A 115343-nucleotide genomic window follows, 5' to 3' on the forward strand; every position below is an offset into this window, starting at 1 on the left:
TTGGGCTTGTCTGGCCTGACAATGGATACGCCGCTGGGGTGAGGGTTAAGCGCCGCTGTTTAAACACCTCTGCTTCAATGCCACTGTCCAAACGCCATTGCCGAACTTGTGCCGCGCCTGCATCTCTCTGAGTGCTGTTGCGGGCTGAGTGTTGATGAAGCCCCGACTCATCTGCCTGCCGCCCTCTGCGGCGTAACGTACATCCCATGACCATATACAAACGGGCGCTGGGACGCACTGGACTGCAAGTCAGCGAAATCGGCTACGGCGCGTGGGGCATTGGGGCCGACATGTGGAAAGGCGCACAGGACGACGACAGCCTGACCGCGCTACGCCGCTATATCGATTTAGGCGGCAATTTTATAGATACGGCGATGGGTTACGGCGACGGCCACAGCGAACGCTTGGTGGGGCAAGTGGCCCGCGAGCATCCGGGCGTGGCGGTTGCCACCAAAATCAGTCCGAAGAACATGCAGTGGCCCGCCCGCTCCGGCACCCACGCCCCCGAAGCCTTTCCCAGCGACTGGGTGATTCAGTGCACCGAAGCGAGCTTGGAGCGTTTAGGGCTGCCCAGCATTGACGTACAGCAGTTTCATGTGTGGAACGACGATTGGCTCAGCGAAGGCGACTGGCAAGAGGCAGTGGCGCACCTGAAACAAAGCGGCAAGATCAAGCATTTCGGCATTTCTATCAACGATCACCAGCCCACCAACGCCGTGAAAGCCGTGGAAGCAGGCGTGCTAGACACGGTGCAGGTCATCTACAACGTGTTTGATCAATCGCCGCAAGACCGCTTGCTGGACGCCTGCCTTGCCAACGGCGTGGGCGTGATTGTGCGTGTGGCGCTGGATGAGGGCAGTCTGACCGGAAATATTACGGCGGATACAACTTTTCCGGACGGAGATTGGCGCAACAATTATTTCGGCGGCAACCGCAAAGCCGAGCTTCAGCCCCGGCTGCGGGCCATAGAGCAGGAATTGGGTATTTCTACAGCTCAATTGCCCGAAACGGCGCTGAGCTTCGTGCTGGCGAATGAGGCGGTCAGCACCGTTATCGTGGGCATGCGCTCGGTGAGAAATGTGGAACGCAACGCCGCGCTGGGCGACGGGCAAGGCTTATCTGAGGAGCAAGTGCAGAAGTTGTACCCCCACCGCTGGGAACGCAACTGGTATGAACCTGCTTCGGACTGAGCAGGGGCCTCTTGAGGGTTGAGCGTGGGAGAGCGGTGAAGGCCGTGCTCAGTGCTGTCGAAGGATGGAGTTTGTACAACACGAATTCTCCATCCAGCACGCTTTCCTCACGCCCTACACCCGATCCTCAGCTATCGCTCGCCTGACCAAGTTCCAGCGCGTGACTGCTCTCCAGTTCCGGCGCATGGTCAGGGCGGCGCGTGCTGAGGTTGAAGCTGTCTCCGTGCGCCAACACGTGCAGCCGCACATCGGTCAGCGAGAGGGCGCGGTCTTGACCACCATCGGCAATGTTGGAGTAGGTCACGCCCGCGCCGTCCAGCACGTACACTGCGCCCGCACCGATGACCCGGAACGTCCCGCCCTGCACCACGATGGCGGTGTCTTCATCGATGCCGATGCCCAGCATGCGTGGATTGTGCGCCACCGCGCCCAATAAACGGCCAATGCGCCCGCGCTCGCCAAAGTGCTGATCGATCATCACGTTGCGGATCAGGCCGAGTCCGGGGGCCATGTGCAGGTCACCAATTCGGTGAGATTCGCTGCTGCTGCCGCGCACCAACATGGTTTCGCTCATGACGCTGGCCCCGGCAGACGTGCCCGCGATGACGCCGCCTGCCGCAAAAATCTCGTGGACGCGGGCCTCTAGGGGAGTGTCTCCCATCTGGCTGGTAATCCGCAGTTGGTCACCGCCCGAAAAGAACACGCCCGCCGCACCGTCAAAGAGCGCCTGTTTTTCAGGGAGCAGCGTTTCGGCCCGCTCTTGTACGTACAGTTCGGTCAAATCGGTGACACCCAGCGCCCCGAATGCCTGTTGATAGGTTTCAAAATAGCCTTCCGGCTCGTGTGAGGCGACGGTGGCGAGAACGAGTTTGCCGCCGTACAGGTGCTTGGCAACTTCATCCAAGATCACGCGCTTGCCTTCTTTGTCCTCGTGGCCGCCAATGATGATCAGCGTGCCGGAGTTGCTGAGCTGTGCTTCGGTCATAGAGAATCCTCGCGCTTCAGGTAGACTTGTGCGGGCTGCTGCGATGTGGCGTACGCCACCGCGAAATGCGGGCTGCGGTGATCCCAGCCCACGTTGCCGCGTGCATCTAGGGCGACTGCTCCGGCGTCGGCCTTGTCGGTATTCAGGCGGCTGAGGTGGTTCAGGGCTACAGAAACAGCGGTCTGCACGGCGTTCCGCTCTAGCCCGTGCATAATCCGGCTGGCCAGCATCAAGCGCGAAATGGCTTCGCCGTGACCGGAGAGGGCCACCGCGCCAAACGTGTTGTCGGCGTAAAACCCGCAACCGGGCAGGGGAGAGTCTCCTACCCGTCCGGGCAAGGTTCCATTCAGGCCGCCTGTAGAGGTTCCGGTCACGAGGTCGCCAAATTGATCCAGCACAACGCAACCCACCGTATCGTGTCCCGCCCTCTTTGCCGCCTCACTGGCGGCCTGCTGAGGCGACAGCATCTCGGCTGGGTCGCACAATTCCGCACTGCCTTGATCTGAAAAACACTGTTTGGCAAAGCGCCGTGCTCCCGCTCCAATCAGCAGCGTCGGCGTTTCCTCCAGCAAGGCCCGCGCCACCGACACCGGATGCCGCACGCCCTGAATGCCCGCCACCGCGCCTACCGCCAGCGTTTTGCCTTCCATCAATGCAGCGTCCATTTCCACCTGTCCATCGGCATTGGGCACCGAGCCGAAACCCGCGTTGAAGGTCGGATCGTCTTCCAGCACGCGCAATACGGCTTCGGCAGCGTCGAGGGCGCGGCCACCCGTTTCTAGAATCTGTTGGCCCGCTGCCAACGCCGCGAGGCAACCCCGGCGGTTGGCTTCTTCTTGCTCTGGCTGTATTTCTTTGGCCCCGCCGTGCAGAATGAGCGCCCAATTGGGGGGAATCTCAGTCATGGCCCGTCCGGTGGGGCTGGGGCGCACCCGTGCCCTGGTCAGTGCGTGACTGGGTGGATGACGCGGGGGAGCGCTGCTCGGATCGTGGCGAGGCGGAGGGCTGAGTCTCGGAGAAGTGGGCCTGAGCCGCCGCTTCTGGCACGAACGCCTGAACCTGCTGCCACACCGCGTCAATGGCGGTGGGCATCAGGGCCACGAGGTCACCGGGGCGGGCCAGCCGCAACGAGGCGTCTACCGCGTCGGATTCGTGCAGCACGCGGCGCATCCGGTCGGGCGAAAACCCCGCGCCCAGTGCCCCCCGAGAAAGCAGCGTCAGCACTTCGCCGCTGGCCCGGCCCCGGCCATCTGGCGCTTCCCGGAAAATCAGGTGGTCGAAGGTTCGGGCGGCGATGACCCCCATTTCCTCTATATCTTCGTTGCGGCGGTCTCCGGGAATACTGACCATGCCGATGGTGCGGGCGTACTGGGGCCGCAAGTTGCCCACCAGATCGCTGAGGGCCGCTAGCCCTGCCGGATTATGGGCGTAGTCCACGATCACGCGGAAACCGTGCCCATCGTGCACGTTCAGGCGTCCGGGCGACTGCTCGAAGGAGGAGGTAAAGGTAGACAGGGCGCGGCGCAGGTCGCTGATCGGGACGCCGTGAGCAAAGCACATCGCGCAGGCGGCCAATGCGTTTTGCACGTTGAAGCCTGCCAACCCGCCTAGCGTGGCCGGAATCTCGGCAGCAAGCATGATCGGCAAGCGCTCTTGGCCCTGATACACCACGATTTCACCTTCTTCCAGCACCACGGCCAGACCGCCGCCGTCCACATGCCGCCGCACTTTGCTCAGGCCGTGCATCGAAAAGTACACCACTTGGCCGCCTGCTGTGCGGCGCATCCGGGCCGTCAGGGGGTCATCGGCGTTCAGGATGCTGTGCCCACGCCGTCCCACCACATTCACCACCAACGATTTCAGGCGGGCCAAGTCCTGCAAGGTGTCTATTCCCTTCAGGCCCAAATGGTCAGAGGTGACGTTCAGCACTGCGCCCACATCGGCCCGGTCTATGCCCAAGCCCTCGCGCAACATGCCGCCGCGTGCCGCTTCGATCACGGCCACGTCTACGGTGGGGTCACGCAGCACCATGCGGGCACTTTTGGGGCCGGTGGCGTCGCCGGGAGCCACCAACTCGCCGCCGATGTACACGCCCGACGTGCTGGTCATCCCCACCGTGAGGCCCTGCGCGGCCAGCACATGCGCCACCATCCGGGCCGTCGTGCTTTTGCCGTTGGTTCCCGTCACAGCTAGAATCGGAATGCGGGCGCGGGAGCCTCGCGGATACAGCATCTCCAGCACCGGACGGGCCACGTCTCGCGGCTGCCCTTCCGAGGGTTCGAGGTGCATCCGGAAGCCCGGCGCGGCGTTTACTTCCACGATGCCGCCGCCGGTGTCGCGCACCGACTGGGAAATGTCGGGGGCCAAGAAGTCTATGCCTGCAATGTCCAGCCCCACCGCCTGCGCGGCGCGGCGGGCGAACAGAGCGTTGGCCGGATGAATCTCGTCGGTGCGGTCTATGGCGGTGCCGCCTGTAGAGAGGTTAGCCGTAGAGCGCAGCATCACCGTTTGCCCCGCGTTTGGCACGCTGTCGAGCGACAGTCCTGCGGCGGCCAGCAGCTCTTTCACCTGTGCGTCTACCCGGATGCGGGTCATCACGGCTTCATGGCCCGCGCCGCGCCGGGGATCGCGGTTCACTTCGTCAATCAGGGCTTGCACGGTGCTGACGCTGTTGCCGACCACCTGCGCTGGCACGCGTTGGGCCACCGCCACCACTTGCCCATTCACCACCAAAATCCGGTGATCGTGCCCGGTGTAATGCTGCTCCAGAATGACCCGCGCCGAGTGCTGGGCCGCCAGTGTAAAGCCGGAACGCACCTCATCAGGGGTGGTCAGGTGAGTGCTGACGCCGCGCCCATGATTGCCGTTCAGCGGCTTGGTCACGAGGGGAAACCCCAGCCGGGCCGCTTCCCGCACGGCTTCGTCAGCGCTGCGAACCACCACGCCGCGCGGCACGGGCACGCCCGCATCCGACAGGAGTTGCTTGGTTAGATTCTTGTTGCTGGCGGCGTCTACGGCCACATGCGACGTGTGTCCGGTGATGCTGGCCCTGATGCGCTGCTGGTTTTTGCCGTAGCCGAACTGAATCATGCTCAGTTCATCCATGCGCGTGACCGGAATCCCGCGCCGCCGCGCCGCTTGCACCAACGAGGTCGTCGTGGGGCCCAGGCGGGTGCGGCGTACCAATGTCCTCAGCATCTCAAGGGCGGCGGGCAAATCAACGTTTCCATCCGGCAAATTCAGGGCGGCCAAACTGCCCGTTTCGTCGCGGTACACGAGGTCTAGACCACGCACGCCGCGTAGTTCGGGCGGCAACAGGGAATCCACCAGTTGCAAGGCCAAGCGTCCGGCCAGCAGCCCCACTTTTTCTTCACCGTAGGCGTACAGCACGTTGTACACGCCCGCCTTGCCCTTCACCGAACGGGTTTTGCCCCGCGACACGGGCGAGCCTGCCAACGACTGGAGTTCTAGCGCCACATGTTCGGACACATGGCCCAGCCAAGTGCCGCCGTGGAGGCGCTCTACAAAGCCGCCGGGCCGCCCCAGACTGCACTGATGGGCGTGCAGGCTGGGCAACAGCGCCAACAACCGCGCGTTGAAGTCGGGCAGGCGGTGGGAAGGCCAAGCTTCCAGCGTGCCCAAGTCCAGCATCAGCCGGATCATAGGGAAAAAGCTGTACAGGTGCGGCCCCCGGTACACGCCTTTTTCGAGGACTCGCATGGGTACAAGCAGAGATAAGGACGGCACGGCGCGGTCAGAGCCGCTCTCGGGCAGGGTCATGGTCAGGGTTTCCTTTCAGAGTGAGGGCGGAGCAGTGCCAGTCAGACAAGCATCAGGAAGATGCCACCCATTGTAGAGAAATAGATTGGGCCTTTTTACGCCCCAACATGGGCCAAGTCTTAACAACTACACCGAAAGTGTAGGCTTTGTGACGTTGCATGCCACAGGCTCAACCGTTTTTAAAGATTGAACGAAGAGTTATTTAATCAAGAAGAAGATGGAACGTATATCCCGCTTTCTTGAGATTCATGGCACAAAAACTGCTGGAAGCCATGATGGGTCTTCCAGCAGCATAGGAACAGACGAGGTGTTTTTATACCAAAGAGTTGGCCGGATGGACTGGGGCCAAGTGATCCAACTCGGCGTCTTCATACAGGCGCGAGCGAATCAGGAAGCGCACGCCTTCCGGGGCTTCCACGCTGAAGCCGCCGCCTCTGCCGGGCACGATGTCTACGGTCAGTTGGGTGTGCTGCCAGTATTCAAATTGGCTCACCGACATATAAAACGGCGTGTCAGCCACTTCGCCCATATACATGTCCGAGCCGCCAACGCGGAATTCTCCGCGTGGGTAGCACATGGGAGAACTGCCGTCGCAGCAGCCACCCGATTGGTGAAACATCAGCGGGCCGTGCTGGACTTCGAGCCGCCCTAGCAACTCACGGGCAGCGTCGGTGATATTGACGCGGGGGATGGGAATGGACTGGGTCACAGTTTCTCCAGAAAGCGGGAAGAAGCAAATAGAGTTGATGGGCCAGGAGCCACCATCTGCGGCCCCCGCCCATCACTCTTTAGAGGCCAGTCTCAGAAGAAGCCGAGTTTGGACGTGCTGTAGCTCACCAGCATGTTCTTGGTCTGCTGGTAGTGGTCGAGCATCATGCGGTGGTTTTCGCGCCCGATGCCCGACTGCTTGTAGCCGCCGAACGCCGCGTGCGCGGGGTACGCGTGGTAGCAGTTTGTCCAGACGCGGCCAGCCTGAATGCCGCGCCCAAAGCGGTAAGCCTTGTTGATGTCGCGTGTCCAGACGCCGGAGCCGAGGCCGTACAAGCTGTCATTGGCGAGGGCCAAAGCGTCGTCATCGTCCTTAAAGGTGGTCACTGACAGCACGGGGCCGAAGATTTCTTCTTGAAAAATCCGCATCCGGTTGTGGCCTGCGAAGATGGTCGGTTCGACGTAGTAGCCCTCGGCAAAGTCGCCGTCCATCTTGGCCCGCTGGCCGCCCGTCAGCACTTCTGCGCCTTCCTGCCGCCCGATATCGAGGTAAGACAGGATTTTTTCCAGTTGATCGTTGCTGGCCTGAGCACCGAGCATAGTCGTCGGATCAAGCGGATTGCCCTGCTTGATGGCCTGCGTGCGGGCCACAGCGCGTTCCATAAAGCGGTCATAGATGGACTCGTGAATCAGGGCGCGGCTGGGAGAAGTGCAGATTTCCCCCTGATTGAGCGCGAACATCGTGAAGCCTTCCAGCGCCTTGTCGAAGAAATCGTCGTCTTCGTTCATCACGTCGGCAAAGAAGATGTTGGGACTCTTGCCGCCCAGTTCCAGCGTGACCGGAATAATGTTGTCGGAGGCGTACTGCATGATGAGTCGGCCTGTGGTGGTTTCGCCCGTGAAGGCGATTTTGGCAATGCGCGAACTGCTCGCCAGCGGCTTGCCCGCTTCGACGCCGAACCCGTTGACGATGTTGAGGACACCGGGCGGCAGCAAATCCGCGATCAGTTCCATCACCATCAGAATGGTCACGGGGGTCTGCTCGGCAGGCTTGAGAATCACGCAGTTGCCAGCGGCCAGCGCGGGGGCCAGCTTCCATGTCGCCATCAGAATCGGGAAATTCCACGGGATAATCTGTCCCACCACACCCAGCGGCTCGTGGAAGTGGTAGGCCACCGTGTCGGCGTCGATTTGGCTGATGCCGCCTTCTTGGGCACGGATCGCGCCTGCAAAGTAGCGAAAGTGGTCAATCGCCAGCGGCAAATCGGCGGCGATGGTTTCGCGCACTGGCTTGCCGTTTTCCCACGTCTCGGCAATCGCCAGCTTCACCAAGTTTTGCTCGAGGCGGTCGGCAATCTTCAGCAAAATGTTGCTGCGCTCGGTAACGCTGGTGCGGCCCCACGCGGCGCGGGCGGCGTGCGCGGCGTCCAGCGCCAGTTCGATGTCTTCCGCCGTGGAGCGGGCCACCTGCGTAAACACTTTGCCCGTCACCGGGGTAATGTTGCCGAAATACTGCTCCCGCGTGGGCGGAACCCATTGGCCGCCAATAAAATTCTCGTAGCGGGCCTTGAATTCCACTTGGCTTCCGGGCTGGTTGGGCTGCACAAACGCTTGCGGTTTGTCCTGTACCGTCATGCTTCGCCTCCTAAGTTTTTAGTGCTTTTCTATCCTACACCCGCCGCAGTGAGAAGCAACTGCGCTATGGATTACCAAGCTGGAAGGGCGTTGGACTGAGGGGGCGTGGTCTAAAGGTCTAGAGTGTAAGGAAAGGCAACCGCGTTGTTCACTCATCCCCTGCCCCCTCAAGGGAGAGGGAGCTACACAAAGCTTTTCGCCCTCGCCCCTTGCGGGAGAGGGGCGCTGCGTATGCAGCGGGGTGAGGGGAAATGAGCACAGAGGGTTGCCCTTGCCCTTTCTTAGACCCTTAGACCAAGCCCCTCAAACGCCGCTCAAGCCAGCCTCCGCCCGCTCCAGCACTTCTTTAGGATTCAGCACGCCCTTGAACCACACGATCCGGTCTCCAAAATCGCTGATATTCACGCCCGCCTTGTCCAAATTGAGGCGCTCGGACACGCACACGATCACGTCGGTTCGGCCAGACTTCCGCAGCAGCTCAAACTTTTTGCGGAGGTAGTCGGGCCGCCAATACCCCACGATTTCTACCAGAATGCTGCGCCCATCGGGGTGCTTCAGGCGGAAGTCGGGGATGATGACGCCCCCCGGCACCGGAACTAAATCCACTTCACGTTCCAGCGCCCACGGCGTCTCCAGTTTGGCCCAGCGGTCTGCAAATCCGGCTTCTAGGGCGCTGTCGTGGTCTTCGGGCGGCTTGTAGTGGCTCACGTAGCCGTCTTCGCTGGTCAGTTGAAACGACCATTCTTCATCCGTCGCGTCTACCCACGCCAAATCTTTGCGGGGCTTGAGGGTGGCGCTGAGATCCCATTTGGTGACGTGCAGCAGGGCGGGCAGAAACTTTGCCATCGCCAAGCCGTAGCGCGTGGTGCCGCCGAACAAGCTCATCGGGCCGTCTACCGAGAGGGTGAAGCCGTAGTCCGGATCGCCTTCCACCGTCACCATCAGACCAAAAAACTTGGTGTATTTCAGCAGTTGCTTGTAGCGGGCGGGTTCGTTGCGGCGGGCGGTGATGATCAGGCTGGAGGCCCGGTACAGCGTGCCTTGCGCCTGTGCCAAATCGAAGCGTTCCAGCAGTGCGGCGGGTTCGGGAGCCTCGAAGAGCGCCAAGGTTTGCTGATCGGCAAGGTCTGCGTAGAGAGCCGCCGCCACCGCCGCACTTTCGACGCCCAATGCTCCAGCCGCGCTGTCCAGTACCCGCGCCGTCGCCGCTCGGCTGGGGGGTTGGGCCTGCGCCAGCTCGAAGACTTTGGCCCGCACCACGCCGGGTTCCACGTCGCCGCCCGCCTCGAAGGTGCCCGAAGCGGTCAGCAGATGCGCCAGCCCCCGCAACACCCGGAAGTCGGTTCGGCCCGCTTCCAGCACCTTCAGTTCGGCTTCCAGTTCGCCGCGCTGCTTACCGATGTTGGATTGGAACAAGTCGATCAGGGTTTGGGCCAGCGCGAGGTTGCCGGACGTGGCTTTCAGGCGGCGCGGCTCCACGATTCCCGCCTTGACCCGGAACATCAGCAGTTCAGTGGGGAGCATTGATGTTCTCCCAGATGTTGGCTTCGTGGGCAGCTGGCTCTCTGGCCTGCCCGCCCGGTTTCCACTGACCGCGCCGCTGCTGGCTGACGCGCTCCTCGCTGGTGCCCTCGGTAATCACTTCGTACAGCACGGCGTTTTTGCCTTCTGCCCGCCGCAAAATCCGGCCAAGGCGCTGAATATGTTCGCGCTCAGTGGCCGTGCCCGACAGCACGATGGCCACGCTCGCTTCGGGCACGTCTACGCCCTCGTTCAGCACCCGGCTGGTGACCAGCACCCGGTAAGTGCCGTTTCTAAACTTTTCCAGCAAGGCGTGGCGCTCTTTGGTGGGCGTCTGGTGCGTCAGGGCCGGAATCAGGAATTCGCGGCTGACACGGTACACGGTGGCGTTGTCGTCGGTAAAGATCAGGGTGCGGTCGCCCGGATGATTGGCCAGCACTTCTTCCAGCACACGCAATTTGCCTTCTGTGCCGTAGGCAAGGCTGCGGGCCTCGCGGTGGGCCAGCATCGCGCTGCGGCCCTGCGGCGTGCCGCTGCCCATCACAAACTGTTTCCAGCCCTCGATGCTGCCCAGCTGAATACCCGACAGCCGCAAAAAATGGTTGCGGTGGGCGATCAATTCATCGTAACGCCGCTGCTCGGTTTGGCTGAGGCGCACGCGGATAATCACTTCGCGGTAGTCGGCCAACGTGCCGCCCGACAAGTCTTCGGGGCGGCGGTGATAGACCAACGGCCCCACCAGCGTTTCGAGGTCACGCTCGCGCCCATCGCTGCGTTTGGGAGTGGCGGTGAGGCCGAGGCGGTAGGGGGCCAGCCCCATTTCGGCAATGACCCGCGTCCAGTCGGAGGGCAGGTGGTGAACCTCGTCGTACACGTGTAGGGCGTACTTTCCGGCCAGCGTCTCGGCATGGATGGCCGCCGAATCGTAGGTGCTGACCAAGAGCGGGGTTTCGTCGTGACTGCCACCGCCCAGCACGCCTACGTTGGCATCAGGAAAGGCCGCCACGAGGCCCGAATACCACTGCTGCAATAAATCTAGGGTGGGCACGCAAATCAGGGCGCTGCGGGGCGTATCGCGCAGGGCGAGGTGCGCCACCAGCGTTTTGCCCGCGCCCGTCGGCAACACCACCACCCCTTGCCGCCCCGCCCGCTTCCATTCCTGCAAGGCTTCCGTTTGGTGAAGATAAGGCTGAACCTCGCGCCCATACACCAACTCCAGCTTTTCGAAGGCGCTGGCTTCGTCGGTGACCGCGATCTTCTCGCGTTTCAGTGTTTCCATCGCGGCGCGGTAGGCCCGGCCCGGCGCACGCCAAGACTGGCTGCGTTCATCCCACTGAAATAGGGATTTAAGGACAGCCGGGGCATCTTTCATGACCAAGGTACCCCGGTCTAATCGCAGAAGGGGCGGCATCAAGCAAGCCTTTGCGTCGGCGTGCGTTTTGCCCCGATTTCCAATCCAGTATTCTGGCTTTCTTTGCCCAATCTCATGAGAATTAGCCCTCAAGTCAGTTGTCAATACTCCGTTTGAATGACGGCTGACACGCTTCTCTCTGACTTGAATATTTTTTCATACTTGGGTGGTAGGAAATGGGGCAAATTGCTTAAAGAGCCTGAGAATCTCTATGAAGATGACCTTTAGATCAGTAACCAAGTGTGCCCAATAGACACTAAAAAGGCAGGCAACCCATTGTCCGGAGTGCCTGCCTCTTTCCTTACTTTATCGGACGTTGTTTAGCCCTGATGTTGCAACGTGCGTGCCGCCGTGGCCGCAACATGCTCGGCCTTTTTATCGGCGGGCAGGAAGGACAGGTGGCCCTCGTAAGAACCCAAGTTGAATTTCATGGGGCGCTTTTCGACGAGCGTGCCTTGCATCAGGCCGTGCTGCGTCATCACGTACAGGTCACAGCGTCCCGTGTCGGCGCAGGCATTTCGCAGAGCGTCAATGTCGACGGCCAACGGAATGGGCTGATTGGCGGTAGCTTCGGCCAAAATCGTGAGGCGCTTGTTTTGTGCAACGTGGTACTTGCCTTGAAGGGTCAACATGGGAAACTCCAATAGGAAACAGTGTTCAAGAGTGGACAGTGTCCAAGAGCGAACAGGGGGAGTGAGGCAAATGTGGGGAGGACAATGAGGAGCGGAGGCAAGGAATAAAGCCCACGCAGATAAACGGGCTGTTGGAACAGAATCAGCCTGACGAACGCCGCAACTCCTCAAGGTGAACTGGGCGCGAAAAAAGAGGAGCGGATAAACTTCATGCCGCTTCAGACGAACAAAATCAATTCAGAGAAGCAATCTGGAAGAGGCTTCCAAATCCACTGTCAAGTCCTAGTATCGCACGCTCTCATGATATTTAGATGCGGGAGGACTGCGAAGATGCAGCGGCGTTGTTGCTGTGCCGCTGCATCTGGGATTGGATTGGGCGGGTTCGCCGCTGAACTTCCCCCTCACCCCGCTGCGGTGCAGCGCCCCTCTCTGCTGCGCAGCTCTGCGAGTCCCGCAACGGGCAAGGGCAAACGGCACGAGTGAGAAACTTGGTGTTACTCCCTCACCCTTGAGGGGGGAGGACTGGGGAGGGGGTGAGTGAGCAACGCGATTGCACTTCCTTAGACCCTTAGACGCTCTTCACCCTGCCCTTCACGCCCAATACCTCAGTCGATGCCCATACTGATGAACTTGATTTCCAGATATTCTTCGAGGCCCCAGTGTCCACCTTCACGGCCCACACCACTGTTTTTCATGCCGCCAAACGGGACATGCGGCGCGGCGGCGCTGGGAATGCCGTCATTGATGCCCACGATGCCGTATTCCAAGGCTTCGGCCACGCGCCAGGCCCGGCCCAGATCGCTGGTGTAGGCATAAGCGGCGAGGCCATATTCGCTGTCGTTGGCGAGGCGCAGGCCTTCTTCTTCGGTATCGAAAATGACGATGGGGGCCACTGGGCCAAAGGTTTCTTCGCGCAGGATCAGGCTACCTTCGGCCACGTTGGTCAGCACGGTGGGCTGAAAGAACAGGCCGTGATCTACCGCGCCGCCGATGACTGCCGTTGCGCCGCGTTCCAGCGCGTCTTTAACCTGTGCCTGAACTTTATCTAAGCCCGCCTGCTCCACGACGGGGCCGACGCTGGTGCCGTCCAGCAATGGATCGCCCAGCACGAGTTGAGAGGCTTTTTCGGCCAGAATGCGGGTAAATTCCGCGGCCACTTCACGCTGAACGTATACGCGGTTGGTGCTGACGCAGGTTTGGCCCGCGTTTCTAAACTTGCTGCCTACCACTTCCCGCGCCGCTTTTTCTAGGTCGGCGTCGGCAAACACGAGGAAAGGCGCGTGGCCGCCCAGTTCCAGCGACACGCGCTTGATGGTTTTGGCGGCCTGCGTATAGAGCAAGCGGCCTACGGCGGTGCTGCCCGTGAACGTCACTTTCCGCACGCGCTCATCGGCCATAAACGGCGCGGTGAAGGCGGGGGCGTCGTTGGTGGGCAGCACTTGCAGCGTGTTGGCGGGGCCGCCCGCTTCCAGCCACAGTTCGGCCAAATACAGCGCAGTCATGGGGCTTTGTTCGGCAGGCTTGAGAATCATGACGCAGCCCGCAGCCAGCGCCGGAGCCGCTTTGCGCGTAATCATGCCCGCCGGAAAGTTCCACGGAGTCACGGCGTACACGATGCCCACCGGCTCGCTGCTGGTAAAACCGCGCTTGCGGTCAAAGCGCATGCTGATGCGCTCGCCGCTGATGCGCCCGGCTTCTTCGGCGCACCACTCGATAAAACTGGCGGCGTAATGCACTTCGCCCCGCGTTTCGGTGATCGGTTTGCCCATTTCCAGCGTCATCAGGCGGGCCAATTCTTCCTTATGCACGAACATCAGGTCATGCCAGCGCCGCAGCACTTTGCCGCGCTCGTAAGGATTGACCTTGCGCCACGTTTTCAGGGCAATTTCGGCGGCGTCTATGGCGCGGCGGGCGTCGTCGGCGCTGCAATCGGCCACCGCGCCGATGCTTTCCAGCGTGCCGGGATGAATCACGTCAAAGGTTTTGGGGGCGCTGCGCCACTCGCCGTCAAAATAGGCGCGGGTGCGGGTGACGGGATCATTCAGCAGGGTTTGGGTGGTCATGTTGTCTCACTTTGGGCAACAAGTGCGCCGTGAACGGGAAGGTCGGAGAGGAGGTGAAGCTCAGTATGAAACGGATCGCCGCCCATGCGGGTGAGGTCGGCCCGGAAGCCCGGACGCAGGCTGCCGCGCTCGTGTGAGTCGCCGTGCGCCACCGCGCCGCCGTGCGTGTACGCGCCCAAGGCCTGCGCCAGCGTCACGTTCATGCCCGGAACGTAGGCCTCTGACACCGCGGCCTGCACGCCCGCGAGGGGCCGCAATTCGCGCACCACCGGGCCGTCACTGGAAAAAGCCACATCCAGCCCCGCAGCGAACATGGCCCGCAACGGGAAGACTTGCCCGGCCAGTTGGGGGGGAATGTAGCGGTCATAGTTGGCGCGGAGTTCGTGTAGAAAAATCGGCTGCGGCACGGCAATCACGCCGAGCGCGTGGGCCTGCTGCAAGTGCGTGGCAGACGGCAACCCGAAATGCTCGATGCGGTGGCGCGGGCCGCCGGGATGCTCGGCATTCAGGCGGGCATACACCGACAAGAGTTGATCTAAAGCGACATCCCCAATCGCGTGTGCGCCGATGCGGAAGCCGTGTTCACGCGCTTCGCGGGCCAGTTCGTACAACTCGTCAGTCTCAAAACGCAGGACACCAAAATTGGGCGGTGCAAGGTTCAGGTAGGGCACGCTGACCGCCGCCGTCGCCCCGCTGAGACCGCCGTCTAGAAAAAACTTGACGCTGTCGCAGCGCAGCCGATCTGAAAGGCGTTTTTCGGGTAGGGGCAAAGTCTCCGATCCGCCATCGGGCCTGCGGATGTACAGCACATTGACCCGGATGGGTAACTGGCCCGCCGCGTCCAGCGCCTGATAAGCAGCGTACAGGGGCGCGTCTACAGCGGGGTCGGTGACGGCGGTGAGACCAAGCGACTTAAGGTAAGTGAGTCCCGCCAAAATCCACGCTTCAAACTGCGCCTGCGTGGGCGTGGGCATCGCGCCGTACACCAGACCGTAAGCCGTTTCGGTCAAGCGGCCCGACTCGTAATCCAACTCGCCGCCGGGAGGAGCGGGCGTATCAGGGCCGATGCCCGCCGCTTCCAGCGCCCGCGTATTTACGGCGTGAATGTGGGCGCAGGTACGGGTCAGCAACACGGGGCGTCCGGGGGCGAGGGCGTCCAGCAAAGCGCGGTCGGGAATTAGACCTTGCCGCGCCTCGTTCCAGCCGCGTCCCCACAGCCAGTCTCCGGGCGGCAATTCCCGGTGCCGCGCCGACACCAATCCCGCCACTTCCTGAGCAGAGTGGGCTTCGCGCAAATCCAGCAGCGTGGTGCGGAGTTGCCCCACCTTCCACACATGCACGTGCGCGTCAGTGAAGCCGGGGAGCAAGGTATCGCCGCCCAAATCGAGCACGTGGTGATCCGCTCCAGCGGCGGCCCGCACTTCTTCCACCGAACCCACCGCCAGCACCCGGCCACCGCGCACCGCGAGGGCTTTTACAGCGTGCCCGTCGGCCTGCGGGTAAATAGGGCCGCCTGTGTAGAGGGTCGCGGGAGGCTGGCTCATGGGGCGTGATGACCCCGGTTGCGCCACACGATAAACACGCCGTAGCCGCCACACGATTCGTCTTCCAAATAGTCCGGAATGATGCCCCACACGCCGTACCCGCGCTTGAGTTGCACGCTCAGCACCGGGTCGGCCCGCTCATTCCGCACCACCTCCATCACGTACTGCTCTATAGAATGCGTGCTGCACACCGCGCCGTAGCCTTTGGGCATGGCTCCGGCCACATGCCCACGCAGGTTCAGGCGGCGCACGAGGTCGTGACGTGCGCCGTACAGCAGCGTCGCCAACCCTTGCCCGCGCACGTCCGGATGCACGCCGATGTCTGCGCCGTACAACCAATCGCCCTGCGGATCGTGGGTGGTGAACAGGTTGTCGCCCGTTTCCTCGAGGTACGGGTGGGCGTAGTGGGCAAAATCCACCTGCATCCGGAAGTCGCTGCTGGACGCCACCACCTGCCCACTTTGGCTGTCCAACACCGCCAATTGCCCCGCCGGAAACTGTGCCTGATGCGCCAAGAAATGCCGCTCGGTGGCGAGTTCCGATTCGCTGAGGTCGGGAAAACAGGCCCGCTGCACGGCTTCCAACGCGGGAGCGTCGCTGGCCTGCGCCTGCACCACCACGTAACGGCCATCGCTACGGGCGGCCAACACGGAGCGGCCCTGAACTTCAGTGAGGGCAGTGCTGGTCATGCCGGGACGGGCTGTTCTTGGGCGGGAACGGCGGCGTCAAGCGGGGCGGGGCGCACCCCTGCATACGCTTCACGCATGGCGTCCACAACGGCGCTCAGGCCTTCGCGCAGCATATCTTCAGAAATATCCAGCGCAGGCAAAAAGCGCAGGCAGTTGGAGTACAGGCCCGCCCGAATCAGCAGCACGCCGCGCCCCACGGCCAGTGGCACGGCGGCGGCCACGAGATCCATCCACGGCTCTTTAGTGTGCGGGTCTTTGACAAATTCTACAGCCATCATCGCGCCCACGCCACGAATATCGCCGATGGGCAATTCGCCGCGCAGGGGTTCCCACACGTCACGGATGACGCGCTCGATCATTTCGGCCTGCTGCAAAAAGCCGGGTTCGGTCAGAATGTCCAGTACCGCGAGGGCCGCCGCGCAACTGATCGGGCTGCCGCCGTAAGTGCTGCCTACGCCGCCCAAATGCGGGGCATCCATAATTTCGGCGCGGCCCGTGACGGCGCTGATGGGTGTTCCGGCCCCCAAACTCTTGGCGCTGACCAACAAGTCGGGTACGACCCCCGCGTGCTCGATGGCGTAGAGCCGCCCGGTGCGCCCGCTGCCGCTCTGAATTTCGTCGGCGATCATGACAGCCCCAGTGCGGTCACACAGTTCACGGATTTTGTGCAGGAATTTGGCAGGCGTGGGAATAAAACCGCCTTCGCCCATCACGGGTTCGATGACGATGCAGGCCAGCGCCGAGCCGTCGATGTGCGCCACCAACGCGTTCTCGAGGTTCCAGCAACACCAGTCGATCCACTGCTCACTGCTCAGACCTTCGGGGGCGCGGTAAGGGTTGGGGAAGGGGAGGCGGTACACTTCCGGCGCAAACGGCCCGAAGCCTTTTTTGAACAGGCCATATTTGGAGGTCATCGCCATCGTGAGGTTGGTGCGCCCGTGATACGCGCCCTCGAACACGATCACGCCTGCCCGCCCAGTGTACGCCCGCGCAATTTTCACGGCGTTTTCCACGGCTTCCGCGCCGCCGTTGGCGAGCAGAGTTTTCTTGGCAAAGTCGCCGGGAGTGAGGCTGTTCAGGCGTTCGGCCAGTGCCGGATAGCCCTCAAAGTTCGTCACCAGCGCACAGGGATGAATCGCTTCGGCCACCTGCGCCTGCACCGCCGCCACCACTTTGGGATGGTTGTGACCCACCGCCATCATGCCGATGCCGCCTGCCAAATCGATGAAGGTATTGCCGTCGACATCGGTGACGAGTGAGCCACGCGCCGACTGCACGGCGACGGCGTTGGCCTGCCCCAAGCCCTTGCTCACGGCTGCCGCACGCCGCTGCTGGAGCGCCACACTGTTCGGGCCGGGGATTGCGGTTTTCAGGTTGATATAGGTCATGGGGACTCCTTGATATTTGGGTTGGGGTGGAGGGTGAACCCCCCCGTTGCTCTGCAACGCCCCCCTTAGAGGTGGGGACAAAAGCGCTTGTGCTCCCCTCTAAGGGGGGCTGGCTGCGAAGCGGACTGGGGGGGTTACAAGAAATTGTGAATCTAACTAATTACCTGCCCACCGCTTCCAGCACTGCCGCCCGCAAAATAACCAGACCTTCTTCGAGTTCTTCAAAGGTCACGGTCACGGGCACCAGCACCCGAATGACGCTGGCGTACATGCCCGCCTTCAGCAGCAGCAGTCCCCGGCGGCGGGCGGCTTCCACAATTTTGGTGGCAATTTCGGGGGCAGGAGCGCGGGTCTGCGGGTCTTGCACAAATTCCATGGCGATCATCGGGCCGAGGCCGCGCACGTCGCCGATTTGGGGCACTTCGGCTTGCAGGGCGCGGAAGGCGGCAAACAGGCGCTCGCCCACCTGTTCAGCGTGGGCCAACAGTGCCGGGTCATCGAACAAATCCATGACGGCCATGCCTGCCGCGCACGCCAGCGGGTTGCCCGCGTAGGTGCCGCCCAAGCCGCCGGGAGCCGGGGCGTCCATAATTTCGGCCTTGCCCGTCACGCCCGACAGGGGCAGGCCGCCGCCGATACTTTTGGCGAAGGTCAGCAAGTCGGGCTGCACGCCGCTTTGCTCGATGGCCCAAAAACTTCCCGTGCGCCCCACGCCGCTCTGGATTTCATCGGCGATAAACACGATGCCGTACAGGTCACAGATGTCGCGCAGGGCTTGCAAGAACGCGGTGGGCGCGGCCAAAAAGCCGCCTTCGCCCAGCACAGGTTCGAGGATGATGGCCGCCACGCGGGAGGGGTCGACGGTGGTGCGGAACAGTTCCTGCATCCCCTCGATGGCCGCCTCCACGCTGACGCCCCGGTACTCGTAGGGAAACGGCGCGTGGTACACGTCGGGGGCAAAGGGGCCGAAATTCTGCGAGTAGTACGACTTTTTGCCCGTCAGGGTCATGCCCATCAGCGTGCGCCCGTGAAAGGAGTGCGTAAACGAAATCACGGCGGGCCGCCCGGTGAAGGAGCGGGCGATCTTGATGGCGTTTTCGGTGGCCTCGACGCCAGTGGTAAAAAACAAGCTTTTGGTGGGCGTCGGCGTCCCCGTCTCCGCGCCGGGAAAGCGGGCATTCAGGCGCTGGGCCAAGCGCAAATACGGCTCGTACATGGCCACCTGAAAGCAGGTGTGGCTAAAGTGATCGAGTTGGGCACGCACCGCAGCCAACACGTGGGGATGGTTGTGGCCCACGTTCAGCACGCCTATGCCACCAACCCAGTCGTGGTACATCCGGCCTTCTATATCCCACAGTTTTACGCCTTCGGCCCGCGCCGCAACCACCGGGTGCGCGTTGCTCACTCCACGCGGAATTTCTGATGCCCGCAGCGCCAACAGTTCATCCGTTCTGGACGGTGAAATAGTCATATGAAAGCCCTCCCTTTGAAGGGCCAGCGTAAGCTTTGCGGCCCCAGTGATGCATGGGGGCAAGCGTACGAAAATGGACTGTTTTTTTTGTGGACATCCAACAATATTGCTTACAATTGGTTTTCCTCCAGTGCGCCCAGTTGCAGGGCCAACCACCACAGCGACCTCGTGGCCGGGTCTGCCAGTGGGCGGCCTGTCAGCGCCTCTACTCTGTCCATGCGGTAGCGCAGCGTATTGCCGTGAATGCCTAAGCGGGCGGCGGCTTCGGCCTGTGCAAATCCGGTGTCGCACAGTGCCTGCACGGTGGCGATCAGGGCGGCTCCTCCCCGCGCCCCGCGCAAGGGTTCCAGTAGGCCGCGCATCAGGTCGGCCTGTGCGTCGCGGTCACCGCTGAGGGCGCGGGGCACCAACACCTGTGCATAGGAGCGCAGTTGGCCGGGGTGCGCGTAGGCGGCCAGCGCCAGCACTTCGGCCCGGCCCTGCGCCACACCCGCCACGCCCACCCGCGCCCGGCCGTACACCATGCCCGGAATCAAGCCCAGCCCAGAGTTGCCCAGCCCAGTGTTGGCATTCCCCCCATCTTGCCAGCCCAGCCGCGCCCAAACCCGCTCGGCGCTGAGGGTGTGGGGCAGCAAAAACCAGATGTGATTCAGGCTCACGCTGACCAAAGGCGCGGCCCCCAACGACACCAACGCGCCCCGCAACTGGGAGGCGGCCTGTTCGCGCTGGGCAAAGCCTTCGGGGAGCAGAGGCAGTGCGCCGGGCAGCACCAGCAGCGCCACCGTGTAGTGGCCCACCACATCAAAGCCCAGCCGCCGCGCCCGCTCGTGCAGGCTGGAATCGGCGGTAAATCTGCCCTCCAGCAGCGTGTCTACAAAGGCGTAGCCCAGCCGCGCTTCCAACACTTCCATATCCTGCTGGGCCAGCATCAGCAGAGCGGCCACCGTCGCGGCGTGTTCGGCGGCGCGCACCTCCAGATCGTGTCCCGGCCCAGCTTGTTCAGAGGGGGCGGGCCCCGCCACCCACACGCCGCCTTCGCGTTGCCCGCGCAGCACCACCGGAACCAACATGCCGCCTGCCAGCGGGCGCGGAGCCGTGCCGGGACGGGCCAACGCCAGCCGCGCCAACGCTGGATCGGGGGCCGATTGCAGGGCCGGGTGAGGCGTGATCTGGGCCGGCTCTGATTCGCCCGAGTCATCGGAATTGTGTGTCAGAGGGGTGCGTGTCAACAGTGAACTGCGTGTCAGAGGATAGCCGTTGGGGGCCAGCAGCAACGCCGCCCGTCCCAATTGTTCCGACAAGGTTCCGGCCACGTCGCTGAGTTGGCCGCCCAGCGCGGCGCGGGTCAGGGCGCGGTGGATAGATTCGCTGCGGGCCAAGTGATCGGCCTGCGCGTGCAAAATAAATTCGTGGGTTTGCTGCACCACCTCCACGAACGGCACTTCCCACGGCAGTTCTAGGGCCGGAATACCGGATGCGGCCAGCGCCTCTGCTACCTCCGGCGGGAAGGCGGGAAAAAAATGCGGCACGGCCAGCACCACCGCCGCCGGGCCACGCCGCGCCAAATCCTGCCCGAAGAGGGTCAGGGCGGCACGTTCACGCGGCCAAGACAACCCAGTGGTCAGCAGCAGCGTACCGGGACGCACCCAACTGTGGGCGTCGGGCACATCTATGACGTGGGCCAAGCGCACGGTGCGGGTGAGGGCCGTGCGGGTCAGATCTGAGCCAGACCTCCCCACCACCCTCGCCTCGGCACAAGCGGGCAGCGCCAGCACGTCAGCGACTTGCATCGGTTCGCCTCCAACAGTTGCTCCGGCACAGGTGAAGCTTCACACCGCAGAGCATACCGGACGCTAGACATTGTGACCAATCTCCAAGTTGGCCGCCCTAACTTGGTAGGACAGCCACAGGCCACCAGCATGACGACTTGATTAAGCTGAGGCTTCTTCACCACAGTTCAGCCCTCCGGTTTGCACTTCTCCGCCCCATCGTCTTTTTCACTCCTGCCCAAGCGAGGTTTCCATGACGGTCAAGCCCACCTCTTCTGGAAGTTCCCTTGCCGATGTTCCCGGTTTTAGTCCCGGTCAACCCAAATTGGGGCTGTGGGGCGTCATTATGGTCATCTATTTCACGGTGGCTGGCGGCGCGTTCGGGATCGAAGGGCTGGTGGCCGGTTCCGCGCCCGGCATGGCCATCGCCCTGATCCTGATTACGCCGTTTATTTGGAGCATTCCGACCGCCCTGATGGTGACCGAACTCGCCACCGCCATGCCCGTCGAGGGCGGCTATTACGTGTGGGTCAAACGCGCCTTGGGCCGCTTCTGGGGGTTTACGCAGGGCTGGATCAGTTGGCTGTACGGTTTGGTCATCGCGGCCAGTTTCGCGGCCCTGTTTGCCGACTACACCAGCAGCTTTTTGCGCCTCGCCTTCGGCAGCACCATCATTGACGATTCGGCAACGGTGCGCTGGACCGTAGCCGCTGTACTGATTGTCGGCTTTGGCCTGCTCAACATTCGGGGCGCAAAAGCGGTCGGCGACAGCAGCAAGGTCTTCGCCGTCATGGTGTTCGTGCCGTTCATCACGATGTTCGTGCTGGCGGGCATCCGCTGGGCTGCCAACCCAGAACCCTTCTGGTTGCCCGTGACGCCGCCCGATACCGGCATCATCGGGGCGTTCGGGCTGGGCCTGTTCATCGTGATGTACAACTTCCTCGGCTGGGACAGCATCAGCACCATTTTGGGCGAAATCGAGAAGCCCTTGAAAGTGGTGCCTAAAGCCATGCTGATTGCCGTACCACTCATTATTTTCGCTTACCTCTTGCCTGTGCTGGCGGGCCTGACTTCGGGTGTGGACTACACCAAGTGGGGCGACACAGCCTTTTTCCCTGAACTGGCAACGGCCATCGGCGGACGCTGGCTGGGCATCTGGGTAGCCGTAGGCGGCATGTTCTGCGCGGCGGGCCTATTTAATGCGATGGTGCTGTCTAACAGCCGTCTTCCCTTCGTCTTGGCCTCGGACGGTTACTTACCTGCCGCGCTGGTGGCCCGCCATCCCCGCTTCGGCACCCCAGTGACCTCGATTATCGTTTGCTCCCTCATTTACGCATTGCTGGCGTTCGGGCCGTTCCAGACGTTGGCCGTGACCACGGTGCTGCTCTACGGCGTGAGCTTGCTGCTGCAATTTACGTCATTGGTCGTGCTGCGTTTCCGGGTGCCCAACATGGTACGGCCCTTCCGCATTCCGGGCGGGCTGCCGGGCGTCATCGCCATTTCACTGCTGCCCGCGCTGATTATCGTGGTGGCCGTCGTCACCACGGCGCGGGATGAAGGCACGAGTTTTCTGGTGCTGGCCGCTGCATTGCTGGCTTCCGCGCCCATCGCCTTCCTGATCACCAACGCCCTCTTCAAACGCGGCCAACCCGACCGCCTGACCCACGAGATGTCGGCGTCAGACCGGGCCGAATTATAGACCTCTGCCCACACTCCATCTGTACCAGCAGCCCGCCCAGCGCCATTTGGAGCGGGCTGATTGTTGGGAAAATTGGGGGAGGGGGAAGACGTAGACAGCCACGTTCGCTTCTAAGAAACCCGAACCTTCAGGCCATTCTCATTCACTGCGGCACAATCCGGCCCTTCAATCTAAAGACCGACCTTGCGCCCTCACTCTCCTCCGGCCGAGCTGACCAACAGGAGGATTGAATAAAACGATTCAGCGACCCAGACGCGAGATTTCTTAAGGCCAAGCTGAGGAAAAGGTGAAACAATAGACTCAGTGCAGCATTCGGATGTGCGGGATTCGCTGACCGGGTTATGGACTCGGTCAGCCTTCGATGCCGACCTAACGCGGCGCACCCATGAAGGCCGCTGCACCCTGCTGCTGTGTGATCTGGATTATCTGAAACTCATCAACGATTCATTTGGGCATTTGGCAGGGGATCAGGCGCTGCGGGATGTGACGCGGGCGCTGCTGGACGCCAAACCCGAGGGCTGGAACGTGTACCGCTTGGGCGGCGACGAATTTGCAGTGCTGTGCAGCGACCCGGTAGAGCAGGTGGTGGCTTGGGCACAGGCGGTGCAGGCCCGCCTCGACAGCTTGCAGGAGCGCCCGCTGAAGCTGAGCATGGGCGCGGCGGCCCACACGCCGCCTGCGCCGCCGCTGGAGCTGTTTGCACTGGCCGACCGCTACTTGTATTTGGCCAAACGGCAGGGCCGGGGCCGCGTAGTAGCTACCGATGAACCGCAAGGCCACAGCGCGGCGCTGCCCCGACTCCTCGAGCGAGATGAAGCCAGCGCACAGGCCGTTGCCGCGCTGCAACACGCCCTGCACGCGGGGAGCCAAAGCACTCTGACCATTCAGAGTGCGCCGGGGCTGGGACTGAGCGCTTTTTTGGCCCGCGTAACGCTGGTAGCGCAGAGCTTGGGTTACCAAACCCTAGAACTGAGCGGCGATGCTTACCGGGCCTGCCGCCAGTACGGGGCGTGGCAAGGCGCCAAGTTAAACGGTGTTCCTGCGTCGGCCCCGGCCCCTGCCGATCTGGTGGCCTCCCTGAATGCCAGCAGACCGCTTGCCATCATTGCCGACCTGCCGGAGCGCTTTGACCCACACACCGCCGCCGAACTTGGGCCACTGCTGGAGCGGGCCACCATCCTCATTTCCGGGCGCGGAAACAGCGGCCCGGATACTGGCCCGCGCCCCGGCCAAACCGTCATGACGCTGCCGCCGCTGAGTGCCAGGGCCATCCGCCGCCTGATCGACCACCATCCGGACGGGCGGCTGGGCGCACAGGCAAGTGCGTGGTTGGTGCAGCGGGCCGCCGGATCGCCCGCACAGTTGGCCCGCTGGTGGGCGGCCCTGCACCTCGAAGCGTCGCTGCGCCACCAAACGGTGGATGAGATGATAGGCGGCGAGTTGGTGGGCGGGGCACAGGCGCAGCGGGGAGGGGAAGGGCCTGCTGACTTGGGCGCAAGCGCAAGTGATCCGGACACCGCTGGCCCTGCGCCCGCGCCGCACTGGGAAGCCTCCCTTGCTCAGCATCTTCCGGTGTGGCCCAAGCTGCATTTACCGTATCTGCACGCCCGCATGGGCCAAATCCAGCGGGGGTTAGAGCTGTGGCGCACTCACGCCTTGCTGACCGTGACGGGGCCGGAAGGCCGGGGCACCCACCGTTTGGCCCTGCAACTGGCCGCCGAGCAGTTGGCGAGCGGCTGGCCTCACGCGGCGGCGCGGCTGCATCTGGTGTCGTTGGCAGGCATCCGCAGCCCAGAGGCAACTTTGGCTCACATCATGGCAGCGCTGCTGGGGTACCCGGTGGCTTACGCCGATGTGCCGCTGCTGAGCCGCCTGCTGAACCGCCAACCCACTCTGCTGATGCTCGACCGCCCCGAACCCTACGCCCTGCCCGCCCGCCTGCTGAGCGAACTGCGGCAGCACAGCCCAGACACCCGCATGATCGTGACGGCAGACGCGCCGCTGGGAGCCGCCGAGGAAGCGGTGTTGCCCCTGCTGCCTGTGACCGACGCAGAAGTGCAGACCGCGCTGCTGTGGGAATTACGGCGGGACACCAGCCATCGCCAGAGCAATCAGGACGGCCCCAATTCAGGTGGAACCAACTCAAGTGGCACCAATTCAAACAGCACTCCTTCGGATGATTCCGGCCCAAGCCCAGCTGACCTCGCGGCCCTGACCGAGCATGTGAACGGGGAATGCCCCCGGCTTGACGGCCTGCTGACCACCATTCGGAGCTTTGGCCTCCCCGCCGCCTTAGAGCAGATGCAGCGGGCCTCAGGGCGCGGCAAGGCGCAATACGATTTTCCCGAACTGGGGCCGCCAGAACGCCGGGTTATTGCAGCTCTGAGTGTGCTGGACGGTCATTTTGATCTGCCTTGGGCCGGACATGTGGCCGAAGCGTCGCCTTTTTTGCTGAGCGCCATGCTGGATCGCCGGATGGTGCAGCCTGTCTCGGCGGGCCTGATGGCCTTGTCAGACGGGGCGAGGCGCTATGGCCGGGTGGTGGGACTGCGCCGCTGGCCAGCCGTGCGCGTGCGGGCCGAACAGCGTGCCTTGGCCCACGCACACGAGCTGTTGACGCTTCACCCGCCCGAAAGTGGGCCCTGGCTGCGGCAGGTGGGGCAGCATTACCCCATGATCCGCGCCGCCCTGACCGGCCAACTGCACGGCCCCGCACTCCGGCATCCGCAGGCGCTGGAAATCCTGACCCGCCTGACCCCCTCGGCGGTGGCGCAGGGCCGCTTCTACGATGCCCGCGACGACCTGCAAGCAGCGCTCCGACTTCCGCTGGACGGCATTGCCCCGGCGCAGGTGTTGCGGCTCCAGTTGTGGCAGGCGCAAATTTGGCAGCAGTTGGGCGAACACAGCCGGGCGCAGCAGTTGGCCGAGCGCACCCAGCACAACGCCGGAGCCGGCCACCCCAAAGCGGCGGCCTGGGCCAGTCTGATCATGGCCCGCACCTTACACCGCCGCAGCGACTACCGCCGCAGCCGCCGCTTGTACGCGCAGTGCCAGCAAGCCGCACAGACCCTCAGCGACCCCGTGATGCAGGTCACGGCTTCGGGTGGCTGGGCACGGTCAAGCATTTATTTGGGCGATTTGGCGGCCGCGTGGCAGGCTATACAGAGCACGTTGGCGCAGGCCGAAGCCTTAGGCCGTCCGCTGCTGCTGGCCCGTACCCTCAACACGGCGGCCCTCGTTGCCACCGAACAGCGCCGATTGCCTGAAGCCAGCGCCTTTTTTGAGCGGGCACTGGCCTTGCAGCAGCAGTACGGCAGTCCCAGCGAGCAAATTTTGAACCTGACCGGGCTGGGCTGGGTGGCCCTGCTGGGCGGCGACCTCGACCGCAGCGTGAGCCTCAGCCGCCGCGTCTTGAGAAGCGCACAGGACGTGGGTCAGTCTTGGGAAGTGGGCAACGCGCTGGTCAATTTGGGCCACGCCGCCGCACGGCAGGGTCAGTGGGATTCGGCCCTGCATTCCCATATGGAAGCCGCCCGTCTCGCCGCCCACTGCGACGCCCCCTCGGTAGTGGCCGAAGCGTTGGGCGGCCTGGCCGACGTGCTGCACCGCCAAAACAAGTCCGGCGAGGCCCGCACGCTGCTGAACGTCGCCCTGCATCATCCGGGCGCCAATACCGAGATGACCAACTTTTTTGCGCCGCTGCACCACCGACTCGGTCATTACCCACCGACGCCGCTGCCTGACGATTTGGGCAAGCTGCTGGGGGAATTGGGGCTACACTGAGAGGAGAGTGGGTGGTGGAGTGGGACAGTCTAAGGGTCTAAAAGTCGAGGGTCTAAGGTGCGGATGGACGGCGGTGCTGGGGGAGTGAGCGCCAGCGATTGCCTTTTCTTAGACCCTCTACCCTTAGACTGTCCCGTGCCCGCCCACCACATCAGTTGGTGCGAATTGGGCGCACATACGCCCGCCCGCGCACGGCGTCCAGTAAGGCGCGGGCGGCCAAACCTGCCGAGCGACGGTTCAGTTCACGGTGTTGGGCCAGCCGAATAAACGCGCCGCCCGTTTTCACCAACAGGCGCACCAGAAACCACGGCGCAGAGGTTCCGTATTGGCGGTACACCAGCAGCTGATTGCGCGTGTTGTAGTAGTGCTTGAGGGGATTGTAGGCCGTGCGGACAGGCGGATAAGTCAGGCTGCCGTAGTGCCACACGCGGCTGGAGGGAACGAGGCGCGTGGTCACGCCCATGTCACGCAGGCGCAGGGCATATTCGCTGTCGTCGTACATAAAAAAGAAGTTGTTGACGGGCAATCCCGCCCGGCGCACCGCGTCTGTGCTGATCAGCACGCTCACGAAGGTAAACAGGTCGACGGGCGTGCCGGGCTTTGCATACGCCTCTTTGGGCAAGTCGATTTCGCTGAGGCGCACCTCATCGAAGCTGCGGCGTTGATGCAAGTCGTAGCGCCCGTCGCGGGCCAACACCGCGCTGCACAGGGCCTCACTTTCTGCGGTGTGGGTCAGCAGTTCGGCCAAAGCCTCGGCTTCGGGCAGGCAGTCGTCGTCCATCAGCCACAGGTGCTGATAATTGCCCCTCAGCGCCTGCTCTACGCCATAAGAAAAGCCGTATGCGCCGCCCAAATTGCGCTGGAGCCGCACATGGGTAATCCGGGGATCGTTGGGAATGATCTCGGCTGTGCCGTCTGTCGAAGCGTTGTCGATGACGTAGATGTGGTTCACGGCCGCCGTCTGACCCAGCAGTAACGTGAGGCAACGGTTCAGCAGCGCTTTGCGGTTGTAGGTCACGACGATGGCCGCCGTACCGCTGGCGCTGGGAGCCGACTGCGGCGCGGTCTGCACACCGATGTCCGGTAACGGAGTGGGGGGGATCAGATTGGTCATGGCATGAGTCCTTCCTGTCCAAATTGAGGGGGAGAGGGCGTGGGGAAACTAAGGAGGTCGAAGTTCATCTAGAGATGAACAGAGCGAAGCGAGTATCGAAGAAAGTACGTTGCACTGGGAATGCAAGGGTTGCGGTGCTGTTCCGGAAACGCGAAGTGTGAAGGGCAATGGACTTAGGTGCGTTCGGCAGGATGGATCGCCCGCCACCACCGTTCAGTGCGCGACAAGGCCTTTTTAGAGAGGATGCGGGCTTGCCGCTGGAGTTCGTTGGGTGGGCCGATCAGCAGCACCGTGACTACGAGGCTGGCTCCGACCAAACCTTCTAAGCCGAACAGCACGAAGGAAGAGAGGCCGATGTGACGCAGGGGATAGACCAAGGCGGACATGGCGGCGGCCACGGCCAACCCGCACGCCAGTCCTACCGCGTAGGCCCGCACGATTTCTTTGCTGCCCCCGCCGATGATCTGCCGGGCTACGAAGGCGTAAGTGAAACTGCGAAGAGCGCCCGCCACCACCAACACACCCGCGAAGCCGATGATGCCCCAGCCGAGACGGTAGACCGCCGAATACGAGACCAGCAACACCACCAGATACACCGACTGCACCGCGATTTTGGTGTTCAGGCGAGCTGCGGCTTCGGCCAGCACTGCCGACAGATTGCTGAGGACGGGAAACGGAATAAACAGCGCGAGGATCTGCACCAGAGGAACCACGCCGAGAAACGACTCTCCGAGCAGCACCAGCACAAGTTCGCGGGCCGAGACGAAGGCGCAGGCGGCGAGGCTGAACAGCAGCACCGACAACGCCATCAGGCCCGACAAGTAGGCCGAGCGCAACTTGGATTGATCGTGCTGCACCACACTGAACGACGGCGCAAGCACGCGGGTCAGGCTGCGGGCCATGCCCATCAGCGGCGCGTAAATGGTGTTGTAGCCCCGGTTGTACAGGCCGAGGGTGGCCGTGCCGTAAAACCGGCCAATCATCAGGGTATCGAGGTTGGCGCTGAGAAATTCCAGAAAGCTGATGAGCGAGGCGCGGCCCCCGAAGGCGTACAGGGCGCGGTAAGACTCGCGCCGAAACGTGAACCGGAACGGGTGACGACCATAGAAATACGACACCGAAAGTTGAATGACGCCCTGCACAGCGGCGCTGATGATCAGGCTGTACGCTCCGAAACCTAAATACGCGGCCCCCAGACCAAAGACGCCTTGCCCGATGATGTAGGAACCGACTTCGGCCACCATGAGGGGCTTGAACCACAGGGCGCGGCGCAGCAGACTGGTAGAGACCGTTGCCAACGACGCAATGACGTACACGCAGGCATAGGTTCGCATGAACGGCGTGACATCCGGGTTGTTGAAAAAATGACCCGCAACAGGAGCAAGCAGCCAAGCCAGCGCCGTTGCCGAGAGACCCAGCAGGACCGACGACGTAAATCCGGCCCGGATATCTTCTTCGGTCAGGTCTTTCTTTTGCACCAACGCTTGCCCGATGCCGAAATCGGCGATGTACTGGCCCACAGCGTACAAACTCAGGCCGATGGCGAACAGACCGAATTCTTCTTTGGTGAGTAAGCGGGCCAGCACCGCCGCAAACAAGGGCGTCAGCAGGATGGTCGTCAAAAAAGAGAGTGAACTCCATTTGATGGCCCGCATCGTTTTGTCTTTATGACCGCTCATACGGAACCTGCATCGCCCGAAAAGTGGGGTTGCGGCGCGTGGGCTGAACTGGCAGAGACGACCCGCTCGTAGTGACTCTCTAGGCCGCGCACCAGCGCACGCGAATCGAAGCGGCTCCGCACATCGTCTAGCGCGGCGGCCCGGAAGCGTTGACTCAAGTCCGGGTCTTCCAGCAGCGTCAGAATGAAGTGGGCCAGTCCCGCCTCGTCGCGTTCGGGCACCACCCAGCCGGTGGTGCCGTGTCTCACGGCTTCGGGGTTGCCCGCGCTGTCGGTGGTCACAGTGGGCAGCCCCATCGCCATCGCTTCCAAAATTACGGTGGGCAGGCCCTCGGTATCGCCGTTTTGGGCCGTGATGCTCGGAACACACATCACCCGCGCCGCTCGCATCCAGTCGCGCACTTGCTCCGGCGTTTGGCGGCCCGTAAACAGGACACTGAGGCCCAGTTGCGCGGCCTGTTGTTCTAACGGCTCCAGCAGCGGCCCTTCTCCGATCAAGACCAAGCGGGCCGCCGGAAGCCGCTGCTGAACCGCGTGCATGGCCCGCAGCAAAAAGCTGACGCCCTTCTTTTCCACGTAACGGCCTACAAACAGCACCAACGCCTCCTGAGCAGGCTCGGCAGCGGGCACGAACACAGAGGTATCTATGCCGTTGTAATGCGTGATGACCTTGTGCGCCGGAAACCCTTTGGCGAGCAACTGCCTGCGAATATGCTCCGACACGGCAATAAACAGTGCACCCGCTTGGATCAGTTGGGGGCGTTTGGTCACCAGTTGGCGGTCTCGCAGCACCGCAGAAGCCCGCAAATCGGCGTCGTGCATGGTGGCATCAAAACCGTGAAACGTGACCACCAACGGCACGTTCAGGCGGCGGGCCAGTGGTACGGCCTGCGCTCCGTCGGGGCCGAAGTGGGCATGGATCAGCCGGGGCCCAATGGCGCGAAGCTGCTGGTGAAGCTGCGGCGCAAGTCCGGTCGCTTTGTACCAGAGTTCCGAGAGCCGTCCCCGCATGCCGCCGCCGTTCAAAATCAGCGTGCGCTCTGCGGGCGTGGCAATCCCATCGACCCGGCGCGTGCCCACGTAGTACGGACTGAAGCGGGTCAGCGCCTCGGCCTGATTCAGAATAAACGTCTCTGAATAGGCCAACAGATTCTCACGGTAGATGACCACAGAAGGTGTCATGCACCCGGCCTGCCTTGATCGACTCGGAACGCTTGGTGGGTCAGCAGACTACCCGCAGAAGTGGAGAGACAAGCACGCATCAGACCTGTCCGGCATCCGTTTGGCCGATCTCCCGGTGGCCCCTTTCCCGGTGGCTTCCTTCTTGGTGGCGCTGAGGCCGCACCTGCGCCCAGCCGCTTTCGGCCAGCACATGCAGTCGCCGCCGCACCTGTTGAGGAAAGAGCCAAGTGGCTACGTAGCGGGCAACCTCGAAGGGACGGGGCCGCCCGGAAAGGAGGGCTTTGGACGTGGCAAGCAAGGGTTCCCTGCCCCCTTCTTCCGAGGCGAACTGCGAAACGTGCGACACCAAAAAGCCTACAAAAGCACGCTGACTTAGGCGACCCGCGCGGTAATGACCCTGTGCCCAGCGCAGTGATTCACTCCACTTGGCCGAACGACTTAGATGAGGCCGCGCCTCATGAAAATAATAGGTCGCCAGCACTTCTGGCACACACTCGAAGCCGACGTCGGGTTCAGTGAAAGCTCTTAACAACCAGTCCCAATCTTGATGACCGCGCAAAGTTGGATCCAATGGCACCCTCAGAAACAGATCGCGGCGGGCAAATAAGATGGTACTCATCAGGGTGCGGTCTCGCGACAACCAAGCGTCGCGTGCCATCAGATAATCACCGATAGCCTCGCCCACATGGGGAAAACGGGGCGGTTCTTCGTGAACACCGTGCGGCTTGGACATCAGAAACCGGCCTACAACAATCGGTTGGGCATGGGCCGAGGCTTTCGCTGCTGCCAACTGCCGTTCCAACTTTTCAGGTGCCCACTCGTCGTCGTCGTCCAGCAAGGCGATCCATTCAGCGTTTCCCGCCCGAATGCCGATGTTGCGGGCTTCGGCGGCCCCGATGTTTTTCTCTAGGGCCAGCACCCGCAGCCTAGGGTCAGACACTTCCGAGAGGGCCTGCACAGTGGCCGGGTCGGGGCCGTCAATGACCACGATCACTTCTATGTTGCTCAAAGTCTGATTCAGGGCCGTTCTGACCGCCCGCTGAAGCAGCAACTCCGGGCGGTTGCGGGTAGGAATGACCACGCTGACCAGAGGCGCTTCAGACGCTTGGGCCTCTTTGTATTGATCTGCCTCAAACGCCGCAGTCGTCACTTTCAAGCCTTCTGCCAATGGCACCTGCGGTGTCCAGCCGAGCAAGTCTTGAGCGCGGGAGATGTCGGGTTTGCGCTGCTGGGGATCGTCGCTGGGCGCGGCCCCATACACCACCGCCAGCTCCGGATTGATGATCTCCCGCACCACATCGGCCAGGTCCAACATCGTGAATTCAGTGGGATTGCCCAGATTCACCGGCTCGTGATACGTCACGCCCATCAGCCGCACGATGCCTTCCACCAAGTCGTCCACATACTGAAAGCTGCGGGTTTGCAGGCCGTCGCCGTAGATGGTCAAGGCTTCGCCCCGCAAGGCCTGATGCACGAAGTTGGTGATGACCCGGCCATCGTCGGCCCGCATGCGAGGGCCGTAGGTATTGAAGATCCGGATGATCCGGGTGTCCACGCCCTTATCCCGGTGATACGCCATCGTGATGGCTTCGGCGTAGCGTTTGGCTTCGTCGTAACAGCTTCTCAGTCCATTGGGATTGACATGGCCCCAGTAACTTTCAGGTTGGGGATGCACATGGGGATCGCCGTAGACTTCACTGGTACTGGCGAGGAAGAATTTCGCGCCGTGCTGCAAGGCCAAGTCCAAGCCGTGTTGGGTGCCTTGGGCACCCACCATCAGGGTTTCGACAGGGAACTCTTGGTAGTGGGGGGGACTGGCCGGAGACGCAAAGTGCAGCACCCAATCCAGTTTGGCTCCGGTGTAGGGAATGCCCTCGCTGACATCGGCCTGAAGGAACTGGAAACAGGGATGAGAGCGGAACAATTCGGTGTTCTGGCGTTGGCCGCTGATGTAGTTGTCCACGCCGATGACCGTGTGACCTTCAGCCAGAAAACGCTCTACCAAGTGCGAGCCGACAAAGCCCGCACTCCCCGTGATCAGGATGGTCTGCGGCTCAGGGGTCACGCCAAAGCCTCAGACAGCACCTCATTGTCGGGGACGTTGTGCAGGGCGGTGCGGCCAATCTGCTCGACGGTGCTGTGCTGGGGCAACTGTGTCAACACGTTGCGGGTGTCGATGACGAGGCGGCGGCGCATGGCCCGCACCGCCTGATCCCAGTCCAGCGCGCGGTATTCGTCCCATTCGGTCATCAGGATCACGGCGTCGGCCCCGCGCAGGGCAGCTTCGGCGGTGGGGGCCTCATCGTAGGTCAGGTGCGCCCACTCGCGGCGGGCGTGCGGCATCGCCACCGGGTCATGCACGGTCACTTTGGCCCCCAAGTCCATCAGGCGGGCAATGCAGTCGTGGGCCGGGGCGTCGCGCAGGTCGTCGGTATTGGGCTTAAAGGCAAGGCCCAGCACCGCCACGCGCTTGCCCTGAAGGCGGTGCAGGTGGCGCTGCAACTTGCTGATGATCAGGTGCCGCTGGCGCTGGTTGACTTCCACCGCCGCCCGCAGAATAGGCATGGTGTAGCCGTACTCGCTGCCGGTATTGATCAGGGCCGCCGTGTCTTTGCCGAAGCAGCTTCCGCCCCAGCCCGCGCCCGCCGACAGGAAGCGGTGCCCGATGCGCCCGTCGCAACCGATACCGTGCGTCACCTGCTCGATGTCAGCGTCTACGCACTCGCACAAACCCGCGATTTCGTTGGCAAAGCTGATTTTCAGGGCGAGGAACGCATTGGCCGCGTACTTGATCATTTCGGCGCTGCTGAGGCTGGTCGTGACCAGTTCGGGCAGCGTGTAGGTGGAGGGGCGCGGCATGCCGGGGGGCGGCGTAAAGGTCTGCTCCAGCAGGGGCTGATAGAGCTGACGCAGGCGCTCTATGCCTTCCGGCGAGGCGCTGCCCAACACGATCCGGTCGGGGTAGAGGCTGTCGTGGAGCGCCGTGCCTTCGCGCAGGAATTCAGGGTTGCTGACCACCACGTAGCGGCCCGCCGAGTAGTCGAGGGCGTGTTCTTCCAGAATGCGCGACACCCAGTCGCCCGTGCCCACCGGAACCGTACTTTTGTTGACCACCACTTGCAGCTTGCCGTTGAGGTTGCGGGCCACACTTTGGGCGGCTCCTTCCACGTACCGCAAATTGGGCTGACCACTGGGCAGCGGCGGCGTGCCCACGCAAATAAAGATCACGTCGGCGTCGGGAATGGCCGAGGCGTAGTCGTCCGTCCAGCGCAGGCGCTCCTGACTGGCCCGCAACAAGTCTTCGAGGCCGGGTTCGTAGATCGGCAACTCGCCGCGCCGCAGCATTTCGATTTTGTTCTGATCTACGTCGATGCCCACCACCTGATGCCCCAACGAGGCCAGCATGACGGCGGTGCCCATGCCCACGTATCCGGTGCCGACGACGGCGACTTTGAGGGATTCGGTCAATGCTTTTCCGGTCTGCGCTGCGATTGGCTGTTGGGTTGGCTGCATGGTGGGTTCTCCTTGAATGCTCGACTGCGAATGCCCAGCTTTGATTGCACGGCTCTGACTGTCCAACGCTGTGGGTCCGACTCTCACTGCCTGTACTCGGCCAACGCACTGGTTGACTCTTCGGCGAGCGGGGTTGGTTCTGCAGAAGGCCACTGCTCATTCCAAATGGGTCATTCCAAATGGGTGTGATCTCAGACTGGTCTAATGCAGCAAAGTGGCCGTGCCGACAGTGCGGCGAGCAGGCCGGAACCAACGCAGAAAACTTAAACTTCGGGGCGCTAACGAAAAATAAACCCACTGGTGTTATTCATCTCGGCTTTAGAAATGGAGGAAAGATGAAGAAATACGTCGGCTCTAGAAATGGGCTGGATATTGATGCTCGATATGCCAGCGGGCCGTGTTGTACACGCCTTCAAGGAGGCTGACACTGGAGCGCCAACCCAGCCGTTCTAGGGGCAATTCTGGGGGCGTAGGAGCAGAGACAGGCAGGCGCGGGCCAAACTCGAAAGTGCCCCGGTAGCCCGTGACCGAGGCCACCAGATTCACGAGTTCGCTGAGGGTGCAAGACTGCGTGAGGCCCACGCAAATCTGGCCAGGCCGCGCCACTTGATCCATCATGAACAGGGTGGCCGCCGTCAGGTCGTCCAGATGCAGCAGTGAATGACGCTCGTAAGGGTGGCCCAACAACTGAAACACGGGCAGCGCGCTTTCGGTGGCCCGCTGCATTTCTTGAAGCAGGGTGGGCACCAGAGCGCAGCCGGGTTCCGAGCGCACGCCGGGGCCATACACGCTGCTGCTGACGGCACTGATGAAATTGCAGTTGTACTGGCGGCGGTAGCTGTCGCACAGTTCGGTGGTGGCCCGCCGCGTCACGGCGCAGGCGTAGCGGGCTTCTTCCAACCGCGCTGAGGGCCAATGCTGGCGCTGAAGCGGCAACGCGGCGTCTTCCAGCAGCGTCGCGCTGCAATCGAGGCACAGCAGTTTGCCCACGTCGTACAGGTAGGCGGCGTCTACCATATTGGTGACACTCAGCAGGTTGTCGCGCAGCCACTGCGGAGGCTGAAAGCTGTCTGCATCAAGGCTTCTGGCCTGCGCCGCCATAAAAAACACGTAGTCGGGCAGTTCGCGCTCGAAGAATTCCAGCACCGCTTCTTTTTCGCGTAAATCCAGCGCGTCGGCCACCACCAAGTTGTCGTGACCCTGAGACAGCAGGCGGCTCACGAGCGCTTCCCGGAATGCCCCCGACGGATACGCCAGAAAAATCTTGCTGTTGTCGGGAACATTCATGGGTGCGGCTCCAGCACGCTAAACATGAGGACACAGGACTGGGGTTGTCCGCTCTGGGAGTCAGCAGTGAGGTGTGGCGCACAGGTCGGTTGAACCCATCGTTGCTTCATTCTTGGCTCCTGACCGCCACGCTTAGCCGTAACGTTGAGGTTGCTCCTGTCCATCGGGCAACTGGACTGGAAAAGGCCGCACCCGGATGCCCTGCAAGAACAGATTCCACAGGAACAGCGGATTGAGCAGCACGTAGCGTTTCCAGAGGCGGCGCGGTTCCTGAATGAGGCGGAACAGCCATTCCAGCCCCGCGTTTTGCATGCGCTTAGGAGCTTGCGGCAGCGTGCCCGCGTGGAAATCGAAGGCCGCGCCCACCGCCAGAATCGGCAACCCGATCAGCGGCGCGTTCTCGAAGGCCCAGACTTCTTGGCGCGGGCAACCGAGGCCCACGAACACGGCATGTGCGCCCGATTCGCGGATGCGCACGGCGGTGGCCTGCTGCTCTTCGGGACTGGTGCGGCGAAACTTAGAAGCTTCCATGCCCGCCACCCGTAACCCCGGAAACTTGACCTGTAGGTTGCGGGCGAAACGTTCCAGTACAGCGGGCTGACTGCCGTACAGGTACACGCTCAGGTCGTCTTCGGCCAAGGCCTGCGCCACCCGCAACGTCAGCTCTGGGCCGTACACGCGGTCTGGCAAGCTTTTGCCGTGCAAAAGTCCCAGCGCCCAGCGCACCGGTTGGCCGTCCGGCACCACCAGATTCAGCCCGTTCAGGCGGCGGGCCTGCTCCGCGTTGGTCATGCCGGTCATGACGCCGTGAACCGCCAATGCACTGACCGTAAACGCCCGTTTGTCGCGTGCCGCGTCGCGGATGGCCTGCACCGCGTAGTCGTAGTCCACCGCATGAATCTTCACGCCCAGCACCGAATATGCACCCAGATTGATCATGTGAGCGCCCACCGTTCCTGATTGACCGAGTACATTTCCTGCAAAATGCGCGGCACATCGTAGGTGATGCCCCAGCCGGGATAGTGCGCCTTGAACTTGGCGAGGTCGCTGATGTACCAGATGTGGTCGCCGCTGCGGTTGTCCTCGGCGTAGGTGTGATTCAACTTACGGCCCGTAATTTCTTCGCACAGCGCGATGGCTTCCAGCATCGAGCAGTTGCTTTCGCGCCCGCCGCCGATGTTATAGACCTCGCCGGAACGCGGGTTGTGGAAGAATTCGGCAAAGGCGGCAATCAGGTCGGCAGAGTGGATATTGTCGCGCACCTGTTTGCCCTGATAGCCGAAAATGGTGTAGGGCGTGCCGGTCATGGCGCACTTCATCAAGTAGGCCAAAAAGCCGTGGAGCTGCGTGCCGGAGTGGTTTGGCCCGGTCAGGCAGCCGCCCCGGAACGACACCGTTTTCATACCGAAGTAGCGCCCGTATTCCTGCACCAGCACGTCGGCAGCCACTTTGGAGGCCCCAAAGAGCGAGTGCTTGCTCTGGTCGATGCTCATGTCTTCGGCAATGCCGGGCGAGTAGCGGTGCGCCGGGTCGATTTCCCAGCGGGTCGCCAATTCCTGAAGCGGCAAGACGTTGGGCGTGTCGCCGTACACCTTGTTGGTGGAGGTAAAAATAAACGGCGCATCGGGGCAGTGGGCGCGGGCCGCTTCCAACATGTTCAACGTGCCGTTGGCGTTCACCGAGAAATCCACAAACGGATCGCGGGCGGCCCAGTCGTGCGAAGGTTGCGCCGCCGTGTGGATCACGAGTTCTATGGACTTGCCGTACTTGGCGAACACGGCGTCCAGCGCCGAGGCATCCCGAATATCGACGTCTTGGTGGTGGTAGTTGCCCACCTGACGCTCCAAGCGGCTGCGGTTCCAGCGCGTCGAGGCTTCTGCACCAAAAAAATACTGCCGCATATCGTTGTCGATGCCCACAACGTCGAGGCCCAGCGCGGCAAAAAACCGCACCGCTTCGGAACCGATCAGCCCGGCAGACCCTGAGATCAACGCTACACCCATCGTTTTCTTCTCCTTCTTGCACGGCGGGCCATTCGCTGGCCGCCTCCAACCGTTTGGCAGGACGCAGCAAGCATGAGCCGGGGGGCGTTAAGTCAGAGCTAATGCAGAGAATTTGGGGTTTAACGCTGGGTTGTGCGTCATCGCCCGGTAGGAGACGGACGCTGCACTGGTCGCCGGCAACGGGACCTCACCGTCTGGGGCCCTCTGCCTCAGAGTCCAATTTTTATCTGGTCTGCTTTGTTGCGCAGCGTTCCGACGCCACTCGCCAGGAAAGCTGCAACAGTTGAGCTTCTGGAGAAGATTGAATGAGGAAACGACTCTGGTAGTGGTTCAAGGCACCCCCAATGAGGCAGTGAACCGAGTGCAGCCATAAATGAAACAAATAATTTTGAGCGTGTTTTGAGTTCTGCGAGTCAGGCAGCGTCACCGAGGTAGAGCAGTTCAATGGAACCACCCACCTAAGTTGAGCTTCGATTGACAAGTAGTGGGTACCACTTCATAGGTCTATACGGTCAGATGGGTAGGTAATGAACATGCTTTCATCCAAATTGCGGATAAAAGTCATAAACTATTCACTAAGCTTCATGTGGAGTGGGTGAAGTTGATCCTCGCTCGGCTGTACTCTCAGCGGAACCATTGCCCCCGTCGGCGGAAGTGGTCACCTTTTTCTCAACCTCAGCAATCACTCCTGAAGTTTCAATGGCAGACTCTAGGCTTGCTGCTCTGTCTACTACAAGGCCTGTTGCCGTCCCCGTTCACAGCTTGCGCGTGTACCTATTTTGATTGACTGCTGGGTTTTCTGTCTGTCTGATACTTCTCAGTGAGGTTTCACAATCGTCCGCTCGACTGTATTCCTACTTAGAGCTTCACCGGAGCCGCCCCACTGCACCAGCGCACACTTGTTGACCGGCTACTTCTTGGCGTTGTGCAACCCAATTCGTTGTAAGAGCATGCTCCGACAAGTCCTTGTTGCTGGTGCGGGATGTGGGGAGCGGGGAGGAAGATTCTCGTGCTGATCGTTCATCTGTTGGGGCATGCCCACGTGACGCTGGCCCGGCGCACAGTGCCGCTGTCGGCCAAAGCGGTAGCCCTCATTATTTATCTGTACATGGAAAAGCAGCCCCAGCACCGTGAACGGCTGGCGAACCTGCTCTGGAATACCCCGGAAGCCCGGAAGAATTTGCGGGTAGAACTGGCACGGATTCGGTCTGCCGGACTGAACGTGTTTCCTTCCAGCCACCAACTGCTGCACCTCGAAAACGTGACCAGCGACTTTGAGATGTGGTGTGAGGGAGCCAACCGCTCTATGAACCAGAGCCAATTGACCGATTGGCTGGCGATGATCCGGGGGCTGCCTTTTACTGGCCTAGAGGACTTGGGCAGTTCCACCTTTCAGAGTTGGGTGGATCAGCAGCGGTGGCTGATGACGCAGCAGATAGAGCAGCACCTGAGCCGGATGTACTGGCGCTACGCCCGCGAGAACCATACGTGGGCCACCCGCCTGATTGCCGAACGCGCCGAATCGCTGGACTTGGAGCATCCCGGCGAGGTGCAGGAGGTGACCCCGGTGCTGGCGTCGAGTGCCGGGTCATCGCTGGCCCCTGCCCCACACCCGCACGAACGCAGTGTGGCGGTGTTGCCGCCCCCGTCCAGCTTACAGAACACGCCGCTGAATCTGTCTCCCTCACTGCTGCATTCGCCTTTGCCCGAGCCGATTCAGCTTCAGCCCACGCGCTCCAAAATCGGGGCCATTCATTTCGAGCGGCCTCACGAAGAACATGAACTGCGCCAAGCCTTCCGGCGGGCCGAGGGACAGTCTCAGTTTGTGGTGCTGCACGGGCCTCCCGGCAGCGGCAAAAGCCACCTCGCCGAATCGGTGGCCCAGCAACTCGACTGGCAAGAGGTGCGGGTGTCCAGCCTGCGCTCCAGCCGCCTGATGCTGGCCAGCCTCGCACAGGCCCTCCTCAAGGTCTGCGATTCGGAGAGTGCCGAGGCGCTGAACCGCCTGTTGATGCAGCCCGCAACTCTTGAAGAGGACGTGGTAAAGGTGGCCCATGTGCTGTCTAAGGTTCACCGCCCCGTGCTGCTGATTTTTGACCGGCCACAGGACGCGCCGCCCGAACTGCTTCCCCTGTTCGAATTCTTGTTCGGGGCGTCGGGCGACGCGCAACGGGTGTTTTTGCTGCTCAGCCGCGAACCCGCCGATCAGGTGCCGTTGGCGCGGGCCATGCGCCGGGCCACCGACCGCAGCAGCCGCCTAGAACTGGGGATGCCGCCGCTGTCGACGCTGAGTGTGCAGCGCACGCTAGAAGCCCAGTTTCCCTTCGAGCCAGTGGAGCATTTGCAGGCGCTGGCGGCCCGCTTGGTGCAGCGCAGCGAAGGCAACCCGCTGCACCTGCTGAGCCTGATCGACCAGACCGCCGACCTAGAGCAGACGGGCAGTCCGGCCTTTCCGCAGGCGCTCCGCGAAACTTTTAGCCACGAAGTCGACCACTGGCCCGCGCCGGTGCGGGAGGCAGTGGAGCGCCTGAGCGTCATTTACGGCCAGTTCGACGCGGCGCTGGCGCGGGCCGTATTGGGCGAGTCCAGCAGCGGCAACACCGAACTTTTGCTGTACGAGGCGATCAAGCACCATATTTTGGTAGAAGCCGAACCCGAAGTGCCGCTGCATTGGCCGGGCTGCGTGCCTGAACGCGCCCCGATTCCTGCCGAACCGCAGTACGTGTTCCGCAGCGAGGGCCTGCGCGTGACCCTTGCCAGCCAGCTTCCCCAACTGCTGCGCCAAGACATTCGCCGCAGATTGATGAGTGCGCTGGCCGAAGATTCGCCCGGTTTGGCGGCCTATTACGCGGCCCGCGCCAACTTGCCCGAAGACGCGGCCCTGCTGCGCGGCGTGTATGCCCAGCGCCTGCCTACCGATAGCCCGCTGCGGCACATTCCGGGCCAACCGTCTCGCCGCTTGCCCGTGCCGCTGGCCGATGTGCCCGCCGAAGTGGGCCACTCGCTGTCGCCGCTGCCCGATGTTCCGCTGAGCCGTCAGGGCTACCTGCTGTCGGGCAACCGGGGCGGCCTGACCGTGCTGAGTTCCAGCCGCTATGGTCACCCGTCTACCCTCACACTGCGCTTTGATTTGCCTGCGGGCCTAAGCCATGTGCAGAGCAGCGTCCGGTTGCTGTGGCGGCTGGACGTGTACGGCGGCGGCGAAGAACTGGGGCCAGCCCTGACGCCTTTTGCGCTGCGGCTGGGCGTGCAAGGCTCCAAGGTGGCGCAAATCCTGATTCCCTACGAACTGGGCGACTACCGCGAAGAAGGCGTGTCTCACCGGGTGCATTCCAACGTGACCCTCGGCAGTTGGATGGAGCATGAATTGACGCTGGACGAACCTGCCGCACGGACGCTGGAACTGAGCGTGCGGGCCGTGAACGTGTCGCTGACTGTAAAAGCCCTGCGCCTGAACGAGCAAAATCTGCTGAGCTACTGAAGACGGCCAAACCAAACAGAAGCGGCGCGAGGGGAAGGTTCTCCTCAGCGCCGCTTCTCGTTTGTTTGTTTATTCGTTCGTCCGGACTCAGGGGCCAACTTTAACGTTGTTGGCGCTCAGTTTGCCCAGCCAACCCTGATATTCCTGTTTTTCCATATCGAGGGTAATGGTGCCGAGGTTCTGGTTGCCTACGCAACTGGTGGCGTTCAGGCCGCAGTTGGGGAACCACATCGGGTTGTTGCTGGTTTTGCCGTCGGCGGCCACGCGAGTCCAGCCCACCGCGTTGTTGTCCATCCGGTTGCTGGCGAAGGTAGGAGGCGACAATTTTCCTGCGCCGCCCGAGTCCCAGACGTACAAACCGACGTTTGCCGCAGGGAGGCGCTGGCCGGTGGGGGTCAGGCCACTGGAGATCACGCGGTTGTTGTACATCTGATTGTCTACGCCGCCTGCGATGGCGATGCCGTGATTGGTGGTGCCAACGATTTGGTTGTCGTACACGCGTGCATAACCGGAGTCCAGCGGATCAGTCACTTTACCGTCGCCCAAGAGGATGCCGCCGCCTGCATAGCTCGTGTCGGTCAGTGGTGCCAAGCTGTAGGCCCCCTGAATGTAATTGTTGTGGATCAGGAACGGGCTGGTGGGCGTGCCGCTGCTGACATAAAAGTTCATGTTCTCTTCGGTGCGGCTCTTGCCGGGTTCGTTGATGATCTCATTCCACCCGATTTCCACGTTCGGCACCCGTTTCACGTTGTTGAAGAGGATCGCCTGCACCACAGAGGCCTGACCGTTGTAACCCCCCACGCCGTCACTCAGCCGTCCATCGGTATTGCGGAAGCGGTTTTTGAGGATTTTGATGGTGTCGCCTGCGGCGGGATTGCCCATGAAGGCGCGAGCGTAGATGCCGGTGGTGCCTTCAAAGTAGCTGTTCTCGACGCGCAGGCTCATCACTTCTTCGGCGTTCACGGCCCGGCCGGCGGCCCTGCCTGCCACGTTGGGATTCAATGCGTAGCCCCGCGTGTTGCGCACGGTCAAGCGGTTTTTAAACCCACTGATCAGGTTGCCCCGGCTGCGAATGTTGGAGTTTTCGATAATCACAGGTTCGCTGGTTTGAATCAGGACGGCAGACTGGCTGAGGGTGCTTTCCCAGTTGCCCGAATACGTCCCGCCCTTCCTGATCACAATCGGCCCGCTGTACTGAATTTCTCCGGGGGCCAGTGGCGCAACCGTGCAGCTCAGCACTGGGGTAGCCCAGTCGCCGTGATCGAAGCTCAGGCCGTTGCCTGCGTCCGTGACCACCAGTTGAAGCTGCTGCTTGCCCGCCACGCTGACGCTGACGGTTTGGGTGGCGCTCGCCCCCGTCATGGTGCCGCTGTCGAACAGGGTGATTCCATCGGCGATGACCTTAAAGGCCACGCTACCCTTGTCGCCCACTTCGTCGTCTACGCCCACCAGCGCGGTGAAGGTGCTGCACTTGCCGCCCAGCGTAAAGGTCATGCTGGAACCCGCGTGAACGCCGAATCCCCGGGCGTAGGTCTGACCGGCCAGCGTCAGGGCGCGTCCGTCGCCTGCCAGCTTGTCGCCGTTGCTCGCATCTTTTTCAATCGGCCCCCAGCCGTTGCTCGCCGCCGTCCAGTTCTCGCCGCTCAGGGCGTTGTCGCCCGTACTGAGCGCCAAAGGCAAGGGCGCGGTGGTGGCCGCACTTGTCCACGAGTGATCCTGACCGTCGTACACGAAATCTGCGGGAGCGGCGGGCACCTGTGCCACCGGAGTGGGCGCAGGCGCAGTGGCCGTCGTCGTGCCCGAGTTACAGGCCGACAGACCCAGCGTCAGCAGCATCAGGCCAACGGGCAAGGAGGAGCGGAGGACGCGGGGCAGGGTCAGAGCGGCGGGTAGTGACATCGGATCTCCTGAGGGGAATTTCGGGACAAAGAAGGCGGCAACGGTGTGCAGGCAGCACCGCCGATGAAGGGAGGACTTAAAACAATTCCGCAATGCGCGGGGTAAAACTCGTCGGCTTCACTACGCCAAAGAGTGCGGTGAACAGGTGGGTCTTTAGTCGCTCATCCATTCCTGTAAGACCAACTGATCTCAAGGACAGGCTTACGTTAACGGTCATTAATCTATGGACGCTGTTAAAAATGTCTAAACCATTTGGCCGAAATTACGCTTCTCATGAGAAGAGGGCCTGGGTTAATAAGTACTCTTTCGCACTCTTGTCATAATCTGACAAAAATTTTTGATGTCTTTTCGGGCCTTTAGCTACCTAGCACCTTCCGTTTGGGATGGTTGTGACCCGATGTTGTGGATAAATAAACATTCTTCCGGGCTTCATCTTGCCGTGACATTAAGGCGCAGCAATCTCATCTGTAGGGTCACGGGGCCATTGACACGGGAGCGTTGAACAGATGGAGCAGGATTTCTGCGGGTAATGCTCTGTTTGTAGACGTCAGCGAAGAGTCCCAGACGCTTCACGACGACACGTGAAAAGCAGGCCAAAAGAAGCGAGCCGACAACATTAACGCTGTCGGCTCCGGGGGAGGTGATGTGAAGGAGTGATACCCAATCGGGACTTTGCGCTGTCCCGAACGGCTAGAGATCAGCCCAAGTTTACTGCAACTGCTACTCGGCTTTGTCCACCGAAAAAGCGTAACTGGTGCTGGACTGGTACGTTTGCCCCGGCTCTAGGCGTGTAGAGGGAAAGTGCGGTTGGTTGGGACTGTCGGGGAAGTGCTGGGTTTCCAAGCACACCGACCAACGGTGGCCGTACACTTGCCCGCCTTTGCCCCGAATGCTGCCGTCCAGAAAGTTGCCCGAATACACCTGCATGCCGGGTTCGGTGGTGCTGACGCTGAGGCGTCGGCCAGAAGCAGGATGAAACAGCACGGTGACAGGCCCCGAATCACCGCCCGCCGAACGACTCAGCACGAAGTTGTGATCGAAGCCGCCTGCCCGCGCCAGTTGCTCGTTTGGTACGGCCAGTGCGTCCTCAAGCAACGTGGGCTGACGCAGATCGAAGGGCGTGCCTGTTACGTCCGCCAGTTCGCCCGTAGGAATCTGGGTTTCATCAGTCGGCGTATAAGTGTCGGCCTGCACGCTCAGCAGATGATCCAGCACATTGCGGACGCCGCCGCCCAAATTCCAGTACGTGTGGTTGGTCAGGTTGACGATAGTGGGCCGGTCGGTCTGTGCGGTGTAGTCAATTCTGAGCGTGTGGTCGGGCGTGAGCGTGTAAGTCACGGTGACACTCAGGCGGCCCGGATAGCCTTCCTCGCCGTCTTCGCTGACCCGGCTGAGAGTCAGGCTGGCTCCGGCAGAGCTGGTGCTGGGTTGGTCAACACTGGGTTCGGCCTGCCACAGTTGCTGATCGAATCCCCCCGGCCCACCGTGCAAGGCATTCAGGCCGTTATTGCAGGCCAAGGCATAAGCTTTGCCGTCCAGCTCGAACTTCCCGCGTGCGATCCGGTTGCCGTAGCGCCCGATCAAGGCTCCGAAATACGGCGACTGATCACGGCTCAGGTACGGCGTGAGTTCGTCGTGGCCCAGCGTCACATCGGCCAAGGTTCCATCCCGGTCTGGCGCGTCTACGCCCACGATCACGCCGCCGTAATTGATGATCCGCACCCGCATTCCGGCGTTGTGCAGCGTGTACAGGGTCACGGGTTCGCCTGCGAAAGTCTGGCCCCAAGGGGTCTGGGTTACGGTCGGTTCAGGATTCAGGGTCATGGGTTCAGTCCTCGGGAAGTGGGCGCGGTGGGAAGGCAACAACAGGCGAAACGCACCTCGGCACAATCTGAACACGGTGCCGGGTGCGTTCCGCCTGCGCTGTGTTCAGGCTATTACAGCAGTTGCTTGGCCTGCCACTCTAAGCTGTAGCCGAAGGGATCAGGAATTAAGGTTTCATCGATGGTGCGGGCGTCACGGGGGCCGCGAGTCGCCAGCATCAGCCGCGCCGCGTCGCCTTTGGGACGCCGATATTCGTCGAGCAGGCCGTTCTTTTCCTGAAAAGTATCGGTGAGTTGCGTGTAGCAGAAGCCCGCGATGTGGGCGCACTCGTGAACCGCTCCGAGCAGCGCCTCGTAATGGGCGGTAAAAGTTTCGTCGTCGTTGGCGTGGCTGTAGCCCCAGCCCCGTTTGGCGTCGGTGATATAGGCGATGCCGCCAAATTCAGTGATCATCACAGGCAGGTTTTGGTCGGCCAGCGCGGGATCGAGCAGCAGGTTGCGGCCGCCGGGCCGGGCGTGCAGCAGCGTTTCACGGATGCGCTCGCGGGAGCTGTAGCGTTCCAAGATCACGTCCGAATCAGGGGTGTAATCGTGAATGGTCAGGATGTCGGTGGCGTCGTTTTCCCAGCCGTCGTTGCCAATGACCGGGCGGGTGGGGTCCAGGGTGCGCGTCAGGTTGTACAGCGCCCGCACGAAGGTACGCGAGCGGTTGCGGCGCGTCAGATCGGGCACGCCCCACGACTCGTTGAAGGGCACCCACGCCACGATGCAGGGGTGGCCCCGGTCGCGCTGTACGGCTTCCAGCCACTCTTTGGTGATGGCGTGAATGCTGCGGTCACTCAGGCGGTAAGCACTCGGCATCTCGGCCCACACCAAGAGGCCGAGGCGGTCTGCCCAGTACAGGTAGCGCGGGTCTTCCAGCTTCTGGTGCTTACGGACGCCGTTAAAGCCCAGTCGCCGCGTCAGTTCTACGTCGGTGCGGTGTTCCTCGGCGGTGGCGGTCATCAGGGATTCGGGCCAGTAGCCTTGATCCAGCACCATCCGCAGGGGGTACGGCGAACCGTTCAGGAGAAAGCGGCCCTGTTCGATGGTCACGGAGCGCAGGGCGGTATAGCCCGTCACGTGGTCTAACACCTCGCCGCCGTGCAGCAGTTCCACGCTGGCGTCGATCAGTTGGGGATGTTCGGGACTCCACAGCAGCCCGTTGCGGTGACTGTCGATGCCGCCGTCGAGCAAGGGAATGACCCGGTGCAGTTCAGGGCTGGACAGGGTGTAGATGTCGTCGGCCAGCACCTCTTCCAAGCCTGTTCCTTCCAGCACCGTCCCAGCCGCTTTCAGCACCACCCGCGCCTTCATGCCGGGGCGGAATCCGGCCACTTGCAAGCGCACATGCACGCCCCACGTATTCAAGTCGGGTTCGAATTCCAGGCTCTGCACGGCACTGGCGGGCACGCGTTCCAGCCAGACGGTTTGCCAAATGCCGGTGGTGCGCGGATACCAGATGGAGTGCGGCTCGGTCAGCCAATCCTGCTTGCCGCGTGGCTGATCGAGGGCCAGGGGATCGTCTTCGGCCCGCACCGTCAGTTCAAAGGGCGCGGCGGCAAAGGCGCTGATATCCACCGAGAACGACGTGTGGCCGCCGCTGTGCTGCGTGACCTCTTGCCCGTTGATCCAGACAGTGGCGCAGTAATCTACCGCGCCGAAATGCAGTAGGGTGCGCTCCCCCGCTTTCACCGTTCCCCATTGCTCGGCGCAGTCCACCGTGCGCCGGTACCACACCGCCCGCCCGTGCGCCTGCAAATGAATGCCGCTCGCCACGCTTTCGGGTGGGTAAGGCACCGTGATCTGGCGGTCGAAGCCCACCGCGCTGGGGTGGGTATGCACCGCGCTGGAGTCGAGGGCAAAGGCCCAAGCTCCGTCCAGATCGAACCACTGGTCGCGCTGCATGAGGGGACGGGGATGAATTTTTTGCATGCTTCTCCTGATCGGCGCTTGCTCGGTGGTGCAGGCATCCGGCGAATACATCTAAAGTTAGGATTAATGTTAAGAGCGAAGTTGCTAATTGTCAAGATATTTTGATAGTAACGCCAGACACAAAGAGGAGTGCGCCAGCTTGAGCAATTGACCGATCTGGGGAAGGGCCGATGAAGGCTGCAAAACTCAAGCGAGGCTGAGTCTGTTAGGATAGGCGGCGACGCTAAAAAATGCGTGCTACACGGAGGAACTGCATGGATGGTCTGTTCAGGAAGCACAGGGTCGTGGAGGGCGGCGACCTGAAGTTGGTGGCCCATGCGCTGAATTCGGATACGCGGCTGCAAATCTTGAGCCTGCTGTCACACAATGTGCTGAATCTGACCGAACTGACGGCGGCACTGGGCCTCCCCCATTCCACAGTGAGCTTTCACATCAAGCATTTAGAGGCAGCAGGACTGCTGGAAGTGGAATACTTGCCCGGCACACGCGGCTCTCAAAAACTCATCAGCAAGCGGTACGACCAGTTGGAATTCCGGCTGCCCGGCGCAGAGGTGGAGGCGGCGGATGACGTTGTAGAGGTGAGTATGCCCATCGGCAACTACACCCAGATCAGCGTCCAGCCGACCTGTGGCCTGTCGGCAGAACACAAATTGATTGGAATGCTCGACGATCCCCGCGCCTTTTTCGAGCCGGAACATGTGTTTGCACAGGCGCTCTGGTTCGGCAAAGCGGGGCATGTGGAATACACCTTTCCCAACAATCTGCCCCTTGGCGCGGCGGCCACCGAGTTCGAGCTGAGCATGGAAGTCTGCTCGGAAGCGCCCAAATACAACGCCGATTGGCCCTCCGACCTGACGCTGTGGGTGAACGAAACGGAGGTAGGCACCTGGACTTGCCCCGGCGATCTGGGCGGCGTGCGTGCCCACCTGACCCCCGCGTGGTGGGACGCCAATCAGACCACACACGGCTTTCTGAAACGCTGGCGCGTGACGCTGGAGGGCGCTCATATCGACGGCGAAAGGCTGTCGGGCGTAACGCTGGAGCAACTGCGGCTCGATCAGAGCAACCACATCCGTATCCGCCTCGGCGTTAAGCCAGACGCCCGGCATCAAGGCGGTCTGAACCTGTTTGGCCGTCACTTCGGCAATTACCCGCAAGATCTGCTGATGCGCCTGCGCTACGCCTTCGGAGACGCGCAGAAGTCTGGTTGAGGGGCCGTTCCACACGCTTTTGGCGGTTACCCAGGGGGGCAAGATCTTTGAGATTCGGCAAAGCAGTTCCCTCTTGCTAAACACAACGCTCCCGTCAATAGGGTTTGCCCTGACGGCCTGACACAATTTATGAGAGAGATCGAAATCTGAGTACCCAGCCAACCTCAAGGGCGTCCACAGGGCTCGGCTGTGATTTCTTCCGACGTCCGGGAGGCGCCGGATTGGCGCCCCTCTGGAGGGTCAGCTGGCTGAGCACGACCAGACCCCGGCTCAGGGCAAAGTGGATCCCCCGCAATCCGAGCTTCAGATAGCTCAGGGCGCGCTTCCAGTGGGGATCGATCGCTCTACGAACACCTTGCTGCACGATCTGGAGACCTTCGGAGACCAGCAGGAGCGTCGCCACGGAGATGACCAGCACCAAGCGTTCGAGGCTGACGGCATCACGCAACTTGGACGATTCCAGACCGAAGAGGCCGCTTTTGTCATCCAAGAATCCTTCCTCAATTTGGAAGCGCTCGCCGTATTCAGCAAATGTTCCAAGACTGGTCGGTTCATCACTGACGACCTGCCACTGCTCTGGGCCGTCCCACGGACGGCCCAGAGCAACATGCACCGGCCCGAAGTGGTGTCCGGTGATGGTGACGTTGTGGAAGCAGCGCGTTTCGCGCGCTGCGAGCTTGATCTTGCCGATGGTGCAGACCCGTTGACCGTCCGGAGCGGCAAGAATCAGGCTGGATTTGATGCGGATGCGGAAGTGCCAGCCACAGAACCGTAGCCAGCCCATCAGTGCCGTGTCGCAAAAGCCCCGATCCGCCAGGAGCCGAACATCGTGCAGCCCGAGGAAATCCAGCAAGCCTTTGGCTTCAGCGAGGATGGGCAGGAGCTGTTCGGTGCCGACCTGAGCACTGGCATGCTCAAGGACGCGGGAGACGAGCGGTACCGCTCGTCCCCGGTACAGCACAGCGATCCGGATCAGACAGAAGCGGCCGAACAAGACACTGGTGTCCAGCGCCAGCGTCAGGGTGGATGAACCCCACTCCCGAAGCGCACGGGTGATCAGGGGGCCGTACACGCTCCCAGGGTCAATGGCTGGATTCTCCAGCCACCGGCGGCACCGACGTTCAGTGCTCTGGGCGACCGTGGCCTGGGAGTGGATGTGCGGGAGCCAGGAGGGGATGGAAACGCTCTGGGACAGCACGAGGCCGCTGACCATCCACGCCAGAGTACGGGCGTTGCGGACGTCGTTCCAGAGGGCGGAGTGGAGGTGGGGCAAGACGGGGCTTGGTACAGTTGAGGGGCGTCCCCGGTGGCATGTTCGGTCTTCACAAACAGAAAGTGTCCCCTACCGGGGACGCTTTCTCATACTTTGTGTCGGGCCGTCAGAGGGTTTGCCACAAAGCAAATTATGGCTGTTTGGCACACAGCACACGCGGAATGCATTTGTACGGACGGTATCCAGCTTGAATACCTTAAGGAATGACCGCCAAAGCATAGCAACGCCATCGCTGCGTAAGCGAATCTATTTTTCGCAAAATCTGAGCTAATCTTCGCTCGGTGTATCCATTGACCGATGAATTGACTCTTCAAAGGACGGTCAAGCTCAACTTAGTCCTCGCTTTTTGCCACGATTGCTGTTGGGAATTGACTCGAGGTCAGCTTAAAGGTGATGACAAGCGCAACAGTCATCGCGTTGACTTCAACTGGCCTCTACCCCCATTCAGGTGATAGTCAAAAAACATATAGCTCTTCCGTACCTATCGTTGAACGTGCGATGTTAGCATTTGATACGAAATGGATGCCGTATCTCAATTTGTACACCTGATCAGGTGCGCCGAACATTTCACGTATAAGAGGCATGGGGGAGACTTAACATGCCGATATGTTCGAGCGACCGCCGGGTTTCTCCATTTCTGCCACAACCCGCCAATCTGCTGGCTTTACGCTGATTGAACTCTTGGTTGTTATGGCAATTTTGGGCCTTCTCTTGACATTGATCGCGTTGAATGTCAAAGGCCTCAACAATGATGCAGAAGCGTCCAGCAGTATTGTGGCCGGTGCCTTTGTGCAGGCCCGGACTCAGGCGCTGGGGACTACGAGTGCAGTGCGGGCCACCCTGACTGGCCCCCGTGCCCTGACCTTTGAAACCAGCGCCCGTTGCGGCGACACCACAGGCTGGACGACACTGAACAACGTCAATACCACCTTGCCAGACGGCGTGAACATCACTGCGCCGGGTGCAGCCACCCTGCCGTGGCAAGTCTGCTTTACCAGTCGGGGAGAGTTGCCCAACCTGCCGCCTTCCATTCTCAAATTAACCGACGCACGCGCCCGCAGCCGTACCCTCACCTTTTATCTCACCGGGAGCGTAGACACCCAATGAGCGATCTCAAGCGCCTGAAGCTTCAGTCCCACCATCCCAAGCACGCCGAGCAGGGATTTTCGCTGATAGAACTGCTGGCGACGCTGGCCGTGCTGGGCATCATCATCGGGGTCATGCTGACAGCCATTGCCAGCAACACGCAGCTGAATAGCCGGACTGAGCAAAATACACAGGCCACCGTTGCCGCGCAGCAGGTGCTAGACGACACCCGAACCGCTGACCCCAGCACCTTGCCGCTCAGCGGGACAGCCACCCCCAAAACCGTGAACGTGGGCGGACGCGATTACATCGTCACTCTGCGGTACTGCGTCGCCACACCAAATTACTGCTCAGGCAATGCCCGCCAGATTCAGGCGACCGTGCAGTCCGGCGGCAAAACCCTTTTTACTGTCGAAACGGTCTTTACCAGTGTCAACAGCACTGTGGCCAACAACTGAGGACTCGGATGAAGACTGCACACACGCAAGGCCTGACCATTCTCGAACTCCTCGTGGGCATGTTGCTGCTGATGATTATTCTGGGTGTGGTACTGACCACCACCATCAGCACGATGGGCTTGTACCGCAAAGATCAGTCCAGGATCGGGGCCAACCGCAACAGCCGCAGCACGCTAGATATCGTCAACAGCGACATTCGGCAGGCGGGCGAGCGCCTGAACAGCGACTTCCCGGCCATTCAGGTATCGCAGGACGGCAGCGGAAACAGTGTGCTGACCCTCCGGCGCGGCTTGCTGGATTCGCCGCTGCCCGTGTGTGCGCCGCTGCCCAACGTACTGGGCGCTTACGTGAATGCCAACAATCCGGCGGCGGCACTCTTGTCGGGCGGGGTCAGCAACCTTCCGGCGGCCTGCTCTACAGGCACACAAGATTTAAGCGCCTGGATAGCCCAAATTGCGGCGGGCGTGGTCAGTGGCTACGTGTTCGATACCACCGATGGCCGGGGCAGTCACGTGACCCTCACCGGAACTTCAACGTCTGGAGCGCTGCTCAAAACCCAGGTGGTGCAATTTACAGGCACGGTCAGTGCCTTCAATCCAGTGAAACCGACTGCCGCCTCGCCTGAACGTGACATCCGCCTGTACTTGATCGAAGAACGCCAATACTCGGTGGCCGCAGGCAGATTGATGCTGGGCGTCAGTGGGAAAGCGGCGCAGGCTGCCACACCCAGAGTGGTGTCATTTAAAGCCGTGCCGTATTTGAAGGGCACGCCGCCCACCGTCGCTGCACTGCCTTTTCCGGGTGTAGACGGCACTGGAAAACCCAAAAATTGGAAAAACCTCGCCTACCTCGACGTGTCCATGACAGTCACCGAGGGCAGCGGCACCAACACCGTGCAGCGCACCATCAGCCAACGCCTGACGCCCAGAAACACCAGCAGCAGCGAGTAACCCCATGACCTTGCCCAACCGTTCAGCACACGAATTCAACCGAGGAGGCTTGATGAACATCTCCACCCACCCATTCCCCCGACGCCCCCGAACCGAGGGCATAGCGTTGGTGACCGCCCTCATTTTTATGGTCGTGATGTTGGCAGTTCTGACAGCTTACCTGACCATGACCACCACTGAAGTCCGCACCAACAGGGTCAGCCGCAACAGCGTAGAAGGCTTTTACGCCGCAGAAGGTGGCCTGAATATGCGGGCTGAACAGGTGCGGGAAATCTTCAAAGGCTATCTGCGTCCTGTCGGTACCGCGCCCAATACGTCGGGGGGAGCCATTCCCTGTGTCGCTGGCAACATGGGTGACGGCGATATGCGATGCATTGCATACACGCTTAACGGCCGCACCGTGAACACCTATATGGTGGACACCACCAAATACACGTCAGGGAATCCTGAAACTGGCGTCGTCGGCCCCGGTGATACCTACGCGGGCCTGAATTACGCGCAATACGCCTACACCGTTCGCAGTGAAGCCCTCAACAGCATTAGCCAGCGCGAAGCAACCTTAGAAATGAAGTTCCAGTCTAGATTGGTGCCCTTGTTTCAGTTCGCAGCTTTTTACAAAGATGACCTCGAATTCCACCCCGGCCCCGTCATGACCCTCAATGGGCGCGTTCATACCAATGCCAACCTGTATATGAACGCAGGCGCTACGCTGGATATCACCGGCAAAACTAGTGCGGCACAAAAAATCTTTAGAGCAGGCAAAGATGGCCGGGACTGTGCTGGAACGGTCAGATTCAGTGCCATTGCTATGGCTTGCAACGGTTTTACCGCCTTAAATGATGCACAATTGTCTGTCTTCAACAAAAACGTGTTATCTGATCAACAGGTTTTGACCGTCCCACCGATGAGTACCCTTAACCCAGATCCTACAGGCGCAAACAACAGCGAGCTTTGGAGCCGGGCAGATTTGCGGATTGTCGCTAAACGGGTTGGAACTACTAATGTGTTTCTCTTGGAAGTCAGGCAGAAAGACGGCTCAGTCAATGCGGCAGCCACCGCCGCACTTCTCGCCTTCAATGCACTAGACCCTCTCAATCCTGCTGTCAGGGTGGACTTCAACACTTTTTGGGATGGGCGAGAAAGGGTTTCAGCCAGAACCCCGGCGGCGCTCAATACGCCAATGGTCACCTTGCTCAAAGTGAATCAAAAACGCCTCATGGATATGATTCAGGCAACTTCAACATTGCTCGACCCGTCGGGAAACATTCTTCGTGTAGACGACTCTACCGGAGGCGGATTAGCCATACACCTGAGCTTTGAAGACACTGAGCCACTGACGAACACCGACGGCGGCCCGACAAAGAAAGTACCCTATGTAACAAAATATGGTGTTAAGATCAGTAACGCCGATAGACTTGGCACTACGACAGGCACTCCAGCTATAAAAGGCCTGACTGTTATTACCAATCAGTCACTCTATACGCAAGGAGATTATAATTCCATTAATATAAAACCCGCTGCACTTATAGCAGATACTATTAACATTCTTAGTAACGCAGCAGTTCAAGATATAAAGGAAAGCTACCTAAATAGCGGAGGCACCTCTGTCACAGGGGGTTCTGGGCCAATCGCCACACCCACCACTGTCAATGCCGCATTCCTTTCGGGCGTCGATGAAACCAAATCGGGAGCCTATAACGGTGGTCTACAAAATTACCCCCGGTTTCACGAAGATTGGGGCGGAGTGAAATTTACCTATCGCGGCAGCTTCGTCAGTTTGGGCACAAGCCTGCACGCAATCGGCGCTCAAAGCCAGACTCGGTACGCCGCACCAAACCGCGACTGGAATTACGACACCGATTTCAACGACGCCAACAACCTGCCGCCCCTGACACCCCGTTTCGTGTACCTGCGCCAGCTGTTGTTCGCCCGCACTTGGTAAAACTTCCCCTTCTTTGCTCAAACCACACATGCATCAGCAAAACGCGCCAGCCCCTTCCAAGGCTGGCGCGTTTGCTTGCTTCTGCTCTACTACCCTAAAAACCCCTGATACCACTTGGCACTGTCTTTAAGGGTGCGGGCCTGAGTTTGATAATCCACGTACACCAGTCCAAAGCGTTTGCCGTAGCCGTACGCCCATTCAAAGTTGTCCATCAGGCTCCACGCAAAGTAGCCGCGCACGTTGACGCCGGCCTTCATCGCTTCCTGCACGGCGCTGAGGTGTTGCTGCAAATACTGCACGCGGGCCGAGTCATGAATCTGACCATCGGTGCCCAATTCGTCGGGGTAGGCCGCGCCGTTTTCGGTGATCAGGAGAGGCGGCAGGCCAGAATAGCTGTGGTGCAGGCGCAGCAGCAGGTCAGTGAGGCCCTGCGGGTACACTTCCCAGCCCATGTCGGTGTAGGTGGCCCCCTGCGGCTTGCGGCCCGCCGCACTCACAAATGTGCGCGAATAATAGTTGACGCCCAAGAAGTCCAGCGGCGTTTGCATGATCTTGAGATCGCCCGCTTGCACGTCTGGCACGTCGGTTCCGTAGTGGAGCCAGATGTCGTGCGGGTACTGGCCGCGCAGCACCGGGTCTAGGAACCAGCGGTTGAAGGTGCCATCGGCCAATTGCACACCGGGCAAATCGTCGGGAGCGTCGCTGTAGGCCGAATCCAGATTCAGCACCAGCCCCAGCTCAGCCCCCAGATTCAGCGCCCGCATTTCCTGCATGGCAAGGCCGTGTCCCAACAGCAGGTGGTGGGCGGCGGCCAACGCGGCGGGGCGGCTGTTCCAACCGGGCGCATGCTCGCCGATCTGGTAGCTGAGAATGCTGCTGCACCACGGCTCGTTCAGGGTGGCGATGCTCTTGACTTTTGGCCCCAACCGCTCGGCCACGATCCGGGCGTATTCGGCGAAGCGGTAGGCGGTGTCGCGGTGTGTCCAGCCGCCCAAATCCTGCAAGGCTTGCGGCAAATCCCAGTGGTACAGCGTCAAGTGCGGCTCTAGACCACGCTCGATCAGGCCGTCGATCAGGCGCTCGTAGAAGGCCAATCCCTCTTCGTTGGCCGGGCCAGTGCCGGTGGGCTGAATGCGCGGCCACGCCACACTGAAGCGGTAGGCCGACACGTTCAGGCGGGCGATCAGGTCAAGGTCTTCGTCTAAGCGGTGGTAATGGTCGCAGGCCACGTCGCCGTTGCTGCCGTCCCGAATCCGGCCCGGTTCGCGGCAAAACGTGTCCCAGATGCTCGGCCCACGCCCGCCTTCCTGCGTGGCGCCCTCAATTTGAAAAGCAGAGGTGGCCACGCCGAAGGTGAAATTGGCCGGAAAATCGGAACGCAGAAGGTCAGAACTTTTAACTTCAGGGGGAGAGGGAGGAAGGGTAGAAACCGTTTGGGGCAGGGTGGTCATGGGGAACTCCAAAAAGAGGGGAGAGGGTTTGGCACAGAGCGTGTTTGTAGATGTGGAGAGGCAATCGCTGACACTCACTCCCAACCTCCCCATAGAGAGGAGGAGCTAAAAAACAGTGTGTTTGTCGTTTATGTCACCCCTTGATCGCGCCGCTGGTCAGGCCGTCGATCAGGCGGCGGCTGGCAATGGCGAACAAGATCAGCAGCGGCAGTACCGTAAGAGCCACGCCGCACATCAGCGCCCCCCAGTCGGTGTTGGCAATGCCTTGCAAGGTTCGTAGGGCCAGCGGCGCGGTGTAGGTTTCGGCGCTGCGGAAGATGACCAGCGGCCCCAGAAAGCTGTTCCAAGACTGCACGAACGTGACCAAGCCGAGGGTCGCCAGTGCAGGCCCACACAGCGGCACGATGATGCGGCGGAAGATGCCGAATTCGCTGCATCCGTCGATCCGGGCGGCCTCCACCAGTTCAATAGGTATGGCCGTACCGATATACTGGCGCATCAGGAAGATGCCGAAGGCGCTCGCCATGCCGGGAATCCACAGGGCGCGGGGGGTATCGATCCAGCCGAGCGCCTGCATGATCAGCGCAAACGGCACGATATTCAGCGTATTGGGAATCAGCAGGGTGGCGAGCAACAGATTGAACAGCCCCGTTTTGCCCTTGAAGGAGTACATGGCAAACGCATACCCGCCCAGCGTGCAGAAAAACAGCGTGGTGGCGGTGGTCAGGGTGGCTAAATACAGGCTGTTCCAGAGGTTGCGCCAAAACGGGGTGCGCTCCAGCAGACTGGTGTAGTTGGCTTCTAGGTTGCTTCCGAACCAAGTGGGCGGCGGCAACGAAAAGATTTCTTGGCGCGGATGCGTGGCGAACACGAACATGAAATAAAACGGCAGCAAGGTCAGAATGCCGCCCAGCACGAGTAACAGGATGGCAGCGGCGCGGCTGAGGGGCTTGGTATTGCGTGAAGTGCGGCGGGGACGGGCAGCGGGGGCGGCCAGAGGAGTAGAGGTCATCTCAGTCCTTCCCGGCCAGACCGCTGCGGCCAAAGAGGCGTGAATTGATCAGCGAGAGCACACCGATGACGGCGAACAACAGCCACGACATGGCGGCGGCCACGCCAGCATCCGAATAAGAGTTGTAGGTGCGGAACATATACATGATGGTGGTCAGTCCTTGTTGGCCCGTGCCGCCCGAACCGTTGGTGAGCACATACGGTTCCTCGAACAGTTGAAACCCGCCGATCAGGGTCAGTGTGACCGCCAAAAAGATGGTGGGGCGCAGCAGCGGCAGCGTAATAAAGCGGAATTGTTGGGCGCGGGTGGCTCCGTCGATGGAGGCAGCCTCGTAGATGTCGCCCGGAATGGCCTGTAATCCGGCCAAATACAGCAGCACATTCCAGCCCACGTATCGCCACACCACCACGAGGGAAATCGCGGGCTGCACGTACTGCACCTCACCCAACCAATTGATTTTCTCGGCAGGAAACAGGCCGCCGATCAGGGGCAGATTGTGTAGCGCGTTCAGGCCCGCGTTCAGCGCTCCGTATTGCCAAGAAAACAGCGTAAAAAACACCACCGAAATGGCGACCACAGACGTGATGTAGGGCAGGAAGTACACGGCGGTGACCAGCGACTGCACCCGCTTGAGGCCCATGTGAATGGCGAAGGCCAGCGGCAGGGCGATCAGGTGTTGCGGCACGCCACTTTCTAGGGCCAAAATCGCCGTGTTTTGCAGCGACTTCCAGAAGGTCGGGTCGGTCAGATTGTCGGAAAAGTTGCGCCAGCCCACGAATTTCATGTCGCCTAAGCCGCTGCCGGGTTGCCAGCTGTGCACCGACAGGTAAGCGTTAAAAATGATGGGGAACAGACTGAAGGCAAAGAACAGCAGGAAGAAGGGGCTGATGAAGATGTAGGGTGCGTATCGGCGCTGGAACCTGTCCCAGCCAGTATTGGCCCGCTGGGGAATGGATGGGGGAGACGGGGTAGCGGTCATCCGGTGGGCCTCCTGAATCAAGCACTTGGAGAGTAAAAGTCGGAGAAGCGGAGAAAAACAGGGCGTCCGGGGCGGCGGCTTGTGGCCTGTGCCCCAGACGCGGATGGTTTAGACGGTGTTGGGAAGGAGGGGGTCAGTTCCTCAGCGGGCGCGGCGCTCGACGAGTTGCTGGGCCTGTGCCAACGCCGTCGGAATGTCTTTGGTGCCGTTCAGCACTTCGCTCAGCGCGTCGTTCACGATCTGTTCGGCCACCGGGTCGAGGCGGTTCACGTCAATCGGCTGAATTTTGGCGGCGGCGCTGCGCCACAGCAGGCGGGTTTTCTGGTTGGCCAAGTAGGCCACGCCCTCATTGAACATAGAGTCGCTCTGGGCGGCCTTCAACGCGGGGAAGGCTCCAGTGGTTTTGAACGCCAACACCTGCTGGGCCGGGTTGGTGGTCAGGTACTTGATGAAGTTCCACGCGGCGTCCTTGTTTTGGCTCTGGGCCGGGATGCCCCAGAACGAACCACCGTAGCTGGCAAACGTGTTGCCGGGGAGGTTTTGCGCGTTCCACTTGCCCGCGTAGTCTTTGGCGAGCCAATTTTGCATGTGGCCCACCAGCCACGCCCCGCTAAATTCGGTAGCCAAGTTGCCCTTCTGGAAGGCGGTCGTCCATTCGGGAGAGAACGCGGCCCCAGCGCGGGCGTCCAGCTTGGCGTCGCGAATCTGCTTGGCCACCGTAAAGGCGCGCACAAACCGGGCATTGGTGGGGCTGACCAAAACTTTGTTGCTCTTGTCGAAATACATGCCTTCGCCGCTCTTCAGGCCAGTCCGCAAGATAATCTGCGCGGCTTCCGAGGCGTCAGGAATCAGGAACACGCCGGGGTTGGCGGCCACCACTTTTTTACCGTTGGCGATGTAGCTTTCCCAACTGGCGTTGAGCTGCGCGGGCAGCACTTTGGCTTTGGCGAGCAGGTCGGTACGGAAGAACATGGAGCCGGGGCCGACATCGGTGGGCATCCCCACCATGCGCCCGTCTTGGGTAGTGGCCTGCGGGAAGGTGTAGCCCACGAACTTAGACTTGAACTGGCCCGCATTGAAGGGCGCTTTGCTGAGGTCGGTCATGCCGTTGCCTTCTGCAAACTTGGCGACGAACCCGAAATCGATGGCTTCTACGTCGCCCGCACCCTTGCCCGTAGACAGGGCAGTGGTCAGCGCGTTGTGGTGGTCGGCGTAGGCCAAAGAATTGATTTTCACTTCGATGTTGGGGTAAAGCTTGTTGAAGCCCGGAATCGCGGCCTTGATCACGCTGTCGAGATCAGGAAACACGCCCACCGTAATGGTGGTTTTTTGGGCTTGGGCGGAACCTAAAGCAAGGGCGGTGGAGAGGGCCAGAACCAGCGTGCGGGTGTAGGGGTACTTCATGGGAGACCTCCGGGGTCAGGGAAAAGGACGGAGAAGACTGTCGCGGCCATAGAAAACGTTTTCTGGAACAAGTCGGACAACAGAAAGAGGGCCAGAACCGGGCGGCGGTTCGTCAGGACTGTAGGTTATTGATCCCTTTGAGCATACAAACTGAAAACGTTTTTTGCAAGTGGGGCGGTCAACTGCCAAGACGGTACCGCCGCGACTCTAAGCCCGCTCAAAAGGGGGAGGACAAAAGCCGCGTCCCTCAGAGTGTCTACCTACCGAAACACCCCAGCACACGGTTTTTCTGCATTCTGTCACTCTACCTGGCCGACTGACTCCGCCCGCTATGCAGTTGTAACCGGTTGTGATAACGTTTTCAGCAATGACCTCTGTAGGAAGCGAACGCAATCTGACTATCCGTGATGTGGCGCAGCGGGCAGGCGTGTCTATCAGCACGGTGTCGCGGGTCATCAACGGCAAAAAGGTGCGCGACGAGCTTCAGGTGAACGTGCAGCGCGTGCTTGACGAGATGAATTTCAGGCCCAGTGCGGTGGCCCGCAGCATGGTTCGGGGCCGCACCCAGACGGTAGGCGTGCTGGTAGAAGACATCAGCAGCTCCTACTACGCCGAAATGATCAAGGGGATCGAGCGGATTTTGGAGCGCACCGGACACCACCCGCTGTTCAAGAGCAGCCACTGGAATCTGCAACTGGAAGAAGAGGCGCTGCAGGTGTTTTTGGATCACAACGTAGACGCCATCGTGGTGGTCGGCGGCCTGATTTCCGAGTCGCGCCTGCAAGACCTCGCCGCCCGCATGCCTTTGGTGTTGGTGGGGCGGGGGGGCGTCAGCGTGAACGCGCCCACCATCAATCTCGATCAGCGGGGCGGCGCGTATGGGGCCACCCGCCACCTGATCGAACTCGGCCACCGCCAAATCGTGCATATCAGCGGCCCACTGACGCAGGAAGACGCGGTGGCGCGGCGCGTGGGCTATCAGGACGCCATGCACGATCACGGGTTGGAGGTGCGCCCCGATTGGCTGTGCGAGGGCGATTTTTTGGAAACCAGTGCGTTCCGCGCCACCATGCACCTGATCGAAAACGGCACGCCTTTTACGGCCATCTTTGCCGGAAACGACCAGATGGCGCTGGGAGCAAATTTGGCGCTGCACCGCAAAGGGTTGCGCGTGCCCGACGACGTGTCGGTGGTGGGCTTCGACGACCTGCCTGTCAGCGCCTACGTGGTGCCGCCCCTGACCACCATTCGCCAACCTGCGCAGCAAGTGGGAGAACTCGCCGCCCACGCCGCCGTGGCCTTGATGTCGGGCGAGCCTGCACAGTTGGCCCCACTGGAACTGAAACTGATCGTGCGGGAAAGTACGCGGGCGGTGCGGCGCTAAGCGAAACCTTGAATTCGTTGCTGGAGATTGATTTGCCGAATGCACGGCGGGGCCGTTAAAGTGCCCCATGATCGTTCGTGATTTCGGCAGCACCGGCCTCCGCGTCAGCGCCCTGGGTTTCGGAGCGGGCCATATCGGCAGCCCGGAGTTGGGTGAAGAAGAGGCAGGCAAACTGCTGCACCACGCGCTGGATTTGGGGATCACCCTGATCGACACGGCACGCGGCTACGGCCTGTCTGAAGAACGGATCGGGCGGCACCTGAAAGAAAGGCGCGGCGAATTCGTGTTGTCGACCAAAGGCGGCTACGGCATAGACGGCGTGCCCGACTGGACGCCCGAAAATATCCGGCTGGGCATTGAACGCGCCCTGCGAACCTTGCACACCGACGTAATTGACATTTTTCACCTGCATTCCTGCCCGCTGGACACGCTGCGGCAAGACGAGTTGCTGGGCGCTCTGGACGCCGCCCGCGTGCGCGGTGAGATTCGGGTGGCGGCCTACAGCGGCGAGAATGAGGCGCTGGCCTGGGCGGGTCATTCTGGGCACTTCGGGAGCCTACAAACCAGCGTGAATGTGGTCGATCAGTGGAGCCTGCGCCGCGTGCTGCCCGACGCCGCCGCACACGGGCTGGGGGTGATCGCCAAGCGCCCAGTTGCCAACGCCGCGTGGCGCTTTGCCGAGCGCCCCAGCGGGCAATACGAGGAAGCGTACTGGGATCGGCTGCAGGAGGGCGGCCTGACCCCCGGCAACCTTGACTGGGATGAGTTCGCCCTGCGCTTCAGCACCTTTGCCCCCGGCGTCCACAGCGTGATCGTGGGCACAGCCAAGCTGGAACGCCTGACCCATAACGCCGAACTTGTGGCGCGTGGGCCTTTGTCTAGGGGAGAGGTTCAGCGGGTGATGACCGCCTTCGAGCCATATGCGGGCCAGTGGCAGGGCGAGATTTAGCCGGAACTTTCCACCGTCTTCCCCTCAACCGTCCAATGCAGATTTTGGTCACAAAGTCAATATCTTGTATTACTTGACTGTGCTGAGCACCACCTGTAGACTTCGGCGCATGGGCGAAAGCCGATAGTTGCTGTCTGATGGGCTGAAAACCTCCTCTGAAGTGCCAGCATTTTTTTATAGTTCCCCTGCCTGCCTCCACCCAGAGGTAGATCCCGCCCTAGTGTCATCCGGAGAACCCACCCTTGCTCGCCGACTCATCTTTTCTTCTCCCCCCGGCCCCTGTACAGATCGTCTTTGACTCCATGACAGGCAATGTGCGCCGCTTTGCTACGGGTGTGCAGGCGTTGGCAGCGGGCACGGCAGGCAAACATTTTGAGGTGCTGGATTTACGCAAAACCGTTCCCAGCGGCGACTTTTTGCTGATGACCTATACCTTCGGGTCCGGCGGCGTGCCCGACACGACAGCCCGCTTTTTGGCCGATCACGCGGCGGGAATGCGCGGAGTGGTCTCCAGCGGCAGCTTTCATTGGGGCGCGAATTTTGGGCGGGCGGGCGACCACATTTCGGGGCGCTACGGCGTGCCGTTGGTGGCGCGAATCAACAAAGGCGGCACGGCGGCAGACCGCCAAACGGTGGCCGCGTGGCTGGCCGAGTCCTGCCTTCAACACAGCATCAGGTCTGCACAGGCCGAACACCCAAGGAGCGCGTATGGAACGTTGGATTGAACTGAACAACAAGATTTTGGCAGGCACAGTCGTCGACACGCGCTTCGACACCGACGCCCTGCAAGCCTATTTTCAGGAGAAGGTCAACCCCAATACGGTCTTTTTTCATGATCTGGCCGAGAAAATTCGGTACCTGACCGAGCATGGCGTGTGGGACGCCGCCGTGTTTGCCCGCTTCACGCCCGACGAGGTGAAAGCCGTATTCGAGCGGGCGTATGGCTACCGCTTCCGCTTCAAGGCGTTTATGGGCGCGTTCAAGTTTTACTCCGAGTACGCCACCATGACGCCGGACCGCACCCGCTGGCTGGAGCGCTACGAAGACCGCCTGAGCATGACGGCGCTGTCCCGTTCCGACACCGTCGAAGAGGCGCTGGAACTCGTGCACCACCTGATTACCCAGACGTTCACGCCCGCCACGCCCACGTTGATGAACTCCGGCAAGGCCAACACGGGCCGCCTCGTGAGCTGCTTTTTGCTGCAAGACTGCACCGACAACCTCGATTCCATCACCAAAACCCTGAGCTTCGTAGCCGAACTGAGCAAAGGCGGCGGCGGCATCGGCGTAGAAGTGAGCAATTTGCGGGCGCGGGGCGAGTCGCTGCGGGGCATTCAGAACGTGACCAAAGGCGTGATGGGCGTGGCAAAAATGCTGGACAACATGCTGCGCTACGCCGACCAAGCAGGCCAGCGTCCGGGCGCGGGGGCCATCTACCTCAGCGTCATGCACGCCGATTTTCAGGACACCCTGAACGCCAAAAAGATCGCGTCGGATGAGGACGCCCGCCTCAAAACCCTGTCGGTGGGGGCCACCATTCCCGACATCTTTATGGAAAAAGTGCGGGCGGGCGAAGATATCTTTCAGTTCTACCCCCACTCCCTCTATCAGGAAACCGGGCGCGAGTTCACGTCTATCGACTGGAGCCGTGAGTACCAGACGCTTGCCGACAACCCGCGCATTCGCAAAAAGCGCGTGTCGGCGCGGCGCATTCTGGAAGACATCGCCGTGACTCAGGGCGAAAGCGGCTACCCTTACCTGCTGTTCGAGGGCAACGCCAACCGCGCCAACCCGATTCCCAACGTCGGTTCCATCAAAATGAGCAACCTGTGCAGCGAGATTTTGCAGCCCACCTTGCCCAGCTACTTTCACGCGTATGGGCAGGAAAGCAACGACCGCATCGGACTGGACGTGTCGTGCAATCTGGCCTCATTGGTGATCGAGCAGACCATGCAAAGCCGCGATTTAGGCCGCGTGGTGGGCGCAGCCGTGCGGATGCTGGACAACGTGGCCCGCTCCACCGCCATCCACGAAGTGCCTGCCGTGAAGCGGGCCAACGACGAAATGCGCTCGATTGGGCTGGGCGCGATGGGCCTGCATTCCTTCCTCGCCAAGCACGAACTGATCTACGGCTCGCCCGAAGCGTTGGAGTTTGTGGACGTGTTTTTTGCCGCCGTGCATTACCACGCCCGCCGCGCCAGCATGGAACTGGCCCGCGACACAGGGTTCGTCTTCCGGGGATTTGAGGGCAGCCGCTACCAGTCCGGCGAACACTTTGCCCAGTACCTAGAGCGCGATTTCGTGCCGCACACCGCCGATGTCGCCGCCTTGTTCGGGGGCCACGCCCTGCCCACCCGCGCCGATTGGCAGCAGTTGGTGGCCGATATTCAGACGCACGGCCTCGCCCATTCCTTCGTGATGGCGGTGGCCCCCACAGGCAGCATCAGCTACGTGTCGCACGCTTCGGCCTCCATCATGCCGATCACCGAAAAGGTGGAAACGCGCACCAGCAACAAGGCCCGCACCATTTACCCGATGCCGCACCTCAGCGCCGACACCGAATGGTTTTATGAGGAAGCCTACGACATGGATCAGCGCCGCGTGTTGGATACGGTGGCGACGGCCCAGAAGCACGTGGATCAGGGGATTTCCTGCACCCTGTTCGTGCCCAGCAGCGCCAGCACCCGTACCCTGCAGGCCTACTACATCGCGGCCTACCTGCGCGGCGTAAAAACGCTGTACTACACGCGGATGCGCAAGGCCAGTATCGACGAATGCCTGAGTTGCGCGATTTAAGGCCGAGAACTCTATGCCCGGTATCCCACTGAGAAACAAGAAAACGGAGGTCGTCGCTGTTGCTTGGGTAGACAGTGAAGATTTTCAGCGGGTCAGTGAATTTCGTTGGCATAGAGACAGCAAAGGCTATGCGCGGACAAGCTTGGTGGTGGCGGGCAAACGACTTCATCTTTGGATGCACCGAGTGATCTTGGGGGATCAGCCGGGATTGGTGATAGATCACAAGAATCTAAACCGTCTTGACAATCGCCGGGAAAATATACGGCACTCCACGCGCTCGCAAAACGCCGCCAACAAACGTAAGGCTGGAGGAATGGCTTACGAATCGGAGTACAAAGGCGTTGTGGCCGTAGAGCGGGAAGGCGTCATCGTTCGCTACAAAGCTTCGGTGATGAAAGACGGCAAATATGTGTTCAGCAGTCTGTTTCTGACTGAAGAGGAAGCAGCTCTTGCCTACGATCAAGCCGCCCTCAAACATTTTGGCGAATTTGCCAACACCAATTTCCCAGATTCCGCCCAGCAACCCGCTCCGCAAAAAGCACCATCGGGGGGTCAACGCCCTTCGACTTCCAAGCATGGGTATAGAGGCGTATTTGCTCGGACATCTAAATTTGGAGCGCAAGTGTACGATCCAGTCTTGAAAAAAGTCGTACAGCTTGGCACGTTCACGACTCTTGATGAAGCTGCCGCCGCCTACGACTCCGCCGCTCTTGAACGGTACGGGGAACAGTGCATTCTGAATTTTCCTCGTCGCAACAACAATGCACTAGCTCAACAGGAGAACATATGAATTTTGAAGCAGCCAACTGGAGTGAGCCGGAAGACAATTTTTCCACCACCTTCTACGAAAAGTACACGTCTCAGCTGTGGTTCCCCGAAGAAATTCCGCTCAGCAACGACGCGCTGGTGTGGAAGGCTTTGGGCGACGAAGAACGGTGGACGTACATGCACGCTTCGGCAGGCCTGAACGCGCTAGACACCTTGCAGGGCGAAGTCGGGATGCCTATTTTGGCCCAACTGGTCGGCGGCCATATTCGTAAGGCGACGTTGCAATTTCAGGCGACGATGGAAATCATCCACGCCCGCAGCTACTCGCTAATGAACAAGACGTTCCTCACCAGCACTGAGGAGCGCGGCATCTTCGAATGGGTTCGCACCCAGCCGCACCTGCAATTCAAAATTGGCTTCGTGCAAGACGTGTTCAACGATCCCGACGTGTCCAACCTCGGCCTGTGGAAAAAGATGGTCGTGTCGTGCATGTTGGAAACGGCGCTGTTTTATTCCGGGTTTTTCTATCCGCTGTATTTGGCCGGACAGGGCCGCATGGTGGCCGCAGGCGAGATTTTTAACCTGATTATTTTGGATGAAGCGGTGCACGGCGTGTATGTGGCGATGCTGGCGCAGGAGAAATTCGAGGCGATGGACGAGGCCGAGCAAGCCTACGCACGGGCTTGGTACCACCAAACGCTGCACACCCTATACCGCAACGAGGTCGCCTACAGTGAGGTGCTGTATGCAGGCGTGGGGCTCGTGGCCGATGTCAAGCGGTTTATTCGCTTCAATTTCAATGTGCTGGCCGACAACCTGAACCTAGAGCGGGCCTTCGACGACGAAGAAATCAACCCGATTGTTCGCAACGGCATCCGCACCAACGGCACCACGCACGACTTTTTTAGCGCCAAAGGCAACAGTTACAGCAAAATCAGCGTGGAACCCCTGGCCGAAGCCGACGTGGAAGCCCTCTGGTCAGGCGGCTTCCCAGTGATGGCGGGGGCCGCCAATGACTGAACTTGCCCCGGAACACCGCCCCTTCGTGATGCTGACGCAAAACGATTGCCCCCAGTGCGAACGCCTCAAGCTGATGCTGGACAAACCCCTGCGCGGACAATTCGGTCCCCAGATTCGGGCCGTCCACCGTCAGGAGCAGGCCGAGGAATTCAGCGCCCTTGTGAAGCAGCACGGCATCCAGACCACGCCCGCACTGCTGCATGTGCCCAGTGGCCGCGTGCTGCTGAATACAGGCGGGCTAGGAGAAGTGAAGAGCTTTTTGATGGGGAGCTGAGGCAGGGACACCCCAAGAAGGGCGGCCAGAGAATCTGATCTCTGGCCGCGACCCTCTCTGCTCAGGCTCAGCTGACTGCCGACCCCGCCACACCCGCACCCTCACCGCGTTTGGCCTGTCGTTCGCGCTCCTTGAGGGCTTCAGCGGCGTAGAAGCTGCCCACCACCGCCAGCATTGCGGCCACTTGCAGCACCACGCCTTCCCAGGTGGCGTGCAGGCCCAGCCACACACCCGCCCAGCCCGGCAGTTCGAAGGGGAGGGGATGCACGGGCAGCCAGCCCACCAGTTGCAGGGTGTGAACCGTATTGCCCACCATCACGCCCAGCACGGCGCAGATCAGGAGCCCCGTCCAGACCAGCAGTTTTTTCATGGGCAGCTTGGCCTGCAAGCGGAACACCAACACGCCCACGCCAATCACGGCCCCCAAGCCCAGTGCCGTACCGCCCAAGACTGCCCCCGCGCCCGCCTGAAGCACCAGCGACTGCAAAAACAGCACCGTTTCAAAGCCCTCGCGGTAAATGCTGGTAAAGCCCAGCACGGCCAGTCCCCACCACTGCGCCCGCATCGCTCGGCCCGCGCCGTGCGTCAGCTCATGCTTGTGCTTTTGGAAGCCGGCCATGCGGTCTGTCCAGTAGACCTGATGAAAAAACCAGTTCATGATCAGCAGCAGCACGGCAATCGCCACGAGGCTGACCACCGCTTCCAGCTTTTCTCCGTAGCGGCCCAGCAAGCTCAGCGCCCGCTGCATCACGAACCAAGTGACGGCGGTGGCCCCGAACGCGCCCGCCGCACCCACCCACATCGGGCGGCGCAGGTGCACCACTTCGGCGCGGCGCAGCGATCCCATCAGCGCGGCCAAAATCAGCACGGCTTCCAGCCCTTCACGGAACACGATGATTCCGGCGTTGGTGGCGACGGCAGCAGGCGCGACTTCGGTGCCCAGAATACGGGCCACGTCGGCCAGCACGCCCTGCAACTCGGCGCGGGTGGCCCGGAATTCGGCGGCGGGGGCTTGGGCCCGGATCAGGGCGGCCAGTCCGGCAGGCTGGTGGGCATTCCAGATCAACCCTTCCAACTTGGCCTTCAGGTCAGGATTGAACACCGCGATTCGGGCTTCGGTGCCGCTTTCCAGCAGTGCGTAGGCGTCCAGCCGCGCCGTCTCGGCACTGTGCCAGTCTGCGGCAGCGGCGGCGGCCACCACCGCGTCCAGCTGGGTCCGCACCACGTCCAGATCGGCTCCAGCTTCCTGCTTTTGCCAGTCGGCGGGCAAGGCGGCGCGGGTTTGGGTCAGCAGGGCATCGACGCGGCGGCCGACTTCGCTGGGAGGCGAGACGGCGGCCTTCATGGTTTGCGGCGCGAGGGTGGCGGTCAGGGCGGCAAAGCCTGTGCTCAGGCGGCGGGCTTGCGGTTGGTCAGGCAGCAGCGGCGCGATGTCGGCCAGTGCTGCGGTAGCCCCGGCCAAAAAGGTACGGGCCTCGTTGACTTCCACTTCCTGTGCGACTACGGCCTGTCCGCCGTCCAGCTTCACGCCGCGCCCGTATTCCAGAGGCACGAGGGCCAGAAAGCGCGTGACCTGGGCCGCCCGCGCCCGCACTTCCCGGTCACCGAGGGGCGCGGCCCGGAAGCCTTCCAGCGCGGCCTGTACGCGGCCCAGCGAGGCGGGCAGGGCGGCCAGATCAGCCGAGAGCGCCTGAGCCTGTGCCCCCGAACGCTGCGCGGCATACGCAGGCTCCAGCAGCCGGAAATAGCCCTGCGCCAAGGCCCGCTGTTCGGCGGCCAACGTGCGGAATCCCCGGGCCTGAGACGTGCCGAGGTCACGCAGGGCGTCGCCAAAGCGGGCCTGATAACCGTCCAGCACATCGGCCCGCACTGCTTTCAGGGCAACTTCAGGCGTGATCTTTCCTGCCGCCAACGCTTCTACGGCACCCGTCGCGTCGGCATTCAGGCGGGTCAGGGGGCTGACCACCCGGAATTCACGCACGGCCAGCCAGTCGCGGGCGGCGTCGGCATTTCCGGCCTTCACACTCGCTTCCAGCCCGCTGTTGGCCGCCCGCAAGAGGGCCGTCCATGCCCCGGCGCGGGCCTGTGCCAACGCGGGTTCATCTCCGGCAGCGGCGGCCCGTGCAGCGGCTCCCAGCGCGGTTTGTGCCTCTTGGGTAGCGGCAGGGTCGGCTGCTTTCCACTGCGGCACAACGAGGGCGAAGGTGCGCCCCGCTTCCCCCACCAAGCGGGCGGCCTCTGCCCGGTCAAACCCGACTTCCAGCCCTGCATCGGCCAACCGCGCCCGCACCGTTTCGGAGGAGGTGGCAAGGTCGGCAGCGTGCGCGGAACCCAGCAGCGCCAGTCCCACCGGTACACCCATCAGCACGCGCTTCACTGCGTCTTCACGCCCAGCAACGCCGCTGCCTGCGTCATTCGTCCGGTAATCACGGTGGCGCGGTTTTGGGCTTCGCGCTGTAACGCTTCGGCTTGTTCGGGGCTGTAACGGCGCGTCTGCTCACGGCTCACCAGTTTGCCCACAAAGCCCGCCAGTTCATTGAGGCCCGCCGTGATCTGGCTGTCCAGTCCGGCATTCTTGCCCTTTACGTCGGCGCTCAGGCCCGCATACATGGCCTGCCAAGAACTCACGTTGCCCTTCAAATCGGACAGGCGCGAAATCACCACGAAATCTGTGCGGGTGCTGGCCTGCCCCAGCACGAAGGGGCTGGTTTTCCAGTCTTCAAAAAACACCGGGCCAACGGTGGGCACGTTGCCGACAAGTGCCCCGAACACGTCTTCGCGGGTGGGCCGCCACGCCCGCGCCGCCTGTTGTAGCCGCAGCGTTTGCGCGTGCAGTTCTGCCGCTGCCGCCTTCAGCACGTTCGCGTCGGGCAATTGGTCGCCGAATTCCAGCTTGCCGTTGCCGTTCACATCAAAGGACACGCCGCTGCCAAACGCTTTCACCGTGCCCCACAGCGTGCCTTCATTGACGCCGAACAGGTTGCCGGGCTTGGCGAGCGTCTTGCCGTTGGGCAGCTTCAGGTCAAAGGGAACCACGGCCTCTCCGCCTTCCGCGCCGCTGGTGCCCGCATCCAAAATCACATCGAACAAGCTCAGTTGCTCCACGCCCGCCACGATGCCCTCGATGTCCTCGTAAGCGGGGCTGGCGGCGCTCCAGCCTGCACGGGCTTGCCGCACAGCGGCGCGGGTGGCCGGGTTTTTGGCGAGTACAGCGTAGTTAAAATTGGCCCCTTTTGCCAGCGCGTAATAAGCGTCGGCGGCCTTTGTCAGCGCGTGCGTGCCCGCCACTTGCCGCGTCAATTTGCTGCCCAAATACGTCTTGACGCTATCTAGGCTCCCAGCGTGCGCCGAACCCAGCAAAGCGAGAGTGAGGAGACCAACCCTGCGTTTCATGGCCTGATAGTGAACTAATCCGAGTGACTAAGTCAAGTTTAGGAGTACACAAACAGCAGCGCCCACACTTCCCGTGTGAGACACTGCTGCTCTGCGAGGTAAATTTATTGCGGGAACAAATCTACCTCAGAAGAAGAGTTAGCCTTTGAGTGCGGCGGCCAACTGGTGCAAGCCGTCCTGATCGGCGGCGGGGGCGGCAGAGGCCAGCTTTTCGGTTTCGCTGCCGAGTCCGGGGAGCAGGGCGGCTGCGCCGGGCAGGTCGCCGCCTTCGAGGGCTGCTTTCAGCTTGGCGAGGTGGCTGACCAGTGTTTCTGCGCCGGGCACGCCGTCCAGCGTCTTGTGCCATGAGGTGACATTGCTGGCTGCCGTGCCTGCGTCAATGCCCGTGAGTCCGCCCTGAAGTGCCTGAAGAGTCTGCTGAAGTTGCTCGTTCATGTGTGTTCCTCCTATCCAGATCTTTGTGCCCCGTTATCTGACTCTGGAAGTCGACTTGAATATGTAGGGCTTCACGCATAAAAGAAGATGCCTAATGCCAACTAAAGTCACAAATAATACAAACAAGTTCGTACGATTGCCCTTGTGTAAAAGAGTGAGTCCTGACGCTGACCTTCCCTTGACGACAACTGCCACGCAATTAGAACAACGTCTGCTGCACGTCTTCGGTAGGGTTCACAGCGGTACAGAGACGAATGTGTTGTTACAAAAGCGCCTGTCGGTGGCGTTCCTCTTCTTGCCCTTAGATGTGGCAGTGAGAGTGGACGGCAGCAGCGGGCAAGCGGCAGAAATTACGGCGGGCGAGGCGGCCAGAACTGCGCCCAGCGACCTCACTTTCCGGATTTCGAGCGACATTGCCCACGCCTTTTGGCAGGGCGACGTGAATCCGGTACAAGCGATGATGGCGGGCCACCTCAGCATTCAGGGGTCGCTGGTGCAAGCACTCGCGCTTTCGCCCAGCCTCAAGGTGATGCAGCAGGCGTACCGGGAATTGGTGCAACAGGGGGAATAAATTCAGCGCTCCAGCCGCAGATGAACGGCAAACGGGTCAAAAGCTGTGCCCAGCAGTTCTCCGGTGCGGGCGTCGAAGGCGTGCGCCTCACCCTCTACTTCTACCCGCCAAGTGCGCTCGCCGCGCCGCTTGACTTGGCCAGGGCGCAGGCGGGCAAAGTGTTCTTCGAAAACCACCGCGCACAGCTGTTTGGCACCGAGCGGCTGCATCAGTGGAATCGCCAACCGCGCCCGGTTCGCGGCCCGTTCGACTTGGGCCAGCCGCCCCGCGTCCACATGTACGCTGCGGCTCTGCACACCCCGCAACAGCACCAGCGACGCTCCCGCCCATTCCGACAACGCGGGCCGGGCGTCTTGGCACAGCACCTCTAGTCGGGCCGCCAGCACCGACACGGGCAAATCGGCCTGTCCGTTGTACAGCGAACACGGGCGCAGGTCTTCGAGGGTGGCGGGCAAGTGCAGGGCACGCACCCGCAGCGCATGTTCGGTGAGGGCAGCGGGGCTAGGCGGCGCGGTGGTGGGGCGGCGGGGCAGCTTGGGCGGCAGCACCCGCGTGGCAGGCAGACTGGCTGTGGGCAAGCTGGGCACAGGCGATTCGGAGCCGAACGGGGGAGGGGAGAACACACGCGGCGCGGGCTGCGGCTGAGCAGCGGCGAACGGCCCGCCCTCCGGCTCCCAGCCTTCCGGCGGTTCCAGTCTCCAGCCGCTGTGCCACGCCCCCGGCCCATACGCCAGCCGGAGTTCGCGCTTGCTGCGGGTCAGGGCCACGAACAGCACGCAGCGTTCTTCCTCCGGGTCGCCGTAGGGCATGGGCATCTGTTCGGGGTACAGCAGCGTCACTTGCTCCCATTCCAGCCCTTTGGCCCGGTGAACGGTAGACAGCAGCACGTCGGCGTCTTCCCGGTACAGGCCGCGCAGCACGCCCGAAACGCTGCTGAGGGTGGCCTGTCCGCCCGACAACGCTACGGCCCGCAGTGCCAAGAGGCGCAGGCAGGAGCAGAGGTCGTTCAGTTCACCCAGAGCTTTCTTGGCCGCCCGGTCGCCCTCGTCGGCGCGGGACTCCAGCGGCCTCGCACGGCGCTCGTACAAGGCGTCTATGCGCTCTGGCACAGCTTCCTCATCAGCGGGCAGGGCAAAGGCTTCTTGGGCCGCCGTTTCCAAGCGGGTCGCCAAATCCCGGCCCCGAATATTCACGCTGATCTTGCGGGTCATCAGCAGGAGTGCCAGCCGCAGCAGCGGCGCATTCAGGCGGCACAGCACCACGTCGCCGCGCCCGTAGTGGGCCGCCTCTGCCGCCACGTGTTCCACTGTCCCCGCCTGCGCCGCGCCGGAAGCCTCGATAAATTCGCTGGCATTGCGGGCCAGCGCCACATGCGCCTTTGGGCAGCGAAACGACACGCTGAGCGGCAATTCCTGCGCCCCCAACCGCCCCGCCAAGCGCCACAGCCCACGCGGATCGGCCCCGGCGTAGGTATAGATCGCCTGCTCGGGGTCGCCCACCGCGATCAGGCGGCCTGTAGGCGCCGGTGCCTGAGTTGCCCCAGAATCCAGCCCCGGTTCATTCAGTCCCAGCAGATGCGTCACGAAGCGTTGGCGCAGCGGCGTCAAATCCTGCGCTTCGTCTACCAGCGCCGTGCCCAGCGTGGCCTGACCCAAGCCCAATTCCAGCGGCAGCCACAAAAAATCGGTGAAATCGGGCAAGCCGCCCGCGTGCCAGTCTTGAAGGCTGTGAAAACGGAAGGCCCGCAGCACGCGACGCAAGCCCGCAACACCGTCGTTTTCGGGCCACTCTGCGTCGGCCGCCAGCGCCGCGAGGTCGTCATCGTGGGCGTCCTCGTTCAGCACGTACTCGCGGGCCAAATCCCACATGCGGGCCGCCATACGGACTTGCCGCCGCGACACGGGTTCCGCGCCGTACGCCAGTTCTGCGAGGCGCAGGCTTCGGTCATTGTCCAGCGCCATTTGCGGCCCGCGCACGCCGCACAGCACCCGCCGCCCATAAGCGTGCAGCGTACTGGCCCGAATGCCCGCTGGCAGGCGCGGCCCCACGGCCTCGACTGAATGCTTGTTGTAGGCAAAATACACGGCCCGCACGCCTGCCGCCTGACTCCCGGCACCGAGATGCCACGCGGCTTCCGTGAGGGTGGTGGTTTTGCCGCTTCCGGCAGTGGCCCGCAGCACCAGATGCCGCCCACTGGCCCGCACCGCCTCTACAAATTCGCGCTGCTGCGGCGTGAACTGGACCGGAATAGACCGGGGTTTGGCGCTGGTGGTGTGCAGTGTTTCCCCCTGCCGGGTCACGTAGTTCATGGGCGCTCCGGGGGGCAATGGGAAAGGCTCAGGGCGGCGCGGAGGCGGGCGGGCAAGAAGGGAAGCAAGGCGAGCCTACCTTAGAGCATCTGTCAAAGAGATGGCAGCGCTCCGTGAGGATGAGCTTCGGATGGGGCCTGTCTTTAGATGCTTTACGCGCCAGTCTGGGCAGATCATGGCCTAAACTTTGGGCAGGGTAGGCGGCCAGCCGCAGGGTTGGTTCTGTTGTGACCCGGTAGACACTCAAGTCTGCACGTCTGTGTGCACTTTCTCTGATACAAGGAGCGTCATGGGTATTTCACTTCAAAAGGGCGGCAACATTTCGCTGAGCAAAGAAGCTCCTAACCTGCAGCGCATTCACGTCGGGCTGGGCTGGGATCCCCGCTCCACCGACGGCCAGCAGTTCGATCTGGACGCATCGGCCTTCCTGCTGACCGCCGCAGGCCGGGTACGCGGCGACCACGATTTCATCTTTTACAACCAACTGACCAGCATAGACGGCAGCGTGCAGCACGCCGGAGATAACCGCGACGGGCAAGGCGACGGCGACGACGAAAGCGTGAAGATCAATCTGACGCAGGTGCCCGCCGACATCCAAAAGATTGCCATCACCGTAACCATCGATCAGGCCGACGTGCGCCACCAGAGCTTTGGGCAGGTGGGCGGCGCGTTTATCCGGATTGCCAACGAGGAGACCGGGCAAGAACTGACCCGCTTTGACCTCGGAGAAGACTTTTCCACGGAAACCGCCGTCATTTTTGGCGAAATCTACCGCCACAACAACGAATGGAAATTTCGCGCTGTCGGGCAGGGCTACGCGGGCGGGCTGGCTCCAGTGGCCCGCAATTACGGCGTGAATATCTAAATAGGTCGACGTTCATCTCGAGATGAACCGAGCGAAGCGAGTATCGAAGAAGTGCGTTGCACTGGGAATGGAGCGGTTTCGGTGCTGTTCCGGAAACGCGGATTGTTAAGTGCAACGCACTTCGCTGCCCTCGTGTGCACTCCACCCGGTCAATACGCACCGGGTGGGTCTTTTCTGAGTCTTTGCTCTGCCCCAGCGCCTGCAAACGTGCGCCACACGGCCCACGGCGCGGCGATTTAGGGCATAGTTTTCTGGTTGCACCGGGCGCTCTTGGCCCCGCACGGCCGGCGCAGGACTTGAACGGCTTGTCTGGCCGCGCCTGCCCGCCCCGTTGGTCACAAAGATGGGGGCATCTTTGCTGGCACCCTCCCTCCTTTTCGCCCCCCTTCCCCGAGGTAAACAGTGATTCAAAGAGAGTTTGGTTTTGCATTCGGCGTCACAGCCATCGCGCTGATTTTGGCGACATGGTACGGCTTTGCCAACGGCGGTATCGCTGTGGCCCTCAATTTCCTCCTCATCGCCATTGTGCTGGGCGTCATGGAAGTTAGCCTGAGCTTCGATAACGCGGTGGTCAATGCGTCGGTTCTCAAAAACATGTCTGCCAAATGGCAACAGCGTTTTCTGGTCTGGGGCATTCTGATCGCCGTTGTCGGTATGCGGATGGTGTTCCCGATTGCCATCGTCGCCATCACGGCGGGCCTGAGCTTCGGCGAAGTGACCAATTTGGCCTTCAACGATTCGGCCAAGTATGCCGAATACTTAGAGCAGTCCGAAGTGGCGATCAGTGCTTTCGGCGGCACCTTTTTGCTGATGGTAGCCCTGAATTACCTGATGGACGCCGACAAGGATGAACACTGGCTGGCGGGCTTCGAGCGCCGCTTGGCAGGCATCGGCAAGCTGGATACCATTCAGGCCATCATTGCGGGCGTCGCGCTGCTGCTGCTGACCAAATTTGCAGTGGCTCCTGCCGAACAACTGACGGCCCTGACCGCCGGATTCGTGGGCTTGCTGCTGTACTTGGCTATGAACGCGATAGGCAACCTGTTCGACGCCGATAACATGGCGGCCAAAGCGGGCGCGGCGGGCTTTGCGGCCTTCATGTACCTCGAAGTGCTGGACGCCAGCTTCTCGCTCGACGGCGTGATCGGCGCGTTCGCCGTGACCAAAGAAGTGGTCATCATTTCGGCGGGCCTCGCGATCGGCGCAGTGTTCGTGCGTTCGCTGACGCTGTATCTGGTGCATCAAGGTACCTTGACCCAGTACCGCTACCTCGAACACGGCGCACATTACGGCATTTTGGCGCTGGCCATCATCATGCTGCTCAGCATGAACCGCAACGTGCACATTCCCGAACTGCTGACGGGACTGATCGGCGTGGGCTTTATCGTGTTGTCGATCTGGTCGAGTATTCGGGCCAACCGCAAAGATGCTGTGGGCGGCTCCAGCGGGGCGTAAGCGCCGGAGCACAAGCAATGAGAGGAAGGGCCAGAGAGCAACATTCTCTGGCCTTTCTTTGTTGGCGCTCTTTGCGGGCCACCCGCCAGAGCGCCCAACCCGCCAAACCTGTGCTGACCAGAAGAGCTCCTCGCAGCATTCCCTTTTGCGCCGCTCCGGTGTACACGCTGGTTTCCTGCACATGACCGGGATAATCACCGCGTTCGGCCAACCGCTCCGAAGGACGCGCTAAGACGTTGGCAGCGCGGGGCAGTGGGGGTTTTTGGCTTTTGGTGCGCGGAATGACAAACCCACGCATGGCCCGGTCGGTGGCTCCGGGGGCCAGCTGCCCAAAGGCCGCGGTGCCCTTGCCGCCGCCTACAAAAACATCCCGCATAGGCTGCTCTGCGGCGTGTAGGATGGCGCGGGCCACCGTTTCGGGCGCGTACACGGGCGGCACATGTTGCGGTTCGGCATCCAGACAATTGCGGGCATTGAGGGGAAACGGCGTGTCTATGAGGCCGGGTTTGACCAGCGTCACCGAAATAGGCGCGCCGCCGGCTTCCAGTTCCATCCGTAAGGCGTCGGTAAAGCCCTTCAGGGCGTGCTTGCTGGCGCTGTACGTCCCTCGCAGCGGAATGGGGCCCGCTCGGACACGGTGCTGCCCACGTTGATGAGCGCCCCGCCTCTGGCTCTCAGTTCGGCCACTGCGGCCAGTGAACCGTACACTTGCCCCAAAAATTGACCTCAAACAGGCGGCGCATGTCTTCTACCGACACCTCTTCCAACTTGCCGTACATGCCCACGCCTGCGTTGTTGACCCAAGTATCGAAGCCACCGAATGCATGCTGCGCAGCTTCCACGATGCGCTGGATGTCTTCTTCCCGGCTCACGTCGGCGACGACTGGAACAGCTTGCCCTCCTGCCTGCACAATCTCGTCGGCCAGTTGATTCAGCGCACCCTCACTGCGGGCCGCCAGCACCAGCCGCACGCCTTTTTTGGCCGCCATCCGCGCCGTACTGAGGCCAATACCGCTTGACGCCCCCGTAATGACCATCACTTGTTGATTCAATTTTTTCAGTGTTACAGACATAGTTTGCCCTCCCAAACTGGTGTGAATTAGAGGGTGGATCTGCATGGTAAACCGAATGTCGGTTCGTCCTACCTTCTTAAGATTTGACGGGGAAGGAGCCAACTTGTGTTGAACGCAGTTCCCCAAAAAGGCTGAGTTTATACAAGCTCATGTTCATGTTTGAGAACCAAGAAGCGACACACAAGCAGAGAATATTTCTCTGTTTACAATTAACTCTAGGTTAGAACTTTAACTTTCAACAGAACTGCTTTGTCCTCAAATGCCCCAAAACACCCCAAAAATGCTATCGCTACCTTTGAGTCACCCCTATCGCTAACTTTGAGTCAAAAAGCGAAAATCGCTGTGCTGAACGTATTTTCTGAACTATCGCTACCTTTGAGTCAACAGGCCGTTTTTAGGCCAAAACCTATCGCTACCTTTGAGTCAAACCCAGAATAGAACTATCGCTACCTTTGAGTCTTTTGGGCCAAAAAGGCACGCTACCTTTGAGTCACACTACCGCTACCTTTGAGTCAAAGTATCGCTACCTTTGAGTCAAAAAGGGGGGTAAAGCACGCTACCTTTGAGTCAAAAAACTGGAAAATCCTTCACCCACACGCAAAACCGCCCCCTGCTTGATGATGCATTCATATGTTTTAAAAGCTTTTAAAAATACCTATAATCATCAATCATGACGCAGGGCAACGAACACCTCATCAACGAGCTGACCCTCGCCCGCTCCGGCGTCTTCAGCATTCTGAACCGCGATATCGGGGACGATCAAAGCTGGGAAACGACCTTCAACATTGGGGATCGGCATTTTTACGTCGAAGGTATAGCTTCGCGTGGTCGCCCTCATGGAGTCGACCCAGACGTACTTTTGGGGCTCCAGACACTCTTTTTTGAAGCCGGTTGTCCCGAAGACGACACGGTGGTGTGTACGGCCTACCGCTTGCTCCAACTCACCCCGCTGGGCACGCGGGGGAATGCTTATGTGCGTCTCAGAGAGAGTTTGTTGCGCTTGGAGGGCGTGAGTTGGTTGACCCGCGTCTCTCGGCAGCAAGGCGGCAAATTCAGGGGCATGACCGAAACCAACCGCCTGATCGACCGGATTTCGGTTCACGACATCAGCCTGAGTGCCAGCGGTGCAGGCGGCGCAATTGTGGGCAGTGCGCCCCTGCGGGTCACGTTCTCGCGCCATTTCGCCCAATCGATCCGTGAAGGCTTTTACCAAATTCTGGATGCCGAACTGCTCAGTGACCTGAAGCAGCCCACCGCCCGCAGCCTGTACCGCGTGTTGCAGGCGCACCGAGTGGGCGACGACGGCTCTTTGGCACGGGAACTCCCCGTGATCATCGCGGCGTGGCGGGAAGCGACGGGTCTGAGTGGGCAGCGCACCAACAACGTGCGCCGCACGTTGGACGGGGCACACGCCCACCTGATTGCTGCCAAATACCTCCGCAACGTCTCCTATGACGGTTCCGGCGACAGCCAGCGCATCACCTACGCTTTCGAGGGTGAAGTCGATCCTGAACTGGTGGAACTGCTGACCGCGCTCAAAGTGAGCCGTCCGGTGGCCGAGGCCTTGGTAGCCGACCATCCGGAACGCATCCGGACGGCGGTGCAGGCCGTCAAACAGAGGTTGGAGACCGGCTACAAACCCCGGTCTGTGGCGGCCACCTTGGTCGATGCCGTTCGCCATCCCGAAAAATACGAGGTCCCGTCCAAGCAGACTTCAGGAACGTCTGCGAAGGCGGCGACCGCCAAATCCAAACGCGAAGAGCAGCCGGTGTTGCTGCCGCTCAGCCGTGAAGAATCGTTGGGCATGGTGCGTTCGATGTTGCGCGTGAAGCTGGGCCGCACGCCGCACACCGCAACCGTTGCTGCTCTAGAAACTCTCGACTCCAACGCCATAGAGCGCCTCGCTGCTGCAGTGAGGGGCAAAGGTGATTTGGTGGATCTGGTGCAGGCCCTGACCGGCATGTCGGCCTGAACAAAAGTTACCCAAGAAAACTTATTCAGGGACTTTTGCCTCAGAGCGACGAGAAGGCCGCTTCGGGCTACAGACCCAGCCTGGAGTGCAGCTACTGAACTGCTCAGCCTTCTAGAACCCAATGGGTGGCTTGGGGGGCATGTCATGATCTGGTGAGTCGCCCTAAATTGCAGATGCAGTCTCAATTTACCGTTTATCTGTAATCGCGGTCACACGAAATGGGCAAAACCAAGGGCCAGCGCTCACTGGCGCTGGCCACTCGGTCAATCCAAGGAAATCTGAGAGTGTTATGGCCCCACTTTGACGTTCTTGGCGCTCAATTTGTCTTGCCAGCGGGTGTATTCCTGTTGCTCTGCGGCCAGGGTGACGGTGCCGAGGTTCTGGTTGCCCACGCAACTGGTGGCGTTCAGGCCGCAGTTTGGGAACCACGTCGGGTTGTTGCTGGTGTTGCCTGCCGCATCTACCCGCGTCCAGCCCACCACGTTGTTGTCCATCCGGTTGCTGGCGAAGGTAGCGGGCGAAAGCTTGCCTGCCCCAGTGGGATCCCAAACGTACAGGCCGACGTTTGCCGCTGGCAGGCGCTGGCCGTTGGGCATCCGCCCGCTGGAGATCACGCGGTTGTTGTACATTTGGTTGTTCACGCCGCCTGCGATGGCGATGCCGTGATTGGTGGTGCCAACGATTTGGTTGTCGTACACGCGTGCGTACCCCGAATCTAAGGGATTAGATACCTTCCCGTCGCCCAGCAAAATGCCGCCGCCTGCATAGGTGGTTTCTGTGGCCGGAGCCATCCCATATGCCCCCTGAATGTAGTTGTCGTGGATCAGGAACGGGCTGGTGGGCGTGCCGCTGCTGACATAAAAGTTCATGTTCTCTTCGGTGCGGCTCTTGCCGGGTTCGTTGATGATCTCATTCCAGCCGATTTCCACGTTCGGCACCCGTTTCACGTTGTTGAAGAGGATCGCCTGCACGACTGAATAGCTGCCGTTGTAGCCGCCTGCACCGTTGCTCAAGCGTCCATCTGTGTTTTTGAAACGGTTTCGCAAAATTTTGATGGTATCGCCTGCACTGGAATTGCCCATAAAGGCGCGAGCGTAGATGCCGGTGGTGCCTTCAAAGTAGCTGTTCTCGACGCGCAGGCTCATCACTTCTTCGGCGTTCACGGCCCGGCCGGCGGCCCTGCCTGCCACGTTGGGATTCAATGCGTAGCCCCGCGTGTTGCGCACGGTCAAGCGGTTTTTAAACCCACTGATCAGGTTGCCCCGGCTGCGAATATTCGAGTTTTCGATAATCACAGGTTCGCTGGTTTGAATCAGGACAGCAGACTGGCTGAGGGTGTTTTCCCAGTTGCCCGAATACGTCCCACCCTTCCTGATCACAATCGGCCCGCTGTACTTGATGTTGCTGCCTGTGGTGGCCCCCGCAGAGCAGGCCAACATCGGACTAGCCCAATCTGCGTGGTCATAGCTCAGACCGTCGCCTGCATCGGTGACCACAAGGCGCAGGTTTTGTACGCCGCCCACGTTGACGCTGACAGCTTTGGGAACGTCTGAGCCGCGCAGCGTGCCGGAGTCGTAGAGCTTGGTGGCCGTGCCGTCCCAGACCTGAAAGACCACGCTGCCTTGGTTGCCCACTTCGTCGTCTACGCCCACCTGCGCGGTGAAGGTGCTGCATTTGCCGCCCAAGGTAAAGGTCATGCTGGAACCCGCGTGGACGCCAAAGCCACGCGCAAACGCCTGGCCGTTGATGGTCAAGGTAGTGCCGTCACCGGCCACATCGTCACCGTTGCTGCGGTCTTTTTCAATTGGCCCCCAGCCATTGCTTGCCGCCGTCCAAGGCTCGATGGTGAGGTTGTTGTCGCCCGGATCGAGAGACAAGGTCGTGAGGCCACTGGCTGGAGTGGCTGCGCCTGTCCAAGAGTGGTCTTGGCCGTCGTACACGAACGTTTTGGACGAAGCGGTGACCGGGCCGGTGGCCTGAGCAGTCGCTTGAGCGGGGTCGGTGGGCGCGTTGCCCGAATTACAGGCTGAGAGGCCCAGCGTCAGCAGCGTCAAGCCAAGCGGCAGAGGGCGCGAGATGATGCGGGCAAGTAAAGATTCAGTCGGTAACATGGATCTCCTAGGCAAAAGCGAAGTCAACGGTGACATGAGGACACCGCCAATTGGAAGAACGTACTGGTCTAGCTTCTGGCTAAAGACCGCTTGGATCGAAGGGGAGGGCGCAGAGAACGTGAGACGCTTGGTGGCTCATGGCCCCGCCGATGAAGAGGAGGGATGTTCTCTGAGTTCAGAGACCGGCTGATCTCAGAACAAGGTCACCTTAACGGCTGTTAATGAAGGGATTCTGTTAAAGTTTGCTAAACGTAATTTAAGAATCTTCACTTCTCATGTAACTTTTAATCTGACTCATCTTAAATTCATGTCAGCGCTGTTCTTTCCTTCTGTGCCAACCGAAGGCCTGTTCTGAAAGTTTTGCTTTCATTCGGCGGCCCGATCCAAGCAGTGCAGCCAACTTCTTGGGAGATTTTGCCGCGGCTGGAACAAACATTGACTGAGATTGATCATTTTTAGAAAGAAGGATGGATTCTACGTTGCGTGATTTCTCTGGATGAGTTCGCCTCCTCGCGCCGTCAGATCAACGCTTGGTCAGAGCATGCATCATTCCTTCAACATATCTAGACAGGCTACTGGAATGAGAACTCATGAGGGAGGCGATACGGGTTGAGCGACAAGCGCAGCGCCAACTCCACAAGACCGCTACCACTTGACATTCCATTAGATGTAAGTAAAATAGTGACAAGGTAGGTAGGAGGGCCACCCTATGAACAGTCAATACTCCATTGCCGTCCATATTCTGACCCTCTTGGATTCTTCGTCTGGGCCGATGGGTTCAGCCGAGATCGCCGCCAGTGTGGGGGTCAATCCGGTGGTGATCCGTACTGTCACGGGCTTGTTGCGCAAGGCCGGACTGTTGACCACGCAGCGCGGAGTGGCTGGCGCACAGTTGACCCGCCGCGCTGACCAGATCAGCTTGCTGGACGTGTACCGCGCCGCCCAAGCGCCCGACTCGGTGCTGAAGGTGCACCAACATCCCAACTTGGCTTGTCCAGTTGGAGCAGGCATTCAGCGGGCGCTGGATGAGGTGTACGGTCAGGCGCAGGCCGCCCTCGAATCCCGCTTGGCCGAGGTCACACTCTCCGACATCACCCGCGCTGTACACCAGCCAGCCAGTTGATTTTTTTTCGGCCAGATGTAATTAATGTACATACATCTTGCCACCGCCTTCTCGCCGCCCGCTTTGCGTTTGGGCCAACAGGAGTTGTTATGATCGCTATTACTGGAGCCACCGGACACCTCGGCCAATTGACCATTCACGCTCTGCTGGGCCGGGGCACTGTTCCCCAAGACATCGTGGCGTTGGTGCGCGATCCCCAGAAAGCGGCTTCTCTTGAAGCCCTAGGCGTGCAGGTGCGCCGCGCCGACTACACCCAGCCCGAAACGCTAGGCGCGGCTGTACAAGGCGTAGACAAGCTGCTGCTGGTCTCGTCCAGCGACTTTGCCGACCGGGTGGGGCAGCACCGCCGAGTCGTGGAAGCCGCCAAGCAGGCCGGAGTGAAATTGCTCGCCTACACCAGCATTCTGCGGGCCGATACCTCTAGGCTTTCGCTGGCTGCCGACCACAAGGCCACCGAAGAACTGATCCGGGCATCGGGCCTGCCATTCGTGTTTCTGCGGAACAGTTGGTACATGGAAAACTACAATCCAGCGCAGGCGGTGCAGCACGCAGCCGTTGCCGGAAGCGCCGGAGAAGGCCGTGTGAGTGCTGCCGCCCGCGCCGATTACGCCGCCGCTGCTGCCGCCGTGCTGACCCAAACGGGCCACGAGAACGCCGTGTACGAGCTGGGCGGGGATCAGGCTTTTACGCTGACCGAATTGGCCGCCGAAATACAGGCCCAGAGTGGCCGTCCCGTGACCTACCAGAACATGCCGCAGGACGCCTACGCCCAAATGCTGCGCGGCGTAGGGCTGCCCGGTGTGGTGGCCGACATGCTGGCTGACTCCGACGTGCAACTGGAGCAGGGTGACCTGTACACCGAGAGCCGCGATCTGAGCCGCCTGATCGGGCATCCGACGACGACCCTGAAGGAAGCCGTGAAGGCAGCGTTGGCCTAAGCAGAGCAGCATTAAAGACCACTAGAGAAGCCGGAATCTGTGTCACAGATTCCGGCTTCGTTGTATTCGCTGAGTGCCCCTTACCCTTTCAGGCCCGATGCCGACAAGAAGCCTTCGGTCACGCGGCGTTGGAAGGCCAAGTAAGCCAAGATGACGGGCAAGCCGCCTAGAATTGCGACGGCCATCGTCTGGGCGTACTTCAACCCATAAGCACTCTGCACTTGTGTCAGTCCTACGGGCAGGGTCATCTGTTCGGGCGAGTTGGTGACGATAAAGGGCCACAAGAAGTTGTTCCACGCCCCAATAAAGGTCACGATGCCCAGCGCCCAAATGATGTTGGCGCTGAGGGGCACGAAAATACTCCACATGATCCGCAGTTCGGTTGCGCCGTCGACGACAGCAGCTTCCCTAAACTCTTTGGGAATCTGATCAAAGAATTGCCGGAATACGAAGACGGCAATCGGTGAAATCAGTTGCGGCAAAATAATTCCGGCCAGCGTATTGATGGCCCCAAGGTTGTTCATCAGTTTGTAGAGCGGCACCAGTAAAGCCTCGAACGGCAGCATGAACCCGGCCAAAGCGAACCAGAACAGCAGGTTGCGGCCCGGAAAAGTGAGTTGCGAAAAAGCGTAGGCGGCCATTGCCGATAAGATCAGCGTAACCACCGTAATGATGATGGAACTCGTGACGCTGTTGGCGTACCAGCGCGGCAAATTGCCGGTGGTCAGCACCGAAGTGAAGTTGTCGAAGGTGGCGGGACTGGGCAGCCAAACAATCGGCTGGGCCGCCGCCTGAAGCTCCGGCTTAAGCGAGGTAATCAGCGCCCAGAGCAGCGGCGCGGCCCACAACGCCACCAGTAGGCCCAAGGTGATGACGCCCAGCACGACCATCCAGACCGATTGGCGGGCGGCGATCATGAGCGCGTCCGGCTGAGCAAGAAGTTTTGCACCAGCGTCAGCAGCAAGATGGCGATGAAAAAGGCCACCGCGATGGCCGAAGCGTAGCCCGCGTTGGTATCGGTAAACGCCGTGTTGTACATGTATACCAGCACCACCCGCGTAGAATCGAAGGGGCCGCCGCCCGTGAGCAGGTACACCTGAGAAAAGATTTTGAACGACGCCACGAGTTGCAGTGTCAGCACCAGCGTAGTGGTAGGCCACAGCGACGGCCAAGTGATGTAGCGGAACACCTGAAAGCCCTGTGCGCCGTCCAGCGAGGCGGCCTCGTACACGTCCTGCGGGATGTTTTGCAGGCCTGCCAAAAAGAGCAGCATGTTAAAGCCCACCGTCCACCAAATGGTCACGGCGGCCACCGCAGGCATCGCCAACGCAGGATCGGAAAACCAAGCGGTTTCGCTGCCCGTCACGGCATTCACCACACCGAGGCTGGGATTCAGCACCCACTGCCAGATTAGGGTGGCCACGCTGACCGGCAGCACGTAGGGAATAAAAAAGACAGCCTGTGCAAACTGCCGCAGCCGCCCGCCCGCTTTGGTCAGCATCGCCAGCATCATGCCCACGGCGGTCAGCGGAATCACGGTCAGCAGTGAGAAGTAGGCGGTGTGCCGCAGCGAATCCCAAAAGGAAGCGTCGGCCATCAGGGTTTTGAAGTTGGTGAGACCCACGAACGCGCCCGTTTCGGTCAGGCCACTGTTGGTCAAGCTCAGCACGATGGTCTGGATGGCGGGCCAGATGAAGAACGCCACGTACACGGCCAAAAAGGGCAGCAGCAGAAAAATGACCGGCCCCCAAACCGGGGCAGTCGCCTTACGCGGCTTGGGGGTCGCAGAACTTTTGATGGCGGTCATGTTTACCTCTCGCAGCGGGGGTGATCAGGATTCGGTTGGTCAAGAGCAGTCGGGCCAGCATCCGTACATCTGGGATGCTGACCCAGTTCACTCACTCGGTCGGGTGAGGGTTGCCCGCTCAGCCCCAAACACTCAGGCCCAGACCGTCAAGGCTTAGGCGTGGCGGTCAGCAGTTTCTTGGCTTCGGTTTCGAAGAGGCCCATAGCGCGGTCTACAGGCAACTGCCCGTTCATGGCCGCCGGAAAGTACTTGGCCGAAGCGGCTTCCAGTGGGCCTGCCGCGCCGCTGTACCAGCCCAAGGGATCGTAGGTGACGTTTTGGGCCGCCACTGCCGCGTAATCCGAGTTGGGCTTCATGGACTTGTAGGCCGCCGAGTTTGCCACGCTGAGGTTGGCCGGCACGAGGCCGCCGCTGGCCCAGATCATGGCGTTCTTGTTGGCGTAGGCGAGGAACTGCATCGCGCCCTTGAGCTTGTCGCCTGCAATGGGCTTGCCCACGTTGTTGGGAATCACGAAGGCGTGAGAGTCGCCCCACGTGTTCTGGGTGGCGTATAGCTTGGGCAGGGGCATCACGCCGTAGCCGAACTTGATTTTGCCGCTCTTGGCTCCGTCGACCAGCGTGGGCACTTCCCAAGCGCCGTTGAGCATAAAGGCCGCCTTGCCGTTCACGAACTGCGCCACCGAGGTCGGGTAGTCCACGTTTTTGCCCACGTAGCCGTTCTTGCCCCAATTGCTGATGGTGGTCAGCGTGGACGCGCCGAGCTTGCCGTAGGTGAGTTTGTTGTTCTCGATGATGCTGCCGCCCTGCTGCCCGATCAGGGCCAGCCATAAGCGCCAAGGCATGTAGGCGTTGGGGCCAGTTTCAAACGACACCGGCAGTGCGCCTGTCTTTTTCACGGCGGCCATCGCTGCTTCAAAGGAGGCGAGGCTGTTCAGAGATTTGGGCATACCGTTTGCACCCATCAGGCCCGCTTTGGCCAGCACGTCTTTGTTGTAGTACAGCACCATCGGGTGCGTGTCCAGCGGAATCGCGTAGTTCTGGCCCTTGTAGTTGGACGCGCTCCAGAGCTTGGGAAAAAAGCCGCTGGATTTCATGCCCACGCCGCTGAGTTCTGCTGGGGCAATCGGACGCAGGATTTTGGCATCGGCCCACCCGCTCAGGCGCGACAGGTGCAAAATTGCGACGTCTGGGCCTTGCCCCACGGCCGAGGAGGTGCGGACTTTGGTGTAGTACGGCACGCCCCAAGCCAGCGTCGTGCGCTGCACCTTAAAGGCCGTCTGGCTCTTGTTGAAGCCGTCTACGATTTGCTGCATGCGTGCGCCGTCGCCGCCGCCGAGGAGATCCCAGAAGGTGATGGTGGTCTGGGCGCTGGCCGAGGTAGCGAGGGCAGAGGCGGTCAGCAGGGTCAGGCCGATCAGGGTACGTTTCATGGTGCTCCTTAAGACTGGGAAAGAAGGGCGAAGGGCCGCGAGCGAAACGGGTGCAGGTAGGCGAGGAGAAGTCTGTTGAGGGCGGCTAATCTGCTGGGGTGTGGGCGAGCGGGAGCGCCACTTGTTCGGCGTGCTGGCGTTTTTTGCGCCACACCGAGTCGTAGCCCATGTCGTCGAGTTGGCCTTCTTTTTCCAGCTCTAGGGCGCTGCGTTCGCCCCGGTTGGCGGCAGCCAGCGCCCGCATGTCGGCTTTGGGCGTGCGGTCTTCATAGAGCAGGCCGTTTTTTTCCTGAAAAGTGTCGGTCAGTTGGGTGTAACAAAAGCCCACCAAGCCGGTGCAGTCATGGACGGCGGCCAACAGACCCGTGTATTCGTCCAGAAAACTCTGCGGGTCGGTTGTGCGGTTGTAGCCCCAGCCGAGGTCGTCGTCTTCCCGTGTAAACGCGATGCCGCCAAATTCGGTCAGCATGGCCGGAGCCTTGAGGCGGGCGTCGTCCAGCGCGATCAGGCGCTTGTGCGGACGCACGTGGTTCAGGGTGGCCTGCAAAGCTTCGGGCGTGCCGTAGCGGTTCAGCAGCTTTTGGGGCAGGTGGGTGTAGTCATGAATGTTCAAAATGTCGGTGACCACGTACTCCCAGCCGTCGTTGCCGATGACCGGGCGGGTGGGATCGAGCGCTTTGGTCAGGTGATACAGCGCCCGCACGAGGTCGCGCTGGGCGGGCACGAGCGGCAAGTCGGGCACGCCCCACGACTCGTTGAACGGCACCCACGCCACGATGCAGGGGTGAGAGCGGTCGCGCTCGATGGCTTCTCCCCATTCTTGCGTGAGCCTGCGGGCCGATTCGGTGGTGAAAATGTAGGCGCTGGGCAGTTCTTCCCAGACCAGCAGGCCCAACACGTCGCACCAATACAGGTAGCGCGGGTCTTCGATCTTCTGGTGCTTGCGTGCGCCGTTGAACCCCAGCAGGCGCGTGAGTTCCACGTCGCGGCGCAGCTGTTCGTCGGTGGCGCTCATCAGGCCTTCCGGCCAGTAGCCCTGATCCAGCACCATTTTCAGCGGGTAGGGCCGCCCGTTCAGCATGAAGTGTTGGGCGTCCACCGCCACCGAACGCATCGCGGTATAGCTCTGGACGCGGTCTAGGAGTTCGCCGTCTTGCACGACTTCCAGCGTGGCCTCGATCAGTTGCGGGTGCTCCGGCGTCCACAGCAAAAAGCGGCGTGCGGCGTCTATGCCGAAGTCCCGCAGCGAGAGCGTGCGCGACACGTCGGCGTGAACCACGTCGTATTCGTCGTTGGCGAGCAGTTGGCCGTCTACCTCTAGCCGCACGCGCAGCCGCGTCTGTGGCGTTACCGGCCCCTGAATGCGGGCTCGTAAGGCCACTTCCCAGCGTTCCACGTTGCTGGTCCAGACCACCGACGCCACCGACGTTTGGGGCCGAAATTCCAGCCACACGGTCTGCCAGATGCCGCTGGTGCGCGGATACCAGATTTCGTGCGGTTCGGCTTCCCAGTCCTGCTTGCCGCGCGGCTTGGCGAGGTCGTGGGGGTCGTCGATGGCCCGCACCACGATCTCGGCGGCCTCGCCGGGCACCCAGACGCCCGTCAGGTCGGCGCTGAACGGGGTGTGGCCGCCCTCATGCCTGGCCACCAGTTGGCCGTTGACCCATACCGCCGCCTGATAATCCACCGCGCCGAAGTGCAGCCACAGGCGTTGCGTCGCCGCGTCCACACCCGCTGGAAGCTCGGGCGTGACGGTCAGGCGGTACCAGAGCGTGTGATGAAAGCCGGGGGCGTGAATGCCGCTGGCCGGACTTTCGGGCGGAAAGGGCACCTGAATGGTCTGATCGAAAGAGACTTGCTGGGGCGTGTGCCACTGTGCGCCGTCATCGAAGGCAAACTCCCACACTCCGTTGAGGCTGTGCCAGTGGGCGCGTTCGAGCATAGGGCGGGGATGAAACGATGGTTTCATAGACCTCCAACAGGACGGGCAACGTGAAAGGCCGAACCCGCAGAATGACAGCACACTCTGAAAGTCCCGAAATTTGCGAAAGACAATTTGAACTTCTGAAGCGTACAACTCTGGTGGATATAAGTCAATTGGACTGGATGTAAACAGGTAGCACAGTCTAGCTGTGTGACTTTTCGCCCTCTGGCACGTCACATTTTTGGTATGCTGTTTGGGTCAAACGATCCATCAAAATGGATGTAAAGAGGAGAGAAATCTGTGGCGGTCTCTGGAAAACGTGTATTGGAGGTGGATTCCGAATCGGCCACGCGCCTGTTCCGGGTGCTGAGTTCGGAAACGCGGGTGCTGATCCTGAGCCTGCTGTCTCATAACGCGATGAACGTGGCCGAACTGACGGCGGCGCTGGATTTGCCGCATTCCACGGTGAGCCTGAACATCAAGCAGCTTGTAGAGGCGGGGTTGTTGCAGGTGGAATACGTGCCGGGATCGCACGGCACCCAAAAGTTGGTCTCCAAACGCTACGACGAGGTGCTGGTGCGCTTGCCGGGGGTAGCGGTAGAGGCTGCCGCCGCCGAAGACATGGTGGAAATCCGCATGCCCATCGGCAATTACCGCCACCTCGAAGCAGTGGCGACGTGCGGCATCGCCTCCGATCTGCGTTATATCGGCACCATCGACGACCCGCGCAGCTTCTTCGAGCCGGATCATGTGTTTGCCCAAATCCTGTGGTTCAAGAGCGGCTTCGTGGACTATGCCTTTCCCAACAATGTGCCGTTCGGCAGCCACCTGACCCGCGTCGAATTTTCTGCCGAGCTGTGTTCCGAAGCGCCCAACTACGACCTCGATTGGCCGTCCGACATCACGCTCTGGATCAACGACGTCGAGGTGGGCACCTTTACCAGCCCTGCCGATTTTGGCGGTGTGCCCGCCCGCTTGATGCCGAGTTGGTGGGATGTGGATCAAACCACGCACGGGCAACTGAAAACGTGGACGGTAACTTCGGACGGCAGTTTTATAGACGGCCAGCCGCTGTCAAACGTAGTGGTGGGCCAAATCGAGGTACCGGGGCGCACGCACCTGACCGTCCGGCTAGGCGTCAAGCCCGACGCGCAGAACGTGGGCGGCATGAACCTGTTCGGGCGCAAATTCGGCAACCACCCACAAGATTTGCTGATGCGCCTGCACTACACCTTCCCGGATGGAGAGCGGGCGGCGCTGTTGCGGTAATCGTGCGGCCCCTTCCCAACTGAAAACCTCCCCACCTTTCCTGCCCCCACCTAAGCGCCACACTCGCCCCTAGATGACTGCCCCGCCCCGTTTCGATTTCCGCCCACCCCCCGCGCCGCCGTCTGGTGAAGCGGTGGCCCTCAGCAAACGCACCGCCGACCTGTTCCACACTTTGCAGTTGGTGTGGCAGGCCAGCCCGCGTCACAGCGCCATTTTTGCCCTGACGACCCTGCTCAGCAGCGGGCTTCCGGCGGCGAACCTGTATATCGGCAAGCTGCTGCTGGATGAAGTCGCGCAGGCCGCACGCGGCGGCGTGACTTTTGAATCTCTGCTGGCGCTCTTGGGCGTGCAGGTGGGCCTCGTGGTGCTGGGCAGCCTGCTGTCTACGGTGCAAAACGCCTCTCAGCAGTTGTTGGGAGACAGCCTGCAACATGGGGTCAGCCGCCAAATTCTGGACAAGGCAGCGGGCCTGAGCGTGGAGGCCTTTGAGAACGCTGAAACTTACGACAAGTTGCAGCAGGCCTACCGCGAAGTCGGCTCGCGCCCGCTGGGGGTGGCGACGCAGTTGGTGGGCCTCGCGGGGGCCGCCGTCACGTTAGCGTCGGTGGGGGCGCTGCTGGCGAGTTTGGGCCTGTGGGTGCTGCCGCTGGTGCTGCTGGCGAGCCTGCCCGGAGTGATCATCAGCAACCGCTTCGGCGTGGCGGGCTACCAAATGCTGCGCCGCCAAACCCACGACGCCCGCGTGCAAAATTATCTCGGCAGCCTGCTCACTTCCGATACGTTGGTCAAGGAAGTGCGGCTGTTCGGCTTCGAACCGTATCTGCTCAAGCGCTGGCGTGAATACTACTTGGGCTTCCGCGTGCAACTCGAAACCCTCGTGCGCCGCCGCTCGGCGTGGGGCTTTGCAGCCTCATTGGGATCGGCGCTCCTCATCGGTTTGGCGAGTGCGCTGGTGCTGCGCCGCGCCGCCGCCGGACAAATTACGGTGGGCGATTTCAGCATTTTCGTGCTGGGCATCGCGCAGGTGCAGTCCACGGTGGCGGGCCTGCTCAACGGCGTCAGCGGCATCTATCAGAACCTGCTGTATATGCGCAACCTCTTTGATTTTCTGGAACTTCCAGACCGCGACCTCTCGGCGGGCGAGGTCTGGCAGGGCGACATCGACACCATCGAGTTTCAGGAGGTGGGCTTCCGCTACCCGCTCACCGAACGGGACGTGTTGCGCGGCGTGAATTTTACCGTGCGGCGCGGCGAAGCGCTGGCGTTGGTGGGCGAAAACGGGGCAGGGAAGACCACCTTGGTCAAGCTGCTCACGCGGCTGTTCGAGCCGACGGGGGGCCGCATTCTCCTCAACGGTCAGGACGCCGCCCGTTTTTCGCCGCGCAGTGTGCAGCAGCAGATGAGCATCATTTTTCAAGATTTCGGTCAGTACCAGATGAGCGCCCGCGAGAACGTGGCGATTGCCGAAGTGAGCCGTCTCGGAGACGATGCCGGAGTCGAGCGGGCCGTAGAGCAGGCGGGCGCGGCCTACGTCGACGCGCTTCCGCAAGGGCTGGATACGCCGCTGGGACGGCTGTTTCAGGGTGGGCGGCAACTGTCGGGCGGGCAGTGGCAACGGCTGGCGCTGGCGCGGCTGTATTTCCGGGCCGCGTCCGTGCTGGTCTTCGATGAACCCACCGCCGCCCTCGACGCCCGCGCCGAGTTTGAAACCATTGAGGCGCTGCGGGCCGAAGCCGGAGACCGCATCACCCTGCTGATTTCGCACCGCTTTTCCACCGTGCGGCTGGCCGACAAAATCATCGTGCTGGAGGGCGGCGTGATCGTGGAATCGGGCAGCCACGAGGAACTGTTGGCTCTGCGGGGCAAATACGCGGCGCTGTACGACCTTCAGGCGCGGGGGTACGCGGCCAGTGGGCCGGAAGCCGTGCCGAGCGGCTGAGGCTTTAGTTTTCCAAGCTCACCCGCAAGCCGCGAATTTCGTAGCCCTTCACCACTTCGTTGACCGTCACGCTGGGCGGCGAAACGATGCGGAGATCGTTCCAGATCAGCAGGCGGCGCAGGAATACGTCACTTTCCTTGATCGCCAAAAACGCGCCGGGGCAGCGGTGGTGGCCGTCGCCAAAGGCCAAGCCCTGCGCTTGTACGCCGCGCGGCAACCTTCGGCCCGGACACAGGGTTTCCGGCGCGTCTCCGATCACGTCGCCGTCGAGGTTGGCCGCCCCCACGTTCAGGGCCAGCAGGCTGCCCTTGGGCACGGCCTGTTCGCCTACCATCAGGTCGGTTTCGGCGCGGCGGTAGAGGGTACTCACCACCGGTTCCAGCCTCAAAATCTCGTGCAAAATGGCGTGCCGTTCCTTCTCTGTGCCGTGAACGTAGTCGGCCCGCAACGCCTCATCTTGCAGCAGGTGCCACGCCGCCACGCTGATGAATTCGCGGGTGGTGACCATGCCCGCCGTGCCGTAAGTCAGGCACTCGGTCAGAATATCGAGGTCGTTGTAGCCCTTGTCGAGCAGGTGGCTGATCAGGTCGTCGCGTCTCTGTTTGCGGCGGGCCTGAATCGCGGGTTTCACGTCCAGCAAGAAGAAGAGGGACAGATTGGCTTGCTGTTGCAGCCCCCGTATCCGGCCCCGTGCCTGCGCTTTGCCGGGTTCGCTGTCGCCGCCGCCTTCCACAAACGCCATCACGCGGCGCTCTAGGCCGGGGGCGAGGCTGTCTGTTAGGCCCACGACACGGGCGGCCACTTGCACGGCCAGCGTCAGGCTCAGGTCGTCCAGATTCAGTTCGCCTGCACGGGCCAATTTCGTGATCAGGGCGTCCGCGTGGCGGGCAATCATCGGCTGGTAGTCGGCCACCTGCGTGGGCGTAAAGTAGCGGGCCGTGTCGCGGCGCATGGCGTGATGCTCCTCACCCTCGGCAAACAGCACCGGCTGATTCTTAAGAAGCCCCGTATCTCTGACCGTTTCGGCCATAAATCCGGCCTGCCGCACGCCCTCGGCCCGCAACACTTCCCGCGCCGCCGCGAAGCCCTGCACGCGGTACACGCCGCCCTGATCAACTTGGATGTCGGTTGCTGGGGCGCTGTTGTGGTTGGTCAAAGAAGGCGTCGTGGAGTGGTGGAACGGGCAACCGCCGCTCGAGCTGGGGCCGTTGGAATCGGTATGAGTCATGGCGTCTCCTGTGGAACACCGCCTGCTGGAACAGGCAGCGGTCAGTCTTCCAAGGGTAGCGGCGAGATTCGTGCAGCAAATGAAGGCAGGCTCAGACTCCGTAGAGATACAGGCCACACCGGGCGCGGTTCTCTGGGAGAAAACGACGCTGATGTGGCCTGTATAACGGTTGTTGTGAACGGGTTCTGAGTCTGCTTCAGCCTTTGCCCAGCAACTTCATACGGTATTCGGCGCTTTCCGGCAACAATTCAGTTACCACAAAGCGGAAGCGTCCGCCGTCATGCATCTCCAACTCGCATTCGCTGCCGGTGCTGGGCTGCGGGCCGTCTGTTGGCGGCGTCAAGGCCACTCGTAAGACCCCGCCCCGGCCTTCCATTGCCGTGATGCTACCGGGCAGCGACGCGCCGCCGAGGTCTTCGCCAAAATGGGCGGTGACGCGCTGGGGGTCGGTCATTGACTGTTTCCCTTACGCATCGCCCATCATCAACCCTTCAATCGTATGGCCCTGAACAATCGGCTCCAGTTCCTCGACGATTCGGCAGATGAGGTGGTTGCGGACTTCTTCCGGCAGGCTCTCGTAAAACGCCCGCGTGACCTGAAAGTCGTGTTTCTCGTGGTTGCCTGCGCCGGGGGCGTCTACGCCCAGTACCAGTACGGGACGCGATTTTTGAGACTGATTGGCCGTTCCCCGGTGAATCGTGAGCGCCGAACGCACCGAAATGTCGCCCATTGTGGGGAATTTGCGTTGGGCGCGGGCCTGATAGCGCCCGTACAAGGAGGTGGGCGGGAACATGCCGTGGTCGTAGAGGCTGGGGTCGTCCCACTGTGTGCCGGGCGCGATTTCAAACGGCCCCATGTCTTCTTCCACGTCTACGGTGGTGATGTTGAAGGCCAGCGAGTTCAGGCGGCGGCCAATCAAGGTTTCGTCGCCCACCGGGAAATCACGGTGCCAAGGCTGATCTTTTGCGCCGGGGCCGGGCACGTCGAAGCCGATCTCGACAATTTTATATTCCGGCCCAAGCACGCTGGCGCAGACCGTTCGCACCCACGGATGGGTCACGAGTTCGGTAAAGCCGCGCACCGTTTCAGGGTGAATTTCGACGTAATGGCGGTTGGTGCCGCGCCCCACTGCGCCGCCCGGACGCTTGAGGGCCGCCTCGTACAGTACGGCAATGTCTTCTCCAAGCTCCTGCGCCCACTGGCGGGAAAAGGCTCCCTTCAGGCCGAGAATGCCGTCGCCGTAGAGGGCACCCATGATGCTGGCGATGTCGTATTCGCTGGCTGGAGAAGTGGGATGAATGATGCCGGGCTGAGTCATGGTCGTCATGGCGTCTCCTTTGGTCAACCTAAAGTTGTGTTATAACAAAGTTTACTCTAAATCGGTTCAGTAAACGAGTGGGTCAGCAAGTTGGTCTCGGTTCAAGCAGCACGGCGGCCAGCCCTACGGTTCGGCGCGGGCGCGTGTAAGGCGGTTTTGCAAAATGACCACCAGCAGCAGGAACGCGCCCCGAATCACCGATTGCCAGTACACCGTCAGGCTGATGGTGCCGCGTCCGTTTTCAAAATTCAGCACATTGAAAATCACCCCCAGCAGCAGCACGCCCACCAGCGTGGAGCCGATAGATCCCATGCCGCCCGTGAGCAGCGTGCCGCCCACCACCACAGCGGCAATGGCGGTCAGTTCCCAGCCCAGCCCCTCGGTAGGTTGCCCTGCCCCAAATTGAGAGGCCAGAATCACGCCCGCCAGCCCTGCCAGTGCGCCCGACAGCGTGTACACACTGAGCAGGGTACGCTCTACCGGAAGCCCCATCAGGCGCGAGGCTTCTTCGTTGCCGCCGATGGCCAGTACGCGGCGGCCAAAGCGGGTGTAGCGCAATATGACTGCGCCAAGAGCAAAGGCCACAAACAGCAAGATGGCGATGTAAGGCACGCCGAACACGCTGCCTTGCCCCAGCGTGGTAAAGCCGTGATCGTAGTCCGCCGACACCGATTGGTTGCCCGACAGCATCAGCGCGAGTCCCCGTGCGGCCAGCAGCATGGCGAGCGTGGTAATGAACGGCAAAATCTTGAGGTAGGCGATGATGGCCCCGTTGATCAGGCCCAGCACAGCCGCTGCCCCCACTGCGCCGATCAGGGCCACCCACAACCCATGCGGACTGAGCAGCGCCGCGACAACGCTGGCAAAGGCCGCCACACTGCCCACCGACAGGTCTATCCCGCCCGTGATGATCACGAAGGCCATGCCCAGCGCGATCAGGCCGAACATCGAGTTGTAAGACAAGACGGTGGTGATGTTGTAGGGCGACAAGAAGTTTTCGTAGCGCAGGGTGCCGAAGAGGATCAACAGGCTCAGCGCGATCAGCACGCCGTAGCGTTGCAGGGCGCTGACCACGCGGGCGTTGCGGACGCTTGCGCCTTTGGGCGGGGATTGGGCTAAGGACATGGGAAGGCTCCTTGAAGGGTTTTAGAAAAGCTCTGAGCTCTGAACGACAAGCTGCGTGGGTAAGAGACGGAGCGGGGGAAACTTTTGCTTACCGCCGTTGCCGCTGCACATACACGGCCAGCAAAATGATTCCGGCCTTGACCACCAGCGCCGCCGCGTCGGGTACGCCGCGTGCCAACAGGCTGTAGCGGATCAGTTGAATGATCAGTGCGCCCAGCAACGTGCCGACGATGGTGGCGCGGCCCCCAGTGAGTGCCGTGCCGCCCACCGCCACCGCCGCAATCGCGTCCAGCTCCATGTTCAGGCCCACCTGATTGGCATCCGACGAGGAATTGATGGAAATGACGATCAGGCCCGCGATGCCCGACAAGAGGCCGCTGATGCCGTACACCGCCAGCTTGACCCGGTTCACGGGCACGCCCGACAGCCGCGCGGCGCGTTCGTTGCCGCCCACCGCCAGAATCTGCCGCCCGAACACCGTGCGCGCCATGACCCACGCGAAGAGGGCCACCACCACCAGCATCAAGATGACCTGCACCGGAATGCCGAACGGCCGTCCCAGCCCGATGACCTGAAAGGATGTGTTGGAAAAGGTCTGGAGTTGCCCGTTGGTGAGCACCTGTGCAATGCCGCGCCCCGCGATAAACAGCACGAGTGTGGCAATAAACGGCTGAATTTGAAAGCGCGTGACCAACAGGCCGTTGAACATCCCGAAAGCTCCGGCGGCCAGCACCGGCAGCACGAAGGCCAGCGCCACGCCCAGCGCCGGACTGCCCAGCGGCGGATTCAGGAACAGCATCGGGGCCAGTGCCCCAGCAATCGCCATCAGCGCTCCCACCGAGAGATCTATGCCCGCCGTCGCAATAACGAGCGTCATGCCCACACCCACGATCACAATCGTCGCCACTTGGGTCAGGTTCACGTTCAGCGTTTGGGCCGTGAGGAAATTGGGGGTAAAAAAGATATTGAACAGGAGGAGCGCGAGCAAAGCCAGCAAGGGGCCGAGCAGCGGAATGGATCTGCGGTGGGAGCCTTGTTTGGCCGGGGCCGGGGGCCGCAGCGGAGGCGTGGTGGTTCCTTCAGACATGGTTCTGGATTCCCCCTTGCGGCGCTGCTGGCACAGCTTGCGCCGCGCCGTGCGCCATCACGCCCATCAGGTGGTCTTGGGTCAGGCCGTCTCCGGTCAGTTCGGCCACGCTGGAGCCGTCGCGCATCACCACCACGCGGTCACAGCCTTCGGCCAATTCTTCCAGTTCGCTGGAAATCATCAGCACGCCCAGCCCACCTGCGGCCAGTTCGCTCAGCAGCGCCTGAATCTCACCTTTGGCCCCCACATCTATGCCGCGTGTGGGTTCGTCCAGAATCAGGAGCTTGGGATTCATGCACAGCCAGCGGGCCAGCAGCACTTTTTGTTGGTTGCCGCCCGACAGTTCCCTGATTTTTTGATCGGGGCCAGTCGTTTTGATGCCCAGCCGCCGAATAAACCGCTCCACGATCTCATTTTGCTTGGCCGCGTCCACTATCCCGCGCCGCGACAGTTCCGGCAGCAGCGCCAGCGTCAGGTTTTCGCGCACCGATTGATCCGGCACGATGCCTTCAATCTTGCGGTCTTCCGAGCAAAAGCCGAAGCCTGCGCGGATCGCGTCGGCGGGCGAGCGCAAGGTGGCGGGCTGGCCCGCAATCTTGATTTCTCCGCCTGCCAAAGCGTCGGCCCCGAACACCACGCGGGCGGTTTCGGTGCGGCCTGATCCGAGGAGGCCCGCCAGCCCCACAATTTCGCCCTTTCGGACGTCCAGCGAGGCGCTCCTGAGCGCCGGGCCAGAGCGCACACCGCGCACTTCCAGCAACTCTTCGCCCTTTTGGTTGTGGTTCTTCACGAAGGCCGTTTCGCCCTCGCGCCGCAGTTCGCCGGGTTCTTTGCCCAGCATGCTCGCCACCAGTTCCAGCTTGCTGATGTCGGTCATGGCGCGGCGTTCCACGGTGCGGCCATCGCGCATGATGGTCACGCCGCTGCACACGGCATACAGTTCGTCTAGGCGGTGAGACACGAACACCACGGCCACGCCACTGGCCCCCAGTTGCCGAATCACGCCGAACAGGGTTTCCACTTCGCGGTCATCCAGCGAGGACGTGGGCTCATCCATGATGACGAGGCGGCTGTCGATGGACACGGCGCGGGCGATGGCCACCATTTGCTGTACCGCCACGCTCAAGCCCATCAGCGGGCGGGTCACGTCGGCCTGCACGTCGAAGCGTTCCAGCAGTGTCCGGGCTTCGCGGTTCATGCGGCCCCAGTCCAGAAACGGTCCGCGCCGCCGCTCGCGTCCCAAAAAGATGTTTTCGCTCAGGGACAGGTACGGAATCAGGTTCACTTCCTGATAAATGGTGGAAATGCCGCCGAGTTGCGCGGCCTGCGGCGAGGCAAAGTCCACCTCCGCGCCGCCAAAGCGGATCACGCCGCTGTCCCGGCGGTAAGCTCCGGTCAGCACCTTGATCAGCGTCGATTTGCCCGCCCCGTTCTGGCCGATCAGGGCGTGAATTTCTCCGGCACTGACCGTCAGGGAGGCGTCTGTGAGGGCAGGCACGCCCGAAAACGCTTTGTTGATGCCCTCCAACTGGAGCAGCGGTTCACTGTGGGTCACGGGGCACCGATCCTTGTGCGGATGTTCAAAAGTGCTGACCTGCCGGGGTCTGAGGTCTCGGCAGGTCAGCAGGGTGGTTCAGGCTGTAGTTGGGCCTAGATTAGTAGGCGCTGGCGAGCAGTGATTTGGCGTTCTGAGCCGTAAATTCGCGGTCAGGGTTGATGATTTTGGCGGCGATGGCCTTGCCGGCCGCGTAGTTCTTCATGGTTTCAAAGGCTTTGGGGCCGAATTTAGGGTTGCACTCCACCACGTAGTTGACCTTGCCGTCGATCACAAGCTGCACAATTTCGCGGCCTCCGTCGATGGACAGCACCAGGACGTCTTTGCCGGGTTTGCGGCCCGCAGCTTCGAGGGCGGCAATCGCGCCGATTGCCATTTCGTCGTTGTGGGCGTACACCACGTTCACTTCGGGGTGGGCTTGCAGCAGGGTTTCCATGACCTGACGGCCTTTGTCGCGGGCAAAGTCTCCGGTCTGAGACGCGACGATCTTCATGCCGGGCTGCCCCTTGATGGCGCTTTCGAATCCCGTGCGGCGGTCATTGGCCGGAGAAGACCCGGTGGTGCCTTCAAGTTGAATGATATTGGCCTTGCCTTTGCTGGCTTTGATGAGCCATTGGCCTACGCGCTGGCCTTCTTTCACAAAGTCCGAGCCGATGAAAGTGACGTAGTCGGTGCCTGCCTTGGCGAGTTTTTGGTCTACGTTGCGGTCCAGCAAAATCACGGGGATTCCGGCGGCCCGCGCTTTCTTCACGGCGGCGGCCAATGGTTTTTCTTCGCGTGGGGCAAGGAAAATCATATCTACACGCTGGGCGATCATGCTGTCTACGTCGCTGACTTGCTTGGCGGCCGAGCCTGCCGCGTCGGTGTACACCAACTGGTAGCCCAGGCGCTTGGCTTCGTCCTGCATGCTCTTGGTCTGGGCCAGTCTCCACGGGTTGTTGCTCTCGGTTTGGGCAAACCCCACCTTATAGGTGGCTTTCTGGGCCAACTTGGGCAGCCCCTGAGCGACGGCAAACACAGTCAGTCCGGCGGCGGCGGTGGCAAGGGCAATGGTCAAGGCGCGTTTTTGTTTCATGGGTTCCATCCTTATCGTCCCAGCGGGGACTGGTGAGGGCGTTCCCAGACCCCGCCAATTGGCGCTGAGGGCTGGCAAAGAAGACGGAAATCAGGACAGCTTGTTGCCCGTTCGGAGCAACACCTGACGGCACCTGTGAACACGTGAATGTAGCTTTATTTACGCCCAAACCAAGTGGTTTGTCAAGCCTCAAGCTGACCCCACGCCTAGCGGTACTTTCGATAGTTTCGCCCCGAAAGCTCCCGGTGTTGATGTGTGGAAGCGTCTCCATGTGCTGTCTGCTCCCGGGTGGGGCGCCGCAACTTTCATTCTTTTCGGTAGATGTTTGTCGTTCAGCTTGCACGGCAGAGGTGTTGAGAAATCCGGCCAACGAGCGCTCAGGCGTCAGCGGGCCGTGAGATTGGAAAACCCCAGTGCGTAGTGCCGCCCGACGCGGACTTGTTGGCTGGCCCCCGGACTGGGCAGAATTTCCAACTGTGCCAACACCAGATCGGCCCGGTAGACCTTGCCCAGCCCGCCTTCCATACCGCGCCGGATCACCTGAAACACCACCGTTCGCGCCTCGCCGGGTTGCAGGTGCAGGTCGGTGGCGGCGGTGCGGCCCTGCACGATGCCAATCCCAGACGCGCTGGTGTCGTAGGTGCCTGCCGTGCCCCAAAAATAGCGGTGGCCCAACTCGTCGGTCACCGTGCCAGTGGTGCCCACATAGGCCAGAATCAGTGGCTGTGTGGTGGTATTGGTCAGCTGGACACTGATGCGGAGTAGATGGTCACGGCGGTTGGCCGATACGCTGGCACTGAGGTCGGTGACTATGGCGGTAAACGGCCCTAGATCTTGCGCGGCGGCGGGTTCAGTTGCGGCAGGAGTGACCCGCAAACTGCGGAATTGAAGCGTGTACGGCGTGCCCAGCGTGACTTGTCCGGCGGCGGTGGGCTGAAGCTCCCGCAGCACCAGATCGAGACCGAAGACCGTGCCGATCTGGTCGCCGGATGCAGGCCGCCAGAGCAGTTCTAGGCGCAGGTCGCTGCTGGTGGCCGGAGCCAACACAAAAGAGGCGTCCACGCTGCGGTCAGTGACGATCCCGATACCGCGCACACCCGCGTCAGAGGCGACGACGTAGCGGTGGCCCTGATCGTCGGTGGCAAGGGCCGAACCGCGTAACAGGCCCAAGATCAGCGGGCGCGGCGTCTTGTTTTCTATTCGCAAACTGACGGCCAAAAAGCGGTTTGCGCCGACTGTACTGGCCCGCACGTCGGTCACTTTGGCCCGGAACGCGCCTACTTCGGCACTTGGCGTTCCCTGCGCCGCTGCCCCCGCTCCCCACAGACCCAAGAGGCCCAGCAGCGCCAGCAGCCACACCAACCCACCCTTGCACTTGCCCATAGTGTCCTCCAGCAGTGTGCCGCGCCGAATCAGTTCGGCTGGACTGTGGGGCGCGGCGGCTGGACTGCGGCGATATGGTGCACAAGAAAACGCACAGGAACACGCGGGAAGAGGGCCGCAGGCTGCCTGAGCCTCACAGCCAAAGTATACGGGGCGGCTGTCTCCATGGGGTGGCTGGATACCGTGTGGCTAGAAGGCCAAGGGCATTGTTCAGAGCGCCGCGCAAGCTGCACAATGCAGCATGATTCCTGCGGTGAATGCGACTGCGCTGTCCGGTTCCCCTGCCCGCCGCCCACAGGCCCGAACACTGCTCTTGACGGCGGTGCTGGCGCTGTTGCCCGCAGCAGCAGCAGCAGCGGCCCTTCAGTCTGATGTCCTGGCCTTCCCCCTCACCGCGCCCACCGGGGACAATCTGCGCGGCCCGGTGCGAGAATTGGCGCTGGCTGCCGCTCCAGACGGCTCGTTGGTGCTGGCGGTCATGGCCGATTCGGGCACCTTCAACAGCGGGCGCGGTGTGTTTACCGCCCGTCGCCTGACGGCGTGGCGGGCGGAGAGCAGCGGTGCGGCCCTCTCGTGGCAACCCCTCGGCGGATCGCTGAATTACGACGATCCGCGCCCGGTGTCGAGCCTGAATTTGGCCCTCGACGAGCGAGGCGCACCTGTGCTGGTCTGGAATGAAAACTACGGCGACAACGACATCGTGGTCTTCCGGGCCTTCCAAAACGGGGCGTGGACACAGTGGCAACCACGCTACCTGGGCGACGACTTGCCTTACGCAGCCCGCACCCGCGCTGTGGCCGCCCGGAACGGTGAGCCGGTGCTGGCGTGGGGCGAGTGGCTCCGCAACCCGTATGGCAGCCGCCTGACGGTGCGGGTGTGGGAGGAAAGCGCCAAAACGTGGCGGCGTGGCCCCGCCTTCAACGACATCAGCGCCTTTTCCAGAACCCCTGCGCTGGCCCTGAACGCTGCCGGGCTGCCCACAGTGGCGTGGTTGCAGGGCGAAGTGCTGGACAGCAACGTGTTCGTGAAACGCTGGACGGGCACGGCGTGGGAAGCCTTGGGCAGCTCGCTCAACCGCCGTCCCAATACGTATCTCGCCTCTACCCGCATGGTGTTGAATCCGCAAGAACAGCCTGTGGTGGCGTGGTTGGAAGACCTAGACGGCGAGGACGCGCTGTATGTGTCGGCGTGGAGCGGCAGTGCGTGGACGGCGCTGGGCGGGCGCTTGGACACGGCTTCGGCCTCTGCGCCGTCGCTGGCGGTAAACCGGGCGGGGCAGCCGGTGGCCGCATGGGTAGAAGAACGTGGGGGTGTGGGCCGGGTGCGCGTGGCCCGCTGGCAAGGCGGCGCGTGGCAAGACCTCGGCGGACGCGGCGGCGCGGTGAATCTGGACATCAAGCGCGATGCCCGCTCGCCATCGGTAGCGGTAGACGCAGCGGGCGCGGTCGTGCTGGCATGGCGCGAGGATGTGGGCGGCGTGTACCGGGTGCAGTTGCGGCGATTTGGGCCTTAACTGCTGTCAGTAGTGAGTGGGAAAGACGTGCTGGCCGCTCAATCTACGTTTTCGTCAAGTGAGGCGGCGAGGAACATGCTGTCACGCCTGATGATGAAGGGTGTACGGGCGGGCAGAGCGGTAAGGTGGACGGGTCATTTCCTGACGGAACCCTCAGCGTGCCGCCCCCGCCCACCTGCCCAAAGGAGAACCGCCATGAAACGCCCCGTGCTTGCCTTGGCCCTGCTTGCTGGAGTCGCGCTGGCGGCCACCACCAACCTCAGCGTAATCGTAAACGGGCAGGTGGCCCCCGACGCCGCCATCGTGGTGAACGGCAAAACCTATGTGCCGCTGTCGGCGCTGAATTTGCTGGGCGTCAAAACGAATGTGAAGGGCAGCACGCTGACGCTGGGGAGTACGCCTGCGGCTCCAGGTGCCCCTGCCCCGGGCGGCGCAAACCAGAAAGTCGCGGTGGAAGGCTGCATTGGCGACACCCTCTTCAACGGGATTTGGCGCATGACCGTGAAGAAGGTAGAACCGATTGGGCCAGATGTGGGCTTGGGGCCGGGCTGGGGCGTGTCGGTGGAACTCCGCAACGGCACGCAAACCCCCACCAACTTGCAAGACACCGGATTAATTTCTACCGATCTGGTGATGCCTGACGGGAATACCTTCGTGTTCGAGGAACGCACCGCCGAAGAACCCTACGTGTACAAAAAGGTGGGGCAAGCAGGCGGGATCATCTACACGCTGCGGTTCCATGTGCAGGACTCGCGGGCGTTGGCAGCGAGCGTGCCCCGGCCCACCAAACTGGTCATTCAACTTGATCCCAAACGCCTCACGGCGGGTTATCTAAAAACGGGCACAGTGGCCTACACCACGCCCAATCCCAGCTTCCGTGTGCGGCTGGACTGCACCCGCTAAGAGGCTGGGAAAGCAGAGGGCTGAGGGAGCAGAGCGACTGCCCTTGATCTTCCTTAAAAGCTGTTTATAAAGTTCCGTTGCGTTTTCTCAGCATTCCAAAAACGCCGTATCCATGGGTGTGTTGCTCCCTCTCCCCTTGGGGGGGAGGGCTGGGGAGGGGGAAGTGAGCGCAGCGAATGCTGTTCTACACGCGATTTGCCGAAACTGGTGACCCTGTATAAACACGCTCTTAGACCGTTCGGCCCTAGACCCTGAGACGGCTCCTCCCATCCCGCCCCGCGCCTCAATCCCCGGCCCCCACATCTGCCACAGTAGAGCCGTGAGCATCCTGGTGATCGTGGAAAGCCCCGCCAAGGCCAAAAAGATCGCCAGCTTTTTGGGGGCCGGATACGTGGTGAAGGCCAGCCTCGGGCATGTGCGCGACCTGCCTGCCAGCAAAGCCGAGCTTCCAGCCAAATACCAGAACGAGCCTTGGGCCAACTTGGGCGTGAATCCTGAAACTTTTGCGCCAATCTACGTCGTGCCTGCTAAAAAGGCAGCCACGGTGCGCGACCTGAAGGCGGCGGCGGCGAGGGCAGAGCGCGTGCTGTTCGCCTCCGATGCCGACCGGGAAGGCGAGGCGATCAGTTGGCATTTGTCGCGCCTGCTGGGAGTCAAAGACCCGCAGCGCATGACTTTTACCGAGATTACCAAGGCGGCGTTGCAACGGGCGGTGGCCCAGCCCAGACCGCTGGATTTGCAGTTGGTGGCGGCCCAGGAAGCGAGGCGGGTGATCGACCGTCTGGTGGGCTGGGAAGTGTCACCGCTGCTCTGGAACAGTGTGGGGCGCGGCCTCAGCGCGGGCCGGGTGCAAAGTGCGGCCCTGATGTTGCTGGCCGCCCGCGAACTGGCCCGCATGCGCTTTGTCCCCGCCGCCTACTGGCTGATTCGCGCCGACGCCCAGACTTCTCCGCCGTTTGTCGCTACCGTGACTGCTGTCAAAAGCCGCGAGTTTCCAGACGGAAAACAGGTGGCCAAAGCCAGCGACTTTACACCGGACGGGGCCTTGAAACCGGGCGCAGACGTGCTGCAACTGAACGCGGAGCAGGCGGGGGCGTTGGCGGCCCACTTGGATGGCCGGACGGCCAGCGTGACCGATGTGGAACCCAGTGAAGTGCGGGTGCGGCCTGCCCCGCCGTTTACGACCAGCACCTTGCAGCAGGCGGCGGGCCGGGTGGGACTGGGCGCCAAAGCCGCGATGGACACGGCCCAGCGGCTCTATGAGGGCGGCCACATCACCTACCACCGCACCGACAGTCCGGCCCTGAGCAATGAGGCATTGGACGCCGCCAGAGCCGAAGCCGTGCGCATGTTCGGACAGGACGCCGTGCCCGACCGCCCGCGCCAGTACGCCACCCGCAGCGCCAACGCGCAGGAGGCCCACGAAGCCATTCGCCCCGCTGGGCACGGCCCTTGGCGCACGCCCGACAGCTCAGGTTTGAGTGGGCAAGACGCGGCCCTCTACCGCCTGATCTACCAGCGCACGGTGGCCTCCCAAATGCACGACGCGCTGTACGACAAAACCACGGTGACCCTGCACTGCGGCGCGGCCACCCTGATGGCCTCGGGGCGCGTGCTGACGCAGGCTGGATTCACGGCGCTCACGGGGGCAGATGACGACGCTGCTGATCCCGCCTTGCCCGCGCTGACGGTGGGCCAAACCTTTCCGCTCAAAGCCCGCAAACCCGAAGAAAAGAAGACCAGTGCCCCCACCCGTTACTCGGAGGCGACGCTAGTCAAGGCGATGGAACAGGCCGGAATCGGGCGCCCGAGCACCTACGCCCAAACCGTGAATACGCTGCACCTGCGCGGCTACGCGGTGGCGGTGGGCAAACATCTGGCAGTCACGGCGACGGGTCTGCTGGTGGTGGCCTACCTCTCGCGCCACTTGCCCGACGTGCTGGAGCGCACCTTTACCGCCACGATGGAAGCGGGCCTTGATGAAATCGCAGGCGGCCAGATCACACGGGTAGCGTACCTGACGCGCTTTTGGACGAACGGGCTGGCTCCAGCGGTGCAGGGAGCGCGGCGAGAAGCGCCTGTGTTGGCCCTACCGCACCTGCCCGGAGCCAGCCTGATCGCGGGGTTGCAAGGGCCGCGCCTGCGCCTCCTGTTGCCCGATTCGGCCCCCAAAGAAGTGCTGTGGCCGCCCCACGCCCTCCCCGGCGAGGTGACCCTGGACGACTTGCCCGCGCTGCTGGCGGGAACATTCCGGTCAAGCAGTGGGGCGAGTCAGGTCAGGCCGGCCGGAGCAGACGCCACCGTTGTTCCTCAGAAACGGGCGCGGCGGGCCAGTACAGCCAAGGCTTCTGCCAAGCCCAGCGCTGCCAGCAAGGGGAAGGCGAAAACGGCCAAAGCGGGCGTGGCGGGCGCTGGGGCCAGTGCCGCCACCAAACCGAGCACAGCAAAGAACAGCAACCCTAAGACGGGTACGGCGAAAACGCGGTCTACTGGTGCACAAGCAGGAGCAGCAACAGTCAAACGGCGCACCAAATAGGGCGGGACGGGCGAGCGCCTGCCGGCCTCCCCAGAAGTGACGCAGAACGCCGCTCCGTTGCCGATGCCCGTATTACAGCGTGGCTATAAAGCAGTGTTTAGATGTCTCAGAATCTCAAGAACACCGTATTTGCCGGTCTGTTGATCCCTCTCCCCCTGTGGGGGAGAGCCGGGGAGGGGAAAGTGAGCGTAGCGATTCCTGTTCTACGCGCAACTTGCCGAAACCGGCAACCGGTTATGACCACGCTCTTAGGCTGGCGCCGCCTTCAGGGTGAAGTGAACCGTCGTTCCCCCTGTTCCGGCAGATTCCAGCCAGATTCGCCCGCCGTGACGCTCTACGATTTTCCGGCACACTGCCAGCCCGATGCCGTTGCCGCCCGTTTCGACGCGGCTGTGCAGGCGCTGGAACATCACGAAAACCTGCTCGGTATGTTCGGGAGCCAGCCCGATGCCGTTGTCCTGCAGCGAAAACTGGACGTCTGGCCCCGTCACCTGTGCCCGCAAGCTCACCACCAACGGAGCCGGAGAACGGAAGCGGATAGCGTTGCTGAGCAAATTGGTCAGCAGTTGCCGCACTTGGCTTTCCTCGGCCAAGACGGGCGGCAGCGGCCCAGCTTGCCAGTGGGCGTCGGCGGGCCAAGGCAAGCTCGCCGTCAATTCTTCCCACAGGGGTTCCAGTGCCAGCGGTTGCAACTCGGGCTGCACACTGACCCGTGCCAGGGCCAGCACATCGCGCACCAGGTGGCGTGCCCGCTTCACTTGCTCGCCGATGTGTCCCAAGTAGCCTTCGGCCCGTGCATCGAGGGTGCCCTGATAACGGTGGCGCAGCACATCGGCATAGACCCCGATGGTTCGCAGCGGCTCTTGCAGGTCGTGCGAGGCGACAAAGGCGAACTGGGCCAAATCGCGGTTGCTGGCTTCCAGTGCCTGATTTTTTTCTTCCAGGGCCTGCTGACTGGCTTCCAACTGCACGTTCAGCCGGGTCAGGGCTTCTTCGCTGGCTTGCAACTCCGCCGTGCGCTGGGCCACCCGCTGTTCTAGGGAATGATTGAGGGCGAGCACTTCCAATTCCGCCAGTTTGCGGCGGGTGATGTCTTCATGGGCCACCATCGCCAGCCGTTGATGGCCGGACTGGAAACTGGTCACGCGCACCAAAAAGAATCGGCGCTGAAGCGGGGTATCGCAGGGATACTCCAGTTCGAACGCGGCTTGTCGGTCTGCCAAAACTGCCCGGATGCCCGCTGCGGTGGCGTGCGCATCGGCTTCGTCCGGCCCCCGCGACGCGTCGCAGACCTGTAAGTAATTGCTGCCTACCGAGTCGCGCCCGCCCGATTCCTCGGCAAAAACACTCCACGCCCGGTTCACTTCCAAAATCTCGCCGTCCGGGGCCAGTACAGCCACTTGGGTCAGCAGCGCGTCGAAGGCTTCCAGCAGATAGCGGCGGGGCGGTAAAGGTAAAGGCGACATTACCGTCCGCAGATAAGGTGAGAACGAAGGCACATATACAGTACAGTATGCCCAGTTCGCGTCCTTCTTTCACGGTCTTGCTCGTTGAGGATGAGTTGGCCGACGCATTAATGTTTCAGGAAATGCTCGAAGAAGTCTCGCCGGACATTTCGTTTCATCATGTCGTCAATGGGCAAGACGCCCTGCGCTTTTTAGAACGGGCCGACGGGTACGCTGCGGTTCCTGTGCCGCACCTGATCGTGCTTGACCTGAATATGCCGGTCATGAACGGGCACGATTTTTTGCAGCGGGCCAAAAGCATCGACGGTCTGCGCCGTATTCCGGTGCTGGTTCTCTCGACGTCCAACGATCCCGACGATATTCACCGCTCCTATGACGGGCAGGCCAGTGGCTACGTGGTCAAACCCAGCACCTACGCGGAATACGCGCGGATCATGAGCACGATTGAGGCGTACTGGCGCGGCGTGGTGCGCCTGCCCACCGTGGCCGACTTGAGCGTTCGAAGCTGAGGCTAGGGCGGCCCGCCCGAACCCCCAAGCCTCTTTACCTTGTCCTCAACCGCGTTCCGGTGCGGCCAAGTTAGGCTCCGGCATGACCCAGCTTCCCATGAATACGGTCACTGCTTCGGCGCTGTCGACTTCGGCATTGGCGGCCATCGGTTTTTATCAACGCTGGCTCTCGCCGCTCAAGGGCTTTCGCTGCGCCCACGCGGCCTTGTACGGGGGCGAGTCTTGCTCTGCGGCCATCGCCCGCGTAATTGCCGAACAGGGATTGATAGGCAGCGGGGCGGCTATTGGTGCCCGCTTCCAAGCTTGCCGCGTGGCCTTCGGTCAACTCTCGCTCGGCCAGCCTCTCTTACACAGCCAACACGTTACGGGCGGAACACGGGTACGCGGCGTGTGCTGCTGCGGGCCGCTCCCCATTCCCTTTCGCTGCGGCTGATGCTGCGTTCATTCCTGACCCCGGAGATTGCCCATGACTACGCCTGACCTGACCGCGCTGCCTCGTCCCGCCGATCTTCCTGCCCCGGCCACCGCAGCGCAGTCCCGCCGCACACGCTGGGTGCGGATTGGCCTCAGTGGACTGGCCGGAGCCGTGACCGTCACCCTACTGAATGAAACTGTGCGGCGGCTGGTGCCCCACGCCCCGCGCATCGAAATTATTGGCGAGCGTGCCCTCAGTCAGTCGCTGAAGACGCTGGACGTGACCCCCCCACGCGGCGCGGCCCTCTACCGCTGGACACTGCTGGGCGACCTGCTCTCCAACTCCATTTATTTTGGGTTGGTGGCGGTGGGCAAGTCGGAGGGGGCGCTTAAGCGCGGCGGGGCGCTGGGCCTCGCTGCCGGGGTAGGCGCGGTGGTGCTGCCGGAACCGCTGCTGGGGCTGGGCAAACAACCCGGCGCACGCACGCCTTTCACGCCGTTACTGACGGCGGCTTGGTATGTGGCCGGAGGCTTGGCAGCAGCGGCAGTGGCCCGCAAGTTTGATTCAGACAGTCAGCATTAGCGCCCGCGCACCCGCTGTTCCTGCTGGCGCATAGGCATGGTGTCAATCAGGGCGTTGACGGTTTGTAGCGTCGGAAGCACCCCATATTTGGCCTTCACGCCGCCGTCTTTGCCGATCAGGGTGGCGGGGCCGTACTGCTTGCCCACCTTGCCACCCTCATCCACGAGCAGCGTCAGCATCAGCGTATGCGGGCCAGTCAGTCGGGGGTCTCCGGGGGGCAGCAAGGCCACGATTCGTAGATCTCGCACCTGCAACTCGGCGTCTTGGCGGCGCATGGCCTGCAGGTAGGCGGCGGGCGGGTTGCGAACGATCAGCACGCGCTCCCGCCACAAGGCTTGACCCAGTGACCACACCTGACGCTGTGCCGTAGGCAAGGTGAAAGAAGCGGCCTCAGCCATGCCTACACCCACCATAAGCAGGGCCGCCGTCAACAGCTTGGCTCTCCATCTAATCTGAAACTTGGGCATGGGACGCCCTCCCCGAACCGCTCCATCTCTGCATGGTCACAGCTTAAAGCCCTGAGTGCTGTGGTTTGTGGCCCCCACGTTGAGCCCCAACTCATGCACGCTCTGGCCGCGCCGACTCCCTCGAAGCGCTCGCCCTGAAGGCCCGCCAGCTTCCGAGTCTGTTTCCAGTTCAATCGGCAGGCACGCGCTTTTCGGGTTCCTGATCGGCAACAGTTTCAGGGCTGTCAAGGTGAAGGGTTCGCAGCTTGGGCACACGCAGGGCCACTAGCCCCACCACCGCCAACGTCACCAGTCCGCCCAGCCAGACCGAGCGCACCGTGCCGAAGGCGCTGGCGGTCACGCCACTTTCCAGCGCGCCCAGTTCGTTGCTGGACCCGATAAACAACAGGCTGACGGCGGCGACCCGTCCGCGCATGTGGTCAGGCGTTCGCAGGCGCAAAATGGCCTTGCGGATCACCATATTCACCCCATCGAAGACTCCGGTAAAAAATAGCGCCACCAACGACAACCAGAACGTCTGCGAGAGGGCGAACACGATGATGCTGACACCGAAGCCCGCTACGCCCAGCAGCAGCGTCCGGCCACTGTTGTGTACCGGCGGAAACCGGGTGGCCCACAGCATCACCAAGAGCGCTCCGGCAGCGGGGGCGGCCAGCATCAAGCCCAAGCCACGCGGCCCCACCTTCAACATATCGCTGGCAAAAATAGGCAACAACGCCATCACGCCCCCGAACAGCACGGCAAACAGGTCAAGCGCCATCGACCCCAAAATGACCGGGTCACGCCGCACGAAAGTCAGGCCGCTCAGAATGCTTTGGCGCATGCTTTCGTGCTTGGGCGGCGCGGGCTGCGGCTTGGGACTGATACGCCACAGGCCCACCCAAGACACCAGTGCCAACACTGCCACCAGCGTGTAGGTTCCAGTCGCACTCCACGAGGCCAGCAGCAATCCGCCCAACGTCGGCCCGATGATGGAACTGGCCTGCCCCACGCTGCCCAGCCAAGACGACGCATTCAGGAAGGCGGCGGCAGGCACAATTCTGGTCTCGAACGCGGAGGCCGCCGGGTCGCCAAAGCCTCTGGCAATTCCGGCCACAAACACTAGGGCGTAGAGCAAAACCAAAGTTTGCGGCCCGGCCTTGTAGGACACCACCGCCAGCAGCGCGGCGCACAGCGTAAACACGGCCCGCGTGATCAGCAAAATGCTGCGGCGATCCAATCGGTCGGCGTAATGGCCGCCCAGCAGGGCCAATCCGAGGGCCGGTACCGCTTCGACCAACCCCAGCCACCCCAGCGCCAGCGGGCTGCGCGTCAATGCGTACACCTGATAGCCGATGGCGACCGCCAGCATCCGGCTCGCCAACGATGACCCGACACCCGCCACCAGCAGGGCGCGGAACTCAGCGAACCGCAGGGCGGCATAAGGATCGGGGCGGGCAGATGAGGACTGAACAGGCAAGGGCGGGGTCTCCGGATGCCCACCCTATTCCCTTCGGCACAGCAGCGGGGCAGAGGAAAGGCCTTCATTTTTGTTTCTGGCGGGGTGACGGCGGCCCAGAAGGTGAGGTGAATTAGGAGCCGGGGGCCGCGCCGGGACGCCCAACCGTTTATTCACCGTTTGATGTCAGCCGTAGAGCCGCACGAACAGCGTCTGCCACCGCTGCTGGGTCTCCGCCAACGCCTCCACCTCGGCGGCGATGGGCTGGAGGATAGGGTCGGCTGTTCCTCTGGCCGCGAGGGCCTGCGCCGTGTGGGCGGTGTGTCCCAGCAGGGCCGCGCCCACAGCCGAAGCGTCGGCCACATTCGGCACCTGCACGGGCACGTTTAGCGTGCTGGCGAGCAGGCTGTTCCAGCCGGGTTCGGCGGCCAGCCCACCTGTGGAATACACGCTGGGCAAGGCAGAGTTCCGCTCCTGCTGTCCCACGCTCCAGACTGCCTTCAGGCTAAAGGCCACCGCTTCTAGGGCGGCGCGGGCGATGTGGGCGCGGTCATGATGCAGGCGCAGGCCATGCAATGTGGCGCTCAGGTCGCTGCGCCAGTGCGGGCTTCGTTCGCCGGTCAGGTAGGGCAGCAGGGTCAGGCCGTCTGCCCCGGCGGGGACGCGGGCGGCGTCGCTCCAGAGCTGGCGGAACCCAGCGGACGCTTCCACTTCTGAGTACCACTGCCGCCGCACCCAGTCCAGCAACAAGCCGCCGTTGTTGATGGCCCCGCCGCTGACGTGGGTGGCGCGGTCGAGCCGGTAACTCCACGTGCGGGCCTGTGCGTCAAGGGACGGCTCCGCTGCGAGCCGCCGCACCGCGCCGCTGGTGCCAACCGTAAAGACACTCTGGCCCTGCCGCAACGGATCGACACCCACATTAGCCAACGCCCCGTCGCTGCTGCCTGCCAGCACCCGCACGCCTTTCAAACGCCCGGTTTGTACGCGGCCAACCTCGTGTCCTGCGTCGTACACGGCAGGAAGCTGCGCAGCGTCTGTGCCCAGCGCCGCCAAGATGTCCGTGTCCCAGTCGCCGGTGTGCAGGTTCCACAGCCCCGTCGTAGAAGCCAAGCCGACGCTGGTGGCCCAGTTTCCACCCAAGCCGTGTCCGGTCAGGCGGTGCAGCAGCAGATCGGTCAGCGAGACGAAGCGGGCGGTGCGGTTCCACAGTTCCGGTTGGGTGCGCCGCACCCACCACAGCCGCGCCGGATGGTAGGGCGCTTGCAGCGGGCAGCCGGTGCGGGCGTAGCTTCCGGGTGGGTCAAGCCGCGCCCGCACGTCCGGCAGGGTGGCGGCGGCGCGGCTATCGGCCCACGTCAATGCGGGGGCCAGCACCGTGCCCGCCGCGTCCAGCAGCACCAAACTGTGCATGGCGGCACTGGGCACGAGGGCCAACACGGGCAGGCCCGGTACTGCCGCCGCCAGAGCGTCCAGCGCGTCTAAGGCGGCGCCGATCACTTCCCCGGCGTCCTGCACCGCCGATCCATCCGGGCCGCTGGACAGCGCGTAGCTGCGGCCTACGCGGGTCAGCACCTTGCCGCGCTCATTCAGGGCGAGTGCTTTCACCGCCGAAGTTCCTACGTCCAGCCCGATCACCACGCCGTCGCCCGTCATCTCTGGCCTTCCCGCCGTTCAGCGCACCCGGCCCACCGCTCCAGTTCTTTCATTTACAGCAGCTTATACGGAATGAAAAAGAAGCCCGAACATTTTGGTGTTGCCGTCTGGCCTGTGGCCCAACTGTGGCCGGAAGGTCAACCTTACGTTGAGTCGGCGTTCACCCCCGGACGGCGTGCAGGGCCAAGAATGAGGCCCAGTTGATTCGGACTGGCTTAGTCGCCTGCCGTCCCACACTTCACTTTCTGTTCCCAGTCTGGCCCGCTCCTCACGCTCCCACCCCTTCCCCGCATTCCCTCTGGAGAATTGAATATGACCCGACTCAAAGGTACTGGCACTGGTGCGCCTTGGCTCCGTTGGCTTCTGATCGTGTTGGCCCTCGTGGCCCTCGTTTTGGGACTCGATTATATCGACGTTTTGCCCATCCACTTCTGGTAAGAAAAGGCCTGAGTAAGACGGATTCCGGCCATTCCGTTGGCTTTCGGGACAACGCCGAACGCTAACTCCATTCTGGAACCCGTACTTTTCCTTCTCCCTCCGGTCGGATTTCGCAGTTATTTCATACCTGTTCAATCGGAATCCGCACAAGCCGCTGGCCGGGAGGCGAAGTCATTAGACTCCGTCTCATCCGGCCCCGCTTGAATTTCTGAACATCCAATCTGACAAACCTTCACCGACGACTTGGATTACCCCGCTGTCACCAGTGCTGCCCGTTCCAGTTCGGCGTAGCGGCCCTGTTGCCGCCGCAGTACGTCGGGCGCACCTTCTTCTACAATTTGGCCGCTCTCCAGGACGATCACGCGGTCTACACTGCGGGCCAGCGACAGACGGTGCGTCACGATCAGAGCCGTGCGCCCGCGCATCAGGCGTTCTAGAGCGTCCACGATGACGGCTTCGGAGGCCGTGTCTACGGCGCTGGTGGGTTCGTCCAGCAGCAGCACGGCGGGTTGGGCCAGCAGCACCCGCGCAATGGCAAGGCGTTGGCGCTGCCCGCCCGACAACTTCACGCCGCGTTCGCCCACCACCGTGTTGAGGCCTTGAGGCAAAGCAGCCACAAATTCGCCGGCTCCGGCCACCGCCAGCGCGTCCTGCACCTCCTGCAGCGTGGCGTCGGGGCGGGCGTAGCGCACATTTTCCAGCACCGAATCATGAAACAGGAACGTGTCCTGCTGCATGGTGCTGGCGGCCCGGCGCAGGGAAGGCAAAGTCAACTCGCGCACATCGTGACCGTCCAGCGTCACGCGGCCTGCATTGGGGTCGTAGGTGCGGGTCAGCAGGCCCAGCAGCGTGCTTTTGCCCGCGCCCGACGTGCCCAGCAGCGCCACCCGTTCGCCCGCCCGGATGTGCAGATTCAGCCCGCGCAGCACCGGTTTGAGGGGATCGTAGCCGAAGGTCACGTTCTCGAAAACCACCTCGCCACGCGCGGGCAGCGGCAAGGGCTGTGCGCCCGGACGTTCACTCACACTGGCGGGCGCGTCCAGTACCTCAAAAATGCGCCGCCCGCTGGCCTCGGCCCGCTGCAAGAGGTCGTTGATATTGACCAGATCGTCGATGGGGCCGTAAAAATAGCGCCCGTAGCCCCGGTAAGCCAGCAGCCCGCCCAGCGTGAATTGGCCCGCCATGATCAGCCACACGCCGCCGCCCAGCATGATCACGTTGCCGAAATTGGACACGAAGCGCACCACCGGAAAAGTGCGGTTGCGAATCTTGATGGCCTTCACGCCCTCGTCGTACAGCGCTTGCCCAATCGAGGCCACTTTCCGCGCTTCCGCCTCTTCCCGCGCAAAGCCCTGCACCACGCGGATGCCGGCCAACCGGTCGGCCACCAGCGCCGAGAGGTCGCCCAGCCGGGTGCGGGCCGCCCGGTACGCGGGGCGCACGCTGGCGTTGTAGCGCGTGAGCATCAGCGCCACCGCCAGCATCGGCAGCGTGACCATGATGCCCAGCAGCGGTTGCAGCGCAATAAAAATGCCGATCACGCCGATCAGCCTCAGCGCGTTGCCCAGCACGGCGTCGGTGCCGCGCAGCAACACATCCTGAATGCCGTCCACGTCTGCCGTGACCCGCGACAGCAGGTCGCCCGTGCGCTGGGATTCGAAGTAGGCCGCCGACTGCCCCGCGAGCTTGGAATACAGCCGCATGCGCAGGTCAAGCGTGAGCTGCTGCCCCGCCCGCTCCAGCAGCAGGCCGCGCCACGCCGAGAGGACTTGCTGCACGGCAAAGACCGCCACCAGCAGCGCCAATTGCCACCCGATGTACGTCCAGTCGCGTTCCATCAGCCCCCGGTCTACCACCCGGCCCCACACCAGCGGCGGATACAGTTCGGCGGCCACGCTGGCGGTCAGGCAAATCATGCCCAGCAACACGGTACGGCGGTAGGGAGTCAGCAGCCCGTACAGGCGGCGCACCACCGAGCGGTCAGGGGCCGGAGCTTTGGGGCCAGAAGGAGCGGAAGACTTGGACAAAGACACCATCTGCGGGCGAGCGTAGCGCAGGGCGGCGGGCGCTCACAGCAGGGTTATTGACAGTCGTGTATCTTTGTTACAAAATGTCATACATGGCTCCAATAGACTCTCCAGACCTGATGCGCATCGGTGATGCGGCGCGGTATCTGAAGATGTCGGTGGTGGGCGTCCGGGCGGCCGCGGCTCAAGGGCGGATTCCTTCGGTGATTACGGCGGGAAACCAGCGCCGCTTCCGGCGTGAAGACCTTGACAGCTACCTCGGACTTCCGGTGGCAGAAGCGGTCTCGGAAGTCCGGGAACGCACCGAAGCCCTGTACTGCCGCATGTCGGGCAGTGGAGACCAGGCCAGTTCTCTGGTGAACCAGGAAGCGGCGCTGCGCGAGTCGGCCACGGGGCCGGTCTTCCGGGTCTATAAGGATCAGGCGTCGGGACTCAGTGAACGGCGCACAGGACTCGATCAACTGCTCGATGATGCGGCACGCCGCAAATTCACGGTGGTGCGGGTCACGCATCAAGATCGGCTCGCCCGGTTTGGTGTCCGGTATCTGGAACGCTACTTGACTCAATGCGGCGTCACAGTGGAAGTGCTGCACCAGCGTGCGGACGCTTCGCTGCATCAGGAACTGATGCAGGACTTCATGTCGCTCCTGGCCTCCTGTGCAGGGCGGTTGTACCGCTTGCGTTCCCATGAGAATCAACTCCGGGTCTTAAGTGAGGCGCACAAGGAACTCCAGGGCAAGCAGGAGAAGGGCTCTTGAGCAAGGCCAAGGTGGTGAAACCCGCCAAGGTGGTGCGCTCGACTCCCCTACGGGTGAATCAAGCCTGGACTGCCGATGGACTGCCGCTTGACCGGGTGCTGGTGGAGCAGCGCTGCCACTGGCTGCTCGATCTCACAGCGGAAGTCGGCACGCTGACCGCTGCGTCGTGGTGGACTCCCGGGCACTTCGATCAACTGGCGACGGGAGAAAGTCCGGATGGCCGCCCCCTCCCTAAGTGCGGCCACGCCGCTGCACGCCGGATGGGGTGGCACACCGTGGTTCCTGATGAGGTGTACCTCCCTGACCGCTTCAAGCGCGGCGTCCGGGTGCGCTTGATGGCCCTCTGGCAAGCGCGTCTTGGCGACGTGGACTTGTTCCCAGTGATGCGGGAAGAAGTTGACCTTGCGGGTGAGTTTGATGCGGGACAGGTGCGGGCCACATCTGCGGGGCAGTGGGCCACGAATCAGCAGCTTGACCGCTTGGCCCAGTCGTTGACGCGGTTTCGTAAGACTGCGGAGCATGATCCGCAGCACCTCACCGAAGTGTTTTTGCCTCCGGTGATTCGCCGCCCCGTCTTGCCCCTGTCCTGTATGGACGATCAGTTCGTGGAGATGACGGTGGATGAAGACCGTCTGGAATTGAAGTTGAAACTCCCGGTGGTCGCGCGTCCGGTTCGCCGTGAAGACTGGGTCTGGCACCGGATATGTTTGTCGGTTCCGGCGAGCCGCCGGAACCTTGGGGAGTGGTCTCTGCCCGATCTGCGGCGGGACGAAGAAAAGATCCTGTTCAGCGCTGTCCAGACCAGCCAAGGGGCCATGTGGAAGCAGCCCACCGCCGCGTTGGGGGTCGACTGGAGTCCTTCGGCCCTGGTGGTGGCGGCTGTGGTCAAGACCCACGCCGGGCGGCTGCTGACCACGGGTGAGGCGACGGGGTTTGATGAAGCTGGACGCATTTCCAAGTTGCTCCGCCTGCAACGCGAGGAAGAATTCACCCGGAGAAAGGCGAGAAGAATTGGAGCCTTGCTGGCGGGGCAGGCCTGTGAAGTGTTGAGCGACAAGCACCAGACCTTGTCGGCCCATCAGGACGCCTTGTCCCGCAAGCGGATGTACTTGGGCCGGGATTTGGCGTGGCACGCGGCGAATCACTTGGTCACGTTGGCGGGACAGTGTGGGGCGGGTTTGATCGCTTTTGAAGACTTGCGCGACTTTGATCCTTCGGGACGGGGGGCGTTTCAGAACAACCGCTCGTCCCAGTCCGTGCGGGGTCAGGTCTACGCGGCCACCGAGCAACTGGCGGCGCGTCAAGGCATCGAAGTGGTGAGCGTTCCCCCCAGAGGTACGTCGGCGCAGTGTGCGGGCTGTGACGCTCCGTTGGAGCGTCCGGAGGGCTACCACTCGGCCCACTGCCCGGCGTGTGGGCTCTCGGGCGGGCGGGACGTGATGGCGGCGGTAAACATTGCCAAACGGGCCGTGCTGGGCAGCGCGGAGATCAAGCGCCCGAAGGGACGCGCCAAACGAATTCGCTCCGCGCTGCATGACCGGGTCAATGTGCTGAACACGAAACCGGTCACCCCTCAACTCACCGCTCCCCTGCCCCCGACTCGCAGTGCTGAATTGCCGCCCCGCACACAGCGGATTCCGAAAGGCGGGCTGAGCCGGGAGATGCGTCTGGCGTGGCGCAAAGTCGAACAAGAACGGCGAGAAAAGAAGATCTTCCCTGCGCGACTGTCGTCGTGGGGCATGGTGGAGCGGACTCGCCTGCGGGTCGTCAGCAGCCATGTGAACCCGGTGCTTCCTCTTATGGTCGTCCTTCCAGACGGTTGAAAGAAGGAAGTATCAGGTTTTTTTCGACGGTGGATTGCGGTTGACCGGGATTGGTTGCGCGAATCTCACACCGAGCCGAATTGTAATCATTGTCAGGTTGTGTAGCCAAACGCCCACTGGGAGCGGGGGCAACAGCTTTTCTCATGTATAGTTCACCCAACGTTATGGCTGCTGGCCTGCTTTAACGGGAGACTGCGCCGCGTTCATAAAGAAGTTTCCCTCTCCAGTTTAGGAGGTCGATGACTTGAGCC

91 protein-coding genes and 1 pseudogene (2 of these 92 cut by a window edge) are annotated in these 115343 nt (G+C 61.8%); 37 read left to right on the forward strand and 55 right to left on the reverse strand.

The window, feature by feature from the left end; genetic code table 11:
* On the forward strand, nt 1-42 hold the final stretch of the coding sequence (locus E7T06_RS02330) for an ATP-binding protein (RefSeq protein WP_136364246.1). The gene continues 1398 nt to the left of window position 1, outside the view; only the last 42 of its 1440 coding nucleotides appear in the window; the start codon falls outside the window, past its left edge; it ends in the stop codon at nt 40-42.
* A 164-nt stretch (nt 43-206) separates the two neighbouring features.
* Nucleotides 207-1190: an aldo/keto reductase gene (locus E7T06_RS02335; protein WP_136364247.1), complete on the forward strand. Its 984-nt coding sequence runs from the start codon at nt 207-209 to the stop codon at nt 1188-1190.
* 127 nt (nt 1191-1317) lie between these two features.
* Here E7T06_RS02335 and E7T06_RS02340 read toward each other — a convergent pair whose 3' ends face one another.
* The 14 genes from E7T06_RS02340 to E7T06_RS02405 form a co-directional block, all read right to left on the reverse strand.
* Nucleotides 1318-2175, reverse strand: coding sequence for a cyanophycinase (locus E7T06_RS02340; protein ID WP_136364248.1), 858 nt, complete (start codon nt 2173-2175; stop codon nt 1318-1320).
* Nucleotides 2172-3080, reverse strand: coding sequence for an isoaspartyl peptidase/L-asparaginase family protein (locus E7T06_RS02345; RefSeq protein WP_136364249.1), 909 nt, complete (start codon nt 3078-3080; stop codon nt 2172-2174). The genes E7T06_RS02340 and E7T06_RS02345 overlap by 4 nt, the downstream gene beginning before the upstream one ends.
* Nucleotides 3073-5955: a cyanophycin synthetase gene (cphA, locus tag E7T06_RS02350; protein WP_240740807.1), complete on the reverse strand. Its 2883-nt coding sequence runs from the start codon at nt 5953-5955 to the stop codon at nt 3073-3075. Before cphA ends, E7T06_RS02345 begins: the two co-directional genes overlap by 8 nt.
* A gap of 313 nt (nt 5956-6268) precedes the next feature.
* Nucleotides 6269-6664: a DUF779 domain-containing protein gene (locus tag E7T06_RS02355; RefSeq protein ID WP_240740808.1), complete on the reverse strand. Its 396-nt coding sequence runs from the start codon at nt 6662-6664 to the stop codon at nt 6269-6271.
* Between the two features lie 92 nt (nt 6665-6756).
* Nucleotides 6757-8298 (reverse strand): aldehyde dehydrogenase, encoded by a 1542-nt coding sequence (adh, locus tag E7T06_RS02360; RefSeq protein WP_136364251.1) that lies wholly within the window; start codon nt 8296-8298, stop codon nt 6757-6759.
* 303 nt (nt 8299-8601) lie between these two features.
* Nucleotides 8602-9822, reverse strand: coding sequence for a DUF790 family protein (locus E7T06_RS02365; RefSeq protein WP_136364252.1), 1221 nt, complete (start codon nt 9820-9822; stop codon nt 8602-8604).
* The gene (locus E7T06_RS02370; protein WP_136364253.1) at nt 9809-11230 is read right to left on the reverse strand and encodes a DEAD/DEAH box helicase family protein; all 1422 of its coding nucleotides are present in this window, start codon (nt 11228-11230) and stop codon (nt 9809-9811) included. Before E7T06_RS02370 ends, E7T06_RS02365 begins: the two co-directional genes overlap by 14 nt.
* Before the next feature lie 320 nt (nt 11231-11550).
* On the reverse strand, nt 11551-11862 hold the full coding sequence (locus E7T06_RS02375; RefSeq protein WP_019009215.1) for a hypothetical protein: 312 nt from the start codon (nt 11860-11862) through the stop codon (nt 11551-11553).
* 605 nt (nt 11863-12467) lie between these two features.
* Complete coding sequence (locus E7T06_RS02380; RefSeq protein WP_136364254.1) at nt 12468-13925, reverse strand: NAD-dependent succinate-semialdehyde dehydrogenase; 1458 nt, start codon at nt 13923-13925, stop codon at nt 12468-12470.
* Nucleotides 13922-15469: an amidohydrolase gene (locus E7T06_RS02385; RefSeq protein ID WP_136364255.1), complete on the reverse strand. Its 1548-nt coding sequence runs from the start codon at nt 15467-15469 to the stop codon at nt 13922-13924. Before E7T06_RS02385 ends, E7T06_RS02380 begins: the two co-directional genes overlap by 4 nt.
* A complete protein-coding gene (locus tag E7T06_RS02390) occupies nt 15466-16158 on the reverse strand; it encodes a GNAT family N-acetyltransferase (RefSeq protein WP_136364256.1) in 693 nt (230 codons plus the stop codon). Before E7T06_RS02390 ends, E7T06_RS02385 begins: the two co-directional genes overlap by 4 nt.
* Nucleotides 16155-17546 carry a 4-aminobutyrate--2-oxoglutarate transaminase gene (gene gabT / locus E7T06_RS02395; protein WP_136364257.1) on the reverse strand — a complete coding sequence of 464 codons (1392 nt, stop codon included), beginning with the start codon at nt 17544-17546 and terminating at the stop codon, nt 16155-16157. Before gabT (E7T06_RS02395) ends, E7T06_RS02390 begins: the two co-directional genes overlap by 4 nt.
* 160 nt (nt 17547-17706) lie before the next feature.
* On the reverse strand, nt 17707-19017 hold the full coding sequence (gabT, locus tag E7T06_RS02400) for a 4-aminobutyrate--2-oxoglutarate transaminase (protein WP_136364258.1): 1311 nt from the start codon (nt 19015-19017) through the stop codon (nt 17707-17709).
* A gap of 110 nt (nt 19018-19127) precedes the next feature.
* Complete coding sequence (locus E7T06_RS02405) at nt 19128-20807, reverse strand: PucR family transcriptional regulator (protein ID WP_136364259.1); 1680 nt, start codon at nt 20805-20807, stop codon at nt 19128-19130.
* Nucleotides 20808-21039: 232 nt separating this feature from the next.
* Between E7T06_RS02405 and E7T06_RS02410 the strand changes: the two genes are divergently transcribed.
* Both E7T06_RS02410 and E7T06_RS02415 read left to right on the forward strand, forming a co-directional pair.
* Nucleotides 21040-22485: an APC family permease gene (locus tag E7T06_RS02410; protein WP_136364260.1), complete on the forward strand. Its 1446-nt coding sequence runs from the start codon at nt 21040-21042 to the stop codon at nt 22483-22485.
* Nucleotides 22486-22788: 303 nt separating this feature from the next.
* The gene (locus tag E7T06_RS02415) at nt 22789-26268 is read left to right on the forward strand and encodes a diguanylate cyclase (RefSeq protein ID WP_136364261.1); all 3480 of its coding nucleotides are present in this window, start codon (nt 22789-22791) and stop codon (nt 26266-26268) included.
* 151 nt (nt 26269-26419) lie between these two features.
* Here E7T06_RS02415 and E7T06_RS02420 read toward each other — a convergent pair whose 3' ends face one another.
* The 9 genes and pseudogenes from E7T06_RS02420 to E7T06_RS02455 all read right to left on the reverse strand — a co-directional run bounded on the left by E7T06_RS02420 (nt 26420) and on the right by E7T06_RS02455 (nt 37045).
* A complete protein-coding gene (locus E7T06_RS02420; RefSeq protein ID WP_136364262.1) occupies nt 26420-27382 on the reverse strand; it encodes a glycosyltransferase in 963 nt (320 codons plus the stop codon).
* Between the two features lie 173 nt (nt 27383-27555).
* A complete protein-coding gene (locus E7T06_RS02425; protein WP_136364263.1) occupies nt 27556-29061 on the reverse strand; it encodes a lipopolysaccharide biosynthesis protein in 1506 nt (501 codons plus the stop codon).
* A complete protein-coding gene (locus tag E7T06_RS02430) occupies nt 29058-30242 on the reverse strand; it encodes a glycosyltransferase (RefSeq protein WP_136364264.1) in 1185 nt (394 codons plus the stop codon). Before E7T06_RS02430 ends, E7T06_RS02425 begins: the two co-directional genes overlap by 4 nt.
* Nucleotides 30243-30321: 79 nt before the next feature.
* Nucleotides 30322-31416 (reverse strand): glycosyltransferase family 2 protein, encoded by a 1095-nt coding sequence (locus E7T06_RS22170; protein WP_346763183.1) that lies wholly within the window; start codon nt 31414-31416, stop codon nt 30322-30324.
* A pseudogene (locus E7T06_RS22175) lies at nt 31393-32307 on the reverse strand (UDP-glucuronic acid decarboxylase family protein); the annotation flags it as partial. The gene E7T06_RS22170 and the pseudogene E7T06_RS22175, both read right to left, overlap by 24 nt.
* A complete protein-coding gene (locus tag E7T06_RS02440) occupies nt 32304-33755 on the reverse strand; it encodes a UDP-glucose/GDP-mannose dehydrogenase family protein (protein ID WP_136364266.1) in 1452 nt (483 codons plus the stop codon). The gene E7T06_RS02440 and the pseudogene E7T06_RS22175, both read right to left, overlap by 4 nt.
* Nucleotides 33756-34109: 354 nt before the next feature.
* On the reverse strand, nt 34110-35042 hold the full coding sequence (locus tag E7T06_RS02445; RefSeq protein ID WP_136364267.1) for an NAD-dependent epimerase/dehydratase family protein: 933 nt from the start codon (nt 35040-35042) through the stop codon (nt 34110-34112).
* Nucleotides 35043-35174: 132 nt separating this feature from the next.
* Nucleotides 35175-35981, reverse strand: coding sequence for a WecB/TagA/CpsF family glycosyltransferase (locus E7T06_RS02450; RefSeq protein WP_136364268.1), 807 nt, complete (start codon nt 35979-35981; stop codon nt 35175-35177).
* Nucleotides 35978-37045 carry an NAD-dependent epimerase/dehydratase family protein gene (locus tag E7T06_RS02455; RefSeq protein ID WP_136364269.1) on the reverse strand — a complete coding sequence of 356 codons (1068 nt, stop codon included), beginning with the start codon at nt 37043-37045 and terminating at the stop codon, nt 35978-35980. The genes E7T06_RS02450 and E7T06_RS02455 overlap by 4 nt, the downstream gene beginning before the upstream one ends.
* Nucleotides 37046-38054: 1009 nt before the next feature.
* On the opposite strand from E7T06_RS02455, the gene E7T06_RS02460 reads away from it, so the two are divergent.
* Nucleotides 38055-40526 carry an AAA family ATPase gene (locus E7T06_RS02460; RefSeq protein WP_136364270.1) on the forward strand — a complete coding sequence of 824 codons (2472 nt, stop codon included), beginning with the start codon at nt 38055-38057 and terminating at the stop codon, nt 40524-40526.
* An 87-nt stretch (nt 40527-40613) separates the two neighbouring features.
* Here E7T06_RS02460 and E7T06_RS02465 read toward each other — a convergent pair whose 3' ends face one another.
* The 3 genes from E7T06_RS02465 to E7T06_RS02475 all read right to left on the reverse strand — a co-directional run bounded on the left by E7T06_RS02465 (nt 40614) and on the right by E7T06_RS02475 (nt 46222).
* Nucleotides 40614-42425 (reverse strand): NPCBM/NEW2 domain-containing protein, encoded by a 1812-nt coding sequence (locus E7T06_RS02465; RefSeq protein ID WP_136364271.1) that lies wholly within the window; start codon nt 42423-42425, stop codon nt 40614-40616.
* A gap of 720 nt (nt 42426-43145) precedes the next feature.
* On the reverse strand, nt 43146-44249 hold the full coding sequence (locus E7T06_RS02470) for an aldose epimerase family protein (protein WP_136364272.1): 1104 nt from the start codon (nt 44247-44249) through the stop codon (nt 43146-43148).
* Nucleotides 44250-44362: 113 nt separating this feature from the next.
* Nucleotides 44363-46222, reverse strand: coding sequence for a sugar-binding domain-containing protein (locus E7T06_RS02475; RefSeq protein WP_240740809.1), 1860 nt, complete (start codon nt 46220-46222; stop codon nt 44363-44365).
* 254 nt (nt 46223-46476) lie between these two features.
* Here E7T06_RS02475 and E7T06_RS02480 point away from each other — a divergent pair, with 254 nt between their 5' ends.
* Nucleotides 46477-47433, forward strand: a complete 957-nt coding sequence (locus E7T06_RS02480) for a helix-turn-helix domain-containing protein (RefSeq protein WP_136364273.1) — start codon at nt 46477-46479, stop codon at nt 47431-47433.
* Between the two features lie 127 nt (nt 47434-47560).
* On the opposite strand, the gene E7T06_RS02485 is transcribed toward E7T06_RS02480, so the two are convergent.
* On the reverse strand, nt 47561-48505 hold the full coding sequence (locus E7T06_RS02485; protein ID WP_136364274.1) for a transposase: 945 nt from the start codon (nt 48503-48505) through the stop codon (nt 47561-47563).
* 807 nt (nt 48506-49312) lie between these two features.
* Between E7T06_RS02485 and E7T06_RS02490 the strand changes: the two genes are divergently transcribed.
* From E7T06_RS02490 to E7T06_RS02505, 4 genes are read left to right on the forward strand one after another with little or no spacing between them, the layout of a single operon-like run.
* Entirely contained in the window at nt 49313-49813 is a 501-nt protein-coding gene (locus tag E7T06_RS02490; RefSeq protein ID WP_136364275.1) for a prepilin-type N-terminal cleavage/methylation domain-containing protein, read from the forward strand.
* The gene (locus E7T06_RS02495; protein ID WP_136364276.1) at nt 49810-50250 is read left to right on the forward strand and encodes a type II secretion system protein; all 441 of its coding nucleotides are present in this window, start codon (nt 49810-49812) and stop codon (nt 50248-50250) included. Before E7T06_RS02490 ends, E7T06_RS02495 begins: the two co-directional genes overlap by 4 nt.
* 8 nt (nt 50251-50258) lie before the next feature.
* Nucleotides 50259-51200, forward strand: a complete 942-nt coding sequence (locus E7T06_RS02500) for a hypothetical protein (protein ID WP_136364277.1) — start codon at nt 50259-50261, stop codon at nt 51198-51200.
* 52 nt (nt 51201-51252) lie between these two features.
* Nucleotides 51253-53142 carry a pilus assembly PilX N-terminal domain-containing protein gene (locus tag E7T06_RS02505; RefSeq protein WP_136364278.1) on the forward strand — a complete coding sequence of 630 codons (1890 nt, stop codon included), beginning with the start codon at nt 51253-51255 and terminating at the stop codon, nt 53140-53142.
* An 89-nt stretch (nt 53143-53231) separates the two neighbouring features.
* On the opposite strand, the gene E7T06_RS02510 is transcribed toward E7T06_RS02505, so the two are convergent.
* The 4 genes from E7T06_RS02510 to E7T06_RS02525 all read right to left on the reverse strand — a co-directional run bounded on the left by E7T06_RS02510 (nt 53232) and on the right by E7T06_RS02525 (nt 57988).
* Nucleotides 53232-54593 carry a GH1 family beta-glucosidase gene (locus E7T06_RS02510; protein ID WP_136364279.1) on the reverse strand — a complete coding sequence of 454 codons (1362 nt, stop codon included), beginning with the start codon at nt 54591-54593 and terminating at the stop codon, nt 53232-53234.
* Between the two features lie 133 nt (nt 54594-54726).
* A complete protein-coding gene (locus E7T06_RS02515; RefSeq protein ID WP_136364280.1) occupies nt 54727-55605 on the reverse strand; it encodes a carbohydrate ABC transporter permease in 879 nt (292 codons plus the stop codon).
* A 1-nt stretch (nt 55606) separates the two neighbouring features.
* A complete protein-coding gene (locus E7T06_RS02520) occupies nt 55607-56584 on the reverse strand; it encodes a sugar ABC transporter permease (RefSeq protein WP_136364281.1) in 978 nt (325 codons plus the stop codon).
* 141 nt (nt 56585-56725) lie between these two features.
* Nucleotides 56726-57988: an extracellular solute-binding protein gene (locus E7T06_RS02525; protein ID WP_136364282.1), complete on the reverse strand. Its 1263-nt coding sequence runs from the start codon at nt 57986-57988 to the stop codon at nt 56726-56728.
* Nucleotides 57989-58355: 367 nt separating this feature from the next.
* Here E7T06_RS02525 and E7T06_RS02530 point away from each other — a divergent pair, with 367 nt between their 5' ends.
* From E7T06_RS02530 to E7T06_RS02560, 7 genes are all read left to right on the forward strand, one after another.
* Nucleotides 58356-59372, forward strand: a complete 1017-nt coding sequence (locus E7T06_RS02530; protein ID WP_136364283.1) for a LacI family DNA-binding transcriptional regulator — start codon at nt 58356-58358, stop codon at nt 59370-59372.
* A gap of 67 nt (nt 59373-59439) precedes the next feature.
* Nucleotides 59440-60321 carry an aldo/keto reductase gene (locus E7T06_RS02535; RefSeq protein ID WP_136364284.1) on the forward strand — a complete coding sequence of 294 codons (882 nt, stop codon included), beginning with the start codon at nt 59440-59442 and terminating at the stop codon, nt 60319-60321.
* Between the two features lie 302 nt (nt 60322-60623).
* Nucleotides 60624-61046 carry a class Ib ribonucleoside-diphosphate reductase assembly flavoprotein NrdI gene (locus tag E7T06_RS02540; protein WP_240740810.1) on the forward strand — a complete coding sequence of 141 codons (423 nt, stop codon included), beginning with the start codon at nt 60624-60626 and terminating at the stop codon, nt 61044-61046.
* Nucleotides 61030-63117 (forward strand): class 1b ribonucleoside-diphosphate reductase subunit alpha, encoded by a 2088-nt coding sequence (gene nrdE / locus E7T06_RS02545; protein ID WP_136364286.1) that lies wholly within the window; start codon nt 61030-61032, stop codon nt 63115-63117. The genes E7T06_RS02540 and nrdE overlap by 17 nt, the downstream gene beginning before the upstream one ends.
* Nucleotides 63118-63130: 13 nt before the next feature.
* Nucleotides 63131-63907, forward strand: a complete 777-nt coding sequence (locus E7T06_RS02550) for an HNH endonuclease (protein ID WP_136364287.1) — start codon at nt 63131-63133, stop codon at nt 63905-63907.
* Entirely contained in the window at nt 63904-64905 is a 1002-nt protein-coding gene (locus tag E7T06_RS02555) for a ribonucleotide-diphosphate reductase subunit beta (RefSeq protein WP_136364288.1), read from the forward strand. Before E7T06_RS02550 ends, E7T06_RS02555 begins: the two co-directional genes overlap by 4 nt.
* Nucleotides 64898-65179 carry a thioredoxin fold domain-containing protein gene (locus E7T06_RS02560; RefSeq protein WP_136364289.1) on the forward strand — a complete coding sequence of 94 codons (282 nt, stop codon included), beginning with the start codon at nt 64898-64900 and terminating at the stop codon, nt 65177-65179. Before E7T06_RS02555 ends, E7T06_RS02560 begins: the two co-directional genes overlap by 8 nt.
* Before the next feature lie 67 nt (nt 65180-65246).
* Here E7T06_RS02560 and E7T06_RS02565 read toward each other — a convergent pair whose 3' ends face one another.
* From E7T06_RS02565 to E7T06_RS02575, 3 genes are all read right to left on the reverse strand, one after another.
* A complete protein-coding gene (locus E7T06_RS02565) occupies nt 65247-67556 on the reverse strand; it encodes an FTR1 family protein (RefSeq protein WP_240740811.1) in 2310 nt (769 codons plus the stop codon).
* Nucleotides 67553-68572, reverse strand: coding sequence for an imelysin family protein (locus E7T06_RS02570; protein WP_136364290.1), 1020 nt, complete (start codon nt 68570-68572; stop codon nt 67553-67555). The genes E7T06_RS02565 and E7T06_RS02570 overlap by 4 nt, the downstream gene beginning before the upstream one ends.
* A gap of 138 nt (nt 68573-68710) precedes the next feature.
* Complete coding sequence (locus E7T06_RS02575) at nt 68711-69007, reverse strand: hypothetical protein (protein WP_136364291.1); 297 nt, start codon at nt 69005-69007, stop codon at nt 68711-68713.
* Between the two features lie 178 nt (nt 69008-69185).
* Between E7T06_RS02575 and E7T06_RS02580 the strand changes: the two genes are divergently transcribed.
* Nucleotides 69186-69578 carry an SCP2 sterol-binding domain-containing protein gene (locus E7T06_RS02580; RefSeq protein ID WP_168733331.1) on the forward strand — a complete coding sequence of 131 codons (393 nt, stop codon included), beginning with the start codon at nt 69186-69188 and terminating at the stop codon, nt 69576-69578.
* A 2-nt stretch (nt 69579-69580) separates the two neighbouring features.
* Here the strand turns inward: E7T06_RS02580 and E7T06_RS02585 are convergent, their stop codons facing one another.
* A complete protein-coding gene (locus tag E7T06_RS02585; RefSeq protein ID WP_136364293.1) occupies nt 69581-71887 on the reverse strand; it encodes a UvrD-helicase domain-containing protein in 2307 nt (768 codons plus the stop codon).
* 289 nt (nt 71888-72176) lie between these two features.
* On the opposite strand from E7T06_RS02585, the gene E7T06_RS02590 reads away from it, so the two are divergent.
* The gene (locus tag E7T06_RS02590) at nt 72177-72752 is read left to right on the forward strand and encodes a TerD family protein (protein WP_136364294.1); all 576 of its coding nucleotides are present in this window, start codon (nt 72177-72179) and stop codon (nt 72750-72752) included.
* 405 nt (nt 72753-73157) lie between these two features.
* On the forward strand, nt 73158-74207 hold the full coding sequence (locus E7T06_RS02595; RefSeq protein ID WP_346763184.1) for a DUF475 domain-containing protein: 1050 nt from the start codon (nt 73158-73160) through the stop codon (nt 74205-74207).
* On the opposite strand, the gene E7T06_RS02600 is transcribed toward E7T06_RS02595, so the two are convergent.
* Both E7T06_RS02600 and E7T06_RS22035 read right to left on the reverse strand, forming a co-directional pair.
* On the reverse strand, nt 74134-74937 hold the full coding sequence (locus tag E7T06_RS02600; RefSeq protein WP_276605543.1) for an SDR family NAD(P)-dependent oxidoreductase: 804 nt from the start codon (nt 74935-74937) through the stop codon (nt 74134-74136). The genes E7T06_RS02595 and E7T06_RS02600 overlap by 74 nt on opposite strands.
* Nucleotides 74882-75280, reverse strand: coding sequence for an SDR family NAD(P)-dependent oxidoreductase (locus E7T06_RS22035; protein ID WP_276605544.1), 399 nt, complete (start codon nt 75278-75280; stop codon nt 74882-74884). The genes E7T06_RS02600 and E7T06_RS22035 overlap by 56 nt, the downstream gene beginning before the upstream one ends.
* A gap of 670 nt (nt 75281-75950) precedes the next feature.
* On the opposite strand from E7T06_RS22035, the gene E7T06_RS02605 reads away from it, so the two are divergent.
* Nucleotides 75951-77252, forward strand: coding sequence for a replication initiator protein A (locus tag E7T06_RS02605; RefSeq protein ID WP_136364296.1), 1302 nt, complete (start codon nt 75951-75953; stop codon nt 77250-77252).
* Nucleotides 77253-77539: 287 nt separating this feature from the next.
* On the opposite strand, the gene E7T06_RS02610 is transcribed toward E7T06_RS02605, so the two are convergent.
* Nucleotides 77540-79363, reverse strand: a complete 1824-nt coding sequence (locus E7T06_RS02610) for an NPCBM/NEW2 domain-containing protein (RefSeq protein ID WP_136364297.1) — start codon at nt 79361-79363, stop codon at nt 77540-77542.
* A 709-nt stretch (nt 79364-80072) separates the two neighbouring features.
* Here E7T06_RS02610 and E7T06_RS02615 point away from each other — a divergent pair.
* Both E7T06_RS02615 and E7T06_RS02620 read left to right on the forward strand, forming a co-directional pair.
* Entirely contained in the window at nt 80073-80486 is a 414-nt protein-coding gene (locus E7T06_RS02615) for an Rrf2 family transcriptional regulator (protein WP_136364298.1), read from the forward strand.
* Between the two features lie 89 nt (nt 80487-80575).
* The gene (locus E7T06_RS02620) at nt 80576-81424 is read left to right on the forward strand and encodes an SDR family oxidoreductase (protein ID WP_136364299.1); all 849 of its coding nucleotides are present in this window, start codon (nt 80576-80578) and stop codon (nt 81422-81424) included.
* Nucleotides 81425-81504: 80 nt separating this feature from the next.
* Here E7T06_RS02620 and E7T06_RS02625 read toward each other — a convergent pair whose 3' ends face one another.
* The 4 genes from E7T06_RS02625 to E7T06_RS02640 form a co-directional block, all read right to left on the reverse strand.
* The gene (locus E7T06_RS02625) at nt 81505-82341 is read right to left on the reverse strand and encodes a carbohydrate ABC transporter permease (RefSeq protein WP_136364300.1); all 837 of its coding nucleotides are present in this window, start codon (nt 82339-82341) and stop codon (nt 81505-81507) included.
* On the reverse strand, nt 82338-83231 hold the full coding sequence (locus tag E7T06_RS02630) for a sugar ABC transporter permease (protein WP_136364301.1): 894 nt from the start codon (nt 83229-83231) through the stop codon (nt 82338-82340). The genes E7T06_RS02625 and E7T06_RS02630 overlap by 4 nt, the downstream gene beginning before the upstream one ends.
* Before the next feature lie 146 nt (nt 83232-83377).
* Complete coding sequence (locus E7T06_RS02635; protein ID WP_136364302.1) at nt 83378-84661, reverse strand: extracellular solute-binding protein; 1284 nt, start codon at nt 84659-84661, stop codon at nt 83378-83380.
* A gap of 85 nt (nt 84662-84746) precedes the next feature.
* Nucleotides 84747-86630, reverse strand: a complete 1884-nt coding sequence (locus tag E7T06_RS02640; protein ID WP_136364303.1) for a glycoside hydrolase family 2 TIM barrel-domain containing protein — start codon at nt 86628-86630, stop codon at nt 84747-84749.
* 255 nt (nt 86631-86885) lie between these two features.
* Between E7T06_RS02640 and E7T06_RS02645 the strand changes: the two genes are divergently transcribed.
* Entirely contained in the window at nt 86886-87854 is a 969-nt protein-coding gene (locus E7T06_RS02645) for a helix-turn-helix domain-containing protein (RefSeq protein WP_136364304.1), read from the forward strand.
* A 73-nt stretch (nt 87855-87927) separates the two neighbouring features.
* The gene (locus E7T06_RS02650; RefSeq protein WP_136364305.1) at nt 87928-89793 is read left to right on the forward strand and encodes an ABC transporter ATP-binding protein; all 1866 of its coding nucleotides are present in this window, start codon (nt 87928-87930) and stop codon (nt 89791-89793) included.
* Nucleotides 89794-89797: 4 nt separating this feature from the next.
* Here E7T06_RS02650 and E7T06_RS02655 read toward each other — a convergent pair whose 3' ends face one another.
* Nucleotides 89798-91021 carry a cytochrome P450 gene (locus E7T06_RS02655; RefSeq protein WP_136364306.1) on the reverse strand — a complete coding sequence of 408 codons (1224 nt, stop codon included), beginning with the start codon at nt 91019-91021 and terminating at the stop codon, nt 89798-89800.
* Here E7T06_RS02655 and E7T06_RS21085 point away from each other — a divergent pair.
* Nucleotides 91020-91187 carry a hypothetical protein gene (locus E7T06_RS21085; RefSeq protein ID WP_168733332.1) on the forward strand — a complete coding sequence of 56 codons (168 nt, stop codon included), beginning with the start codon at nt 91020-91022 and terminating at the stop codon, nt 91185-91187. The two genes, E7T06_RS02655 and E7T06_RS21085, sit on opposite strands and share 2 nt — an antisense overlap.
* A 30-nt stretch (nt 91188-91217) precedes the next feature.
* Here the strand turns inward: E7T06_RS21085 and E7T06_RS02660 are convergent, their stop codons facing one another.
* From E7T06_RS02660 to E7T06_RS02690, 7 genes are all read right to left on the reverse strand, one after another.
* Nucleotides 91218-91475 (reverse strand): hypothetical protein, encoded by a 258-nt coding sequence (locus tag E7T06_RS02660; RefSeq protein ID WP_136364307.1) that lies wholly within the window; start codon nt 91473-91475, stop codon nt 91218-91220.
* Nucleotides 91476-91487: 12 nt separating this feature from the next.
* Nucleotides 91488-92348, reverse strand: coding sequence for a phytanoyl-CoA dioxygenase family protein (locus E7T06_RS02665; RefSeq protein WP_136364308.1), 861 nt, complete (start codon nt 92346-92348; stop codon nt 91488-91490).
* A gap of 114 nt (nt 92349-92462) precedes the next feature.
* Nucleotides 92463-93464, reverse strand: coding sequence for an ABC transporter permease (locus E7T06_RS02670; protein WP_136364309.1), 1002 nt, complete (start codon nt 93462-93464; stop codon nt 92463-92465).
* Between the two features lie 88 nt (nt 93465-93552).
* Nucleotides 93553-94551: an ABC transporter permease gene (locus tag E7T06_RS02675; RefSeq protein WP_136364310.1), complete on the reverse strand. Its 999-nt coding sequence runs from the start codon at nt 94549-94551 to the stop codon at nt 93553-93555.
* Nucleotides 94544-96106 carry a sugar ABC transporter ATP-binding protein gene (locus E7T06_RS02680; RefSeq protein ID WP_136364311.1) on the reverse strand — a complete coding sequence of 521 codons (1563 nt, stop codon included), beginning with the start codon at nt 96104-96106 and terminating at the stop codon, nt 94544-94546. The genes E7T06_RS02675 and E7T06_RS02680 overlap by 8 nt, the downstream gene beginning before the upstream one ends.
* A 100-nt stretch (nt 96107-96206) precedes the next feature.
* Nucleotides 96207-97181, reverse strand: coding sequence for an ABC transporter substrate-binding protein (locus tag E7T06_RS02685; RefSeq protein WP_136364312.1), 975 nt, complete (start codon nt 97179-97181; stop codon nt 96207-96209).
* Nucleotides 97182-97565: 384 nt separating this feature from the next.
* Complete coding sequence (locus E7T06_RS02690) at nt 97566-98564, reverse strand: hypothetical protein (RefSeq protein ID WP_136364313.1); 999 nt, start codon at nt 98562-98564, stop codon at nt 97566-97568.
* Here E7T06_RS02690 and E7T06_RS21090 point away from each other — a divergent pair.
* The 4 genes from E7T06_RS21090 (at nt 98557) to topA (ending at nt 103516) form a co-directional block, all read left to right on the forward strand.
* On the forward strand, nt 98557-98694 hold the full coding sequence (locus tag E7T06_RS21090; RefSeq protein WP_168733333.1) for a hypothetical protein: 138 nt from the start codon (nt 98557-98559) through the stop codon (nt 98692-98694). The two genes, E7T06_RS02690 and E7T06_RS21090, sit on opposite strands and share 8 nt — an antisense overlap.
* 111 nt (nt 98695-98805) lie before the next feature.
* Nucleotides 98806-100077 carry a hypothetical protein gene (locus tag E7T06_RS02695; protein WP_136364314.1) on the forward strand — a complete coding sequence of 424 codons (1272 nt, stop codon included), beginning with the start codon at nt 98806-98808 and terminating at the stop codon, nt 100075-100077.
* Between the two features lie 195 nt (nt 100078-100272).
* Nucleotides 100273-100980 (forward strand): hypothetical protein, encoded by a 708-nt coding sequence (locus E7T06_RS02700; protein WP_136364315.1) that lies wholly within the window; start codon nt 100273-100275, stop codon nt 100978-100980.
* 319 nt (nt 100981-101299) lie between these two features.
* Nucleotides 101300-103516 (forward strand): type I DNA topoisomerase, encoded by a 2217-nt coding sequence (gene topA / locus E7T06_RS02705; protein WP_240740812.1) that lies wholly within the window; start codon nt 101300-101302, stop codon nt 103514-103516.
* A 248-nt stretch (nt 103517-103764) separates the two neighbouring features.
* Here the strand turns inward: topA and E7T06_RS02710 are convergent, their stop codons facing one another.
* The gene (locus tag E7T06_RS02710) at nt 103765-104982 is read right to left on the reverse strand and encodes an ATP-binding protein (RefSeq protein WP_136364316.1); all 1218 of its coding nucleotides are present in this window, start codon (nt 104980-104982) and stop codon (nt 103765-103767) included.
* 47 nt (nt 104983-105029) lie between these two features.
* Here E7T06_RS02710 and E7T06_RS02715 point away from each other — a divergent pair, with 47 nt between their 5' ends.
* From E7T06_RS02715 to E7T06_RS02725, 3 genes are all read left to right on the forward strand, one after another.
* Nucleotides 105030-105491, forward strand: a complete 462-nt coding sequence (locus E7T06_RS02715; RefSeq protein ID WP_136364317.1) for a response regulator — start codon at nt 105030-105032, stop codon at nt 105489-105491.
* A gap of 82 nt (nt 105492-105573) precedes the next feature.
* Entirely contained in the window at nt 105574-105924 is a 351-nt protein-coding gene (gene yidD / locus E7T06_RS02720; RefSeq protein ID WP_240740813.1) for a membrane protein insertion efficiency factor YidD, read from the forward strand.
* 33 nt (nt 105925-105957) lie between these two features.
* Nucleotides 105958-106488 (forward strand): hypothetical protein, encoded by a 531-nt coding sequence (locus tag E7T06_RS02725; RefSeq protein WP_136364318.1) that lies wholly within the window; start codon nt 105958-105960, stop codon nt 106486-106488.
* On the opposite strand, the gene E7T06_RS02730 is transcribed toward E7T06_RS02725, so the two are convergent.
* From E7T06_RS02730 to E7T06_RS02740, 3 genes are all read right to left on the reverse strand, one after another.
* Nucleotides 106485-106955 (reverse strand): DUF4174 domain-containing protein, encoded by a 471-nt coding sequence (locus E7T06_RS02730; RefSeq protein WP_240740814.1) that lies wholly within the window; start codon nt 106953-106955, stop codon nt 106485-106487. The genes E7T06_RS02725 and E7T06_RS02730 overlap by 4 nt on opposite strands.
* Before the next feature lie 169 nt (nt 106956-107124).
* Nucleotides 107125-108414 (reverse strand): MFS transporter, encoded by a 1290-nt coding sequence (locus tag E7T06_RS02735; RefSeq protein ID WP_136364319.1) that lies wholly within the window; start codon nt 108412-108414, stop codon nt 107125-107127.
* Nucleotides 108415-108579: 165 nt separating this feature from the next.
* A complete protein-coding gene (locus E7T06_RS02740) occupies nt 108580-110046 on the reverse strand; it encodes a gluconokinase (protein WP_136364320.1) in 1467 nt (488 codons plus the stop codon).
* 312 nt (nt 110047-110358) lie between these two features.
* Here E7T06_RS02740 and E7T06_RS22040 point away from each other — a divergent pair, with 312 nt between their 5' ends.
* Entirely contained in the window at nt 110359-110484 is a 126-nt protein-coding gene (locus E7T06_RS22040) for a hypothetical protein (protein WP_276605545.1), read from the forward strand.
* Between the two features lie 248 nt (nt 110485-110732).
* Here E7T06_RS22040 and E7T06_RS02745 read toward each other — a convergent pair whose 3' ends face one another.
* Nucleotides 110733-112520: an ABC transporter ATP-binding protein gene (locus tag E7T06_RS02745; protein ID WP_240740815.1), complete on the reverse strand. Its 1788-nt coding sequence runs from the start codon at nt 112518-112520 to the stop codon at nt 110733-110735.
* An 83-nt stretch (nt 112521-112603) separates the two neighbouring features.
* On the opposite strand from E7T06_RS02745, the gene E7T06_RS02750 reads away from it, so the two are divergent.
* The 3 genes from E7T06_RS02750 to E7T06_RS02760 all read left to right on the forward strand — a co-directional run.
* Entirely contained in the window at nt 112604-113269 is a 666-nt protein-coding gene (locus tag E7T06_RS02750; protein WP_205750783.1) for an IS607 family transposase, read from the forward strand.
* Nucleotides 113266-115092 (forward strand): zinc ribbon domain-containing protein, encoded by a 1827-nt coding sequence (locus tag E7T06_RS02755; RefSeq protein WP_136364321.1) that lies wholly within the window; start codon nt 113266-113268, stop codon nt 115090-115092. Before E7T06_RS02750 ends, E7T06_RS02755 begins: the two co-directional genes overlap by 4 nt.
* Nucleotides 115093-115336: 244 nt before the next feature.
* On the forward strand, nt 115337-115343 hold the start of the coding sequence (locus E7T06_RS02760) for an amino acid permease (protein WP_205750784.1). Its footprint extends 1511 nt past the window's final position; only the first 7 of its 1518 coding nucleotides appear in the window; its start codon is at nt 115337-115339; its stop codon lies off the right edge, out of view.

The sequence above is a fragment of the Deinococcus sp. Arct2-2 genome, assembly GCF_004801315.1.
Classification (GTDB): domain Bacteria; phylum Deinococcota; class Deinococci; order Deinococcales; family Deinococcaceae; genus Deinococcus.

Excerpts from the sequence above, each read along its gene's own strand:
- E7T06_RS02550 (WP_136364287.1), top strand. The coding sequence starts at position 63,131 with ATGCCCGGTATCCCACTGAGAAACAAGAAAACGGAGGTCGTCGCTGTT.
- E7T06_RS02475 (WP_240740809.1), bottom strand. The coding sequence starts at position 46,222 with ATGCAAAAAATTCATCCCCGTCCCCTCATGCAGCGCGACCAGTGGTTC.
- E7T06_RS02715 (WP_136364317.1), top strand. The coding sequence starts at position 105,030 with ATGCCCAGTTCGCGTCCTTCTTTCACGGTCTTGCTCGTTGAGGATGAG.
- E7T06_RS02620 (WP_136364299.1), top strand. The coding sequence starts at position 80,576 with ATGATCGCTATTACTGGAGCCACCGGACACCTCGGCCAATTGACCATT.
- E7T06_RS02345 (WP_136364249.1), bottom strand. The coding sequence starts at position 3,080 with ATGACTGAGATTCCCCCCAATTGGGCGCTCATTCTGCACGGCGGGGCC.
- E7T06_RS02500 (WP_136364277.1), top strand. The coding sequence starts at position 50,259 with ATGAAGACTGCACACACGCAAGGCCTGACCATTCTCGAACTCCTCGTG.
- E7T06_RS02480 (WP_136364273.1), top strand. The coding sequence starts at position 46,477 with ATGGATGGTCTGTTCAGGAAGCACAGGGTCGTGGAGGGCGGCGACCTG.
- E7T06_RS22035 (WP_276605544.1), bottom strand. The coding sequence starts at position 75,280 with ATGTCTGTAACACTGAAAAAATTGAATCAACAAGTGATGGTCATTACG.
- E7T06_RS02525 (WP_136364282.1), bottom strand. The coding sequence starts at position 57,988 with ATGAAGTACCCCTACACCCGCACGCTGGTTCTGGCCCTCTCCACCGCC.
- E7T06_RS02405 (WP_136364259.1), bottom strand. The coding sequence starts at position 20,807 with ATGCAAGTCGCTGACGTGCTGGCGCTGCCCGCTTGTGCCGAGGCGAGG.
- E7T06_RS02540 (WP_240740810.1), top strand. The coding sequence starts at position 60,624 with ATGACAGGCAATGTGCGCCGCTTTGCTACGGGTGTGCAGGCGTTGGCA.
- E7T06_RS02730 (WP_240740814.1), bottom strand. The coding sequence starts at position 106,955 with ATGCCCAAGTTTCAGATTAGATGGAGAGCCAAGCTGTTGACGGCGGCC.
- E7T06_RS02440 (WP_136364266.1), bottom strand. The coding sequence starts at position 33,755 with ATGCAGCCAACCCAACAGCCAATCGCAGCGCAGACCGGAAAAGCATTG.
- E7T06_RS02505 (WP_136364278.1), top strand. The coding sequence starts at position 51,253 with ATGAACATCTCCACCCACCCATTCCCCCGACGCCCCCGAACCGAGGGC.
- E7T06_RS02340 (WP_136364248.1), bottom strand. The coding sequence starts at position 2,175 with ATGACCGAAGCACAGCTCAGCAACTCCGGCACGCTGATCATCATTGGC.
- E7T06_RS02555 (WP_136364288.1), top strand. The coding sequence starts at position 63,904 with ATGAATTTTGAAGCAGCCAACTGGAGTGAGCCGGAAGACAATTTTTCC.
- E7T06_RS02515 (WP_136364280.1), bottom strand. The coding sequence starts at position 55,605 with ATGACCTCTACTCCTCTGGCCGCCCCCGCTGCCCGTCCCCGCCGCACT.
- E7T06_RS02450 (WP_136364268.1), bottom strand. The coding sequence starts at position 35,981 with ATGATCAATCTGGGTGCATATTCGGTGCTGGGCGTGAAGATTCATGCG.
- E7T06_RS02510 (WP_136364279.1), bottom strand. The coding sequence starts at position 54,593 with ATGACCACCCTGCCCCAAACGGTTTCTACCCTTCCTCCCTCTCCCCCT.
- E7T06_RS02585 (WP_136364293.1), bottom strand. The coding sequence starts at position 71,887 with ATGAACTACGTGACCCGGCAGGGGGAAACACTGCACACCACCAGCGCC.
- E7T06_RS02685 (WP_136364312.1), bottom strand. The coding sequence starts at position 97,181 with ATGAAACAAAAACGCGCCTTGACCATTGCCCTTGCCACCGCCGCCGCC.
- E7T06_RS02750 (WP_205750783.1), top strand. The coding sequence starts at position 112,604 with ATGGCTCCAATAGACTCTCCAGACCTGATGCGCATCGGTGATGCGGCG.
- E7T06_RS02370 (WP_136364253.1), bottom strand. The coding sequence starts at position 11,230 with ATGCCGCCCCTTCTGCGATTAGACCGGGGTACCTTGGTCATGAAAGAT.
- E7T06_RS02455 (WP_136364269.1), bottom strand. The coding sequence starts at position 37,045 with ATGGGTGTAGCGTTGATCTCAGGGTCTGCCGGGCTGATCGGTTCCGAA.
- yidD (WP_240740813.1), top strand. The coding sequence starts at position 105,574 with ATGACCCAGCTTCCCATGAATACGGTCACTGCTTCGGCGCTGTCGACT.
- gabT (WP_136364258.1), bottom strand. The coding sequence starts at position 19,017 with ATGACTATTTCACCGTCCAGAACGGATGAACTGTTGGCGCTGCGGGCA.
- E7T06_RS02470 (WP_136364272.1), bottom strand. The coding sequence starts at position 44,249 with ATGACCCTGAATCCTGAACCGACCGTAACCCAGACCCCTTGGGGCCAG.
- adh (WP_136364251.1), bottom strand. The coding sequence starts at position 8,298 with ATGACGGTACAGGACAAACCGCAAGCGTTTGTGCAGCCCAACCAGCCC.
- E7T06_RS02385 (WP_136364255.1), bottom strand. The coding sequence starts at position 15,469 with ATGAGCCAGCCTCCCGCGACCCTCTACACAGGCGGCCCTATTTACCCG.
- E7T06_RS02520 (WP_136364281.1), bottom strand. The coding sequence starts at position 56,584 with ATGACCGCTACCCCGTCTCCCCCATCCATTCCCCAGCGGGCCAATACT.
- E7T06_RS02570 (WP_136364290.1), bottom strand. The coding sequence starts at position 68,572 with ATGAAACGCAGGGTTGGTCTCCTCACTCTCGCTTTGCTGGGTTCGGCG.
- E7T06_RS02495 (WP_136364276.1), top strand. The coding sequence starts at position 49,810 with ATGAGCGATCTCAAGCGCCTGAAGCTTCAGTCCCACCATCCCAAGCAC.
- E7T06_RS02390 (WP_136364256.1), bottom strand. The coding sequence starts at position 16,158 with ATGACCAGCACTGCCCTCACTGAAGTTCAGGGCCGCTCCGTGTTGGCC.
- cphA (WP_240740807.1), bottom strand. The coding sequence starts at position 5,955 with ATGACCCTGCCCGAGAGCGGCTCTGACCGCGCCGTGCCGTCCTTATCT.
- gabT (WP_136364257.1), bottom strand. The coding sequence starts at position 17,546 with ATGACCTATATCAACCTGAAAACCGCAATCCCCGGCCCGAACAGTGTG.
- E7T06_RS02725 (WP_136364318.1), top strand. The coding sequence starts at position 105,958 with ATGACTACGCCTGACCTGACCGCGCTGCCTCGTCCCGCCGATCTTCCT.
- E7T06_RS02375 (WP_019009215.1), bottom strand. The coding sequence starts at position 11,862 with ATGTTGACCCTTCAAGGCAAGTACCACGTTGCACAAAACAAGCGCCTC.
- E7T06_RS02530 (WP_136364283.1), top strand. The coding sequence starts at position 58,356 with ATGACCTCTGTAGGAAGCGAACGCAATCTGACTATCCGTGATGTGGCG.
- E7T06_RS02430 (WP_136364264.1), bottom strand. The coding sequence starts at position 30,242 with ATGACACCTTCTGTGGTCATCTACCGTGAGAATCTGTTGGCCTATTCA.
- E7T06_RS02695 (WP_136364314.1), top strand. The coding sequence starts at position 98,806 with ATGATTCCTGCGGTGAATGCGACTGCGCTGTCCGGTTCCCCTGCCCGC.
- E7T06_RS02660 (WP_136364307.1), bottom strand. The coding sequence starts at position 91,475 with ATGACCGACCCCCAGCGCGTCACCGCCCATTTTGGCGAAGACCTCGGC.
- E7T06_RS02465 (WP_136364271.1), bottom strand. The coding sequence starts at position 42,425 with ATGTCACTACCCGCCGCTCTGACCCTGCCCCGCGTCCTCCGCTCCTCC.
- nrdE (WP_136364286.1), top strand. The coding sequence starts at position 61,030 with ATGGAACGTTGGATTGAACTGAACAACAAGATTTTGGCAGGCACAGTC.
- E7T06_RS02690 (WP_136364313.1), bottom strand. The coding sequence starts at position 98,564 with ATGGGCAAGTGCAAGGGTGGGTTGGTGTGGCTGCTGGCGCTGCTGGGC.
- E7T06_RS02425 (WP_136364263.1), bottom strand. The coding sequence starts at position 29,061 with ATGAGCGGTCATAAAGACAAAACGATGCGGGCCATCAAATGGAGTTCA.
- E7T06_RS02700 (WP_136364315.1), top strand. The coding sequence starts at position 100,273 with ATGAAACGCCCCGTGCTTGCCTTGGCCCTGCTTGCTGGAGTCGCGCTG.
- E7T06_RS02335 (WP_136364247.1), top strand. The coding sequence starts at position 207 with ATGACCATATACAAACGGGCGCTGGGACGCACTGGACTGCAAGTCAGC.
- E7T06_RS02670 (WP_136364309.1), bottom strand. The coding sequence starts at position 93,464 with ATGTCCTTAGCCCAATCCCCGCCCAAAGGCGCAAGCGTCCGCAACGCC.
- E7T06_RS22040 (WP_276605545.1), top strand. The coding sequence starts at position 110,359 with ATGACCCGACTCAAAGGTACTGGCACTGGTGCGCCTTGGCTCCGTTGG.
- E7T06_RS02625 (WP_136364300.1), bottom strand. The coding sequence starts at position 82,341 with ATGATCGCCGCCCGCCAATCGGTCTGGATGGTCGTGCTGGGCGTCATC.
- E7T06_RS02605 (WP_136364296.1), top strand. The coding sequence starts at position 75,951 with ATGACGCAGGGCAACGAACACCTCATCAACGAGCTGACCCTCGCCCGC.
- E7T06_RS02675 (WP_136364310.1), bottom strand. The coding sequence starts at position 94,551 with ATGTCTGAAGGAACCACCACGCCTCCGCTGCGGCCCCCGGCCCCGGCC.
- E7T06_RS02575 (WP_136364291.1), bottom strand. The coding sequence starts at position 69,007 with ATGAACGAGCAACTTCAGCAGACTCTTCAGGCACTTCAGGGCGGACTC.
- E7T06_RS02665 (WP_136364308.1), bottom strand. The coding sequence starts at position 92,348 with ATGACGACCATGACTCAGCCCGGCATCATTCATCCCACTTCTCCAGCC.
- E7T06_RS02650 (WP_136364305.1), top strand. The coding sequence starts at position 87,928 with ATGACTGCCCCGCCCCGTTTCGATTTCCGCCCACCCCCCGCGCCGCCG.
- E7T06_RS02560 (WP_136364289.1), top strand. The coding sequence starts at position 64,898 with ATGACTGAACTTGCCCCGGAACACCGCCCCTTCGTGATGCTGACGCAA.
- E7T06_RS02740 (WP_136364320.1), bottom strand. The coding sequence starts at position 110,046 with ATGACGGGCGACGGCGTGGTGATCGGGCTGGACGTAGGAACTTCGGCG.
- E7T06_RS02615 (WP_136364298.1), top strand. The coding sequence starts at position 80,073 with ATGAACAGTCAATACTCCATTGCCGTCCATATTCTGACCCTCTTGGAT.
- E7T06_RS02365 (WP_136364252.1), bottom strand. The coding sequence starts at position 9,822 with ATGCTCCCCACTGAACTGCTGATGTTCCGGGTCAAGGCGGGAATCGTG.
- E7T06_RS02380 (WP_136364254.1), bottom strand. The coding sequence starts at position 13,925 with ATGACCACCCAAACCCTGCTGAATGATCCCGTCACCCGCACCCGCGCC.
- E7T06_RS02710 (WP_136364316.1), bottom strand. The coding sequence starts at position 104,982 with ATGTCGCCTTTACCTTTACCGCCCCGCCGCTATCTGCTGGAAGCCTTC.
- E7T06_RS02420 (WP_136364262.1), bottom strand. The coding sequence starts at position 27,382 with ATGACCAATCTGATCCCCCCCACTCCGTTACCGGACATCGGTGTGCAG.
- E7T06_RS02410 (WP_136364260.1), top strand. The coding sequence starts at position 21,040 with ATGACGGTCAAGCCCACCTCTTCTGGAAGTTCCCTTGCCGATGTTCCC.
- E7T06_RS02590 (WP_136364294.1), top strand. The coding sequence starts at position 72,177 with ATGGGTATTTCACTTCAAAAGGGCGGCAACATTTCGCTGAGCAAAGAA.
- E7T06_RS02640 (WP_136364303.1), bottom strand. The coding sequence starts at position 86,630 with ATGAAACCATCGTTTCATCCCCGCCCTATGCTCGAACGCGCCCACTGG.
- E7T06_RS02630 (WP_136364301.1), bottom strand. The coding sequence starts at position 83,231 with ATGACCGCCATCAAAAGTTCTGCGACCCCCAAGCCGCGTAAGGCGACT.
- E7T06_RS21085 (WP_168733332.1), top strand. The coding sequence starts at position 91,020 with ATGGCGTCTCCTGTGGAACACCGCCTGCTGGAACAGGCAGCGGTCAGT.
- E7T06_RS02610 (WP_136364297.1), bottom strand. The coding sequence starts at position 79,363 with ATGTTACCGACTGAATCTTTACTTGCCCGCATCATCTCGCGCCCTCTG.
- E7T06_RS02635 (WP_136364302.1), bottom strand. The coding sequence starts at position 84,661 with ATGAAACGTACCCTGATCGGCCTGACCCTGCTGACCGCCTCTGCCCTC.
- E7T06_RS02490 (WP_136364275.1), top strand. The coding sequence starts at position 49,313 with ATGTTCGAGCGACCGCCGGGTTTCTCCATTTCTGCCACAACCCGCCAA.
- E7T06_RS02655 (WP_136364306.1), bottom strand. The coding sequence starts at position 91,021 with ATGACTCATACCGATTCCAACGGCCCCAGCTCGAGCGGCGGTTGCCCG.
- E7T06_RS02445 (WP_136364267.1), bottom strand. The coding sequence starts at position 35,042 with ATGAATGTTCCCGACAACAGCAAGATTTTTCTGGCGTATCCGTCGGGG.
- E7T06_RS02745 (WP_240740815.1), bottom strand. The coding sequence starts at position 112,520 with ATGGTGTCTTTGTCCAAGTCTTCCGCTCCTTCTGGCCCCAAAGCTCCG.
- E7T06_RS02535 (WP_136364284.1), top strand. The coding sequence starts at position 59,440 with ATGATCGTTCGTGATTTCGGCAGCACCGGCCTCCGCGTCAGCGCCCTG.